Source organism: Aeromonas sp. 62-46 (assembly GCF_001898585.1).
In the GTDB taxonomy this organism is placed as follows: domain Bacteria; phylum Pseudomonadota; class Gammaproteobacteria; order Enterobacterales; family Aeromonadaceae; genus Aeromonas; species Aeromonas caviae.
Genome location: NZ_MKUI01000015.1, coordinates 1 through 115343 on the forward strand (window position 1 = coordinate 1; position 115343 = coordinate 115343).

At 62.8% G+C, this 115343-nt stretch carries 102 protein-coding genes and 1 pseudogene (1 of these 103 running past the window's edge); 42 read left to right on the forward strand and 61 right to left on the reverse strand.

What is annotated here, in order from left to right; translation table 11 throughout:
* Window positions 1–91: 91 nt before the first annotated feature.
* The 10 genes and pseudogenes from BGO64_RS04640 to BGO64_RS04685 form a co-directional block, all read right to left on the reverse strand.
* Window positions 92–817 carry a copper homeostasis protein CutC gene (locus BGO64_RS04640; RefSeq protein ID WP_262000027.1) on the reverse strand — a complete coding sequence of 242 codons (726 nt, stop codon included), beginning with the start codon at window positions 815–817 and terminating at the stop codon, window positions 92–94.
* A gap of 41 nt (window positions 818–858) precedes the next feature.
* Window positions 859–1761: an ROK family protein gene (locus BGO64_RS04645; RefSeq protein WP_286700256.1), complete on the reverse strand. Its 903-nt coding sequence runs from the start codon at window positions 1759–1761 to the stop codon at window positions 859–861.
* A 109-nt stretch (window positions 1762–1870) separates the two neighbouring features.
* Window positions 1871–2377, reverse strand: coding sequence for a GNAT family N-acetyltransferase (locus tag BGO64_RS04650; protein WP_201934829.1), 507 nt, complete (start codon window positions 2375–2377; stop codon window positions 1871–1873).
* Window positions 2365–3180, reverse strand: coding sequence for a M48 family metallopeptidase (locus BGO64_RS04655; protein WP_010673474.1), 816 nt, complete (start codon window positions 3178–3180; stop codon window positions 2365–2367). Before BGO64_RS04655 ends, BGO64_RS04650 begins: the two co-directional genes overlap by 13 nt.
* 152 nt (window positions 3181–3332) lie before the next feature.
* A complete protein-coding gene (locus BGO64_RS04660; protein WP_039039286.1) occupies window positions 3333–4307 on the reverse strand; it encodes a PstS family phosphate ABC transporter substrate-binding protein in 975 nt (324 codons plus the stop codon).
* A 273-nt stretch (window positions 4308–4580) separates the two neighbouring features.
* Entirely contained in the window at window positions 4581–5876 is a 1296-nt protein-coding gene (gene phoR, locus BGO64_RS04665; protein ID WP_010673472.1) for a phosphate regulon sensor histidine kinase PhoR, read from the reverse strand.
* A 72-nt stretch (window positions 5877–5948) separates the two neighbouring features.
* Window positions 5949–6569: pseudogene (phoB, locus tag BGO64_RS04670) on the reverse strand (phosphate regulon transcriptional regulator PhoB); the annotation flags it as partial.
* Window positions 6570–6661: 92 nt separating this feature from the next.
* A complete protein-coding gene (locus tag BGO64_RS04675; protein ID WP_286700257.1) occupies window positions 6662–7072 on the reverse strand; it encodes a VOC family protein in 411 nt (136 codons plus the stop codon).
* Window positions 7073–7140: 68 nt separating this feature from the next.
* Entirely contained in the window at window positions 7141–8427 is a 1287-nt protein-coding gene (locus BGO64_RS04680; RefSeq protein ID WP_286700258.1) for a GGDEF domain-containing protein, read from the reverse strand.
* Between the two features lie 283 nt (window positions 8428–8710).
* Complete coding sequence (locus BGO64_RS04685; RefSeq protein WP_286700259.1) at window positions 8711–10387, reverse strand: sigma-54-dependent Fis family transcriptional regulator; 1677 nt, start codon at window positions 10385–10387, stop codon at window positions 8711–8713.
* A gap of 290 nt (window positions 10388–10677) precedes the next feature.
* On the opposite strand from BGO64_RS04685, the gene exaC reads away from it, so the two are divergent.
* A complete protein-coding gene (exaC, locus tag BGO64_RS04690; RefSeq protein ID WP_102948794.1) occupies window positions 10678–12195 on the forward strand; it encodes an acetaldehyde dehydrogenase ExaC in 1518 nt (505 codons plus the stop codon).
* Window positions 12196–12246: 51 nt separating this feature from the next.
* On the opposite strand, the gene BGO64_RS04695 is transcribed toward exaC, so the two are convergent.
* Window positions 12247–13041, reverse strand: a complete 795-nt coding sequence (locus tag BGO64_RS04695) for an AraC family transcriptional regulator (protein WP_010673466.1) — start codon at window positions 13039–13041, stop codon at window positions 12247–12249.
* 96 nt (window positions 13042–13137) lie between these two features.
* Between BGO64_RS04695 and BGO64_RS04700 the strand changes: the two genes are divergently transcribed.
* Window positions 13138–14025, forward strand: a complete 888-nt coding sequence (locus BGO64_RS04700) for a DMT family transporter (protein ID WP_139700615.1) — start codon at window positions 13138–13140, stop codon at window positions 14023–14025.
* Between the two features lie 95 nt (window positions 14026–14120).
* Here BGO64_RS04700 and BGO64_RS04705 read toward each other — a convergent pair whose 3' ends face one another.
* Together BGO64_RS04705 and BGO64_RS04710 are read right to left on the reverse strand one after the other, a co-directional pair.
* A complete protein-coding gene (locus tag BGO64_RS04705) occupies window positions 14121–14525 on the reverse strand; it encodes a carboxymuconolactone decarboxylase family protein (RefSeq protein WP_010673464.1) in 405 nt (134 codons plus the stop codon).
* Window positions 14522–15505, reverse strand: coding sequence for an aldo/keto reductase (locus tag BGO64_RS04710; protein ID WP_104451729.1), 984 nt, complete (start codon window positions 15503–15505; stop codon window positions 14522–14524). Before BGO64_RS04710 ends, BGO64_RS04705 begins: the two co-directional genes overlap by 4 nt.
* Window positions 15506–15604: 99 nt before the next feature.
* Here BGO64_RS04710 and BGO64_RS04715 point away from each other — a divergent pair, with 99 nt between their 5' ends.
* Window positions 15605–16513 carry a LysR family transcriptional regulator gene (locus BGO64_RS04715; protein WP_214002723.1) on the forward strand — a complete coding sequence of 303 codons (909 nt, stop codon included), beginning with the start codon at window positions 15605–15607 and terminating at the stop codon, window positions 16511–16513.
* Window positions 16514–16618: 105 nt separating this feature from the next.
* Here the strand turns inward: BGO64_RS04715 and BGO64_RS04720 are convergent, their stop codons facing one another.
* On the reverse strand, window positions 16619–17311 hold the full coding sequence (locus BGO64_RS04720; RefSeq protein WP_039039279.1) for a response regulator: 693 nt from the start codon (window positions 17309–17311) through the stop codon (window positions 16619–16621).
* 3 nt (window positions 17312–17314) lie between these two features.
* Window positions 17315–18880 (reverse strand): ATP-binding protein, encoded by a 1566-nt coding sequence (locus BGO64_RS04725; RefSeq protein ID WP_202041340.1) that lies wholly within the window; start codon window positions 18878–18880, stop codon window positions 17315–17317.
* Window positions 18881–19138: 258 nt separating this feature from the next.
* On the opposite strand from BGO64_RS04725, the gene slyA reads away from it, so the two are divergent.
* The 4 genes from slyA to BGO64_RS04745 all read left to right on the forward strand — a co-directional run bounded on the left by slyA (window position 19139) and on the right by BGO64_RS04745 (window position 22251).
* Window positions 19139–19612 carry a transcriptional regulator SlyA gene (gene slyA / locus BGO64_RS04730; protein WP_010673459.1) on the forward strand — a complete coding sequence of 158 codons (474 nt, stop codon included), beginning with the start codon at window positions 19139–19141 and terminating at the stop codon, window positions 19610–19612.
* Window position 19613: 1 nt separating this feature from the next.
* The gene (locus BGO64_RS04735; protein WP_010673458.1) at window positions 19614–20669 is read left to right on the forward strand and encodes an HlyD family secretion protein; all 1056 of its coding nucleotides are present in this window, start codon (window positions 19614–19616) and stop codon (window positions 20667–20669) included.
* Window positions 20670–20679: 10 nt separating this feature from the next.
* On the forward strand, window positions 20680–21708 hold the full coding sequence (locus BGO64_RS04740; protein WP_010673457.1) for a DUF2955 domain-containing protein: 1029 nt from the start codon (window positions 20680–20682) through the stop codon (window positions 21706–21708).
* A gap of 183 nt (window positions 21709–21891) precedes the next feature.
* Complete coding sequence (locus BGO64_RS04745; protein ID WP_010673456.1) at window positions 21892–22251, forward strand: MliC family protein; 360 nt, start codon at window positions 21892–21894, stop codon at window positions 22249–22251.
* 58 nt (window positions 22252–22309) lie between these two features.
* Here the strand turns inward: BGO64_RS04745 and BGO64_RS04750 are convergent, their stop codons facing one another.
* The 4 genes from BGO64_RS04750 to nrdD all read right to left on the reverse strand — a co-directional run bounded on the left by BGO64_RS04750 (window position 22310) and on the right by nrdD (window position 25803).
* Window positions 22310–22699 carry an energy transducer TonB gene (locus tag BGO64_RS04750; RefSeq protein WP_286700260.1) on the reverse strand — a complete coding sequence of 130 codons (390 nt, stop codon included), beginning with the start codon at window positions 22697–22699 and terminating at the stop codon, window positions 22310–22312.
* 135 nt (window positions 22700–22834) lie between these two features.
* Window positions 22835–23005, reverse strand: coding sequence for a YqaE/Pmp3 family membrane protein (locus BGO64_RS04755; RefSeq protein ID WP_010673454.1), 171 nt, complete (start codon window positions 23003–23005; stop codon window positions 22835–22837).
* 57 nt (window positions 23006–23062) lie between these two features.
* Window positions 23063–23572 carry an anaerobic ribonucleoside-triphosphate reductase-activating protein gene (gene nrdG / locus BGO64_RS04760; protein ID WP_286700261.1) on the reverse strand — a complete coding sequence of 170 codons (510 nt, stop codon included), beginning with the start codon at window positions 23570–23572 and terminating at the stop codon, window positions 23063–23065.
* A gap of 113 nt (window positions 23573–23685) precedes the next feature.
* A complete protein-coding gene (gene nrdD / locus BGO64_RS04765) occupies window positions 23686–25803 on the reverse strand; it encodes an anaerobic ribonucleoside-triphosphate reductase (RefSeq protein WP_286700262.1) in 2118 nt (705 codons plus the stop codon).
* Window positions 25804–26242: 439 nt separating this feature from the next.
* On the opposite strand from nrdD, the gene BGO64_RS04770 reads away from it, so the two are divergent.
* On the forward strand, window positions 26243–27211 hold the full coding sequence (locus tag BGO64_RS04770) for an ABC transporter substrate-binding protein (protein ID WP_286700263.1): 969 nt from the start codon (window positions 26243–26245) through the stop codon (window positions 27209–27211).
* 57 nt (window positions 27212–27268) lie between these two features.
* Here the strand turns inward: BGO64_RS04770 and ligA are convergent, their stop codons facing one another.
* From ligA to BGO64_RS04785, 3 genes are all read right to left on the reverse strand, one after another.
* Window positions 27269–29275, reverse strand: a complete 2007-nt coding sequence (ligA, locus tag BGO64_RS04775; protein WP_182935977.1) for an NAD-dependent DNA ligase LigA — start codon at window positions 29273–29275, stop codon at window positions 27269–27271.
* 99 nt (window positions 29276–29374) lie between these two features.
* Entirely contained in the window at window positions 29375–30505 is a 1131-nt protein-coding gene (zipA, locus tag BGO64_RS04780; RefSeq protein WP_210557565.1) for a cell division protein ZipA, read from the reverse strand.
* A 15-nt stretch (window positions 30506–30520) separates the two neighbouring features.
* A complete protein-coding gene (locus tag BGO64_RS04785) occupies window positions 30521–33895 on the reverse strand; it encodes an AAA family ATPase (protein ID WP_286700264.1) in 3375 nt (1124 codons plus the stop codon).
* Between the two features lie 110 nt (window positions 33896–34005).
* On the opposite strand from BGO64_RS04785, the gene cysZ reads away from it, so the two are divergent.
* Window positions 34006–34770, forward strand: coding sequence for a sulfate transporter CysZ (gene cysZ / locus BGO64_RS04790; protein WP_010673447.1), 765 nt, complete (start codon window positions 34006–34008; stop codon window positions 34768–34770).
* Window positions 34771–34904: 134 nt separating this feature from the next.
* Window positions 34905–35519 (forward strand): trimeric intracellular cation channel family protein, encoded by a 615-nt coding sequence (locus BGO64_RS04795; RefSeq protein ID WP_010673446.1) that lies wholly within the window; start codon window positions 34905–34907, stop codon window positions 35517–35519.
* Between the two features lie 94 nt (window positions 35520–35613).
* Here the strand turns inward: BGO64_RS04795 and BGO64_RS04800 are convergent, their stop codons facing one another.
* The 4 genes from BGO64_RS04800 to BGO64_RS04815 all read right to left on the reverse strand — a co-directional run bounded on the left by BGO64_RS04800 (window position 35614) and on the right by BGO64_RS04815 (window position 39003).
* Complete coding sequence (locus tag BGO64_RS04800; RefSeq protein ID WP_010673445.1) at window positions 35614–35865, reverse strand: hypothetical protein; 252 nt, start codon at window positions 35863–35865, stop codon at window positions 35614–35616.
* Window positions 35866–35968: 103 nt separating this feature from the next.
* A complete protein-coding gene (mepK, locus tag BGO64_RS04805) occupies window positions 35969–36514 on the reverse strand; it encodes a peptidoglycan L,D-endopeptidase MepK (RefSeq protein WP_201921545.1) in 546 nt (181 codons plus the stop codon).
* Window positions 36515–36662: 148 nt separating this feature from the next.
* Entirely contained in the window at window positions 36663–38144 is a 1482-nt protein-coding gene (locus tag BGO64_RS04810) for a L,D-transpeptidase family protein (protein WP_143237904.1), read from the reverse strand.
* 91 nt (window positions 38145–38235) lie between these two features.
* Window positions 38236–39003 carry a substrate-binding periplasmic protein gene (locus BGO64_RS04815; protein WP_069651724.1) on the reverse strand — a complete coding sequence of 256 codons (768 nt, stop codon included), beginning with the start codon at window positions 39001–39003 and terminating at the stop codon, window positions 38236–38238.
* Window positions 39004–39312: 309 nt separating this feature from the next.
* Here BGO64_RS04815 and BGO64_RS04820 point away from each other — a divergent pair, with 309 nt between their 5' ends.
* The 5 genes from BGO64_RS04820 to BGO64_RS04840 all read left to right on the forward strand — a co-directional run bounded on the left by BGO64_RS04820 (window position 39313) and on the right by BGO64_RS04840 (window position 44839).
* Window positions 39313–39858, forward strand: a complete 546-nt coding sequence (locus BGO64_RS04820; RefSeq protein WP_010673441.1) for a hypothetical protein — start codon at window positions 39313–39315, stop codon at window positions 39856–39858.
* Window positions 39859–39915: 57 nt separating this feature from the next.
* The gene (locus tag BGO64_RS04825) at window positions 39916–40974 is read left to right on the forward strand and encodes a glycosyltransferase family 2 protein (RefSeq protein ID WP_010673440.1); all 1059 of its coding nucleotides are present in this window, start codon (window positions 39916–39918) and stop codon (window positions 40972–40974) included.
* Window positions 40971–41342 (forward strand): GtrA family protein, encoded by a 372-nt coding sequence (locus BGO64_RS04830; RefSeq protein ID WP_010673439.1) that lies wholly within the window; start codon window positions 40971–40973, stop codon window positions 41340–41342. Before BGO64_RS04825 ends, BGO64_RS04830 begins: the two co-directional genes overlap by 4 nt.
* Window positions 41342–42508 carry a membrane protein gene (locus BGO64_RS04835; RefSeq protein WP_029313951.1) on the forward strand — a complete coding sequence of 389 codons (1167 nt, stop codon included), beginning with the start codon at window positions 41342–41344 and terminating at the stop codon, window positions 42506–42508. The genes BGO64_RS04830 and BGO64_RS04835 overlap by 1 nt, the downstream gene beginning before the upstream one ends.
* 207 nt (window positions 42509–42715) lie before the next feature.
* Entirely contained in the window at window positions 42716–44839 is a 2124-nt protein-coding gene (locus tag BGO64_RS04840; protein WP_286700265.1) for an alpha-amylase, read from the forward strand.
* A 64-nt stretch (window positions 44840–44903) separates the two neighbouring features.
* Here the strand turns inward: BGO64_RS04840 and BGO64_RS04845 are convergent, their stop codons facing one another.
* On the reverse strand, window positions 44904–45530 hold the full coding sequence (locus BGO64_RS04845) for a glutathione S-transferase (protein WP_104454571.1): 627 nt from the start codon (window positions 45528–45530) through the stop codon (window positions 44904–44906).
* A 158-nt stretch (window positions 45531–45688) separates the two neighbouring features.
* On the opposite strand from BGO64_RS04845, the gene BGO64_RS04850 reads away from it, so the two are divergent.
* The 4 genes from BGO64_RS04850 to BGO64_RS04865 all read left to right on the forward strand — a co-directional run bounded on the left by BGO64_RS04850 (window position 45689) and on the right by BGO64_RS04865 (window position 49281).
* Window positions 45689–46333 (forward strand): response regulator transcription factor, encoded by a 645-nt coding sequence (locus BGO64_RS04850; protein ID WP_045523565.1) that lies wholly within the window; start codon window positions 45689–45691, stop codon window positions 46331–46333.
* 158 nt (window positions 46334–46491) lie between these two features.
* Window positions 46492–47073 carry a TetR/AcrR family transcriptional regulator gene (locus tag BGO64_RS04855; RefSeq protein WP_109112625.1) on the forward strand — a complete coding sequence of 194 codons (582 nt, stop codon included), beginning with the start codon at window positions 46492–46494 and terminating at the stop codon, window positions 47071–47073.
* Window positions 47074–47145: 72 nt separating this feature from the next.
* Window positions 47146–48003: an alpha/beta hydrolase gene (locus BGO64_RS04860; RefSeq protein WP_143237909.1), complete on the forward strand. Its 858-nt coding sequence runs from the start codon at window positions 47146–47148 to the stop codon at window positions 48001–48003.
* A gap of 117 nt (window positions 48004–48120) precedes the next feature.
* On the forward strand, window positions 48121–49281 hold the full coding sequence (locus BGO64_RS04865) for a patatin-like phospholipase family protein (RefSeq protein WP_042864253.1): 1161 nt from the start codon (window positions 48121–48123) through the stop codon (window positions 49279–49281).
* 27 nt (window positions 49282–49308) lie between these two features.
* Here the strand turns inward: BGO64_RS04865 and BGO64_RS04870 are convergent, their stop codons facing one another.
* Window positions 49309–51261, reverse strand: coding sequence for a monovalent cation:proton antiporter family protein (locus tag BGO64_RS04870; RefSeq protein WP_286700266.1), 1953 nt, complete (start codon window positions 51259–51261; stop codon window positions 49309–49311).
* A 187-nt stretch (window positions 51262–51448) separates the two neighbouring features.
* Here BGO64_RS04870 and BGO64_RS04875 point away from each other — a divergent pair, with 187 nt between their 5' ends.
* Entirely contained in the window at window positions 51449–52375 is a 927-nt protein-coding gene (locus BGO64_RS04875) for a GGDEF domain-containing protein (protein WP_286700267.1), read from the forward strand.
* A 42-nt stretch (window positions 52376–52417) separates the two neighbouring features.
* On the opposite strand, the gene tilS is transcribed toward BGO64_RS04875, so the two are convergent.
* Window positions 52418–53752: a tRNA lysidine(34) synthetase TilS gene (tilS, locus tag BGO64_RS04880; RefSeq protein ID WP_286700268.1), complete on the reverse strand. Its 1335-nt coding sequence runs from the start codon at window positions 53750–53752 to the stop codon at window positions 52418–52420.
* Window positions 53753–53881: 129 nt separating this feature from the next.
* On the opposite strand from tilS, the gene BGO64_RS04885 reads away from it, so the two are divergent.
* From BGO64_RS04885 to BGO64_RS04900, 4 genes are all read left to right on the forward strand, one after another.
* Window positions 53882–55912, forward strand: coding sequence for a M13 family metallopeptidase (locus BGO64_RS04885; RefSeq protein ID WP_286700269.1), 2031 nt, complete (start codon window positions 53882–53884; stop codon window positions 55910–55912).
* A 112-nt stretch (window positions 55913–56024) separates the two neighbouring features.
* A complete protein-coding gene (locus BGO64_RS04890; RefSeq protein ID WP_286700270.1) occupies window positions 56025–56462 on the forward strand; it encodes a PliI family lysozyme inhibitor of I-type lysozyme in 438 nt (145 codons plus the stop codon).
* Window positions 56463–56813: 351 nt separating this feature from the next.
* Window positions 56814–58541 carry an ABC-F family ATP-binding cassette domain-containing protein gene (locus BGO64_RS04895; RefSeq protein ID WP_286700271.1) on the forward strand — a complete coding sequence of 576 codons (1728 nt, stop codon included), beginning with the start codon at window positions 56814–56816 and terminating at the stop codon, window positions 58539–58541.
* Between the two features lie 72 nt (window positions 58542–58613).
* Window positions 58614–59150, forward strand: coding sequence for a GNAT family N-acetyltransferase (locus tag BGO64_RS04900; protein WP_113069825.1), 537 nt, complete (start codon window positions 58614–58616; stop codon window positions 59148–59150).
* Window positions 59151–59193: 43 nt separating this feature from the next.
* Here BGO64_RS04900 and yjeH read toward each other — a convergent pair whose 3' ends face one another.
* The gene (gene yjeH / locus BGO64_RS04905; protein WP_143237914.1) at window positions 59194–60474 is read right to left on the reverse strand and encodes an L-methionine/branched-chain amino acid transporter; all 1281 of its coding nucleotides are present in this window, start codon (window positions 60472–60474) and stop codon (window positions 59194–59196) included.
* A 125-nt stretch (window positions 60475–60599) separates the two neighbouring features.
* Window positions 60600–61892, reverse strand: a complete 1293-nt coding sequence (locus BGO64_RS04910; RefSeq protein ID WP_049636279.1) for an HAAAP family serine/threonine permease — start codon at window positions 61890–61892, stop codon at window positions 60600–60602.
* A gap of 495 nt (window positions 61893–62387) precedes the next feature.
* On the opposite strand from BGO64_RS04910, the gene BGO64_RS04915 reads away from it, so the two are divergent.
* Both BGO64_RS04915 and BGO64_RS04920 read left to right on the forward strand, forming a co-directional pair.
* Window positions 62388–63293 carry a LysR family transcriptional regulator gene (locus BGO64_RS04915; protein ID WP_286700285.1) on the forward strand — a complete coding sequence of 302 codons (906 nt, stop codon included), beginning with the start codon at window positions 62388–62390 and terminating at the stop codon, window positions 63291–63293.
* A 106-nt stretch (window positions 63294–63399) separates the two neighbouring features.
* Entirely contained in the window at window positions 63400–64791 is a 1392-nt protein-coding gene (locus BGO64_RS04920) for an MATE family efflux transporter (RefSeq protein ID WP_286700272.1), read from the forward strand.
* A gap of 80 nt (window positions 64792–64871) precedes the next feature.
* Here BGO64_RS04920 and accA read toward each other — a convergent pair whose 3' ends face one another.
* The 17 genes from accA to rpsB all read right to left on the reverse strand — a co-directional run bounded on the left by accA (window position 64872) and on the right by rpsB (window position 84193).
* Window positions 64872–65822, reverse strand: coding sequence for an acetyl-CoA carboxylase carboxyl transferase subunit alpha (gene accA / locus BGO64_RS04925; RefSeq protein ID WP_010673419.1), 951 nt, complete (start codon window positions 65820–65822; stop codon window positions 64872–64874).
* 16 nt (window positions 65823–65838) lie between these two features.
* Window positions 65839–69318 (reverse strand): DNA polymerase III subunit alpha, encoded by a 3480-nt coding sequence (dnaE, locus tag BGO64_RS04930; RefSeq protein ID WP_039039451.1) that lies wholly within the window; start codon window positions 69316–69318, stop codon window positions 65839–65841.
* Between the two features lie 53 nt (window positions 69319–69371).
* Window positions 69372–69962, reverse strand: a complete 591-nt coding sequence (rnhB, locus tag BGO64_RS04935) for a ribonuclease HII (protein ID WP_039039433.1) — start codon at window positions 69960–69962, stop codon at window positions 69372–69374.
* Between the two features lie 78 nt (window positions 69963–70040).
* Window positions 70041–71180, reverse strand: coding sequence for a lipid-A-disaccharide synthase (gene lpxB / locus BGO64_RS04940; protein ID WP_039039432.1), 1140 nt, complete (start codon window positions 71178–71180; stop codon window positions 70041–70043).
* Window positions 71173–71964: an acyl-ACP--UDP-N-acetylglucosamine O-acyltransferase gene (gene lpxA, locus BGO64_RS04945; RefSeq protein WP_010673415.1), complete on the reverse strand. Its 792-nt coding sequence runs from the start codon at window positions 71962–71964 to the stop codon at window positions 71173–71175. Before lpxA ends, lpxB begins: the two co-directional genes overlap by 8 nt.
* 2 nt (window positions 71965–71966) lie before the next feature.
* Complete coding sequence (fabZ, locus tag BGO64_RS04950; protein ID WP_010673414.1) at window positions 71967–72428, reverse strand: 3-hydroxyacyl-ACP dehydratase FabZ; 462 nt, start codon at window positions 72426–72428, stop codon at window positions 71967–71969.
* A gap of 24 nt (window positions 72429–72452) precedes the next feature.
* Window positions 72453–73472, reverse strand: a complete 1020-nt coding sequence (gene lpxD / locus BGO64_RS04955) for a UDP-3-O-(3-hydroxymyristoyl)glucosamine N-acyltransferase (RefSeq protein ID WP_039039449.1) — start codon at window positions 73470–73472, stop codon at window positions 72453–72455.
* Between the two features lie 3 nt (window positions 73473–73475).
* Window positions 73476–73988: an OmpH/Skp family outer membrane protein gene (locus tag BGO64_RS04960; RefSeq protein ID WP_029313943.1), complete on the reverse strand. Its 513-nt coding sequence runs from the start codon at window positions 73986–73988 to the stop codon at window positions 73476–73478.
* 146 nt (window positions 73989–74134) lie between these two features.
* Window positions 74135–76558 carry an outer membrane protein assembly factor BamA gene (bamA, locus tag BGO64_RS04965; RefSeq protein ID WP_286700273.1) on the reverse strand — a complete coding sequence of 808 codons (2424 nt, stop codon included), beginning with the start codon at window positions 76556–76558 and terminating at the stop codon, window positions 74135–74137.
* 34 nt (window positions 76559–76592) lie between these two features.
* Window positions 76593–77945: a sigma E protease regulator RseP gene (gene rseP / locus BGO64_RS04970; RefSeq protein ID WP_069651739.1), complete on the reverse strand. Its 1353-nt coding sequence runs from the start codon at window positions 77943–77945 to the stop codon at window positions 76593–76595.
* Window positions 77946–78021: 76 nt separating this feature from the next.
* Entirely contained in the window at window positions 78022–79218 is a 1197-nt protein-coding gene (gene ispC / locus BGO64_RS04975) for a 1-deoxy-D-xylulose-5-phosphate reductoisomerase (protein ID WP_286700274.1), read from the reverse strand.
* A 67-nt stretch (window positions 79219–79285) separates the two neighbouring features.
* A complete protein-coding gene (locus tag BGO64_RS04980; RefSeq protein WP_029313939.1) occupies window positions 79286–80143 on the reverse strand; it encodes a phosphatidate cytidylyltransferase in 858 nt (285 codons plus the stop codon).
* A gap of 27 nt (window positions 80144–80170) precedes the next feature.
* Complete coding sequence (gene uppS / locus BGO64_RS04985) at window positions 80171–80947, reverse strand: polyprenyl diphosphate synthase (protein ID WP_039039427.1); 777 nt, start codon at window positions 80945–80947, stop codon at window positions 80171–80173.
* A 72-nt stretch (window positions 80948–81019) separates the two neighbouring features.
* On the reverse strand, window positions 81020–81577 hold the full coding sequence (gene frr, locus BGO64_RS04990) for a ribosome recycling factor (RefSeq protein WP_010673406.1): 558 nt from the start codon (window positions 81575–81577) through the stop codon (window positions 81020–81022).
* Window positions 81578–81672: 95 nt separating this feature from the next.
* On the reverse strand, window positions 81673–82407 hold the full coding sequence (gene pyrH, locus BGO64_RS04995) for a UMP kinase (protein ID WP_010673405.1): 735 nt from the start codon (window positions 82405–82407) through the stop codon (window positions 81673–81675).
* Window positions 82408–82478: 71 nt separating this feature from the next.
* Window positions 82479–83360, reverse strand: a complete 882-nt coding sequence (gene tsf / locus BGO64_RS05000) for a translation elongation factor Ts (protein ID WP_010673404.1) — start codon at window positions 83358–83360, stop codon at window positions 82479–82481.
* Between the two features lie 104 nt (window positions 83361–83464).
* Window positions 83465–84193, reverse strand: a complete 729-nt coding sequence (gene rpsB, locus BGO64_RS05005; RefSeq protein ID WP_010673403.1) for a 30S ribosomal protein S2 — start codon at window positions 84191–84193, stop codon at window positions 83465–83467.
* A gap of 358 nt (window positions 84194–84551) precedes the next feature.
* On the opposite strand from rpsB, the gene map reads away from it, so the two are divergent.
* The 4 genes from map to BGO64_RS05025 all read left to right on the forward strand — a co-directional run bounded on the left by map (window position 84552) and on the right by BGO64_RS05025 (window position 89711).
* Complete coding sequence (gene map / locus BGO64_RS05010) at window positions 84552–85340, forward strand: type I methionyl aminopeptidase (RefSeq protein ID WP_010673402.1); 789 nt, start codon at window positions 84552–84554, stop codon at window positions 85338–85340.
* 64 nt (window positions 85341–85404) lie between these two features.
* Window positions 85405–88047, forward strand: a complete 2643-nt coding sequence (glnD, locus tag BGO64_RS05015; RefSeq protein ID WP_042015535.1) for a bifunctional uridylyltransferase/uridylyl-removing protein GlnD — start codon at window positions 85405–85407, stop codon at window positions 88045–88047.
* A 178-nt stretch (window positions 88048–88225) separates the two neighbouring features.
* Window positions 88226–89053 carry a 2,3,4,5-tetrahydropyridine-2,6-dicarboxylate N-succinyltransferase gene (dapD, locus tag BGO64_RS05020; RefSeq protein ID WP_010673400.1) on the forward strand — a complete coding sequence of 276 codons (828 nt, stop codon included), beginning with the start codon at window positions 88226–88228 and terminating at the stop codon, window positions 89051–89053.
* Window positions 89054–89327: 274 nt separating this feature from the next.
* The gene (locus BGO64_RS05025; RefSeq protein ID WP_039039426.1) at window positions 89328–89711 is read left to right on the forward strand and encodes a DUF3461 family protein; all 384 of its coding nucleotides are present in this window, start codon (window positions 89328–89330) and stop codon (window positions 89709–89711) included.
* A 163-nt stretch (window positions 89712–89874) separates the two neighbouring features.
* On the opposite strand, the gene ptsG is transcribed toward BGO64_RS05025, so the two are convergent.
* The 6 genes from ptsG to BGO64_RS05055 all read right to left on the reverse strand — a co-directional run bounded on the left by ptsG (window position 89875) and on the right by BGO64_RS05055 (window position 96389).
* Entirely contained in the window at window positions 89875–91308 is a 1434-nt protein-coding gene (gene ptsG / locus BGO64_RS05030) for a PTS glucose transporter subunit IIBC (protein WP_045523587.1), read from the reverse strand.
* Window positions 91309–91737: 429 nt separating this feature from the next.
* Entirely contained in the window at window positions 91738–92712 is a 975-nt protein-coding gene (locus BGO64_RS05035; RefSeq protein ID WP_042015533.1) for a MalM family protein, read from the reverse strand.
* Window positions 92713–92802: 90 nt separating this feature from the next.
* A complete protein-coding gene (locus tag BGO64_RS05040; protein ID WP_041214686.1) occupies window positions 92803–94125 on the reverse strand; it encodes a maltoporin in 1323 nt (440 codons plus the stop codon).
* A gap of 527 nt (window positions 94126–94652) precedes the next feature.
* Window positions 94653–95093 carry a flavodoxin gene (locus BGO64_RS05045; RefSeq protein WP_010673394.1) on the reverse strand — a complete coding sequence of 147 codons (441 nt, stop codon included), beginning with the start codon at window positions 95091–95093 and terminating at the stop codon, window positions 94653–94655.
* A 184-nt stretch (window positions 95094–95277) separates the two neighbouring features.
* Window positions 95278–96054 carry a tRNA pseudouridine(65) synthase TruC gene (truC, locus tag BGO64_RS05050; RefSeq protein ID WP_324046314.1) on the reverse strand — a complete coding sequence of 259 codons (777 nt, stop codon included), beginning with the start codon at window positions 96052–96054 and terminating at the stop codon, window positions 95278–95280.
* On the reverse strand, window positions 96054–96389 hold the full coding sequence (locus BGO64_RS05055; protein ID WP_286700275.1) for a YqcC family protein: 336 nt from the start codon (window positions 96387–96389) through the stop codon (window positions 96054–96056). Before BGO64_RS05055 ends, truC begins: the two co-directional genes overlap by 1 nt.
* 197 nt (window positions 96390–96586) lie before the next feature.
* Here BGO64_RS05055 and BGO64_RS05060 point away from each other — a divergent pair, with 197 nt between their 5' ends.
* From BGO64_RS05060 to BGO64_RS05080, 5 genes are all read left to right on the forward strand, one after another.
* Complete coding sequence (locus BGO64_RS05060) at window positions 96587–97615, forward strand: DUF3549 family protein (RefSeq protein WP_286700276.1); 1029 nt, start codon at window positions 96587–96589, stop codon at window positions 97613–97615.
* 68 nt (window positions 97616–97683) lie between these two features.
* On the forward strand, window positions 97684–97980 hold the full coding sequence (locus BGO64_RS05065) for a DUF3301 domain-containing protein (protein WP_039039421.1): 297 nt from the start codon (window positions 97684–97686) through the stop codon (window positions 97978–97980).
* A 59-nt stretch (window positions 97981–98039) separates the two neighbouring features.
* Window positions 98040–98276, forward strand: coding sequence for a DUF2789 domain-containing protein (locus BGO64_RS05070; protein WP_039039420.1), 237 nt, complete (start codon window positions 98040–98042; stop codon window positions 98274–98276).
* A 158-nt stretch (window positions 98277–98434) separates the two neighbouring features.
* A complete protein-coding gene (locus BGO64_RS05075; RefSeq protein ID WP_201984427.1) occupies window positions 98435–98740 on the forward strand; it encodes a DNA-binding protein in 306 nt (101 codons plus the stop codon).
* 9 nt (window positions 98741–98749) lie between these two features.
* The gene (locus tag BGO64_RS05080) at window positions 98750–99535 is read left to right on the forward strand and encodes a Zn-ribbon-containing protein (RefSeq protein WP_275058761.1); all 786 of its coding nucleotides are present in this window, start codon (window positions 98750–98752) and stop codon (window positions 99533–99535) included.
* A gap of 73 nt (window positions 99536–99608) precedes the next feature.
* On the opposite strand, the gene syd is transcribed toward BGO64_RS05080, so the two are convergent.
* Complete coding sequence (gene syd / locus BGO64_RS05085) at window positions 99609–100157, reverse strand: SecY-interacting protein (RefSeq protein ID WP_286700277.1); 549 nt, start codon at window positions 100155–100157, stop codon at window positions 99609–99611.
* A gap of 105 nt (window positions 100158–100262) precedes the next feature.
* On the opposite strand from syd, the gene queF reads away from it, so the two are divergent.
* The 7 genes from queF (at window position 100263) to BGO64_RS05120 (ending at window position 109333) form a co-directional block, all read left to right on the forward strand.
* A complete protein-coding gene (queF, locus tag BGO64_RS05090; protein WP_010673385.1) occupies window positions 100263–101111 on the forward strand; it encodes an NADPH-dependent 7-cyano-7-deazaguanine reductase QueF in 849 nt (282 codons plus the stop codon).
* 116 nt (window positions 101112–101227) lie between these two features.
* The gene (locus BGO64_RS05095; protein WP_279966552.1) at window positions 101228–103498 is read left to right on the forward strand and encodes a hypothetical protein; all 2271 of its coding nucleotides are present in this window, start codon (window positions 101228–101230) and stop codon (window positions 103496–103498) included.
* Window positions 103499–103583: 85 nt separating this feature from the next.
* Complete coding sequence (locus BGO64_RS05100) at window positions 103584–105185, forward strand: GGDEF domain-containing protein (RefSeq protein WP_286700278.1); 1602 nt, start codon at window positions 103584–103586, stop codon at window positions 105183–105185.
* Window positions 105186–105343: 158 nt separating this feature from the next.
* Window positions 105344–106699: a nucleotide 5'-monophosphate nucleosidase PpnN gene (ppnN, locus tag BGO64_RS05105; protein ID WP_010673382.1), complete on the forward strand. Its 1356-nt coding sequence runs from the start codon at window positions 105344–105346 to the stop codon at window positions 106697–106699.
* A gap of 122 nt (window positions 106700–106821) precedes the next feature.
* The gene (xni, locus tag BGO64_RS05110) at window positions 106822–107619 is read left to right on the forward strand and encodes a flap endonuclease Xni (protein WP_286700279.1); all 798 of its coding nucleotides are present in this window, start codon (window positions 106822–106824) and stop codon (window positions 107617–107619) included.
* A gap of 142 nt (window positions 107620–107761) precedes the next feature.
* Window positions 107762–108769, forward strand: coding sequence for an isocitrate dehydrogenase (locus BGO64_RS05115; RefSeq protein ID WP_010673380.1), 1008 nt, complete (start codon window positions 107762–107764; stop codon window positions 108767–108769).
* Between the two features lie 120 nt (window positions 108770–108889).
* Complete coding sequence (locus BGO64_RS05120) at window positions 108890–109333, forward strand: hypothetical protein (protein ID WP_010673379.1); 444 nt, start codon at window positions 108890–108892, stop codon at window positions 109331–109333.
* A gap of 66 nt (window positions 109334–109399) precedes the next feature.
* On the opposite strand, the gene rlmM is transcribed toward BGO64_RS05120, so the two are convergent.
* From rlmM to dinB, 6 genes are all read right to left on the reverse strand, one after another.
* Entirely contained in the window at window positions 109400–110494 is a 1095-nt protein-coding gene (gene rlmM, locus BGO64_RS05125; RefSeq protein WP_010673378.1) for a 23S rRNA (cytidine(2498)-2'-O)-methyltransferase RlmM, read from the reverse strand.
* On the reverse strand, window positions 110487–110873 hold the full coding sequence (locus tag BGO64_RS05130) for a DUF423 domain-containing protein (protein WP_010673377.1): 387 nt from the start codon (window positions 110871–110873) through the stop codon (window positions 110487–110489). Before BGO64_RS05130 ends, rlmM begins: the two co-directional genes overlap by 8 nt.
* A 43-nt stretch (window positions 110874–110916) precedes the next feature.
* Complete coding sequence (locus BGO64_RS05135) at window positions 110917–111552, reverse strand: alpha/beta fold hydrolase (RefSeq protein WP_069651748.1); 636 nt, start codon at window positions 111550–111552, stop codon at window positions 110917–110919.
* Between the two features lie 12 nt (window positions 111553–111564).
* On the reverse strand, window positions 111565–112485 hold the full coding sequence (locus BGO64_RS05140) for a transcriptional regulator GcvA (protein WP_029313926.1): 921 nt from the start codon (window positions 112483–112485) through the stop codon (window positions 111565–111567).
* A gap of 286 nt (window positions 112486–112771) precedes the next feature.
* The gene (locus tag BGO64_RS05145; protein ID WP_286700280.1) at window positions 112772–114907 is read right to left on the reverse strand and encodes a methyl-accepting chemotaxis protein; all 2136 of its coding nucleotides are present in this window, start codon (window positions 114905–114907) and stop codon (window positions 112772–112774) included.
* A gap of 67 nt (window positions 114908–114974) precedes the next feature.
* On the reverse strand, window positions 114975–115343 hold the end of the coding sequence (dinB, locus tag BGO64_RS05150) for a DNA polymerase IV (RefSeq protein ID WP_010673373.1). The gene runs 684 nt beyond the window's last position; only the last 369 of its 1053 coding nucleotides appear in the window; its start codon lies beyond the right edge, outside the window; the stop codon is at window positions 114975–114977.

The window sequence follows — 115343 nt, forward strand, 5'->3', positions numbered from 1 at the left end:
TTGGCGCCGTCGGTGATGTTGACCCGGCCGTCGTCAGAGGTGCCCATGTTGATGTCACAGAGAGAGGCACCATATCGCCGCACGGCCCGCATCAGGCCCTGTCCAGCAACGCCCGCACCGCTGCGACCTTGGCGCCGTCGGTGATGTTGACCCGGCCATCGTCCGAGGTGCCCATGTTCACACCATGGGGCACCATGCCGCCGCGCCAGCCCATGCCGGACATGTGCACTTCATTGACGCCGGTGAACTCGATGATGGTGCGCACGTTGTCGGCGTTGACCCCGGCCCCCGGCATCAGGCTGGCCCGTCCCGCCAGCGCCTGGTGCATGGCCTGCAGGGTTTCGAGCCCCGCCAGCGCGGTCGGCGCATGGCCGGAGCTCAGAATGCGCTCGCAACCCGCCGCGACGATCGTCTCGAGATCCAGCCGCCAGTCGGAGGAGAGATCGATGGCCCGGTGGAAGGTGACGCCGAGCGGCCCCGCCGTCTCGACCAGTTGCCGGAGCTTGCCTTCGGGTACCCGTCCATCTTCATCCAGCAGACCGACCACCACCCCTTGCAGGCCGGCGGCACGGGCGGCGGCGATATCCTGCAACATGATGTCGAACTCCCCCTCGCCAAAACAGAAATCCCCGGCACGGGGCCGGATCATGGCGTAGACGGGGATGGTGGCGTGGCGCGCCACCTGCTGCATGAAACCATAGGAGGGAGTTAGGCCACCCAGCCCCAGCGCAGAGCAGAGCTCGATGCGATCGGCGCCGGCCGCCTGGGCGGTGAACAGGGATTCGAGGTTGTCGATACAGATTTCAAGACGGGTCATGATGACTCCTTGTTCGGGGAGATCAGACCCTCTGTCCGATCTCACAGATTGAGCAGGGCTGCACCGCGCACACCGCCGGCACAACCGAATCGGGCCTCGCGGATCGCCGGCAGGGCGACACCGGGCAGCAGGTGGCCGGGCAGACGTTTGGGCAGCTCCTCATAGAGGGCTGGCAGGGCGCTCAAGCCGCCCCCCAGCACCACCACATCGGGATCAATCACCGAGATGGCGGTGGCGAGGCCAGCGGCGATGATCTCGAGCCAGCAGTCGATGGTCGAGAGGGCCGCCGCCTCACGGGCATCGGCACGGGCGACGATCTGGTGGCCGCTCACCCGTTCCCCATGAACATGGTGGTATAGCCGCTCCAGGCCCGTGCCCGACGCATAGGTTTCGAAACAGACCAGGCGCCCGCAGCCACAGCGGGGACGGGGCAAATCCGGGTATTTCATCAGGATGGTGGCGGGCAGCGGGTAGTGACCTATCTCCCCCGCCAGCCAGTTGCGCCCCTGGATGAGCTTGCCCGCCAGGTAGACGGCGCCGCCGATGCCGGTGCCTATGGTGACGCCGAGGGCGCTGCCAGCACCGTCTGCGGCCCCCTGATGCACTTCCGACCAGAGAAAACAGTTGGCGTCATTGTCGACCTTGACCGGTCGGCCCAGCAGCTCGGCCAGATCCGCCCCCAGATGGCGGCCATGGATGGCGGGCAGGTTGGCCGCCACTATGCTCCCGTCGAGGCGATTGAGGATCCCCGGAAACCCGATACCGACGGCCCCTTTCACCCCGAAGCGCGCATCCGCCGCCTCGACCCGCTCGCGGATCAGCTGCTGCAACCCTTCGTAATCATTGCCGGGAGTGCTCATGCGCTCCTCGTGACAGAGATTCAAGGCGCCGTCATACACAGCGAACGCTATCTTGGTGCCGCCAATGTCAAATCCGTAGTACATGCCACACTCCCTTGCGGTGGACCCGGCCACCTCAGTCTGTCCAGATGGGGCACATTGTATTAATTCGCAAAAAAAATAAAGTGACCGGGGGCGAAAAACGGGAGCCAGCTCAAAGCAAACGGAACATTTGTCGCTGTTGGCAAGGTTGTCCGAGGCTCATCAGGGTGCGCTCCTGACCGTCGAACATGAAGCCGCGGCGCAGGTAGAATCCCTCGCCGATGTGATTGCCATCCAGCAGCCAGAGCCTGACGCACTCGCAACCGGCCCGGCGCATCTGCACCGCCACCGCCTGCCACAGCCGTTTGCCATGACCCTGACGCCAGTAATCGGGATGAAGGTAGAGCGCCCGGATCCGCGCCGTCATCAAGCCTTCCTCCAGGGAGGGCTGCCAGTAGAGCAGGCCGATGACCACGTCGTCCTGGCAGACCAGCATGGGAACGGGGCCGGGCTCGGCGAGCCGATGTCGCCAGATCTGCAGGTGGTCGGTCACCGCCAGCTGGGCCAGCATGTCGGCCCCCAGCACCTCCCCGTAGGCCGCCAGCCAGCTCGCCCGCTGCATCACCGTCATGGCGGCGGCATCGGCGGGACGCGCCAGGCGCAGGCTTACGCCTTGCACTGGGGAACCAGCCCTGATGCTTTCGCCTGCTGGTACAGGGGCTGCACTTCGGCCTGCTGGGCCTGCAGGTTGGCGATCCGGCTCTGGTCGCTGGGGTGGGTGGAGAGCAACTGGGGCGGTGCCTTGCCACCGGAGGCGGCGCTCATGTTCTGCCACAGGGTGACGGCTTCGGCCGGGTTGAACCCGGCGCGGGCCATCAGCTCGAGACCGAGCCGGTCCGCTTCGCTCTCCTGGGTTCTGCCATAAGGCAGGGCTATCCCCACCTGGACCCCGAGGCCCAGGGCGGCCATGGTGGCAGCGCCCCCGAGGCTGTCGCTGCTGCCGATGGCAGCGTCCGCCACCGCCAGCCCGATACCGGTCAGCTGATCCCGGGAGAGGCGCTCATTGGAGTGCTGAGCCAGCACGTGGGTCAGCTCGTGACCGATGACGGTGGCGAGCTGGTCCTGATTCTTGGCGACTTTCAGCAGGCCGCTGTACACGCCTATCTTGCCGCCGGGCAGGGCGAAGGCGTTGATCTCCTTGGAGTCGAACACCACCACCTCCCAGCTGGTGATGCCATAGCTGGCAGGCACCTGAGCGGTCACCGCCTTGGCCACGCAGCCCACATAGGCATTCATCCTGGCATCCGTGCTCACCTTCTCCTGCTGCTTCATCTGGGTGAAGGAGTCGGCGCCCAGCTGGTTCATCTGCTGGGGGGAGAAAAGCAGCATCTGGTTGCGACCGGTCGGTGACTGGGCGCAGCCGGCCAGCAGGGCGCTGCACAAGGCCGTCAGGGCCAGTCTGGAGAGGGAAGATGCGCGCATGAGAGGGTCCTTTGCCGTGAAGTTGCCCTATTCTCGGAAATGCCGCCGCCCGGCGCAAGCCGGGCGCTGCGCCCTGCGACCAAAAAGATCCTGGGGCGCACCAATGAAAACGAGCCCGCATGGGGCTCGTTTTTCTGCAAGGGCTCGTTCTGTTACATGATGCCCAGCTTCTTCAGGTCGGCCTGAACCACCTTGGCCGGGACCGGCACATAGCCGTCCTTGGCAACGATGGTCTGGCCCGCCTTGGAGAGCATCATCTTCACAAACTCCTGCTCCATCGGGGAGAGCGGCTTGTTCGGATGCTTGTTCACGTAGACGTACAGGAAGCGCGACAGCGGGTACTTGCCGGTGATGGCGTTGTCGGAGCTCGCCTCGATGAAGGTCTTGCCATCCTTGGAGAGCGGAACGGCGCGCACGCCGGAGGTGACGTAGCCGATACCGGAGTAGCCGATGCCGTTCAGGGAGGAGGAGACGGACTGTACCACGGAGGCGGAGCCCGGCTGCTCGTTCACGCCGCTCTTGAAGTCACCGTTGCACAGGGCATGCTCTTTGAAGTAACCGTAGGTACCGGACACGGAGTTGCGACCGAACAGTTGCAGATCCTTGCCGGACCAGCTGCCGTCCAGACCCAGATCAGACCACTTGGTGGCCGCCTTGGCTTCGCCGCACTTGAGGGTGCTGGAGAAGATGGCGTCGATCTGCGACATGGTCAGCCCCTTGATGGGGTTGTCCTTGTTGACGAACACGGCCAGGGCATCGACAGCGACGCGGATGGCGGTCGGCTTGTAGCCGTAGCGCTTCTCGAATGCCTCCTCTTCACCAGCCTTCATGGCACGGCTCATGGGGCCAAACTGGGCGACGCCCTCGGTCAGGGCAGTCGGTGCGGTGGAAGAACCGGCGGCCTGGATCTGCACGTTGACGTTGGGATACATGCGCTTAAATTCTTCGGCCCACAGGGTCATCATGTTGGCCAGGGTGTCCGAGCCGACAGAGGACAGGTTGCCCGAGATGCCGCTGGTCGGTGTGTATTCCGGCAGGTCTTTATCCACACCGGCAGCCAGAGCGCTGACAGAAAACAGGGTTGCTGCGGTGAATCCGATGACACCAGCCAGTTTGTTGAGTTTCATCCAATCTCTCCAAGTCCAAGGTTGCAGAAGGCAATCGTCAGGTTGACGTCTAAACGTGGTTGACACCCGATCGCAATGATCCGTGGGCCAGCACCACTCCTTCTCCAGTGTTACAGAAGGTCCGTTCTTTAAGACGGCGCCAGTATCTGGCCTGGCAGTGACAAATTTATGGAATTTATATGACACTTTGATGACATGGGCCGAGAGTGGCCCGGATGAAAAAAGGGCTGCGATGCAGCCCTTCTCTCGTTGCTAACACATTGACACAAAATATTATTTCACCAGCACCATGCGGGCGGGAATAAGAAAGCTGAAGCGGCTGCCCGCACCGACCCGGCTCTCGATATCGAGATGGGCATCGTGATGACTCAGGGCATGCTTGACGATGGCAAGGCCGAGCCCGGACCCTCCGGTGTGGCGCGAGCGGGCCTTGTCGACCCGATAGAACCGCTCGGTGAGCCGCGCCAGATGCTCGGGGGGGATCCCCTCCCCCTCATCCTGCACCGCAAACAGCGCCATGCTCCCCTGCTTGCGCCACTCCACGGTGATCTTGCGCCCCGCCGGGGTGTAGTGGATGGCGTTGTAGACCAGGTTGGAGACGGCGCTGCGCAGTTGATCCTGATCCCCGCGCACCAGCAGATTGGGCTGAACCATGAAGACGATCTCGTGGGCCCGCTCACCGGAGAGCGCCCGCGCCTCCTGCTCCAGCAGCCCCAGCATGGCGGGCATGTCCACCAGATGGGAGAGATCCACGGTGGGCGCCGCCTCGATGCGCGACAGGGTGAGCAGCTGGTTGACCAGATTGTCCATGCGGATCGTCTGCTCCATCATCACCTTGTGCGCCTTGGCCCACATGGCGGGGGGCGGCGGCTCCTCGGTCATCTCCAGATACCCCTTGAGCACGGTGAGGGGGGTGCGCAGCTCATGAGAGACGTTGGAGACGAAGTGCTTGCGCGTCTTCTCCAGGCTGCGCAGCCGGGTCACGTCCCGCACCACCAGCATGGCCTGGTCCTCCGCATAGGGCATGATGCGAAATTCGAGGAACTTCTCCTCGTTGATGGGGGAGTGCATCTCGAACGGCTCGTCATACTGCCCCTTGCCCAGATAGGCGACGAAGGCGGGGTGACGGATCAGGTTGCCGATGTGCTGGCCGGCATCCTCGGGCCAGCGAAAGCCGAGCAGTTGCTCCGCCAGCCGGTTGCACCAGAGGATGCTGCCGTCGGTGCGAAACACCACGGCCGCATCGGGCAGCGCCTCCGCCCCTTCCCGAAAACGGCGGATGAGGCCCGCCAGCTCCCGGCGCCGGGCCCGGTGACGCTGCTGCAACTTGTAGATGCCGTTGAAGATGTGCTCCCAGCTGCCGCTGCCGTGGGGCGGCACCAGGCTGCGATCGTGCCACAGCCAGTCCGACAGCCGCTTCTGGAAGCGGTAGTGCCAGACCAGGTGCACCACAGTGGCCACCAGCAGGCAGAGAACGAGATGATCGATTAACCAACCTACCAAGACGAAGGGGCTGTAGAAGAACGCCATTCGCCACAACTGTCGCCGCCAGGCGTAAGGTTGCAACATTAAGATCTCCTAGAGACAGCAAAGAGCCGGGTCCAATGCCCGCCGGCAGGTGCTGGCGGCACTGGCCCTGACCTAGAGACGGGTCGAGAAGCGGTAGCCGGCCCCGCGCACCGTCTGGATCAATCTGTCGTGCCCCGTCTCTTCGATGGCCTTGCGCAGGCGGCGAATGTGCACGTCCACCGTCCTGTCCTCGACATACACGTTGGTACCCCAGACGTTGTTGAGCAACTGCTCGCGGCTGTAGACCCGCTCGGGGTGGGTCATGAAGAAGTGCAGCAGCTTGAATTCGGTCGGCCCCATGTCGAGGGCCTTCTCCTCGGCACTGACCCGGTGGGAAACGGGATCCAGCTTGAGCCCCTGCACCTCGATCACCTCGTCCACCGAGGTGGGAGAGACGCGGCGCATCACGGCGTGCAGGCGGGCGGTGAGCTCCTTGGGGGAGAAGGGCTTGGTGATGTAGTCGTCGGCACCGGCCTCGAGCCCGCGCACCTTGTCCTCTTCCTCGCCCCGGGCGGTCAGCATCACCACCGGGATCTGGCGAGTCATCTCATCCTGCTTGAGCTGCTTGAGGAACTGGATACCACTGCCACCTGGCATCATCCAATCCAGCACGATGAGTTCGGGGTAGGGTTCGCGCACCTTTGCCAGTCCATCGGCGTAATCTTCTGCTTCTACTGTTTCATATCCCTTCTCTCTCCTCTGTGAAGATGGGTGCGCCAATTATTAGAACTTTCTGTGACACTTTTATGACTTTATGACGGGCGGGATGATAAACGTTTTCAGATTCAGTTGGCAGCAGCGAGTTGCAGCAGGTCCCAGCGATTGCCACTGATGTCCTCGAACACCACCACGGTGCCGTAGGGTTCGAAGCGCGGCTGTTCACAAAAATGAACACCATAGGCCTGCATCCGCTCGTAATCGCCCCAGAAGTCGTCGGTCTCAAGGAACAGGAAGACCCGACCGCCCCCCTGGCGACCGATGGCGGCGCGCTGCTCCTCGTTGGCCGCGCGGGCCAGCAGCAGGGCGGAGCCGGGAGCCCCCTTGGGAGTGACCCGCACCCAGCGTTTGCCCGGTTTGCCCGGCTCGTCGAGGGGGGTGTCTTCCAGTAGCTCGAAGCCCATTCCCCGGGTGAAGAAGGCGATGGCCTCGTCGTAATCCGCCACCAGCAGCGTCAGGGCGCCAATGTGTTGTGCCATGGCATCTCTCCTCAGATAAATGATGGGGCGCATGATAGCCCCGCCCGGCCATGGGCTCCAGCGCCGGATCAGTCGGGCGCCACCTCCACCCGGTTGCGACCATTCTGCTTGGCCTGATAGAGCGCCTCGTCGGCCCGTTTGAGCGCCTGCTCCAGGCTATCCTTGCGCCGCTCGGCCACCCCGAAGGAGGCGGTGATACCGAGCCCCAGCGGCCAGTGCCTGTACCCCTCCAGCGCCCCTCTCAGCCGCTCCGCCAGGGCGGCGGCCCGTCCCTCGTCGTAATGGAGGCAGACCAGCACGAACTCCTCCCCACCCCAGCGCACCAGCCGGCACAGGCTGTCGCAATGGCGCAGCAGCTCGCTCACCATGTGCTTGAGCACCTCGTCCCCCACCGGGTGGCCGTGACCGTCGTTGACCCCCTTGAAGTGATCGATGTCGATATAGATGAAGGAGAGCGGCATCTCGCCGAGCTCTCCGAGCAGCTTTTCGCCGCCGAGCCGGTTGAGGGCCCCGGTCAGGGGATCGTAGCGGGCCTCCTCCTCGGTGCGCCGGTTCTGCTCGCACAGGCTCGCACTCAGGGCTTCAGCCGCGAGGCGCGCCTCCCTGGCCTTGCGCAGCCGATCGCCAAACATCAGGTTCTGGACCAGGAAGAGCAGCACGCCGTAGACAAGCCACCCCAACAGCAGATAGCGATAGAAGTCCCCCGGCTTGCACCAGCGGCCATAGAACTCCAGCCGCTCGAGCCGCAACCGGTACTCCCCCGGCAGCATCTTGTCATCGGAGGCGATCTCGATGGCATAGACATGGTGCAGATCCGGCCCCTGCTGGACCAGCGGAATGTCGTACTGCTGCACCCACCAGGAGCTGGGGGCAAAGACGTTCAGGGGGACATCCTGCTCACGGCCAAAATCCCTGGCGGTGAAGAGCACTTCATTGAACTTGTGGGAACTCTCGTCTTCCCGCGTCGAATAGACGGGATCGTAGTTGCGCAGATAAAGGCGCCAGGCCTGTTCCCCCTGCCCTTCTACATCCAGCCTCACCCGCACCCCGGTGAAGCCGGAAAGATCCAGCCCCTGCTCGGGGTTGGTCAGGGTCAGAACCAGCTCGCAGAAAGGATAGGCATATTGGCTTCGCAGGGTGCACTGGATGGCGGGTCTGTCGCCCCTCTGACTCAGGGTGGCGACGGAGGAGCCCTTGTGGGCCCTGTCATCCTGGGCACGCACGGACAAACCGGCCTGGCTCAGGATGTCGAGCCGCCGCTCGGGTCCGAATTCGAATAACACCATGGCCAGCAGGCTCGCCGCCAGCAGGCACCAGAACAACAGCGTCGTCATGCGGGAATAGGAAGGGATCATCGGCATCACACCTGAAAAAGGGCTTTTACCCTACACCTTGAAGCGCCGGACCGCGCTGATCCAGATCCAAGGTTATTACACGCGCCGCACCGGGCGCAGACGGGTGCCGACTAACCGGCACGGGCCCCATGGGGCGCAAGCGGCATCGGCCAGCAGCCGGGAGAGAGGCGGGGGGCCTCGTCGGTGGTGAGATGGGTCATTGCGCACTCCCTGCGATGGAAACATAACGAAAAAACGTCCTTGCCTTCGCAGTCTACACAAGCGCTGGACGGCGCGACACCCTTCACCCCTCCTCCCGCAGCGCCCGATAGAGGGTGGTGCGACTGATGCCAAGACGGCGCGCCGCCTCGCTCACGTTGCCGCCGCACTCTGCCAGGGTCTGCTGCACCCGCTGCCGGCTCTGCTCGCGCAGGGTATTCCCTCCCAAAGGTGAGCTCGCTCCCCCCGCCACGGCGGGCAGATGCAGATGGGCAGGTTCAATCCAGCCCTGCCCCTCTGCCAGTACACAGGCCACCTCCAGCGCCTGTTTGAGCTGGCGCACGTTGCCGGGCAGCGGGTGGGCCAGCAACCGCTGCTCCGCCTCCCGGCTCAGTTGTAGCGCCGGGTCCATCTGGGCGAGCAGGTTCAGGATCAACCCCTGACGCTCGGGCACCGACCAGGCCCGCAGGGGTGCCAGTTGCTGGCGCCAGCCGCAGATGCGGTAGTAGAGATCTTCGCGAAAGGTGCTGGCCGCCACCATGGCCGCCAGATCCCGATGGCTGGCGCTGACCAGCCAGAAATCCACCGCCTCGGGTCTGTGGCTGCCCACCGGGGTGACGACGCGCTCCTGCAACACCCGCAGCAGCCGGGTCTGGGCCTGGAGCGGCAGCTCGCCAATTTCATCCAGCATCAGGATGCCGCCGTGGGCGGCGCGCAGATAGCCCTGGCTGCCCTGGCTGCGGGCACCGCTGAAGGCCCCCCCCACGTAGCCGAACAGCTCGGCCTCCACCAGCTCCGCCGGCAGGGCGCCGCAGTTGACGCACACCAGAGGCCGCTCCCGACGGCTCGATCTGGCGTGCAGGGTGCGCACCAGGTGCTCCTTGCCGCTGCCGGTCTCCCCCTCGATGAGCAATGAGATGCCCCGCTCCAGCATCTTGAGCGGCACCTGCTGCGCCTGCGATCCCCCCTCCTCAACCGCGCTCGGCAGGGGGAGCCTGGCGGCGCGCTCCCCCGCCTCCGGCACCAGCCGCAGGCCGCGGCGCTCGCGCAGCAACTGCTGACCGTCGAAGGGGTGCTGGCCGAGCCAGAGCCGACCGGCCCGGTTGGCCCCGAGCAGCTCGCCCCCCTCCCCCAGCAGCAGGCGGGCAGACCAGAGACTCTGGGGATCGAGATCCACCAGCCAGCCCGGCTGGCGGGCCAGCAGGGCGTTTTCCAGGGTCATGGCCAGGAGGCGCACGGTGCCCAGCATGTCGCCGCCGTGGTGGGCCGCATCGGTGGAGATGTCGAGCACGCCGAGCAGTTGCCCGTCCGGCCCGAGCAGGGGGCAGGCGCTGCAACTGAGAAAGCTGTGCTGGGCGAAGAAGTGCTGCGCCCCCAGCACCTGCACCTCGCTCTGCTCGGCCAGCGCGGTGCCGATGGCGTTGGTGCCCTTGCTCGCCTCCCCCCAGCGGGCGCCGCTGCGCAGGAAGATCCGCTCGGCATGGCGGGCAAACCGGTCGTCTCCGCTCACCGCGAGGATGGCCCCCTCGCCGTCACACAGCAGCAGACGACAGGGTCTGCCCGCCAGCAACTGGCCAAAGAGCGGCAGCACGAAGCGCTGGAAGCAGGCGATGAGCGTCCTGTGCTGCTCCTGGCGAGCCGACAGCTCCCCCTGGGGCAGCAAGTCCAGCTCGGCGCTCTGCTGGCGGCTCAGCCCCTGATGCAGGCAGCGCTCCCAGGAGCGCTGGATTGGGCTGGCACCGGATTGAGGCAACTCGCTCATCACTCCTCCTTCTACACACTCGCGAATAGGGCCGCCTTGGGGGAGCGCCTTCATCACGTCTCCTGTTCACAAACGGCACAGTGTCACACCCGGTGTTCCGAAACGGCACAGTTCGGGGGCCATCCTGGGGGGCACTGGTTAACCAAGATACCCCTTGACACCCCGTTTGATAACGTTTTTGCAACCTTTTTGTGTAAAGCGCCACCCGCTGGCACGCCCCTTGCGATGACAGGAAGCAACCGGACTGCCCGCCAGGCCGGTCAGGACCACACACACATAAGGATGATGAGATGATTTATACCGCTCCCGGTCAGGCAGGTGCCCTGGTCAGCTTCAAATCCCGTTATGACAACTTCATCGGTGGCGACTGGGTGGCGCCGCGCGCCGGCCGCTATTTCGAGAACATCTCGCCGGTGGATGGCCGGGTGTTCTGCGAGGTGGCCCGCTCCGACGCCGCCGACATCGAGCTCGCCCTGGACGCGGCCCACAAGGCGTTCGCCAGCTGGAGCAAGACCAGCGTCACCGAGCGCAGCAACCTGCTGCTGCGCATCGCCGATCGCATCGAACAGAACATTGAGCGGCTTGCCGTCGCCGAGACCTGGGAGAACGGCAAGGCGGTGCGCGAGACCCTGGCCGCCGACCTGCCCCTGGTGGTGGATCACTTCCGCTACTTCGCCGGCTGCATCCGCGCCCAGGAGGGCTCCGCCGCCGAGCTGGACCAGAACACCGTCAGCTACCACTTCAAGGAGCCCATCGGCGTGGTCGGCCAGATCATCCCGTGGAACTTCCCCCTGCTGATGGCCGCCTGGAAGCTGGCCCCGGTACTGGCGGCCGGCTGCTGCAGCGTGCTCAAGCCCGCCGAGCAGACCCCGGTCACCATCATGCTGATGATGGATCTCATCAAGGACATCCTGCCCCCCGGCGTGGTCAACGTGGTCAACGGCTTCGGCGCCGAGGCGGGCCAGGCGCTCGCCACCAGCAACCGGATCCAGAAGCTGGCGTTTACCGGCTCCACCGAGGTGGGCGCCCATATCCTGCGCTGCGCCGCCGACAAGCTGATCCCCTCCACCGTGGAACTCGGTGGCAAGTCCCCCAACATCTACTTCGCCGACGTGATGCAGCACGAGAGCAGCTACATCGACAAGGCGGTGGAAGGGATGCTGATGACCTTCTTCAACCAGGGGGAGGTGTGTACCTGCCCCTCCCGCGCCCTGGTGCAGGCCAGCATCTATGACGACTTCATGGACCGGGTGCTGGCCCGCGCCCGCACCATAGTGCAGGGCAACCCTCTCGACACTGCCACCCAGGTGGGGGCCCAGGCGTCCCGCGAGCAGTTCGACAAGATCCTGAGCTACATGGAGATCGGCCGCGGCGAAGGGGCAAAAATGCTGCTGGGCGGCGGCCCGGCCAAGGTGAGCGGGCTGGAGGGGGGCTTCTACATCCAGCCCACCATCTTCTCGGGCCAGAACAAGATGCGGGTGTTCCAGGAGGAGATCTTCGGGCCGGCGCTCGGGGTCACTACCTTCAAGGACGAGGCGGATGCGCTGGCCATTGCCAACGACACCCAGTACGGGCTGGGGGCCGGCCTGTGGACCCGGGACAGCAATCTGGCCTGGCGCATGGGGCGCGGCATCCAGGCCGGCCGGGTCTGGGTCAACTGCTACCACGCCTACCCGGCCCATGCGGCCTTCGGCGGCTACAAGAAGTCGGGGATCGGTCGCGAGACCCACAAGATGATGCTGGACCACTACCAGAACACCAAGAACCTGCTGGTGAGCCACGACATCAACCCCCTCGGCTTCTTCTAAGCCCATCCCGTGATCCACAAGGGCGCCTGCGGGCGCCCTTTTTCATGCGGTTCAGGCCACGGGTTGGCCCAGTTGCTGGCGATAGCGCTGGGGGGCGCAACCCTGTTCCCGCTGAAACATGGCGATGAAAGCCGAGGTGGAGGCGTAACCGAGACGCCAGGCGATCTCCTGCACCGGCATCTCGCCCCGCAGCCAGTCCAGCGCCTTCACCAGCCGCAGCCGGGTGCGCCACTGGCCGAGGCTCATGCCAAGCTCCTTCTGGCAGCGCCGCGCCAGGGTGCGCTCCGTGGTGTGCAGCGCCCTGGCCCACTCCACCAGCGTGCGGTTGTCCTCCGGCGCCGCCTGCAATGCCGCCAGCAAGGGGGCCAGCAGGCGATCCCGGCTCTGGGGCAGGTAGCTCGGCTGGCAACGGGTGCGGGCCAGCTTCTCGATGAAGAGCTCACCCTGACGGGCATCCCACTCATCCTCCATGTGGCCGACCCGGCGCTGGGTGAAATCCTCCAGCAGGGCTCGAAGCAAGGGGGTGAGCGCCAGCAGTTGGGGTTCCCGTGGCAGGCGCGGCGCCAAGGCGTGGCTCACGTAGATGGAGGTGTAATCCAGGGTCTGCTCGTTGAAGGCGGTGTGGGGCAGGTCCGCCGGCACCCAGATGAGGTAGTCCGGGGGCGCCACCAGCCGCTCTCCCCCCACCTCCACCACCATGACCCCCAGGCTGATGAGGCTGAGCTGACCCCAGGGGTGGGCGTGCTCGGCGCAGGCGTTGCCCCCCTGGATCTGGCTGTAGCGAAAGTAGAGGGGGTTGGGGTCGGCCAGCAGGCGATCCTGCTCGGCCAGGGTGAGGGTGCCCATGCAGATTGTCCCAAAGCGGTTATGACATGTCTTATTTACGCTACTTACCTCGTTCAAGACAAGGCTAGACTCTCCCCATCGTACCAAGGAGTGCCTATGCCTTTTCTCTTCCCCCTGCTCGCCATCCTGATCTGGGCCGCCAATACCGTGGTCTCCAAGGCCGCCGCCGGCGTGCTGGATCCCGCCGCCATCTCCTTCTATCGCTGGGTGATCGCCGCCCTCGCGCTCTCCCCCTTCTGCCTGCCGCAGCTCTGGCGCCGCCGGGCCGACATCCGCCCCTGGCTCGGCAAGCTGCTGGTGCTCTCCCTGCTCGGCATGGTGCTCTACCAGTGCCTCGCCTACTACGCCGCCCACAGCACCTCGGCCACCAACATGGGGGTCATCGGCTCCCTGCTGCCCCTGATCACCCTGCTCATCGGGGCCTGCTGCTTTGGCCAGAAGCCGGGCAAGCAGGCGCTGCTCGGCATGAGCCTCTCCCTGTTCGGGGTGCTCTGGCTGCTGGGTCAGGGCAACCCCCTGGCACTGCTGCACAGCGGCATCAACCCCGGCGACGGCATGATGCTGCTGGGGGCAGCCAGCTATGCCCTCTATGGCCTCTTGATCCGCCGCTGGCAACTGCCGTTCGGCCCCTGGCTCAACCTCTACCTGCAGATCCTGCTGGCGGTGCTGCTGCTCATCCCGGTGGCCCTCTCTGCCGACTCCCTGGCCATTCCCGCCCAGGGCTGGAGCATGGTACTGTTCGCCGGCCTCGCCTCCTCCATCTTCGCCGCCTACTGCTGGATGCGCGGCCTCGCCACCCTGGGGGCGGAGCGCACTTCGGTCTTCATGAACCTGATGCCCCTGTGCACGGCCCTCATCGCCGTCATCACCCTGGGGGAGCCCATCCACGGCTATCACCTGCTGGGGGGCGGCCTCATCCTGACCGGGGTCATGCTCTCCCAGCTCAAGCCGAGGGTACGCCGTCCTCTGCCGGAAGGTGCTTGAGCCGGCCAGCACCATGAAAGAAGGGAGCCTCGGCTCCCTTCTTGCTGCCCTCGTCAGGGCACACCTGACCTTTTCGTCAGGGTGGCGTCTCCTCCTTAATCCCTGCCCCCCCGCCCCTTGTCATGGGCGGCGAAGGCGCTGCGGGCCGCACTGATGCCATTCATGCAGGCGGGCACTCCGGCATAGACGGCGACCTGGAGCAGGATCTCGATGATGGTCTCCCGGCTGACCCCCACATTGAGGGCGGCCCGGATATGGAACTCGAGCTGTCCGGGCGCCGTGCCCATTCCCATCAGGGTCGCCACCGTGAGCATCTCGCGGGTGCAGAGATCGATGCCGGGACGGGCGAGCACATCGGCAAAGGCAAACCCCAGCACCAGCTCGGCAAGCTCGGGTGACAGGGCATCCAGGCTGGCGGCGACCCGCGTGGGCGCCAGGGGATCGAGCCGGGCCAGCAGCGCGAACGCCCGTTCACGGCGATCCGTGTGCGAGCCGCTCATGCGTTCACCCCCTTCATCCCCTCGGCGGTATAGCGCTCCCCCGCCACCGGCAGGGTCCGGATGGCCTGTCCCAGGGCCCCGAGCTCCGCTGGGGAGAGGCGCACCGAGAGGGCGCCGAGGTTATCCTCAAGGTGGGTCAGGCGCCGGGTGCCGGGGATGGGCACTATCCCCTCCCACTGCGCCAGCAGCCAGGCCAGGGCTATCTGCGCCGCCGAGCATCCCTTCTGCTGCGCCAGGGCCATGACCGCCTGCACCAGGGTGCGGTTGGTGGCGAGGTTGTCCTCCTGAAACCGCGGCAGACCGGCCCGAAAATCCCCCTCCTCGAACACCGCCTCCTGCTGGTAGCGCCCGGTCAGAAACCCGCGCCCCAGGGGGGAGTAGGCCACCAGACCAATCCCCAACTCCCGGCAGGCGGGCAGCACCGCCGCCTCCACCTCCCGCGTCCAGAGGGAGTATTCGGTCTGCACCGCCGCCACCGGGTGCACGGCATGGGCGCGCCTCAGGGTGGCCTCGCTCACCTCGCACAGACCGATGCGGGCTATCTTGCCCTCCTGCACCAGCTGCGCCAGCCCGGCCATGGTCTCCTCGACGGGATGGGCCGGATCGAGGCGGTGCACATAGTAGAGATCGATCTGCTCGATGCCGAGGCGGCGCAGGGAGCCCTCGCAGCTCTGGCGCGCATAGCGGGCGCTGTTGTCGAGAGTACGCCTGTACTCCCCGTGCTGGCGCACGATGCCAAACTTGGTGGCGACCTTCACCTGCCCCCGCCGGGTCGCGAGAAAACGCCCGATCAGCGCCTCGTTGTGGTGGGGGCCGTACATGTCGGCGGTGTCGAGCAGGTCGATGCCCCGCTCCACCGCCTCCGCCAGCACTCGCAAGGACGTCTCATCGTCCCGCGGCCCGTAGAATTCGCTCATCCCCATGCAGCCCAGCCCCAGGGCAGAGACCTGCAGGTTGGCTCCCAGTGTTCGTCGTTGCATCGCATTTTCTCCCTGACAAGTTGCAGGGGAGTATGGCCTTCCGAAAATGAATGAGATATAGAGATAACTGGCAACCTATTTTCCGATTATGGAAACACTATGCACGATCCCCTGCTCTGGGACGACGCCCGCGTCTTCCTGGCCATCGCCCGCAGCGGCACCCTGAGCGGTGCCGCCCACGCCCTTCGCATGGGGGTGGCCACCGTCTCCCGGCGCCTGGACCGGCTGGAGGCGGCCCTCGGCCTGCCCCTGTTCAGCCGCCACCAGCAGGGCTATCGCCTGACCGACGACGGGGAGGCCCTGCTTGAGCGAGCCGAAGCGCTGGAACATGCGGGGCTGGCCTTTGGCGAGGCGGGACAGTTGCAGGGACAGGTGGCCGGCACAGTGCGCCTCGCCACCGCCGAAAACCTGGCCAATCCCCTCATCATCCCCTCCCTGCCGACGCTCTTTGCCCAGCACCCCGAGCTGAGGGTGGAGCTGGTCACCGGGGTGCAGACGGTGAACCTGCACCGGCGCGATGCCGATCTCGCGGTGCGCATGGTCAAGCCCGATGCCGGCCACCTCACCCTGCTGCGTCTGGGCACCCTGGGCTTTGGCCTCTACGGGACCGGCGCCTACCTGGATGCCCGCAGCCCCGGGGTGGATGCCGCCAGCTTCGATCAGGATGACTTCATCGGCTGGAACGAAACCCAGAGCCACCTGCCCGCCGCCAGATGGATGACCCGCATGCTGCGCGGCCGCCCCTGCCGGGTGGAGACCGGCACCCTGGCGGCCCAGCTCGCCGCCGCCCAGGCCGGTCTGGGGCTCGCGGTGCTGCCCCACTACCTGGCCCGCCAGACGGATCTGGTCTGCCTGCTGCCGGAGCTCGGGGTGGATCAGCCCATCTGGCTGGTGCTCCACAGCGATCTCGCCCACTCCCGGCGGGTGCGGGCCGTGGCGGATCACCTCATCGCCCTGTTCGAGCGCGCCCGTACCGCCCTGCACCCCTTCTCGGGCGACCCCAGATAGAGGGGCCGGCTCGCATCGGGGCAAAACAAAAGGGAGCTCAAAGGCTCCCTTTTATCTGCGCAGCATGGTGTGCGCGGCCTCTTCGGCGTTGTGCCCGCGGCGGGGTCACGACTCCCGGCGCCAGTGGTAGCGCCGCTCCGGGCGGCCACGCTGGCCGTAGTTGAGCTCCACGTCCAGCCGATCTTCTGACTCCAGAAACTCCAGGTAACGGCGGGCCGTAGTGCGACTCAGGGAGAGGCGCAGGGCCACGGTGTCGGTGGAGAAGGTGTTGTCCGGCTCCCCCGCCAGCAGATCCAGCACCTGGCGCAGGGTGATGGCGTCGATCCCCTTGGGGGTTTCCCGCGCCTCCCGCCCCTGGTTGCGCGCCTTGCCCATCAGGCGGTCCAGATCGCTCTGGGCCAACTCCCCCGGCTCGCACAGGCGGCGATGGAGGACCAGGATCTCCTCCAGGCTCTGCTGGATGCGAAACAGCCGCAGCGGCTTGATGACGTAATCCTGGACTCCCAGGTTGAGGGCCTGCTGTATGGTCTCCACGTCGCAGGAGGCGGTCACCATCATCACCATCACCTCCCGGTTGTGGCTGCGCAGCCGGCTCACCCACTCCAGGCCCGAGCCATCTGGCAGGGAGATGTCGACCATCAGCAAGCGGGGCTCGCTCCCCGCCATCAGGCGATCCGCCTCGGCCAGGGTGCCGGCCCGCCCCATCAGGGAGAACCCGGCCGTGGAGGAGACCAGCTCCCCCAACATGGCGCCTATCCGCTCGTCATCCTCGATAATCAGCGTGAAGATTGGCTTCATGACTTACACCAATTGGTTTTTATTCAAATAGATACCGAACAGGGTCGTCTGCTCGGCGGTGCGGCGCCATTCTATCACGCCCCCCCGCCTGGCCACCGTCTTCTTGACCAGGAAGAGGCCGACCCCGTGATCCCCGGTCTGGCGGCTGACACCGTAGTCGAACAGGTGATCCGCCAGCGCCTCGTCCACCCCCTCGCCACTGTCCTCCACCTCGATCACCAGCCGCCGCCCCAGATCATCGAGGGAGAGCAGCACCCTGGGCGCGGCGTGCTCGCGGTTCCCCCAGGCGGCGCGAATGCCGTTGTCCAGCAGGTTGCCGATGCAGGTGATGAGATCCGCCGACACCTCGGCCGGATACTCCCCGAGGGCCGACCCCGCATCCAGCACCAGCTCCACCCCCAGCTCCCGCGCCCGGCTGAACTTGCCGAGGATGAGCCCGGCCACCGGCTTGTTCTCGATGACCCGCAGCAGATCCTGCAACATGTTCTGGCAGGCTTCGTTCTCCTGCTGGATGAGGTCTACCGCCTGCTCCACGTGGCCGAGCTGGAGCAGGCCGGAGAGGCTGCTGAGCTTGTTGGCGAATTCATGGGTCTGGATGCGCAGCATCTCGCCGTACTGGCGCAGGTGGGTCACCTGCATGCCCAGGCTGCCGGTGCCGTCTGGCCGGCTGAAGATAAGCATGCGCCCCGGCTCGCGACCGCTGAGCTCCTGCCAGTGGCCGACGAAGTCATCCCCCTGCACGGTGAACCTGACCGCTCCCCCTTGCTGCAACGTGGGCACGAGGCCGGGGGCCAGCTCCGCCAGGGAGCGGCCCAGCAGGGCGTGGCGCCCGGTGCCGGGCAGTCGCAACTGATAGAAGGCGGCGCTGTTGAGCATGGTGATCCTGTGCTGGTTGTCCAGGGCCACTATCCCCTCCGAGATCCCCTCCAGCACCAGATCCTGCTGGGCGAAGCGATTGGCGATGGTCTCCGGCTCCAGATCCAGCAGGGTGCGGCGCAGCAGGTGCTGCACCCAGAGCGCCAGCAGCAGGCCGCACCCCAGCACCGCCGCGATGGCGCCGACCAGCAGGGCGATCCGCTCCTGATAGGTGCCCTCCACGGTGCGCATCAGATAACCCACCGCCACCGCACCGATGGCCTGGCCATCGGGCCCCACCACGGGAGCGAAGCAGCGGATGGCGGGACCCAGGGTGCCCACGTCCCGGGAGCAGTAGCTCTCGCGCGACTGGAGCGCAGGCCAGATGTCCTCCCCCCGGAAGGTCTGGCCCACCAGCTCGGGGGAGGGGTGGCTCAGACGCCTGGCATGTTCGTCGGTCACCACCATGTAGGCGGCGTCGGTGCGGCTGCAGATCCCCTGCACATAATCCCGCAGCCCGGGATCGCTCCCCTTCTCCAGGGCCCGGACCACCCGGCTGTCCGCCGCCAGCACCCGGGCCAGATCGCTCCCCTTCTCCTTCAGGTTGTTCTCCAGCAGGTGGCGCATGAAGAGGGCGAGCAGACAGCCCAGGATCAGGATCAGCAGCAGTGACAAGCCAAGCGAGAGGGTGACTAGCTGGTGGCGCAGTTTCATCGTTCAACCTTGCAGCGGACGGGAAAGCCCAGGGTGAGGGTGTCCCCCGGCCGGGTCAATGGCCAGCCTGGCGCACCTCAAAGGTGGCCACTCTAGCGCCTCCCCCGGCCGTTGTCGGTTAGCTGGCCCGCAAAGCCATATAAAAACTTAAACACCACGGCCCGGGCAAAAAACCTGAACGTGAGCTGTATCACACTATTTACTTAGCCTGCGAAACAAATATAATGCTTCGCAAGCTAAGTAATTGAGGTGCCCGTCATGAAAAAGGATCTGGAGATGTTGCGAGAACTCTCCCTCGCCGAGCAGCTGGGGCGATTGCACCGGCTCTGGCGCACCGTGGCCGATCTCGAGCTGGCACCTCTGGGGCTCACCCATCCCCGCTGGACCGCCCTGTGGAAACTCAGCCGCCTCGGCGGCCACCTCAGCCAGAAGACCCTGGCCGAGGCCCTGGAGATAGAGCTCCCCTCCCTGATGCGGACCCTGGGTCAGCTCGAGGAGCAGGGGCTGATCGAGCGCCACTGCTGCAGCCAGGACAAGCGGGCCCGCATCGTCACCCTGACCCCGGCGGGCAAGGCGCTGCTCGATCAGATCGAGGGCCGCATCATCGCCGTGCGCCGGGAGCTGCTCACCGGCATCAGCCAGCAGGAGCTGGCCCAGTTTGAAGACATTGTGCACCGCATCTCCGCCAACGCCCTCGGCAAGATAGCCGCACAGCATGAAGAGAGAGAATAAGATGACACCGGATCAACAATTCAAGCGCTGGATAAAGTGGGCCATCGTCTGCTTCGTCCTGGTGTTTGGCTACTTTCTGCTGGCCGACATCAAGATGCCCCTGACCCCCCAGGCCATGGCCACCCGGGTCGTCACCCGGATGGCCCCCCAGGTCAGCGGCAAGGTGGTCGAAGTCGCCGTCGCCAACAACCAGCACGTCAAGCAGGGGGATCTGCTGTTCGCCCTCGACCCGGAACCCTTCCAGCTCGCCGTGGATCAGGCCAGGCTCGCCCTGGATCAGGCCAGGCAGCAGAACCGCCAGCTGGACGCAACCCTGACCGCCTACGAGGCGGAGTACAGCTCGCTGCGCACCCAGGCCGACCAGAAACAGCGGGAAGCGGCGCGCATCGACGCCCTCTACCGCCGTCACATGGTCTCTGAACAGCAGAAAGATGACGCCGACAGCGCCGCCCGCACCGCCCGTGCCAACCTGCTCGGCAGCCAGGCCCGAGTAGAGCAGGCCCGCGTCAACCGCGGCTTGCCAGGGGAAGACAACCTGCTGCTGCGCCAGGCCCGCAACCGCCTCGCCCAGGCCGAGCTCAACCTCGCCTACAGCCGGGTTCATGCGAGCCAGGACGGCATCATCACCAACCTGCAGCTCAAGCCTGGCAGCGTGGCCAATGCGGGCTCCCCCCTGCTGGCCCTGGTCTCCGAGCAGGTGGACGTGATCGCCGATTTTCGCGAGAAGAGCCTGCGCCACGTCAGCGCCGGCAGTCAGGCCCTCGTCGCCTTCGACGGCGAGCCCGGTCGTCTCTATCCTGCCCGCGTCGCCAGTCTGGATGCCGGGGTCAGCGCCGGTCAGTTTGACGCCAACGGCCAGCTTGCGAACCCCGTCGAGTCCGATCGCTGGGTACGCGATGCCCAGCGCCTGCGCCTGCACCTGACCCTGGAGCAACTGCCCGCCCACCTGCCGGCCGGGGCCCGCGCCACGGTGCAACTGCTGCCGGACAACACCCTGACCGGGCTGCTGGCCCGCGGCCAGATCCGTCTGCTCAGCCTGCTGCACTACATCTATTGAGATGACGACCATGAACCTGTGGCACAGACCCCTCACCCCCAACGAACTGCGCCAGTGTCTGCGCATCGCCTTTGGCTGCACCCTGGGGTTTGTGCTGTGCAAGATCTTCGGCTGGAGCAACGGGGTCTTCTTCACCGTCACCCCGGTGCTGCTGCTCGGCCTGGTGCCGGTGATGAACGGTCACGCCGCCCGCCAGCTCATCGCCTCCGCCGCCATGTGCGGTCTGGAAGTGGGGCTGCTCGGCGGCCTGTTCGGCGGCCACCCGGGGCTCATGACCCCCCTGGTCTTTTTGCTCTTCCTCTACCGTTTCGCCGCCATGTCCCGGGGCAGCCTGTTCCTGTTCGGTGCCAACGGCGTGCTCAGCCTCAGCATCATGCTGCACTTTGCCAGCTACCCCGGGATTGATCTGAACGACCTCATCTTCAGCAACCTCTGGGCCAGCGTCCTGTCGGTGCTCATCGCCTATCTGATGACGGCCCTCATTCCGGACGTGGAGGAGCGCCCCAGGCCGGCCCCCTCCCCCAAGGCGCCGCACCGGATGCGACACGAAGCCCTGCTGGGGGCGTCCATCGCGACCCTCTCGTTCCTGGTGTTCCAGATCTTCGATCTGCGCGACTCCATGTCCGCCCAGGCCACCACCCTGCTGCTGCTCTTCCCCATGCACTGGAACGGCGCCCTGGACTATGCCCGCAAGCGGGCCATGGGCACCCTGCTGGGGGTGAGTTTCGGCATCCTGGGGCAGCTGGTGCTCTATGACTGGTCCGGCTTGCTGCTGCTGGTGACCCCGGTGCTCTGGCTCGGCGCCATGCTGTTCAGCTATGCCCATGTGAAGGAGGCGAGCGGCTCCGGAGTCGGCTTCGGTGCCCTCACCACCCTCGGCATCCTGTTCGGCCAGTACCTGACCCCGGGTAACGACCTGGTGTTCAGCGCCCTCTATCGGGTGAGCAGCATCCTCTTTGCCATCGTGGTCACCCTGCTCGCCTGCTACCTCATCCACCGGCTGCTCAATCGCTTCGAGGCGACACGGTTCGGCCACTGACCCTTTTCTGCAGCCATTGGACGGCTCCCTTTCGCCCCGCTTGCCTGCCGGGGCGTTTTTTTTCCTGCCCCACGGACCAGAGGGAGACGGACGCATCCCGACGCAGGGCTCCCGCCACGAGGTTGCAGTTGTGCCTCATCCTGTTAGGCTCAAGGCCATATGACACCGTTGTGAGGATCAAACATGAAACACGCCAAGCTCTTTCTACTGGGGGCGGGCGCCATCACCCTGCTCGGCGGCTGCGATCTGGGCAGCGGCAAGCTGGGAGTGACCGGCGGCGATCCCGTCACCTATCTGTGTGAACAGAACCAGAAAGTGCAGGTTCGCTACTTCTCTCTCTCGGACGAGAGCCTGAACTTCGTCAAGCTCTCCCTCCCCGATGGCAAGGATTACACCCTGCCCCAGGCGGTTTCCGCCTCCGGCGCCCGCTATACCGACGATCACGAGGTGGTCTGGTGGAACAAGGGCAAGGAGGGGTTCGTCGAGATGCGCGATGACGCCGGGGAGTGGCAGAGCCGCTACAACGACTGCAAGGAGCAGTGATCCGCGCCGTCATGGCACAGAGCCCACACGAAACACCCCGGCCTGGCCGGGGTGTTTGTCATTTCACTTCCACTTCGAATCGGGCCACAACCCGAGCCGGAATGGCTTGCTGATTCTGCTCCGATGGCCGGTAGCGCAGCTGCGCCAGCCCGGAGATGGCGATGAGATCCAGCACGCCGGGGGGCTGGGACTCCAGTACCTCTGGGCTGAACAACGTGCCATTGGAATCGATGAGGTAGCGAAGGGTCACATACCCCTTGACCGGCCTCTGCGCCGGCAGCCCCCCGACCGGGTTAAACCTGATGGCATCCCCCACCAACACCCAGTATTCGGGCAGCGTTTCCCAGGTGACATCCACCGGAGGCCGATTCAGCTTGGCGGTGGTGGCACAGCCCCCGAGCAGGGCCAGGGCGGCCCACAGCAACAACCCTTTCACACGCACTGACATTCCCTCTTCGTTGTATCGCTCGACTCCATGAGCGACGCGCCAGTGTCAGGCAAAGGGGCTCATCCGGGAAGCCCCCATCTGGCAGGCAAAAAAAAAAGCCAACCCCGGAGGGCTGGCCTTGTGATCTCTCACGGCTCAGGCGCGCTTGTCGCTTACCACCAGCCAGAGGGCATGGACCATGCCGGGCAGACCGCCCAGCAGGGTCAGCACTATGTTGATGAGGAAATGGAGGCTGAAGCCTACCTGGATAAAGGCGCAGACCGGGGGGAGAAAGATGGCCAGCAGGATCTTGAGCAGATTGTTCATCGGGATTCCTCGTGTAAACAGCGCTTGGGGTTGGCCTAACCATAAACACCCAAGGCCTCAACTGCAAACCAGACAGGGGATCCGCTCTCCTCCTCCCCGCCAGGCGTTGAGGTCGTGAACCATCTGATTGCGGCTGCCACGCCAGAGCAGACCGGGATCCGCCAGGGCCTTCTCGAACCTGCCATCCACCAGCACGTCCAGCAAGGCCACCAGTTCCCGCTGGGCCGGGCTGAGATCGGCCAGCAGATAGCCGGTCCAGCACCAGATGTCCTTGCCGGGGCACTCGGTTCGCACCCGCTTCACCAGCGCCAGCACATGCGGCACGTTGGCGGGGTGGAGCGGATCGCCGCCGGAGAGCGACAGTCCGCGCCGCTTGATGCGGCTGTCGTTGAGATCGTGAATGATGCGATCGCTCATCGCCTCATCGAACGGCTTGCCCCCATCGAGCCGCCAGGTGCTCTGGTTGTAGCAACCGGGGCACTGGTGCTCGCAACCCGACACGAACAGGGTGGCGCGGGTGCCGGGGCCGTTGATCACATCGACCGGGTAGTACTGGTGGTAGTGCATTCGAGTTCTCTGGGTTAACGGCCAACCCCCTCCCAACCTCCCCCTTCGAAAGGGGGAGGAGCTTCTTTGCCCCCTCCCCTGCCAAGGGGAGGGCTGGGGTGGGGTCTGCTCGCTTACATATGCTTGACGCGGCGCTTCACCTCTTCCTGCTTGCCCGCGTTGAAGGGGCGCGCATCCGGGCTGCCGAGATAGCCGCACACCCGGCGGGTCACCGACACCTTGGCCGGGTCGTGGTTGCCGCAACGCGGGCAGGTGAAGCCCTTGGAGGTGCACTCGAACTCGCCGGTGAAGCCGCAGTCGTAACACTCGTCGATGGGAGTGTTGGTGCCGTAATAGGGCACCTTGTCATAGCTGTAGTCCCAGACATTCTCCAGCGCCTCCAGGTTGTGCTGGATGTTGGGGTACTCGCCGTAGCAGATGAAGCCGCCGCTGGCGATGGGCGGATAGGGCGCCTCGAAGTCCAGCTTGTCGTAGGGGTTCACCTGCTTCTCCACGTCCAGGTGGAAACTGTTGGTGTAGTAGCCCTTGTCGGTCACCCCGGCCACCACGCCAAACTCCTTGGCATCGATGCGGCAGAAACGGGTGCAGAGGTTCTCGCTCGGGGTGGAGTAGAGGCTGAAGCCGTAGCCGGTCTCCTCCTTCCACTCGTCGGTGGCAGCCTTGAGCCGCGCGATGATGGCGATGGCCTTCTGGCGCAGGGTCTCGCTGTCGAACAGGTGGACGTCGGTGCCATAGAGGGCGTTGATGGTCTCGTGTACCCCGATGTAACCCAGCGAAATGGAGGCGCGGCCATGTTTGAAGATCTCGCTGATGTTGTCATCGGCCTTGAGGCGCACCCCGCAGGCCCCCTCCATGTAGAGGATGGGGGCGACCCGGGCCTTGACCCCATCCAGGCGCTCGATGCGGTACATGAGCGCTGTCTTGGCCACCCGCAGGGCGGCGTCCAGCTTGTCCCAGAAGTCCGCTTCATCGCGGGATTTCAGGGCAATGCGCGGCAGGTTGAGGCTCACGACCCCCAAGTTGTTGCGCCCCTCGTGGACCAGCTCGCCATTCTCCTCGTAAGCACCGAGGAAGGAGCGGCACCCCATGGGGGTCTTGAAGGAGCCGGTCACCTTGACCACCTGGTCGTGGTTGAGGATGTCCGGGTACATCCGCTTGGAGGCGCACTCCAGCGCCAGCTGCTTGATGTCGTAGTTGGGATCCCCCTGCTTGTGGTTCAGGCCATCCTTGATGGCGAACACCAGTTTCGGGAAGACGGCGGTCTTCCTGTTCTTGCCAAGGCCGGCGATGCGGTTGCCAAGGATGGCGCGCTGGATGAGGCGCGATTCCCAGCTGTCCCCCAGGCCAAAGCCGAAGGTGACGAACGGCGTCTGACCGTTGGCGGTGTGCAGGGTATTGACCTCGTATTCGAGGGACTGGAAGGCGTCGTGGCACTCCTTCTCGGTGCGGGCCATGGCATAGGCATCCACGTCCCTGATCCCCCACTCCTCGGCCACCTCCCGGTGCTTGTGCCAGCTGATGGTCACATAGGGTGCCAGCACCTCGTCGATGCGGTTGATGGTGGTGCCGCCATAGATATGGCTCGCCACCTGGGCGATGATCTGGGCGGTCACCGCGGTGGCGGTGCTGATGGATTTGGGAGTGTCTATCTCCGCGTTGCCCATCTTGAAGCCGTGGGTCAGCATCCCCTGCAGATCGATCAGCATGCAGTTGAACATGGGGAAGAAGGGGGAGTAGTCGAGATCGTGGAAGTGCAGGTCGCCGCTCTCGTGGGCCTGCACCACGTCACGGGGCAGCATGTGACTGATGGCGTAATGCTTGGCGACAATGCCCGCCAGCAGGTCACGCTGGGTCGGGATCACCTTGGAGTCCTTGTTGGCGTTCTCGTTGAGCAGGGCCGCGTTGGTCTGCTCCACCAGGCCGCGGATCTCCTGGGCCAGGCGACCCCGGGCCTCTCGGGCCTGATCCCGGTCGTGACGGTATTCGATGTAGGCACGGGCGATGGCCTTGTCGTCGGAGGCCATCAGGTGGTTCTCGACCCGGTTCTGGATCTCGTGGATGTCTACCTCCCCTCGTCCCTCCAGCTCCTGGCTGACAGCGGCGGCAATGCGCTCTGCCAGCGCCGGACTGGCCTGATTGACCGCGGCCGCCGCCCGGCTGACCGCATCGCGGATCAGTTGGCCATTGAATGGTGCACGACATCCATCGCGTTTGATCACTACCGGTTTCATCGATTTTCCCCGTATTGAAAGACCTGGTGGCCACCCTCGGCTCACCCTCGTTGAGTCCCCTTCTCCACGCCCGTCCCCGGCGCAAACAAGGTCAGCCAAGGCTTGAAACACCTGGGCTGACACTGAGAGGGCGACCACTTATGCACAGCTTTATGACACTATATATGGGTGTTTTTTTTATGCTTACCCCTATATGTGGGGTCTATTAGGCACCAAAGCGGTACCCTGTTTCTTGATCCAGAACAGGTTTTGGAAGGAGTGGGGCAGTTCACGACCAGCGCCAAAAGGCGCTCTTTTTGCTCACCCCAGACGGGATGCGGGCTCCCGCCCGGCAGGGGATAAAAAGAGAGGGGCACGCCTTCCGACAACAATTGACCGAGGCGCCAGAGAGCGGGAGAGCACATACTGGGGAACAGTCTGTCCCTTGCGGAAAACACACGTGACCAAGGTCTTGCTCCTGCTCTCTCTCCTCTCCCTCCCGCTGCTGGCCGCCGAGATCCTGGTGATCAGCAGCTATCACCAGAGCAACCAGTGGGATCAGAGCTACAGTGCCGGCCTCGAGCAGCACCTCAAGCAGGCGCATCACCTCGGCTATCTCTATCTGGACACCAAGCGCCAGCCCGGCCAGACCCGTGACGAACTGCTCGCCAAGGGAATGGCCGCCTACCGGGCCCACCAGCCGGCGCTGGTGATCCTGGGGGATGACAACGCCATCAACGCCCTCGCCCGACCCATCGCCGCCCGGGGAACGCCCGTGGTGTTTCTCGGGATGAATGAGAATCCGCGCCCCAAGGGGCTGGTCGGCCACCCCCTGATCACCGGCGTACTGGAACGCCCCCTGCTCAAGCGCAGCATCAGCGAGATGAGTCAGTTGATGGGAGGACTGGAGCGCGCCCTGGTGCTGTTTGACGAAAGCGAGGTGTCCCGCACCGCCGTCGCCCACGAGTTCAAGGGGCGAGGCGAGCTGACGATCGGCCAGACCCGGGTCAGCAGCCGCCAGTTCACCGACTACGGACGCTGGCAGGAGGCAGTGCTCGCCAGCCGGGAAAATGGCTATCAGGCGCTCTTCCTCGGCCTCTACCACACCCTCACCGACGCGCAGGGCCAGCATGTGAGCGAGCAGCAAGTGCTGGCATGGACCAGCGCCAACAGCCCGGTGCCACTGTTCTGCTTCTGGGCCTTTGCGGTGGGCAGGGGAGCCGCCATCGGCGGCCTGGTGCTCGACGGCCACAGTCAGGGAGAGAGAGCCGCCGAACTGGCCAATGCCATCCTCTCGGGCACGGCGCCCGGCGCCCTCTCCCCCCGCGCCGCATCCCGCGGGGAATATCTGTTCAGCAAGAGCGAACTGGCACGCTGGCACCTGACGGCTCCCGATGCCTGGCAGGACAAGGTGAGTTACGTCGAGTGAGCCCACCAACGACAAACCCGGCCAATGGGCCGGGTTTGTCTGCTCAAACGTGCATCCTCAGGGCTGAATGGCCGCCTGCAACTCGGCTTCGGTCCAGATGGTGATCCCCAGCTCCTGGGCCTTGGCGAGCTTGGAGCCTGCCGCCTCCCCCGCCACCAGCACGTCGGTCTTGGCCGACACGGAGCCCGCCACCTTGGCCCCCAGGGCCTGCAGCGCCGCCTTGGCGTCGTTGCGGGACAAGGCGGTGAGGGTGCCGGTCAGCACGAAGGTCTTGCCGGCAAAGGGCTGATCGCTTATCTCTTTCTTCTCGATGGCCGGCCAGTGGATACCGGCGGCCAGCAGGGCGTCGAGCACCTCGATGTTGTGGGGCTGGCGCAGGAAGTAGTAGACGTGCTTGGCCACTATGTCTCCCACGTCAGGCACCTCCAGCAACTGCTCCACCGAGGCGGCGCGCAGGGCATCCAGGGTGAGGAAGTGGTTGGCGAGGTTCAAGGCGGTCGCCTCTCCTACTTCGCGGATCCCCAGGGCAAATAGGAAGCGGGGCAGGGTGGTGCTGCGGGCGGCATCGATGGCGGCCACCAGGTTGAGGGCCGATTTTTGCCCCATCCGCTCAAGCCCGGCCAGCTGGATGGCGTTGAGGCTGAACAAGTCTGCCGGGGTCTTCACCAGCCCCTTGTCCACCAGTTGCTCCACTATCTTGTCGCCAAGGCCATCCACATCCATGGCGCGACGCGCCGCGAAGTGCTTGATGGCGGCCGCCCGCTGGGCCTCGCAGAAGAGACCGCCGGAACAGCGGGCCACGGCCTCCCCTTCCAGCCGCTCCACCGCCGAGCCGCACACCGGGCACTCGGTCGGGAAGAGGATCGCGCGGGCATCCGCCGGGCGCTGCGCCTCCACCACAGCCACGACCTGAGGGATCACGTCCCCCGCCCGGCGCACGATCACGGTGTCGCCGATCATCACGCCAAGGCGCGCGATCTCGTCCGCATTATGCAAGGTGGCGTTGGAGACGGTGACGCCGCCGACAAACACCGGCTTGAGCTTGGCCACCGGGGTGATGGCACCGGTGCGGCCCACCTGGAACTCAACATTCTCCAGCAGGGTCATCTCCTCTTCTGCCGGGAACTTGTGGGCGGTAGCCCAGCGCGGCGCGCGGGCAACGAAACCGAGCTCCCCTTGCAGGGCGATGTCATCCACCTTGTAGACCACGCCGTCGATCTCGTAGGGGAGATCCCCGCGACGCGCCAGGATATCATCGTGAAACGCCTGGCAGCCGGCGGCACCCTCTTTGAGCTTCACCTCGGGGCTGAGCGGCAGACCCCAGGCCTTGAGCTGATTGAGGCGACCGAAGTGGGAATCCCCCAGCTCGTCGCCACCGACTCCCACGCCGTAGGCATAGAAGCTGAGGGGGCGGCTGGCGGTGATGCGTGAATCGAGCTGGCGCAGGCTGCCGGCAGCGGCGTTGCGCGGGTTGACGAACACCTTCTCCCCCGCCGCCAGCGCATCGCGGTTCATCGCCTCGAACCCGGCCTTGGGCATGAAGACCTCCCCACGCACCTCCAGCCGCGCCGGCCACCCCTGGCCGCGCAGGGTCAGGGGAATGGCCTTGATGGTGCGCACGTTCTCGGTGATCTCCTCCCCCGTGGTACCGTCCCCGCGAGTGGCGGCCTGTACCAGCTGGCCATCCACGTAGAGCAGGCTCACCGCCAGACCGTCGAGCTTGGGTTCGCAACAGAAGGTGAAAGTCACCTCCCGCTTGAGGCGATCACTCATGCGTTGCTCGAACGCCTGCAACTCCTCGCTGCTGAAGACGTTGTCCAGACTCAGCATGGGGATCTCGTGGCGTACCTGCTTGAAGGCGGTCAGCGGCTGGCCCCCCACCCGCACGCTCGGCGAGGCCGGGGTTTTGAGCTCGGGATGCTCGGCCTCCAGCGCGATCAGCTCGCGCATCAGGCGATCGTATTCGGCGTCCGGCACCGTGGGGTTGTCCAGCACATAGTACTGATGGCCGTACTCGGTCAGCAGCTCACACAGTTGACGGTGGCGGGAGAGGATATCGCTCATGAAAAAGTCTCGAAGTGTGATGGAACATTCAGTCTGGGGCAGAAACAAAAATGCGGCACCGGGGTACCGCACTTTTCATTGTTTAAGCCCCATGGCGCATCAGTCGCGGCTGGCCTCGTAGGCCGCCAGCTCGTGACGGTAGCGGGCGATGTCGTCGTCGCTGAGGGGACTGCGCGAGGCATCGGTCAGCATGGCATCGAGATCGCTCGCCAGCTGATCCGCGGCCTGCAACATGTGCTCGAAGGCGAAGGCGGCATTGCTGCGAAGGGGCAGTTGCATGAAGAGGGACACACCCGGGGTGCTGAACTGCTCCATGCGATAGGGGTTGAAGGTACCCGGCTTGACCATGTTGATCATGGAGAAGAGCACCTCCCCCTTGCCGCCCAGATCTTCGTGACGGTGGAAGATGTCCATCTCGCCAAACTTGAAGCCCAGCGCCAGCAGGGAAGAGAGCAGGGTCGCCCCTTGCAGATCGTGGCCGGGACGGGCCATCAGGTTGATGACATAGACATCCTGCCAGATCTTCTCGACCGGGGCCGGAGCGGGTTCTGGCTCGGCTGTGTGAACCGGCTCTTCATAGGCTGGCTCGTCATCGTAAGCGGGCTCTTCATAAGCCGGCTGGGCGTAGCGGGGAGCCTGCTGGGCAACCGGTGCCGGCTCGCGTGCACCGAAGGTCGGCGCCTGGGCATAGGCCGGCTCCACCAGCGGCTCTTCGTCCAGCGGCTGCATCATGGGCTCGCGCTGCGGACGGGAACGGTGTACCGGGGTACGGCGGATCACCTGGGCAGGTTTGCGCACCGGCGCGGCAGGGGCCTCTTCAACAGGGGCGGCAACCGGCTCGTCATAGTCCTCTTCTTCCTCATACACAGGCTGAGGGGGGACAGGGCGAGCGGCAGGCTTGCGCACCACGGGAGGCGGCAGATCGGCGTCGTCATCTTCATCATCGAAGGCGGGAACGGGGGCGACACGGCGGGGTTCGGGCTGACGGGCCTCGTCGCTGCGCAGTTTGGGCTCGGCACGACGGCCACCGCTCACCACACGCACCTGACCGATGCCATCGCTGTCGAAGGCGTCGTTGTCACGCTCACGGGACTTGGACTCCATCCGACCCAGGGGTTTCTCCTTGATCGGTGCCTGACGATTCTTTCTGTTGCTCCACAACCCGTGAATGAGCAATGCCGCGATGGCAATACCGCCCAGGGCAACCAAGATGTAACGCAATTCCTGCATTAGCTGCTTCTCTTTCTAGTTTTGCTCAGCCAAAGCGACGGCTTCACCGATATCGACCGACACTATGCGCGAAACCCCGGGCTCTTGCATCGTGACGCCAACCAGCTGCTCGGCCATCTCCATGGAGACCTTATTATGACTGATGTAAACGAACTGTACTGTGCTCGACATCTCTTTGACAAGAGAACAGAAGCGACCGACGTTCACTTCATCGAGCGGTGCATCCACCTCATCCAGCAGACAAAATGGTGCTGGATTGAGTCTGAAGATGGCAAAAACCAGCGCAAGGGCGGTTAGCGCCTTCTCCCCCCCGGAAAGCAGGGCAATGGTAGCATTCTTCTTGCCCGGAGGTCTTGCCATGATGCTCACTCCGGCCTCCAAAAGATCATCCGAGGTCAGCTCAAGCCAGGCACTGCCCCCCCCGAACACTTTTGGGAACAGGGATTTTAAATCTTCATTGACCTTATCGAAAGTGTCGCGGAAGCGTATTTGTGTTTCTTTATCAATTCTTTTAATGGCTTGGCTCAAGGTGTCGAGGGCCAGCTCCAGATCCTGGCACTGATTTTCCAGGTAGCTTGAACGGGTTTTCGCCTCTTCGTACTCCTCCAGCGCCGCCAGGTTGATGGCGCCAAGCGCCTCCACCTGCGCCTCCAGCGTCTGGATCTCCTGGCGCAGCTTGCCGCGATCAGCGGCAATCAGCACAGCCTGATCGAGGTCCACCAGGCGAACGCCCAGCTCTTCGAACTGCTCGTGCAGTCCCTGCCTGCGCGTCAGGTTGCGCTCGCGCTCGAGCCGCAGAGTCGCCAGTTTCTCCTGAATTTTCACTAGCTGCTTGTGAGCGGCGCTTCTGGCCTGCTCCAGCTCGGTCAGCTGACGATCCAGCTCTGCGAGCCGCTGGTGACAGGCCAGTTGCTGCGCCTCAAGATTACGCTGTTCGACCAGCAGGGGCGACAGATCCTGACTCGGAGCGGCCCCTGGCTCCTTGAGTTCCGCCAGCTCCAGGCCGATACGGGCCAGCTCCTGCTCGCGCAGCGTGATGAGCTGGCGCTGGTTCTGCTGCTCCAGTTGCAACCGCTGGCAGGCCGCCTGCTGCTGCTCCCGGCGAAGGCGCGCCTCTTCCAGCGCCCGCTCCGCCCCGCTTACCTGCTCCTGGGCAAGCAGCAGCGCCTCGGCGAGTACCTCCCCCTGCTCCTGCAGCTCGCCAAGGGCCGCTTCATCCTGCTCAAGCCGCTCCCCGGCCGACGCCAGCCGCTGCGCCTCCTCAGCCTGCTCTTTATCGAGCCGGGCCAGCTCTTCCCCCAGCTGGCCCAGGCGCTGCAAGCGCTCCTGGCGCTGCCCCTCGCGCAGACTCCAGGCTTCGCGCAGTTGTTGCCACCGCTGCTCCTGCTCGCGCAGGGTGCGCTGAGCCAGCTCATGCGCTCCATGCTGCTGGGCCCGCGCTGCATCGGCGGCGACAAGCTGCTCGTCGAGTCTGTGCAGCGCCTCCCGGCCCGCGGCTAGCTCGGTGTGCAGCCGCTCACGCTCACCGAGCAGCGCCAGGGTACCGAGGGCCATGCCCTCCCCCAGATCCGCCCAGTTGGGGCCGAACCAGTCGCCGGCGGGAGTGAGCAGCGACTCACCGGCAGAGAGGCTGTGCAGGCGGGACAGCGCCTCCTCCCTGCTCTCTGCCAGCCAGATGGCATTGAGGAAAGCCGGAATGTACTCGCCCCCCAGTTGCGCCGCCAGGGTATCGGCCCTGGCTGGCTGGGCCGGGCCAATCCAGAGTCCAGGTTGCGCCAGGTTGCACTCGTCCGCCGGGATTGCGGTGAGCCAGCGGCCGAGCACCTTGTCCAGCCCCCGGGCCCACTCGGGGGGCACCTGCAACCGATCCGCCAGGGTCGCGCCCGCCATCTGCTCCCCCAGGATCTGATCCAGGGTGGCGAGGCGCGCCTCCAGCTCGCGCAGCAGGCCCTGCTGGCGACCCTGCTCTGCCTTGAGTGCTTCATGGCGGGCCACGCCGGCCTGCCACGCCGCATCGGCTTCCTCATGGCGGGCGCGGGAGAGCGAGAGTTCCGCCGCCAGGGCATCGAGGGCCGGTTGCAGGTTCTCCCCCTCCCCGCCAAGGGGCCCGGCCTGTTCGTCTTCCAGCTTGAGGCGGGCCAGCCGGGTCTTGGCCTGCAGCTCCTGCAGGCCGTTCACCTCGGCGCGGGTCTGGTTGAGCCGCCCCTGCAACTGGCCCAGCTGCTGCTGCCACTGCTGCTGACGCTGGCGCGCCTGCTCGAGCCGATCGCCCGCTGCCGCCCGCACGCTCTGCTGGTCGGTAAGCAACTGCTCACACTGCTCGAGGCGCGCCGACGCCACCTCCCCCTGCAACGTGCTGTCGCTCAGCTGTTCCAGTTGGCCGGCCAGCTGGGCCTTGAGGCCGTCGATACGCTCGCCGAGGGACTGCCGCCTCGCCTGCCAGTCGCGGCCCAGCTCGCTCTGGTGCAGTTGCTGCTGCTCGAGGCGGGCGATGGCTTGCCCGCCGAGGAAAATCTGCTGCTGGCGGCTCGCCTGCTCGGCCTGCGCCTCCTGGCGGGCCACCGACAGAGTGACGTGACGCCCCTCGTCGGCGGTGCGCTTGGCATCGAGTGCCGCCAGCGCCTGCTCGGTCTGGGCCAGTTCGGTCTTGGCTTCGCCAAGACGTGTCTCCAGCGCCCACAGTTCCGAGCCGATCAGCTCCGCACGAGCGGCACGTGATCGACTCTTGAGCTGCTTGTAGCGCTCGGCGGTCTCGGCCTGGGCCTTGAGATGCTCGAGGCGTGAGCCCAGTTCGCCGCGGATATCGCCAAGGCGCTCCAGGTTCTCCTGGGTATGGCGGATACGCTGCTCGGTCTCGCGGCGCCGCTCCTTGTAGCGGGAGACCCCGGCGGCCTCTTCCATGAACAGCTTGAGATCGGCGGGGCGGGACTCCACCAGCCGGCTGACGGTGCCCTGTTCGATGATGGCGTAACTGCGGGGCCCAAGGCCGGTGCCGAGGAAGAGGTCGGTCACGTCCTTGCGGCGGCACTTCTGGCCGTTGATCTGGTAGTGGTTGGAGCCGTCGCGTAGCACTTCGCGACGCACCGAGATCTCGGTAAAGCGGCCGAATTCGCCGGGTACCCGGTTGTGGGGATTGTCGAACACCAGTTCCACCGAGGCGCGGCCATGGGCGCTGCGGTTGATGGAGCCGTTGAAGATGACGTCGGTCATGTTCTCGCCGCGCAGATGGCGGGCGGAGCTCTCCCCCAGCACCCAGCGCACGGCGTCGATGACGTTGGATTTGCCGCAGCCGTTGGGGCCCACCACGGCGGTCATGTCGGCGTTGAGTTCGATGCGGGTCGGCTCGACAAACGACTTGAAACCGGCGAGTTTGATCAATTTCAGACGCATGGCGGCCTATGTGGGTAACGAAATAAAGAGGAGGCGGGCAGGCGACTTTACCAAATCAAAGGCTTGTTTGTAATATGCTGGCACTTTCCCCATTCACTGATGGAGCTCACATGAGCCAATCACCCCACATGGTCAAAGATTCGGTCAGCGGTGCAGACTACTTCCTGCGCGGCTTCTCGCTCATCCGCCAGCCCGGCATCCGCACCTTCGTGCTGATCCCCCTGCTGGTCAACTTCGTGCTTTTTGCCGGTGCCTTCTACGCCCTGTTGCTACAACTGGACGGCCTGTTCGCCTGGCTGCACCAGCAGATCCCGAGCTGGCTCTCCTGGCTTGATTACCTGCTCTGGCCCATCGCCCTCATCACCATACTGGTGGTCTTCTCCTTCATCTTCAGCTCGGTGGCCAACTGGATAGCTGCCCCTTTCAACGGCCTGCTGGCAGAGAAGGTGGAACAGATCCTCACCGGTGAAGCCATGAATGACACCGGCATGCTGGATGTGGTGAAAGATGTGCCCCGTACCTTCGGCCGCGAATGGACCAAGCTGAAATACTATCTGCCCAAGGCCATCGGCTGCCTGATCCTCTTCCTGATCCCGGTAGTGGGCCAGACCCTGGCACCCGTGCTCTGGTTCCTGCTCAGCGCCTGGATGATGGCGATCCAGTATGTCGATTATCCGTTCGACAACCACAAGATCGGCTTCATCACCATGCGCGACGCCCTCAAGCAGCGTCGTGGAAAGTGCCTGAGCTTCGGCGCCCTGGTGACCCTCTTCTCCGCCATCCCGGTGGTGAATCTCTTCGTGATGCCGGTGGCCATCTGTGGCGCCACCGCCATGTGGGTGGACCAATACCGCAGCGAGCAACTTGGACGCTGAACCGCGTCATCATGATCAAAAGAGGGGGCGAAAGCCCCCTTTTCATTACTTAATCTAATGCATAACCAAGATAGCTTGTCGCCCCAGCGTAGGGTTGTTAGGATGCGGGCCTTTCTCGCACCCTGGGATATCTCATGTTACATGCACTCTTCTTGCTCGGCCTGGTGGCCGAAGGGATGACTGGCGCGCTGGCAGCGGGTCGGCGACGGATGGATCTGTTTGGCGTCGTGATCATCGCCTCGGCGACGGCCATCGGTGGCGGTACCATTCGGGATGTGCTGCTGGGCCACTATCCCCTGCTCTGGGTCGAGCACCCCGAATACGTGCTGCTGGTGGCGGGCGCCGCCATGGCCGGGGTCATCTCGGCACCGCTGATGCGCTACCTTGGCAAGCTGTTCCTGGCGCTCGATGCCCTGGGGCTCGTGGTCTTCTCCATCTTCGGGGCTGCCCGGGCGCTCGAGATGGGCCACGGGGCTGGCATCGCCTGCATCATGGCCGTGGTGACCGGCGTGTTCGGGGGGGTGCTGCGGGACTTGCTGTGCCAGCGTATCCCGCTGGTGTTCAAGCGCGAGCTCTATGCCGCCGTCTCGCTGATCACCGCCGCGCTCTACTGCTTTGCGCTGCACCATGGGCTGCCCAACGACTGGGCCGCTTTCGGTGCCATCGGCATCGGCTTCGTGCTGCGCCTCCTGGCGGTACGCTTCAAGTGGGGACTGCCCACCTTCAACTATCAGTACGCCACCCATTGAACACGCCAGTTCCTGGCCATATCGCACGGATAACGAGCAACAAAAAAGCGCCATACGGCGCTTTTTTGTTGGGCATCGGCAAGAGAGGAAAGGGTCAGTTGATCCCTTCCGAGCTGAAGAAGGTCGCCTTGTCGGCGATGAAACGCACCTTGATATTCTTGCCTTCCCCTCCCCAGACACAGCTCGTGGTGCCGAGAGCATCGTCGCAACGCTCGGCCTTGCCGAGGATGGCACTCGCTTCGGCATAGCTCATCCCGACTTTCAGCTTGTCGTAGCTCTCGCGGTTGAGCTTGCCGCAACCAGTCAACAACAGGGCGATGAGCCCCCCGATCACAATCTGCTTCATCTTTCTCTCCTCTGGCTGGAGTCCAGAGCCTAGCAGCTTGGTTCCCCTCAATGCCAGCGGCAACAAGATACAATCGGCACTCAACCCTTGAGGAAATCCCGACTCACCAGCTGCGAACGGGGCCTGTATCCAGGTGCACGAAGTTGTCGGAAGGGTAAAAACCCACACCGCCCACCTTGAGGTTCAGGGCGGCCTTGCGCAGGTGCGCCAGCTGCACGCCGGGGATGCGCACGTCAACCGCCTGCCCCAGGGTGTGGTAGCTGTGCTTGGCGACGCCGCGACTCTTGCGCCGCTTCTGCTGATTGGTGGCCGGGGAGCGATAACCCGAGATGAGCTGGATTTCGCCGTGGCGTCCCAACTTGTGTTGCAGCAGAAAGAGCTGATCGAACAGCTTTCTGTCGATGTTGAACACTTCGTTGCGACGGTAGTCACGGAAAATATGGTTGAGCTCCGCCAGCCCGTCGCTCAGATAGTGGCCATCTTCCCAATAACTGGCGCGTACCCGCTCGCCGGTATTGAGGTTGAAGAAACTCAGTTCCCGTCCCGAAGTGCTGCGGCTCGCCAGCGCAGGGAACGACAGCAGGCTGGTCCCCATCAGGCAACCCGCCCCCAGCAGCAGACGGCGTCGGCTTATCTCTTGTCCCAGCATCCGTTGTCCGTCCATCTCATGGTGAAGTCACACAGGTGAATGAATTTGATACAAGGGCCGAAACTACCTGCCAGAAAAAGCGCTGTCAAACCCCATTCACCCATGAAAAAGCCCGGCACGGGCCGGGCTTTTCACTCTGTGGCGAGGATCACAGCAAGCGGCTTTGATAGCTGACTCTGTCGAATCCGTAGATATCGTTGCGCAATTGCTGGCGTCCCTCTTCATCAATCCAGCTGCTCCAGTAGACGGTAAACACCGGGATAGGGTTGCTCAGGGGCAGCCACTTGGTCTGGGTCTCTTTCAGGATGCTGGCCACCTTGTCCGGCTGATAGCGGGAGTCCGCCAGCAGCAGCTCCGCCAGATCGTCGGCGTGTTCCACCCGGATGCAACCCGAGCTGAAGGCACGGGCCCCCTGCTCGAACAGCGCCTTGCGCGGGGTGGAGTGGAGATAGATGGCATCGTTGTTGGGCAGATAGAACTTGTAGCGACCCAGGGCATTGTGATCCCCCGGCTTTTGCCGCAACCGGTAAGGGAAACCGGAGGCCAGCGCATGGTGCCAGCCATCTTCGCTGAACTGCACCGGATTGCCCTCGCCGTCGATCACCTCGAACTGTTCGCGATCCAGGTAGGCAGGATCGCGCCCGAGCTTGGGCAGAATGTCCTTGCTCAGGATGGAGCGCGGCACGTGCCAGGCCGGGTTCAGCACGATGGAGCGGATCTCGCTGGCGAGGATGGGGGTGGCCCGCTGCTCCTTGCCGACGATGACCCGACTGGTGAAGACCTCGCTGCCAGACTCCACCACGCTCAGGCGGTAGTCCGGAATGTTGACCAGCACATAGCGACCGGCAAGGTGATCCACCAGATCACGGCGCCACAGGTTGCGTACCAGCAGGCTGGCGCGCACCTCGGGGCCGGTATTGAGCCAGCTGCGGGTCTGACGGCCGATGATGCCGTCGGCGGTCAGGCCGTGGCGGCGCTGGAACTGCTTGATGGCCTGTTCGGTCTCGGGATCGTAGAGGCTGTCCTGGTGAGTCGGGGCACTGTCCCCCAGTTCGTTCAGGATGGAGCGGATCTGGCCGAGCTCGGTCGAGCTCTCCCCGGCCCGCAGGGTCGGCATGGAGAGGGTGGGCCAGTGCTTGGCCATGGGCATGGCCAGCAGCTTGCGCACTTCGTCGCGCACGGCGTCGTATTCCGCCACCTGTGGCCTGAGTTGCCTGACCTGCTCCAGCAGATTGTCTCCCTGGGGGGCATGGGCCAGGGGGCGGTTCAGATCCAGCTTGAGGGTCTGCATCTGTTCGCGCGCGACCAGATCCATCCCTCGCCAGGCCTGCTGGAACCGGGCCAGCTTGCCAAAGGCCTCATCGTAGAGGGCACCGCGTCGATCCGCCGGGGTCTTTTGCAACTGCTGCCAGAGGCGGTAGAAATCCGGATGCAGCTGGGCCAGCACCGCTTCCTGCAACTGCTGTTCAAGCTCATGACGAGCCTGCTCGGCCACCTCGTTCTGATACCAGTCATGCTGAATGCTGGGACTGGCCACTACCGCCTGTTCCGTGCTGGCATGAACCATGCTGGCCGGCCAGCAGCCCAGCCAGATGAGATTCGCCAATGCCAACCAATACTTCTTACCCATGCTTCTTACCACGCTTGCCTCAAATCGGTTCATTTCGGCCTGTCAGGCGCGACGGTCAGGTCCCCATGATGCGTGAATGCTGGCGACTTTGCTAGCGGACGGAGGTGTAACGACGCCAGATGAGTTCCTGCTCCCCGCTGTCGCCGACGGCCACTATCGCCTCGTTGAACCGCGCTACGAATTCCCCGGACAGGGTCTTCTTGCTCAACATGAAAAAGGTGGGCGTCTCATGGATCGCCATGGTGTGGGGGACGACCGCATCCGACAGCCCCTCTCTCTTCAGACCCCAGGGCGTGGCCAGACTATCCCCGAGAAAACCGTCTATCCGCCCAAGCAGCAGCTTGCGATAGTTTTGCACATCGTTGACCTCGCTCACCTGGTTGCGGTATCGCTGCAGAACCTTGGTGATTTCCGGGCCGTAATAGTAGTCCCTGGTCACACCGAGGCGATGCCCGTGGGCCAGCCAGCTCGCCAGATCCGACTCCTCACCGGTACCGGATTTGCGTACCCAGAGCGATGTCCGGCCCGGGTTGTAGGGGATGGAGAACCAGGCATAACGCGCCCTCTCATCAGCAAAATACGCCTCCATCACGATGTCCAGCCGACCCCGCTCAAGATCGTGCAACCCCCGCTTCCAGGGACGCTCCACATAGACCAGACGACAACCCAGCCGATTCGACACGGCATTGAGGTAGTCGACCGCAAATCCACGCAGTTCCCGACGTGCTCCCTCTTGCTGGTAATAGTGGTATGGGGGCCAGTCATCGAAACCGACGCGAAGGGGGGAGGAGCAGAACGATTGCGCCCACAACGGTTGGAGGGGCAGACAGCAGAGCACACACAGAGAGAAGAGTCTCATGGGTCATCCTTGACGACGGGACAGGCCATCTTAATTCTGCCCGGGTGAAATGGCGACAGATCCTGCCACAACAAAGCACAATATCAGCCGTTTGCCTGATGCGCCCCAGGTGGCGGCAGACAGGTTGGCGCCGAAAAAGCCACAATCAAGAAGAGGAAGCAAACGACCCCAAAGCCCCTTGGTAAGCAGGGTGATTGAGGGTTAATATGTGAGCAAATATATTTTTGTGATCCACTATGCTTTTTTTGCAATTGGATTAGCATATGCGCGAAATCTGCCTATCAATCTGTCGGGCGTCGAGTGAGTAATATGACCTACAAAAAGTTCGGTTTTCTGGCTGCCATCCTGGCACTGAGCGGTTTCTACCTTTATACCCTCTATCTGGCCGCTCACCCCAACGTGAGCCTGGCTTACAAGCTCTATTACCTGGAAGGCAAGACCCGTTTCTGGGAGCACAACTCCAGCATGACCTACCAGCCCGGCAACGAACTCAACCTGACCAAGCCGAGCCGCTTCCTCTCAAGCGAAGGCTGGGCCAAGAAGCCCAGCGAGCAAGGCACCGAGCTGAGCGGTCAGGGCGGTCTCTATTTCGTGCTGCCCAAGCAGCAGGCCCAGCCGGAGCAGCTCACCATCCAGGCCAGGATCAACAGCCCCCAGGCTGGCGCCCTGCTCAAGGTGGCGCTGGGTCATGATTTCACCACCACGGTCAAGCTGGCCAAGGCGGGCATCAACGAGATCCGCCTCAGCCTGCCGGGCGACTCCCTGACCGCCGATCCCAAGCGTCCCAACTTCCTGGCGCTCTCCGCCCCGACACCGCTCAACGTCCAGTCCGTGCGACTGACCGTGGCTCAGTGAAGCGGAATGCCCCAAGTATCTGTTCCGTAAAATAATTCTTTCAATAAGGAAGTTCCCATGTCCCGTGCCGATTTTCGACTCTCTCTGGTCGTTCCCGTTTACAACGAGGAAGAGAGCATAGACGCCTTCATCAGCGCGATAGATACCGAACTGGCCCCGCTCAAAGACCAGCTTGAAATCGTGTTCGTCAACGATGGCAGCCGTGACCGCACCCGTGAGGTGGTCGAGCAGGCCATCGCCCGGGATCCCCGTGTGACCCTGGTCAACCTGGCCCGTAACTTCGGCAAGGAAGCGGCCATGACCGCCGGCCTGCACCAGGCCAAGGGCGACGCCATCGTCCCCATGGACGTGGACCTGCAGGATCCCCCCTCTCTCATTCTGGAGTTCGTCAAGCTGTGGCAGACCGGCGACTATGACACCGTCTACGGCATCCGGGTGGATCGCAGCGCCGACACCCCGATGAAACGCCTGACCGCCGGTGGCTTCTACCGCTTCTTCAACGCCCTCTCCACCAGCACCAAGCTGCCGGAGAACGCCGGTGACTTCCGCCTCATCGATCGCAAGGTGGTCGAGGCCATCAAGCAGTTGCCGGAGCGCAACCGCTTCATGAAGGGGTTGTTCGCCTGGGCCGGTTTTCGCGCCGTCGGCGTTCCCTACGAGCGCCCGGCCCGCCATGCCGGCGAAACCAAGTTCAACTACTGGAAGCTGTGGAACTTCGCCCTTGACGGCCTGATGAGCTTCTCCAGCTGGCCGCTGCGGGTGTGGAGCTACATCGGGGTCGGTGTCTCCTTCATCGCCTTCCTCTATATCCTCAAGATCATCACCCAGGTGCTCTTCTTCGGCATCGACGTGCCCGGTTACGCCTCCCTGATGTCGGTCATGCTGTTCCTCGGCGGCATCCAGCTGCTGTCGCTGGGCATCATCGGCGAGTACATCGGCCGCATGTTCGTCGAGGTGAAACAGCGCCCCGTCTACCTCATCGAAGGGGTCTACGGCCAGTACGCCAAGCAGGATGAAGAGCAGAAGCAGGAAGTGCCCACCACCAGCAAGAAGAGCGCTGGCAAGAAGGCCGCCGCGAAAGCCGCTGATGATCAGCAGGAGCAGGCGTCTCAATGATCTCCCGCGAGGAATTCTGGCGGCTGGTTCGCTTCGGTTTTGTCGGCGGGGGGGCCACCCTCGTCGATCTGGGCACCTCCATCGCCCTGTTTCATACCTGGCCGGCCATCTCCGAGCACCTGGTCACGACCCTGGCCTTTGCCGTGGCGTTCTGGTTCTCGTTCTTCGGCCATCGCTACATCACCTTCCAGAAACAAGGTGCCGCCAGCAAGTTCCTGCTGGTTGCCCTCTTCTCTCTGGCGGTGCGTAATCTCATCCTGAGCGGTTTGCTGTTTGCCGGTCTCTCCGGCCTGTTGCCGGTGGTGATCGCCACCCTGACCGTCACCGTGCTCACCTACGTTCTCTCCCGTATCTGGGTTTTTGCCTGATGAATGATATGACCAATACCGCCCCGTCAACCGGGGCTGCACTCCCCTATCGCCCGTCACTGCGCATCAGCGGCCGCGACTGGCTGATGATCGTCGCCGCCTTCGTGCTGAGCCGGGTGGCGCTCTATGGCATGGGCTATTTCGGCGTCCAGCTCTATGGCGCCACCGACATCGGGCCCCTGCAAGCCTACTGCCAGTTCGACTGCGTCTGGTTCCAGCGCATCATCGAGAATGGTTACGACCTCTATCCGCGCTGGTTGAGCAAGGGCAATGCGGCGAACTGGGCCTTCATGCCCCTCTATCCCATGCTGGCCGGCGGTCTCTCCAGCCTGTTTGACATGGAGAGCCTCATCGGTCTGATGCTGGTGGCCAACATCGCCTTCTTCATCAGCTTGCCCCTGATGCTGCTGGTGCTGCGCCAGCTCAAGCTGGGGGACGACACCGCCCGCTTCGGGGTCTGGCTGCTGGCCTTCTCCCCCTTCTCCGCCTATTTCGTCTCCGGCTATACCGAGCCCATGTTCATGGCCTTGATGCTGGGAATGTTCCTGTTCGCCTACCGCGAACAGTGGCTTATGGTCGCCTTCCTCGGCATCTTCATCTCCGCCACCCGCAACCTGGGGGTGATGATGGTGTTCCCGGTGCTGATCCTGGCCCTGCAGGCCTACGGCTGGCGCGAGTTCTTCCGCTTCACCGAGCGGGCCTTCAAGGTGGTGTTCACCCTCTGGCTCATTCCCCTCGGCCTCTTCTCCTACATGGTCTATCTCTATCACCTCACCGGGGATGCCCTGGCCTTCAAGCACATCCAGGTGGCCTGGGGCCGCTATATGGACAGCCCCCTGGACTGGTGGCTGAGCGGCTTCGAGCTGGGGGGGCGCAAGGCCTATCTCTCCATCATGGTGATCTTCGGCTGGTGCCTGAATGGCTACCTGTTCAGCCAGAAACGCTGGGCCGAAGCGACCCTGATGTTCATCTGCTGCACCATCCCCCTGATGACCGGACTCAACGCCATGCCCCGCTACATGTTCGGCCTCTATCCGACCCTGCTGGCCATCGTGCTGCTGGCCCATCGCTGGCCTGCCATCCGCCCTGCGGTGCTCTGCATCAGCGGCATGGTTGCCTCCTTCATCGCGGTGGCCTTCGTCAACTTCAAGTTCTTCACCGTCTGACGCCACCCCGAATGCCTACAAGCCGGTCAACTGACCGGCTTTTTTCATGGCCGCGACACCCGGTTCACACTTTTCCATTCTTGAAAACGTAACCATTTGAACTGACGTCACAAATCGGTATTTTACCGGTCCAAGCCTGCCCCAGCGCCCCCTAGAATGAGTGCCTCAACGGACCCTGCTCCTCACACTCTGCTCAAGGAATGGCTTATGCGTCTCTCTTCGCGCCCCGCTCTTCGCCCATCACCCCTGTGGCTGGCCGTGCTCGCCACACCGCTGTTCATCGGTCAGGCGATGGCCGCCCCCGAGGTCTATCTCCATGTGGATGGCAAACCGGTGGCCGAGGCGCTGACGCTGGACAAGGGCACCGTCACCCTGACCCACAGACTGGACAAGGGGAGCCACCAGATCCGCATCAGCGATGCGGGCAACAGCTGCGGCACCAGCTTCGGGCCAACCGAGGCCAAGCCCCTTCCCTTCGGCACCGCCCAGCCCATGGACAAGTGCAGCAAGGGGACAGACTTCAATCTGAGGGTGATGCTGGCGGGGGACTACGAGTTCACCTTCAATCCCGATACCCCCAGCCTCAAGGTGTTGCGGGCAACCAAAAAGAGCGAGTTCAAACGCCAGCCCCCGGAAGAGCCCTGCATCAGCTGGGATGGCGGCCCGGTCACGACATCACTCAAGGGCGTCTGGCCCGACGGCACCCGGTTGCGGGATGCCTACTCGGGACAGGAAGCCGTGGTCAAGGGCGGCAAGATCACCCTGACACCGAGCAAGGAGAGCGGCGGCCTGCTGCTGCTCGAGCCGGTCAAGGCCGCCAAGCCTACTCCCTTCAGCTGGGATCAGGCGAGCGTCTATTTTCTGCTGACCGACCGCTTCCACAACGGCGATCCCGCCAATGATCACAGCTTCGGTCGTCAGAAGGATGGTCAGGACGAAGTGGCCACCTGGCATGGCGGTGACTTCAAGGGGCTGACCGAGAAGCTCGACTACATCAAGCAACTCGGCATCAACGCCATCTGGATCACCCCCATGGTGGAACAGGTCCACGGCTTCATCGGCGGTGGCGAACAGGGGAACTTCCCCTTCTACGCCTACCACGGCTACTGGGCGCTCGACTTCACCAAAATCGACCCCAACTACGGCGACGAAGAGAGCCTGAAAACCCTGGTGGACGAGGCCCACAAGCGCGGCATGCGGATCATCCTCGACGTGGTGATGAACCACGCAGGCTACGCCACCCTCGCCGACTTGCAGGATCTGGGGCTCACCGATCTCACCCAGAACACTGGCAAGCTGCCGAGTCGCTGGAACGAATGGCGCCCGAGCGGCGGCCTCAACTGGCATGGCTACAACCAGTTCATCGACTACCAGTCATCCCACTGGGACAAGTGGTGGGGCCCTGACTGGGTGCGTGCAGGCCTGCCTGGCTACCCGCAACCCGGCACCGACGACGTCACCGGCTCGGTGGCGGGACTGCCGGACTTCCTGACCGAATCCACCAGATCGGTGGGGCTGCCACCGCTGCTCGCTGCCAAAAAAGACACCAGGGCCGAGGCCCTGCCCAACGCCACCGTGAGCGACTACCTCATTACCTGGCACACCGACTGGGTGCGCCGCTTCGGCATCGACGGCTTCCGTGCCGACACCGTCAAGCACCTGGAGCCCGCGGTCTGGGCCAGGCTCAAGCAGGCGGGCACCGACGCGCTCAAGGAGTGGAAGGCCGCCAACCCGGGCAAGGCCCTCGATGACCTTCCCTTCTACATGGTGGGCGAGGTGTGGGATCACGGGGTCGCCAAGGACTTCTGGTACCAGCACGGCTTCGATTCCCTGATCAACTTCGACTACCAGCGTGAATTCGCCCTGCCCCAGGCCCAGTGCATGGCAGGGGCAGAGCCCACCTATGCGAGCTATGCCAGCCGCATCAACCAGGATCCCGAGTTCAACGTGCTGAGCTACATCAGCTCCCACGACACCAAGCTCTTCTTCGGCGACTACCAGGACGTGGCGCTGCAACGGCGGGTGGCCAACAGCTTCATGCTGCTGCCGGGGGGTATCCAGATCTACTATGGCGACGAGTCCGGCCGGGGACTGGCCAAGGATGGCGGCGTGTTCGATCAGAGCGTGCGCTCGGACATGAACTGGCAGGAGCTGGCGAGTGGCGAGAAGGCAGAGCTGGTCAAGCACTGGCAACGGCTCGGCCAGTTCCGTGCCGCCCACCCTGCCATCGCGGCGGGCAGCCACAAGAAGATTTCCGATGTCCCCTACGGCTTCGTGCGGGAGAAAGGAGAAGACAAGGTGGTCGTGGTCTTCGCGGGTCGGCAGAAATAGCGACCTGGCCTGAATAAAAAGGGGGAGCCGATGGCTCCCCTTTTTTGTCTTGCCGACGCCCGCATCAATCAGGCTGGCGGGCCGCCTTTGGCCACTGCAACCTCGCCCTGAGCAGGGTTTCCTGCCACAGGGGCCAGGCCAGCAAGGCCTGCTGATAGGCGCCAGCCTGACCGGGCAGCGAAATGCCATAGCTTGCCAGTCGATAGGCCATCACCGCATAGAAGGCATCCAGAATGCTCGCCTCGTCGAAATAGAAGGGCCCCCGCGCCTGGGACCAGAGGGTCTGCAACCGGGCCAGCTCGTCAATGACCTCCACCGGCGGTTCACTCTGGGTGGGCGCCCCCAGGAAGAAGGGCAGCAGGGTGCGGATCTGGCGAAAACCGGCGTGCAGCTCGGCGCACAGGCTGCGGGCCAGTGCCCGTTCGGCCTTGTCCACCGGATAAAGGTGACGCTCCGGGCAACACTCGTGGAGATATTCGGCGATGGCCAGAGAGTCGTGAATACGCAGCTCACCGTCGTCGAGCCAGGGCACCAGGCCGGCGGGGGCCGTGCGCTTGAGCCGTTGCAGCTCCTTGGCATCTTCCAGATCGAAGACCTGCTCCTGCCACTTGAGCCCGCTCATGGCCAGCACCAGCGCCGTTCTCATTGCCCAGGTGGAGCCCGTGCCCACCGTCAAAACCAGGGATCCCATCGATTGCCTCCTGCATGGGTTGTTTACTGGCCATCCCGCCGGCCCCGTGGCACGGCATCCGATGACCATCTCACATTTGCGTACTGGCGGGTTTGACCCACTTGGGTAGCAGTGCTAGTTTGATTTTTCAAAACAATCGGTTAGCAACAATGTGAGCTATGGACAGCCAATTTACCATCGTCATCGCAGATGACCACCCCCTGTTTCGGGGCGCCCTCTATCAAGCGGTGCACATGGCCATCGACGACGCCAGATTGCTGGAGGCTGACTCCATCGACAGCCTGAGCCACCTGCTCGATGAACATCCCGACGTCGACCTGCTGCTGCTGGATCTCAAGATGCCGGGGGCCAACGGCTTCGAGGGGCTGGCCTATCTGCGCGGACATCACCCGGATCTCCCCATCGTCGTGGTCTCGGCCTCCGAGGATCCCGCCATCATCCAGCAGGTGCTGCGCCTGGGCGCGCTCGGCTTCATTCCCAAGTCCGTCCCCATGAAAGAGCTGGTCAGCGCCCTCAATACGGTGATCGGGGGGGACAACTGGGTGCCGGAAGGCATCTCCCTCCATCCCGAGCCCAGCGAAGGGCCCGATTTCGCCACCAAGCTGGCCAGCCTCACCCCCCAGCAATACAAGGTGCTCATCATGTTGCGGGATGGCAGCCTCAACAAACAGATCGCCTGGGAGCTCAACGTCTCCGAGGCGACCATCAAGGCCCATATCACCGCGATTTTCCGCAAACTCGGGGTCAAGAACCGCACCCAGGCAGTCATAGCCCTGCAGCAAATGGGCATCAAGGACGACTGAGCTCGTCCCCGGCTGGCTTGTATCGAGCCAGCCACAACCGCCCCCAGCAGACTCTCTGGCCCCCCGCGGCAGCCGGAAACGGCCTCCCTGCACCATTTGCGGCTCGACAATTAGCACGGTCGTACTTTATGCTGCCAGCCCAGAGAGAGGAGAGCCGGATGAGCAAGGGACGTCTGACCCGCGACACCATTTTGCAGACTGCATTCGAGCAGGCGAGCCAGCAGGGGCTTGAGAGCCTCACCATAGGTTCCCTCGCAACGGCCTGCGAGATGTCAAAAAGCGGTCTGTTCGCCCACTTCCAGTCTCGCGACAACCTCCAGATCGCCGTGCTCACCCATTCCGCCGAGGTATTTCGGGAGCGGGTGATCCAGCCGGTGCGCCAACAGGGACACGCCACCCAGCAGGAGAAACTGCTCGCCCTGTTGCAGGCCTGGCTGGCCTGGAACCAGAGTTTTGCCGGCCGCTGCATGTTCCTCGATGCCTGGACCTCCGCCCAGGAGGGTGAGGTCCAGCAGGCGGCACGCGAGCTGGTCCGTTTCTGGCTCGACTACCTGGCACGCCAGGTAGTGCAGGGGCAGGCCAGAGGGGAGTGGCGCAGCGATCTCGACCCCTGGCGCGCCGTCTATCGCCTCTATGGCCTCTATCTCGGGGATCAGGTGTTCCATGCCCTGGCGCTCAGCGAGGATCCGGCCCGCCACTTCTGGCCCGAGGTGGAACAATTGCTGACCAGCTGGCGCTGACCCGACGGGCTCTTCCTTTTAAAAACTCGCAAAAAAGCACGACCGTTCGCACACAAAAAACACAGGATGACCATGAGCAGCAAGATCTACTTCAACACACGCCGCTTCAGCCCGAGCAAGTTGCTGCTGGGCCTCGGCACCCGCCTGCATCACGTGCTCGCGCCCACCCACGCCAAGCGCACCGCCAGCAAGCTGCTGCTCACCCCGCAGCGGGCGACCCGGGACGTCGAAGCCCCGGCCGGCCTGGTCGAGCAGGCCATCCACACCAGTGAAGGGACCCTGATGAGCTACCGGCTCGGGCAGGGGCCGGTCTGGCTGCTGATGCACGGCTGGTCAGGCAGTGCCAGCCAGTTCTATCCGCTGATGAGCCATATCGCCGCCCAGGGCTATACGGCCCTCGCCTACGATCACCCCGCCCACGGCCGGAGTGAAGGGAACAGGGGCCACCTGCCCCGCTTCGTGCGCGCTTTCGACGAGATCCTCGAGCGGGTCGGCCCCGTCCAGGGCGTCGTCACCCACAGCATGGGGGGCGCCGTCACCCTCAGCAGCCGTCACCCGGCAATCGATGCGCTGCCGCTGCTGCTCATCTCCCCGGTGCTCGACTACGTGCCCCAGCTCTACGGCATGGTGGCGCGCTCCGGCTACTCCATCCGGCTGTTCGATGCGGTGGTCAAGGAGATAGAACACGAATACCAGCACCCGCTCAGCACGGTTGACCCCCTTGGCCGGCTCGCCCGGCGCAGCGGCGCCGCCCTCATCGTTCACGATGAGGAAGACCGCTTCGCCCCCCACCGGGACTCCCTACGCGCGGCCCAGGATGGCAGAACCCGACTGGTGAGCACCCGGGGGCTCGGCCATGGCCGTATTCTGGCAAGCCCTCCAGCCTTCGCCGCCTTCGATCAACTGAGCCAGACGCCCTTGGCAAACTGAAAATGAAACGGGCCGCAAAAATTGAGCGTGCGGCCCATTTTTATCCGGTATACAACGTCTTATAGTTGAATTGCGCGGTGGCAACCCGCCCTGGCGATCACGATAAGGCGCACCCTCATGGCCAGACCCAATACTGCTCTTCTGCTGACTGGTGGTGGTGCCCGCGCCGCCTATCAGGTCGGCGCACTCAAGGCGGTGGCCGAACTCTACCCCCGCAACATCGGCATCCCCTTCCCCATTTTGTGCGGCACCTCGGCGGGGGCTCTCAACATCACGGCGCTGGCGTGCTACGCCTCCTGTTTCCATCTGGGGGTGCGCAAGCTGGAGTGGGTCTGGCGACGATTCGAGACCCACCACATCTTCGACTTCCACCCTTGCCAACTGCTGTGGCGCACCCTCTATCAGGGCTCGGCCGGCCTCATCACCCCCCAGAGCAACCGAGCCTTTCACCTGTTTGACAACGCCCCCCTGCGCCGTCTGCTGGATCAGCTCATCGACTATCACCGAATCGATGACAACATCCTCTACGGCAGCCTGGAGGCCATCGCCATCACGGCCTCCGACTACGATGACGGCCTCTCCACCACCTTCTTCCAGGGGCGGGCCGAACATCAGCCCTGGGAGCGCGCCAGACGACGTGGCCTGCGTACCCTGCTCACCTCGGATCATCTGTTGGCCTCGTCGGCGTTGCCCTTTGTCTTTCCCGCCACCCCCATCGGCGATCGCGTCTACGGGGATGGCTCCATCCACCAGCTGAGCCCGCTCAGTCCCGCCATCCACCTGGGGGCGGAGCGGATCCTGCTGGTGACCCTGGACTCCCCTCACAGGGAGAACCCGACTCCCCGCCAGGGGCACCTGACCAGCTCCAACATCGCGAGCCATCTGCTCAACACCGTCTTCTCCGACACCCTCAATTCGGATCTGGAGCGACTCGGGCGCATCAACCAGACCCTTTCCCTCATTCCGGCACGGGAGCGCAGTCGGCTGAAACTGCGCCAGGTGGAGACCTGCGTGATCCGCCCCAGCCAGGATCTCGACCTCATCGCCCTCGAATACCTCCCACGGTTGCCGACCCAGCTGCGCCGTCTGCTGCGGGTGCTCGGGGTCAACGGCGAAGAGAGCAGCAGCCTGGCCAGCTTCCTGATGTTTGACCCCGGCTATTGCCAGCGGCTCATCAAGCTGGGATACCAGGACGCGCTGGATCACCGCCAGCGCATCGAGGCCTTCCTCGACCTGCCGGGCAGCGGGAGGCAGGAGCAATTTCGCGAAGAGGCCTGAGGGGCCTTATCTCATGGGAAGGAGATCCTAGCGTCCCTCCAGCAGGCGCTGCTCGGCCTGTTCCATGGCCACGGCCGTGCCGAAGAGCACCAGGGTATCTCCCGCCGCCAGCACCAGCTCGCGCCTGGGATCCAGGCTGCGCTCCCCGCGATGAATCGCCTTGATGCGCACCTCTCCCAGGGCGAGATCCCGTACCCTGTGTCCCACCGCCCAGGCCTGGTTGTGCAGCAGCACGGGATGCAGCCGCTCGAGCAGTTGATCCGTCTCCAGATTGCCCGCACTCTTGCCGCCCCAGTAGAAACCGTGCAAAAAGCGATACTGGCTGCTGCGCTCGTGCTCCATGCGCCGGATCACCCGGCCGATGGGAATGTCGCAGTTGAGCAGCAGGTGGGAGACCAGCATCAGGGCTCCCTCCTGGGATTCGGGGATCACCTCGAAGGCGCCGGCCTGCTTGTAGTGTTCGAGGAAGCTGTCATCCCGGGTGCGTACCAGCACCTTGATCTCCCCCGCCAGCTCCCGGATCAGCGTCAGCATGGCATCGACCCGCTTGCGATCGTCGAAGGTGATGATCACCAGCCGCGCCCGCAACAGACCGGCCGCCAGCAGGATGTCGCGCCGGCTGGCATCGCCGAACGCCACCTGCTCCCCCGCGAGCTTCGCCTCACTCACCCGCTCGGGATCGAGATCCAGGGCCAGGAAAGGTATCTCTTCGAGCTTGAGAAAGCGGGCACAGGTTTGGCCGGTGCGTCCGAACCCGGCGATGATGACGTGCTGGTGTTTGCTCAGGCCCGACTGGGCCACCTCGGCGCGAGAGAGCAGGGCACTGTCGGTGAGGGAGTGGGCAAGCCCCAGCGCCCGCAACACCAGCCAGGGGGTGAGGGCGATGGAGATGACACCGATGCCGATGAGCAGAGAGACCAGCTGGTGATCCAGCAAGCCGTGATGACTCGCCAGCGCCAGCAGCACAAAACCGAACTCCCCGACCTGGCTCAACATGATGCCAGCGGCCATGGCGTCGCGCTTGCGCTCCCCCATCAGGCGGCCCGCCAGCAATATCAGCAGCGACTTGCACAGGATGAGCCCCGTCACACAGGCCAACACCTGCCACCAGGCGCCCGCCACCAGCGCCCAGTCCATGGTCATGCCGATGGTAATGAAGAAGAGCCCCATCAACACGTCGCGAAACGGCTTGATGTCCACTTCGAGCTGATGACGATAGTGGGACTCCCCCAGCATCATGCCCGCCAGAAAGGCACCGAGCGCCATGGAGAGCCCCATCCACTGGGTCAGGGAGGCCGCCAGCAATGCCACCAGCAGGGCACTCAGTACGAAGAGTTCATCTGAACGTGCGCGCGCCACCTCGAAAAACAGCATGGGCAGCAGCCACTTCCCCACCGCCAGCAGCACGGAGAGCGCAAACAACCCCTTGAGGGAGGCCCAGGCGACCTCCGCCAGCAGGGCGCTGCCCTGCACCTCGGGCTGGGCCAGGATGGGGATCATCACCAGCAGGGGCACCACGGCAAGATCCTGGAACAGCAGCACGCTCACCCCGAGCTGGGCTCGCCGGGTATGGAGCTGCTTGAGCTCGCCGAGCTGCTTGATCACCACGGCGGTGGAGGAGAGCGCCAGGGTGCCTGACACCACCAGCGCCTGGGCCAGGCTCAGCCCCCACCACCAGCCGAGCCCGAAAAACAGCAGTGAGGTGAGCAGCACCTGCAGGCTGCCGACCCCCAGTACCAGCTTGCGCATGGCGAGCAGACGCGGCAGGGAGAACTCGAGCCCGAGGGAGAACATCAGGAACACGATGCCAAGCTCCCCTATGGTCTGCATCATGGCCTGACCCGTGACGATGGCCACGCCATGGGGGCCGAGCAGCATGCCGGCAAACAGATAGGCAAGGATCACCGGCTGGCCGAGGCGCCGGAAAATGGCCACCAGCACAACGGCGAAGATCAGCAGGATCAACACATCGGCGTACACCCATCCCTCTCCTTCATTTGCCCGGCACCCTCTTCCCTGCAAGCACAGCGCCCGCTCCCCATATGGCACGCCACTCGCTCAGCGGCAGGGATTTCCCCTCCCGTTTCATCCCGTTAAGCCTAGCCAGCCCCCTTGTTTTTCATCGGACATATTTTAGGCACAGGGCTTGCAAGAGCCTGCGCAATGAATGGAGAGGTGTAAGGGCTGTAACGTGGAAAACACATCGTCATTGAACGGCTTCGGACATGGCATAGAGCAGTGGGTACAGCAGATGGAGCGGCTTGCGCCGTTGACCGGGCAGGACCGCTATCAGCAGATAGAGCAGTTGCTGGGGCAACGGGATCTTGACGCCCTGCTGGCAATCTTTGCCGAGCGGGTGGCAAACATTGTCCGGATCCACTCGCTCCAGTTCGACTGTGGCCAGCCCCATCCCCTCATCTCGCACCCGCCCCAGGCCAGGCTGACCCTGCATGCCTATCGCTTCGAGCTGCGGGTACGACACGAGCAGTTGCTCGGCCAGTTGCACTACGAGCTGGAGCACCCTCTGAGCGACGGCCAGAGGCGGTTGCTTGAGCAATATCATCAGCTGTTCAGCCTCCCCCTGCCCCTCTATCTGCGGCTGGATCGGCTGGAGCAGCAGGTGCGGCTCGACCACCTGACCGGGCTTGGCAATCGCGCCTACTTCGACGAGGCCATTGGCCGGGCGGTGGAGCAACACAGCCGGGAACCCCACGGCCTGGTGCTGGTGCTGCTGGATCTCGACAGATTCAAGCAGGTCAATGACACCTGGGGCCACCCGGTGGGCGACCTGGTGCTAAGCCGCTTCGCCCAGTTGCTGCAGGGGTGCATTCGCGGGACGGATCAGGCGTTTCGCCTCGGCGGTGACGAGTTTGCCCTGCTGCTGCAACCCGCAGACCCCGAGGCCTGGCGCCCGGTCTGGCTGCGGTTGCAACATGTGCTCCACAGCCACAAGGAGCTCAGCGCCTTCTCTGTGGGGTGCAGCCTGGGAGCCGCCAGCTGGCAGTCTGGCATGGATGTGCAGCGCCTCTACGAGACGGCCGATACCCATCTCTACGCCCGCAAGAAAGCCGGGGGCTCCGGCCTGCCCGAATAGGGCATCCCCCTTCCCCTCCCGGCCCCCTGTCACTCTGCGATGTCAATCCGCATCCTGGGGGACGGGGGGCCGCCACTCCCACGCCACCCCCTCTTCTGGCGCCAGAAATCCGTCGCAGACAAAGAGCCCGGCCACCAGTGCCACCTGTTCACCGTAGTAGAGGATGGGAATGCGCCCCCGCTGCCAGGAGGGCACCCCGTACTCTTGCAGCAGCTTCTTGAGCCGCCGGCTGCCCACCCGCCCCACCGGTTTCAGCATGACGCCGGGGGCGACCTGAAAACGCACCGAGAGCGGCTCGTCCCCCCTCGGTGTCCGCAACCCTTCGCCATCCGTTCTCCAGAGCCTGAACTGCCCGAGCCCGTCCGGCAGAGTGAGCGTCTCTTCCATCCGGATGGGCAGCACCTCCTCGCGGGGGGCGAGATCCGGCGCCACCAGGTACAAACGCCCCTGATAGCGGCGACACGCCAACCCTTGCAGGCTCAGCCTGGGGTTGGCGTCATCGCGCGCCAGCGCCACCTCCTGCCACAGCAGGCCCAGCAGCTCGCGGGAAGGCATCTCTCCCCCCTGGCGGCGGATCCAGTGGCGCAGCAGGTTGTTGCGCCGCACGGGGGAGAGGGAGAGGAGTCCGTCAATGCGCAGCCCTTCTCCCTCACCCACCGCCTGCCAGTCCGCCTCGGCCAGCTCGCTGATGAGCGCCTCCTGCTCGGCGCACAGGGCCATGGTGCGCGCCGTCGTCCGGGCCATGGCGGGCCAGCGGTCCTTGAGCAGGGGGATGATCTGCTGGCGCAGGAAGTTGCGGTCATAGCTCGGGTCCTCGTTGCTCTCATCCTCAACCCAGCCATAAGGAAGTGACTGCGCGGCTTCCGCCAGCTCGGCCCGGCTCATGTCGAGCAAGGGGCGCAACAGATGGCCTGCGGCAAAAGGCTGGCTCGCCACCATGCCCGCCAGTCCGCGCAGACCGGTACCCCGCTTGAGCGCCAGCAGCAGGGTCTCCAGCTGATCATCCTGATGGTGAGCGGTGAGCAGCCACTCCCCTTCCCCCAGGTGGGCGGCGAGTCGCTCATAACGCACCGCCCGCGCCTGGGCCTCCAGGCTCTCCCCGTTGCCCCGACAGAGCTGCACCCGCTCCACGATGAGGGGCACCGCCAGTTGCTGGCACACCCCTTCGCAGTGAGCCACCCAGTGGTCGGCATGTGGGCTCAGGCCGTGATGAACGTGCAGGGCGTTCAGGGCGAGGCCGTGGGCGCGGGCAAAACGGGCCGCCAGCACCAGCAAGACGGTGGAGTCGAGCCCGCCGCTGAAAGCCACCAGCAGACCGCGGGAACCTTCCGGCGCGGGCAGGGTCTGACAAAAACGAGAATAAATACGAGAAATCATAGGCTTCCCCAATACGACCAGGCCGATCTTAGCAGAGTCGGGCTTATCAAGCGCTAACCCGGCTGCTAGAGTGAATCGCTCCCTGCGTGGGCAAGGAAGCCATATAACCCGAATTGGAATAAAACCATAATGAACAACAAGAAACACATCCTGGCCACCCTCGTCGGGCTGGCCCTGCTGGCCGGTTGCAGTCAGGCACCGAGCCAACCGGACAAACACTCCGGCCTTGCGCTGGCCAACATGGACACCAGCGTCAAGCCTGGTGACGACTTCTTCCGCTACGTGAACGGCCACTGGCTCGCCACCGCCAAGATCCCCGATGACAGGCCCGCCGACGGCGCCTTCTACCTGCTGCGGGACAAATCCCTGGCGGACGTGCGGGTGCTGGTGGAGGGGCTGGATGGCAAGGCCGCCGCCGGCACCCCTGCCCAGCAGATCCACGACCTCTACCAGAGCTATCTGGATCAGGCCGCCCGCAACGCCAAGGGCACCACGCCCCTGCTGCCGATGCTGAGCGAGATCGAGCAGATCAGCACACCGCAGGATCTCGCCCGCGCCTTCGCCCAGAGCGCCCGCACCGGTGGTGGCTCCCCCTTCGGTTTCTGGATTGACGCCGACGCCAAGGCCCCTGACAGCTATGCCGTCTACCTCTACCAGGCCGGCCTCGGCCTGCCGGATCGGGACTACTACCTCAAGCGCGACCCCAGCAGCCAGGCGCTGCTGCACAAGTACGAGCAGCATATCGCCGCCATGCTGACCCGCTTCGGTGAGACGGATGCCCAGGCCAAGGCGAAACGCATCCTGGCCCTCGAGACCAGGCTCGCCCAGATCCAGTGGGACAACGTGGCCCTGCGAGACAGAGAGAAGAACTACAACAAGGGACCGGTGAGCGAGCTGGGGCGCCTCGCCCCCGCCATCGACTGGGACACCTACCTGGCCCAGGCCGGCCTTGCGGGGCAGCAGAGCCTGGTCATCGGCCAGCCCACCTACCTCTCGGCCCTGAACGAGGTGATGCAGCAGACCCCGGTCGCTGACTGGCAGGCCTACCTCAAGTGGCAGCTCATCACCGATTACGCCCCCTACCTCGACAGCCAGACCGATGCCCAGAATTTTGCCTTCTTCGGCACCGCCCTGAGCGGCACGCCCAAGCAGCGCGCCCCCTGGGAGCGGGCCCTCGGGGTGCTGGACAACAATCTTGGGGAGGCGGTGGGCAAGCTCTATGTCGAGCGCTACTTCCCGCCAGCGGCCAAGGCCCGTATGGAGCAGCTGGTGGAGAACCTGCGCACCGCCTACGGCCAGAGCATCCAGGAGCTGGACTGGATGTCCCCGGCCACCAAGACCCAGGCCCTCGAGAAGCTCGCCAAGTTCAGACCCAAGATCGGCTACCCGGACAAGTGGAAGGACTACAGCGCCATCACCATTCGCCCCGACGATCTGGTGGGCAACCTGCAGCGGGCCCGCGCCTTCGAATACGCCGACAACCTGGCTCGCCTCGGCAAGCCGGTCGATCGGGACGAGTGGCACATGTCGCCCCAGACGGTGAACGCCTACTACAACCCGAGCAACAACGAGATCGTCTTCCCGGCCGCCATCTTGCAACCCCCCTTCTTCGACATGACGGCGGACGATGCAGTCAACTACGGCGCCATCGGCGGGGTGATCGGCCACGAGATGGGCCACGGTTTTGATGATCAGGGGGCCAAATCCGACGGTGACGGCGTGATGCGCGACTGGTGGACGCCGGCGGATCTCAAGGAGTTTCGCTTCCGCACCAGCCGGCTGGTGGCCCAGTACAACCGCTTCGAGCCCATCAAGGGCCAGTACGTCAACGGCCAGTTTACCCTGGGGGAGAACATCGGCGATCTCGGCGGCCTCACCATCGCCCACAAGGCCTACCTGCTCTCCCTGGATGGCAAGGAGGCCCCGGTGCTGGACGGTTTTACCGGCGAGCAGCGCTTCTTCCTCGGCTGGGCCCAGGTGTGGAAGGGCATGTATCGCCCCGAGCTGATGCAGATGCTGCTCGCCTCGGATCCCCACTCGCCGCCGGAATACCGGGTCAACGGCGTGGTACCGAACATCCCCGCCTTCTACGAGGCGTTCAACATCCAGCCCGGCGACAAGCTCTATCTGGACCCGGCCAAACGGGTCAAGATATGGTGATGACAACCCGGGCAGGGGGCGGCCGACCAGCGGCCCCCTGCCCGCTTCCGACGTGGCAGGGAAGCGTCCCCTGCCCGTCACAGACACACAAGCAGCAACAAGGGTCCTCTCCATGAAAGCCTTATTCCTTACTCTCGGCCTGCTCACCCTGCCCCTCGCCAGCCAGGCGGCGGACGGCTTCTTCAAACAGCTGACGCTCCCCTCCGGCCAGGTGGTGACCGTCAGCGAAGGGCGCGGCGAGCCCGCCTCCACCGGCAGCTACGACGTGCGCCTCTACTCCGGTGCCAACCCCCAGTTTCCGCTGGATCAGTTCATCGACGGCAAGGTGCTGCCGCGCGATGGCAGTATCAAGGAGATCCAGTTGCTGGATCTCAACGGCGACAAGCAGCCTGAAGTCATCGTCGTGATGGAGAGCGCCGGCAGCGGCAGCTACCTGAGCGCCGACGCCCTCACCATCAATCCCCAGGAGGGGCTGGAGAGCTTCAACCACGTGGAGGGACTGGCCCCCAGTGACGATGTGATTGAGGCCCTCAAGACCCCCCGCGACTGACAACCCCCACGCCCCGTATCACGGGGCGTTTTTTACCCCGCACCTATCGATGCGGTGCCCACGGCCCCCCACAGGGCGGATGGACGACTGTTTTTTTCTGTGCCTATAATCGCCGCACCCTGCCATAACGAAACACAAGGAGGTAAAAAATGGTTATCCAAGCGTGTCCGATGTTCTCGGCTCGCCTGTTCGGCACATTCAAGTGCTCTTGCCTGCATACCATCGCGCTGCGATAGCGGGTTCGAGCAAAGCCGACTCCCTTCCATACCGAGACCTTTCTCGACTCTGCCGTTGTCGCCAGCGCTCCTGATGACAGGGATTTCCTATCCCGCGATTTAAGAGAGCAAGAGCATGACAACCCTGATGAGTACCCATTCCCTGCAGATGAGTGCGGGGCACCTTCCCTTATTTGATCACCTCGAACTCGGCATTCGCGCGGGCGACCGGCTCGGCCTGATTGGCGCCAACGGCTGCGGCAAGAGCACATTGCTCGCGCTGCTGGCGGGCGAGCGCACGCCCCAGGCCGGCCGGGTCGTGCAGGCCGCCGCCTGCCGCTGCGAGTTCGTGGCCCAGCAACTGCCCGCCGGGCTTTCCACCCTCAGCACCCGCGCCGTGCTGCTGGATGCACTGGGCAATGACCCCGCCGCCGAATGGCAGGTGGACAAGCTGCTGGCCGAACTGCAGCTGGAGGCCCAGGCCACGTTGCCGGTCAGTGCACTGAGCGGTGGCCAGCACAGCCGGCTGCAGATAGGCCGCGCCCTGCTGCGCCAACCCAACCTGCTGCTGCTCGATGAGCCCAGCAACCACCTGGACTTGCCCGCCCTGCTCTGGCTCGAGCAGTTTCTGCTGGGCTGGCGCGGCGCCTTCGTGCTGGTCTCCCACGACGCTCGCCTGCTGGACAGCGTCACGGATCAGACCCTGATCCTGCGAGACGGCCAGTTGCACCGCTTCGCCCAGCCCTGCAGCCAGGCCAGGGCGGCACTGGCTGCCGAGGATGAGCAGGCCCGCCTGCGCCGGGCCGATGAGCAAAAGGAGATAGACCGCCTGAGCGCCAGCAGCAAGCGCCTCGCCATCTGGGGGCGGGAGCATGACAACGAGAAGCTGGTGCGCCAGGCCAAGTCCATGGAAAAGCGCATCGCCCGCCTGCAGGAGGAGCAGAGCCAGGTGGCGGCGCTGGCCCCCTGGCGGCTCGAGCTGCGCGGAGTGAGCCTGCCTGCCGACACCCTGCTGCGACTGGAAGCCCTCGACGTATCGCCGGCACCGGCACTGCCGCCGCTGCTGCGTGCCGAGGGGCTCTGGCTGCGAGCGGGGGGCAGGGTTGCCCTGCTCGGTGCCAACGGCACCGGCAAGTCCTCCCTGCTGCGCCAGTGCTGGCGCGAACTGACTGACCTGAGTCCGCAGGCGGGCTGGTACTGCCACCCCGGCGCCAGCATCGCCTATTACGATCAGTCCCTGCAGCAGCTCGCTGACGACGCCACCCTGAGCGACGCGCTGTCCCCCCTGGCCCCTCTGCCTGAGGTGACGCGGCGACAGGCGCTGATCCGGGCGGGCTTCCCCTATGCCCGCCACGGCCAGCAGGTGCACACCCTGAGCGGGGGCGAGCGGGCACGGCTGCTGTTTCTCGCCCTGTCCCTCGGCAGCCACCACATGATCTGGCTCGACGAACCCACCAACCACCTGGATCTGGCGGGCAAGGAGGAGCTGGCCGAGGCGATTGCCGCCTTCCCGGGGGGGGTGCTGCTGGTCTCCCACGACCGGGAGCTGATCGAGCGCAGTTGCAACCGCTTCTGGCTGATAAAGGACGGGCGCATCCAGGAGGCTCACAGTGCCGCGCGGGCCTATGCCGAGCTGCTGGGAGATGCCCCCTTGCCGCAGGCGGGCAGCCCGGCTCGATCAGGTGACCCGCAGACCGCGGCCGCCACGGGGGATGACGAAGAGGCGCTGCTGGCGCGCTGGTATGAGCTCGATGCCCTGCTCGCCGCCGATCTGGCCCGCAAGCCCAGGCACCAGACCCCGCGCCTGCAGCAGCAGTGGCGTGACGAGCTGGCGCGCCTTGCCGAGCGGCTCGGGTTTGCCTGACGCCAGCCCGGATCATCCATCTCTTGTTACGCAACACACGCGGCCAGCCACGGCTGGCCGCAAGGAGTCATCATGACATCAGCACCACCCCACATCAGGCTGGATCCCGTCACCGACACCGACCTGCCTCACATCTATCGCGGCCTCTCCGATCCCCGGGTCGTCGCCTACTACGGCGTCAGCTACGACAGCCTGGCGGCATGCCGGGCACAGATGGATTGGTATGCCGAGCTGACCCGCACCGGCCGTGGCGCCTGGCACCTCATTCGCGACCGGCACACGGGCGAACCGCTGGGGGCCATCGGCTACAACGATGCCGACCCGACTCACCGGTGTGCCGAGCTGGGCTACTGGCTCTATCCCGAACACTGGGGCAAGGGGGTGATGAGTGCGGCGCTGCAACTCTGGCTGCCGCTCACTTACCGCACCACCGACCTGCACCGGCTGCTGGCAGTGGTGGAGGAGCCCAACCTCCCCTCCGCCCGCCTGCTGGAGCGGGCCGGTTTTCACTACGAGGGCACGGCGCGGGAGTGCGAGCGCAAGGGGGATGGCTTCATCTCCCTGCGCCACTACGCCATCTTGCGCAGCGACCTGCCCGCCAGCCTGTGACCAGCAACAAAAAGCCCCGCACTGCGGGGCTTTTTTTCGGGAGTTACTTGATGGCGCAGACACCCTCATCGGACGCCGAGCGGCGGCGTCTGCGCCGCCACAGGGAGAAGCCGCCATACCCCAGACTGAGCACGACGGCATAGAGCACCTGGGTGGCGAGGGCCAGCAGCACCAGGGTGCAGAGCAGCACGCTGAGGCCCGCCAGCCCCTTGCCGGTCCCCGACAGCAAGCGCCAGCCGGCCGCCATGCAGAGCAGATAGACCAGCACGAAGTTGCCGTTGGCGTAGCGGATCAGCGCATCGAGGGGCAGACGCAGCCAGAGGATCAGGGTGATGGAGACGAAACAGATGGCGAGCACCCAGGCAAGGGCATGCAGGGGAGCGCCCCGGGCCGAGAGGCGAGAGAGGGAGACCGGCAGTTTGCCCTCCCGCGCCATGCTCCAGATAAGGCGCGCAAAACCTTGCAGGTAGATGTTGATGCTGGCGAAGCAGGAGAGATAGCCCAGCACCGCCACCAGCCACTTGGCGGTGGGGCCGAACAGCAGGGAGAGCAGGGCCGGAATGGCGGTGGCATTGGTCGCCTCGTCCCCGTAGAGGTCATATTTGAGCACCACCAGCGAGTGCACCCAGTAAATGAGCCCCGCCAGCAGCACGCCCCCCAGCAGGGCAAGGGGGTAGTCCCGCTCCGGCCGCTTGAACTCCTCCCCCATGTGGGCGAAGGCCTCGAGCCCCACGAAACACCAGAACATCACCGCCAGCGCCGATCCCATGGCGGGCCACTCGCTCGCCGTTGGCAGAGGCTGGGCGGCATCGCGCCAGCTGAGATCCCCCTTGAACCAGATGAGCAGGGTGAGCCCCAGAATGGCCAGGGCGATCAGCAGTTGCAGGTTGCCGGAGGAGCGCGCCCCCCGCAGCCCCAGCAGAAAGACCCCGAGCAGGGTGAGCAGCTGGATGCCCCAGAGGGTCCACTCCCCCATGTCGAACAGGGCGTGCCAGAAACCGGCGGCGATGGTGAGGGCGGCAGGCAGGCCCACCGGCAGCACCGCCAGAAAGAGGAAAGCAGAGAAGCGCTCGGCGCCGTTGCCAAAGGCGAGGCCAATCAGATGGGGCGCGCCACCCGCGTGGGGATAACGCCGCCCGAGGCGGGCGAAGGTAAAGGCGATGGGCAGCACCAGGGCAATCAGCAGCAACCAGGCCCACAGCGACGCCCCTCCCGCCAGCGAGGCGGCGGTGGCCGGTACCACGAAGATCCCGGTACCGAGCAGGGAGGTGGCGAGCAGCCCCATCCCCTGCCAGAGCCCGAGATCCTTTTTCAACCCAGACATATCCTGTTGTCCCGTCTAGAAAAACATCCCGCCATGTTAGGCCGCCACCACCGCTTTGTTAAGCATTTGTGCCCATAAAAAAACCGCCCCGGGGGGCGGCTTTCTCACAGGGATGAACGCTGTCATCAGGCAATCAGCTTGTAGATGATGCCGGACATGGCGATGAGGCCGATGAGGGTGACGAAGCCGTTGCTGAGGTTGCCGGCATATTTGCGCATGGCCGGTACCTTGGCGATGGCGTACATCGGCATCAGGAAGAGCAGCATGGCGATGATGGGGCCGCCCAGATCTTCGATCATGCCGAGGATGCTCGGGTTGATGGTGGCCACGGCCCAGGTGGTCAGGATCATGAAGACCGCGGTCACCTTGTTCAGCTGCTTGACGTCGACGTTCTTGCCCTTCTCGCGCAGGGACTTGGCCATCAGGCCGTTCATGCCCTCTTGCGCACCCAGGTAGTGACCCAGGAAGGACTTGCTGATGGCAACCATGGCGATGAGCGGTGCCACGGTGGCGATCACCGGGTTGTCGAAGTGGTTGGCCAGGTAGGAGAGGATGGAGATGTTCTGCTCCTTGGCTGCCGCCAGGTCAGCCGGGGAGAGGCTCAGCACGCAGCTGAACACGAAGAACATCACCGTCATCACCATCATGACGTGGGCGCCCAGCAGGATGTTGCTGCACTTCTTCTCGGCGTTGGCGCCGTAGCGGCCTTTGTTGTCCACCGCGAAGGAGGAGATGATCGGGGAGTGGTTGAAGGAGAACACCATCACCGGGATGGCCAGCCACAGGGTCTTGATGAAGTCGCCGTTGAAGGCCTCACCCAGCGCAGGGGCTTCGGTGATGATGGCACCGTTCCAGTGCGGGATCAGGTAGAGCGCCAGGCCCATCAGGGTGACCACGAACGGGAAGACCAGCACGCTCATCGCCTTGACGATGACCTGGCCGCCCAGACGAACGATCGCCATCAGACCCAGGATCAGCACCAGGGAGAGGATGGCACGGGGAGGTGCCGTCATGCCCAGCTGGTGCACCATCAGGCTCTCGACGGTGTTGGTGATGGCCACGGAGTACATCAGCAGGATGGGATAGATGGCGAAGAAGTAGAGCAGGGTGATGAACTTGCCTGCGGTCTTGCCGAAGTGCTCTTCCACCACCTCGGTGATGTCGCCGTCACGGGTGGAGCCGGACAGCACGAAGCGGGTCAGGCCACGGTGGGCGAAGAAGGTCAGCGGCAGGGCCAGGATCAGCATGGCGACCAGCGGCCAGAGGCCACCGACACCGGCATTGATCGGCAGGAAGAGGACACCGGCGCCGATGGCGGTACCGTACAGACCCAGCATCCAGACCACGTCGGCCTTGTTGATGCCACGGGAGGAGGCTTTGCTCAAGCTGCCTTCAACTGCAATGTTCATGTCAGACATAGGGGTGTTCCTGTCATCAAGGAAAGTGGGATCTTAACTTGTCAGTGGGCCTGGGCCCGGTTCCTTTCCCTGGAACTCCAGCTATTCGTCCTGTTTGTTCCTCCGCCCCGGCCATCCGGCCGCCACTCCCTGTGGCAACCTGATTGCAACAAACACGGGCGGGGAGTCGTAATACAGAGGGGATCGTGCTCGCTCGTTAACAACGGGATAACGTTCACCTCATCCGATGAGATGACTCTAGTTAAAAGGCCCTATTAATCACAGCGTTTTTTTGAATTAATCAACCAAAGTTTGATTGGAATCGCCTTTCCGTCGCTTCAGATCACACTTGAATCGCCATATTGCGATTTTTTTTTAACATATAAACTTTTTGGTGTGATCCACCTCACCCTTGAAACGCGCAACAATTTCGTCACAACCCCCTCGTTGCCCCCGATTGTCTCCCGTCGCCCCATGGCGTACCCTTTGTGTCCGCCCCTTTTCTGCGTACCGACCATGACCCTCTCCCGCACCGATCTCGCCGAGCTGGCCGTGTTTGCCGCCGTCGCCCGTCACCGCAGTTTCAGCAAGGCCGCCCTCGAGCTCGGGGTCTCCGCCTCGGCCCTGAGTCATGCCCTCAAAGGGCTGGAGAGTCGCCTGGCCGTCAGGCTGCTCAATCGCAGCACCCGGGCCGTGGTGCCGACCGAAGCGGGCGAACGGCTGCTGGCCCAGGTGCTGCCAACCCTGGGGCAGCTGGAGGCGGCGCTGGCGGAGCTGACGCGCCACGCGGGCGAACCCGTGGGCAGGCTCAGGCTCTGTGCCCCCCGAGCCGCCATCCAGGAGGTGCTGGCCCCGGTACTCATCGACTATCTGGTGCGCTACCCGCGCATGCAGGTGGAGGTGGAGGAGCTGGAGCTGATGCCCCGCCTCATCGAGGATGGCTACGACGCCGCCCTCTTCTACGGCGACCTGCTGCCCCAGGAGATGATCTCGGTTCCCCTGGGCCCGCAGCAGCGCTATCTGGTGGTGGGCTCCCCCGACTATCTGGCACGGCATGGCACCCCTCGCCACCCCTCGGATCTGCGCCAGCACGACTGCATCGGCTACCGGCTCACGCCCCATCACCACTATCGCTGGGCCTTTGCCGCCGAGGGGGAACTGCTGGAGATCGAAGTGACGGGCCCGCTCACCACCAGCACGCCCGCGCTCTACCTGGGGGCGGCCGAGGCGGGGCTCGGGCTCGCCTACTGCCATGAAGGGGAGGTGTTCGACGCCCTGGCATCGGGGCGGCTGGTAAGCGTGCTGGATGACTGGAGCCCCAGCTTTGCCGGGTTCAACCTCTTCTATCCGGGCCGGCACCAGCTGGGGCAAGGGCTGCGAGCCCTGATCGACATGCTGAAGGAGTATCACAGGATCCGTTGATTGATGAGCTTTATTCAGCAATTCATAAAATGAAAGCCTGATTATCAATTAAACCATAAGAAACTAGACTGTCTGCTCGATTCCGGCCCTTTTCCCGAGTACAGATATGTCCGCCTACTTCCGCCTGCGTCAACGGGCCATGGCCCACCGTTTCTGGGGCTATGCCCTCCCCTCCGTCATGGCCATGCTGGTCTCCGGCGCCTACTACCTGGTGGACGGCATCTTCGTCGGCCACTACGTGGGGGCCGCCGGCCTTGCCGGCATCAACCTGGTCTATCCGGTCATCATGGTGCTCATCGGCCTTGCCGCCATGATCGCCATGGGGGCCGCCACCGCCATCTCCTTCCAGCAGGGCGCCAGGAACCTCGCTCTGGCCCGCCAGGCTCTGGTCAGCGCCCTCTGGCTGCTGCTGATCCTGGGCACGGTAGCGCCGCTGCTGCTGCACCACTGGCACACCGATATCCTGCAGGCCCTGGGAATGGCCCCCGGCACCGACACCTGGCAGCAGGCCAGCGACTACCTAACCTGGATTGGCGGTGGCACCCTGCTGCTCGCCAGCAACCTGGCGGTGCCCTACCTGCTTCGCAACGACGGCCGCCCTCGCCTCGCCATGGTACTGGTGAGCGGCGGCGCCCTCCTCAACATCCTGCTCAACTACATCATGGTGGGCCGGCTCGGGCTCGGCCTCACCGGCACGGCCCAGGCCACCCTCCTCTCGGAGGCCATGGTCAGCCTGCTCGGCCTGGGGTACTTCTTCACCCGCCACGCCCGGTTGCGGCTGACCTGGCGCCAGCTGGTGCCACGCTTCCCGGCCATGCCCGGCCTGCTCTTCACCGGGCTGCCGAGCCTCATCGCCCAGTTCAATCTGGGGCTGCTGTTGCTGCTGCACAACAGCCAGCTGATGGTGCACGGCACGGTCAAGGATCTGGCGGGCTTCACCGTGGCGGGGTACACGGAGGCGGTCTTCATCGTCATCCTGCAGGGACTGGCGTTTGGCATCCAGCCCCTGGTGAGCCAGGCAGCCGGGGCCGGGCGCCATCGCGACCTCCAGTTCCTGATGGCGATGGGGCTCAAGATCACCCTGGTCTATGGCCTGGGGGTCTGGCTGATTGTCCAGCTGCTGCCGCAGCCGGTCGCCATGCTCTACACCGGGGATCAGGATGCAGAGCTGCTCGCCGCCGCCATCAGCAGCCTGACCCTCAACCTCGCTGCCCTGCCCCTGGAGGGGATCGTCATGTTCGGCATCGTGCTGTTGCAGGCCATGGCCCGCACCCGCCAGGCCCTCGTCATCTCCGTGGCCAAGACGGTGCTGCTGCTGCCCCTCATCTTCCTGCTGCCCCTCTGGTGGGGGCGCGACGGAGTCTTGATGGCACAGCCCGCCACCGTGCTGCTGCTGACGCCCCCCCTGTGCTGGCTGCTGTGGCGTGAGTGGCGGGCCCTGAGCCCTGCCGGAGGGCGTACTTCCGTCCGTATGCAACGGGCGCTGACCGCCCCCTGAGGCCCGCCCCGGCGTCCCCCCACAAACGTCGCCCATAAAAAAGTCCCCGCATGCGGGGACTTTTTATTGGAAGCGGCAGATCAGCAGTAGCCGTAACCCAGCAGACGCTGGTAGCGCTGCTCCAGCAGTTGCTCGCTGTCGAGGGGGCGCAGGGCATCCAGATCCTGCTTGATGCGCGCTTTCAGGTGCTTGGCCATCTTCTCCACGTCGCGGTGGGCACCGCCGAGGGGCTCCTCGACGATGTTGTCGATGAGCTTCAGCTCCTTCAGGCGCTGGGCGGTGATACCCATGGCATCCGCCGCCACCGAGGCCTTCTCGGCGCTCTTCCAGAGGATGGAGGCGCACCCTTCCGGGGAGATGACGGAGTAGGTGGAGTACTGCAGCATGTTGACCCGATCACCCACGCCGATGGCGAGAGCGCCGCCGGAGCCGCCTTCACCGATCACGGTGCAGACCACCGGCACGGTCAGGCCGGCCATGACTTTCAGGTTGCGGGCGATGGCTTCGGACTGGCCACGCTCCTCGGCACCCACGCCGGGGTAGGCACCCGGGGTGTCGATGAAGGTGATGATCGGCATCTTGAAGCGCTCGGCCATCTCCATCAGGCGCAGGGCCTTGCGGTACCCTTCCGGGCGCGGCATGCCGAAGTTTCGCTTGATCTTCTCCTTGGTCTCGCGACCCTTCTGGTGACCGATGATCATCACGGGCTCGCCGTCGAGACGGGCGATGCCGCCGACAATGGCCTTGTCATCGGCATAGGCGCGATCTCCGGCCAGCTCGTCGAAATCGGTGAAGATCTGCTCGATGTAGTCGAGGGTGTAGGGGCGCTGGGGATGACGTGCCATCTGGGATACCTGCCAGGCACCCAGATCGCCGAAGATCTTCTTGGTCAGCTCTTCGTTTTTCTTCTCCAGCCGGCGAATGTCTTCGCTGAGATCCACGGCACTGTTGTGCTCGCTCACATGGCGCAGTTCATCGATCTGTGCCTGCAACTCGGCGATCGGCTGTTCAAAATCCAGAAAAAGACTCATAGGGACAATAGATCCTCTAATCAAAAACCAATTCAACCCGCTCTCGTCCAAGCAGGACTCGCAAGTCATCTATCAGTTGATCGGTGGGCGTCACCCGCCACTCGGTACCGAGCGTCAATCGCACCCGGGAACCGGGGCGACGATAGTTTACCTGAACCGGACAGACTCCGGCACGGGCGGGCTCCAAAATCTCGCACAAACGCGGGAAAAAGCGCTCGTCAATGCGTTGTTCATCGAGGGAGATGCGGATTGCCCTGGCAAAACGCTCCCTCGCATCGTTGATATCCAGCAACTCGCGGGCCGACATTTTAAGGCCACCGGAGAAGTCATCAAAGCTGACCTGTCCAGAAACCACTAAAATACGGTCTTTTTGCATCAATTCTTCGTATTTTTCCAGCGCTTCACTGAAAAGGGTCACATCCAGACGGCCGGATCTGTCGTCCAGGGTGAAGATCCCCATCTTGTTGCCGCGCTTGGTCACCATGCTGCGCGCCGCGATCACCAACCCCGCCGCCGTGGTCACCGTATCCCGGGAGGTGGGATGCAGATCGCACAGTCGGCCCGAGGTGTAGCGCCGCAGCTCGCTGCTGTACTGGTTGATGGGGTGACCGGTGAGGTAGAGCCCGAGGGTCTCCCGCTCCCCTTCCAGCCACACCTTGTCGGGCCAGTGCGGCACGTTGGCGAACGCCTTCTTGACGTCGTCGATCTCCTCCGTGAGCACGCCGAACATGTCGACCTGCCCCACCGCCTGGGCCTTGGCGTGCTGCTCGGCGGCGCGCATCGCCTCCTCCAGGGTCGCCATCAGGGCGGCGCGGTGGGGGCCGAGCCTGTCCATGGCGCCGGAGAGGATGAGCTTCTCCATCACCCGCTTGTTGAGCTTCTTGATGTCGACCCGGTTGCAGAAGTCGAACAGGTCGCGAAACGGACCGTCCCGATCCCGCGCGTCCAGGATCGCCTCGATGGGCCCTTCCCCTACCCCCTTCACCGCGCCGATACCGTAGACGATGTGGCCGTCCTCGTTGACGCTGAAGCGGTAGCGACCGGTGTTGACGTCCGGCGGGATCACGGTCAGCCCCATGCGCTGACACTCGTCCACCAGGGTCACTATCTTGTCGGTGTTGTCCATGTCGGCGGTCATCACCGCCGCCATGAACTCCGCCGGGAAGTGGGTCTTGAGCCAGAGGGTCTGGTAGGAGACCAGCGCATAGGCAGCGGAGTGGGACTTGTTGAAGCCGTAGCCCGCAAACTTCTCCACCAGATCGAAGATCTTCATCGCCAGTTCGCCGTCGACGCCGTTCTTGACCGCCCCCTCCTCGAAGCCCGCCCGCTGCTTGGCCATCTCTTCGGGTTTTTTCTTGCCCATGGCCCGACGCAGCATGTCCGCGCCACCCAGGGTATACCCCGCCAGGGTCTGGGCGATCTGCATCACCTGCTCCTGGTAGAGGATGATGCCGTAGGTGGGCTCGAGTATGGGTTTGAGGCTTTCGTGCTGCCACTTCTCGTCCGGGTAGGAGATGGCCTCCTTGCCGTGCTTGCGCTCGATGAAGTTGTCCACCATGCCCGACTGGAGCGGGCCCGGGCGGAACAGGGCCACCAGCGCGATCATGTCTTCGAAGCAGTCGGGCTGCAGCCGCTTGATGAGGTCCTTCATGCCGCGGGATTCGAGCTGGAACACCGCCGTGGTCTCGAAACGCTGCAAGAGGGCGAACGACTTCTTGTCGTCGATGGGGATGGCGGCGATGTCCACCGGCGGCTTGCCCTCTTTGGCAAGACGGGGGTTTATCATGCCAAGGGCCCAATCGATGATGGTGAGCGTGCGCAGACCCAGGAAGTCGAACTTCACGAGCCCGGCATACTCCACGTCGTTCTTGTCGAACTGGGTGACCGGGTGATGCCCCTCGTCGTCGCAATAGAGCGGCGCGAAGTCGGTGATCTTGGTAGGTGCGATCACCACGCCGCCGGCGTGCTTGCCGGCGTTGCGCACCACCCCTTCCAGGCGGCGGGCCATGTCGATGAGGTCCTTGACCTCCTCGTCCTGCTCGTAGAGCTCCGGCAACTTGGGCTCGGCTTCGAACGCCTTGGCGAGGGTCATGCCCGGATCCGGCGGGATCAGCTTGGAGATGCGATCCACAAAACCGTAGGCGTGGCCCAGCACACGGCCGACGTCCCGCACCACCGCCTTGGCCGCCATGCTGCCGAAGGTGATGATCTGGGACACCGCCTCCCGGCCGTACATCTCGGAGACGTGATCGATCACCTCGTCGCGCCGGTCCATACAGAAGTCGACGTCGAAGTCGGGCATGGAGACCCGCTCGGGGTTCAGGAAACGTTCGAACAGCAGGTCAAATTCCAGCGGATCCAGGTCGGTGATCTTGAGGGCGTAGGCCACCAGCGACCCCGCCCCCGAGCCCCGGCCCGGACCGACCGGGATGCCGTTGTCCTTGGACCACTGGATAAACTCCATCACGATGAGGAAGTAACCCGGGAAGCCCATCTGGTTGATCACTTTGAGCTCGATGTCGAGACGCTCGTCATACTCGGGACGACGCTCGGCCCGCACCGCCGGATCCGGGAACAGGAACTCCAGCCGCTCCTCCAGCCCTTCCTTCGACTTCATGACCAGGAAGTCCTCGGTGGTCATGTCGCCGGTGGGAAAATTGGGCAGGAAATACTCGCCAAGGCGCACCGTCACGTTGCAGCGCTTGGCGATCTCCACCGTATTTTCCAGGGCTTCCGGGATGTCGGCAAACAGCTCCGCCATCTCCTCCTGACTGCGCAGATACTGCTGGGGGCTGTAGCGGCGCGGTCGGCGCTTGTCCATCAGGGTGTAGCCGTCGTGGATGGCGACCCGGATCTCGTGGGCATCGAAGTCATCGGCGGTGAGGAACACCACCTCGTTGGTGGCCACTACCGGCAGTTCGAACTCGGTGGCAATGGCCACCGCCATGTGGAGGTAGACCTCCTCGTCCGGGCGGCCGGTACGCAGCAGCTCCAGGTAGTAGGCATCCGGGAAGTGGGTCTGGTAGAAGGCGAGGCAATGCTCCACCATCTGGCGGTTGCCCTTGAGCAGGAACTTGCCCACATCCCCCTCGCGCCCGCCGGAGAGGACGATCACCCCCTTGGCATGTTCGCCAAGCCAGGCCTTGTCGATGACGGGGCGCCCCTGCACATGACCGCGCTGATAGCCGCGGGAGATGAGCAGGGTGATGTTCTGGTAGCCGTCGTTGTCCATGGCGAGCAGGGTGAGGCGAAACTGCTCGTCCCCAAGCTCGTCGCTCTGCACCCAGAAATCCGCCCCGACCAGGGGCTTGATCCCCTTGCCGTGGGCAGAGCCGTAGAAGCGCACCAGGCCGCACATGTTCATCTGGTCCGTCAGGGCCAGGGCCGGCATGTTGTTGGCGGCGGCTGCGGAGACGATGGGACCGATCTTCTGCAGGCCGTCGACCATGGAGAAGTCGGAGTGCACCCTCAGGTGGATGAAACGGGGATCAGCCATGGTCACGCCCTCTCATTGCGCAAGCAGAAATCGTTCAGACAGATCGGCATCGGTTATTCGATCCCCAGGGCGCGGCGCACCGGCTTGAAGCTCTGACGGTATTCGGGCAGCGGGCCCCGTTCGGCCAGAATGGCGAGGTGCTCCGCCGTCGGGTAGCCCTTGTGGCGGGCGAAACCGTACTCGGGATGGCGGCTGTCCAGCTCGGTCATCTCGGCGTCCCGGGTCACCTTGGCGAGGATGGAGGCGGCGCTGATGGCGGCCACCAGGCTGTCACCCTTGACCACGGCGCGGGCCTCCATCGGCAATCTGGGGCAGCGGTTGCCGTCGATGAAGACCAGCTCGGGCGTCACCTTGAGCCCCGCCACGGCGCGCTGCATCGCCAGCATGGTGGCGTGCAGGATGTTGAGCTCGTCGATTTCCGCCGGGCTGGCGCGGCCGATGGCATAGGCCAGCGCCTTCTCTTTGATCTCGCCAAACAGGGCGAGCCGCTTCTTCTCGGAGAGCTTCTTGGAATCGGCGAGGCCAAGGATGGGATTGGCAGGATCCAGGATCACCGCGGCGGTGACCACATCACCCACCAGGGGGCCGCGACCCACTTCGTCCACCCCGGCAATCAGCTTGTCTTCGGGAATATCGATCGTCATCTCATAGCCTTGAATCAAAACCGGCCCCGCAGGGCCAGTATCAGCACAACATCACGCCTGACACACAGGCAGAGCCCACTAGCGTTCCAGCAGCGCGGCAACCGCTTCCGCTGCCTGCACATCCGCATTGCAGCGGATCTTCTCGTGCAACCGGGTGAAGGTGGCGATGAGCTCGCTGTTGTCATGGTCCAGCAGCTTGCTCACCTCTTCCACCAGGTTGGCCGGGGTGCACTCGTGCTGGATGAGCTCGGGCACCAGCATCTTGTCCGCCAGCAGGTTCGGCAGGGAGACATAGTCCGTCTTCACCAGCCACTGGGCCAGCAAGTAGCTGAAGGGTTTGAGCTTGTAACCCACCACCATGGGCTTTTTCACCAGCATGGCCTCGAGGGCCGCGGTGCCGGAGGCGAGCATCACCACATCGGCGGCAATCATGGCCTCGCGGCCCTGGCCGTCCAGCAGCACCATGTCGAGCTCCGGGGCCACCTCGGCCTTGATGGCGAGGAACTGCTCGCGCCGTTTCTGGTTGACCAGAGGCACGATGAAACCGAGATCCGGGTTGTGCACCGTCAGGTGCTTGCACGCCTCGAGAAAGACCGGCGCCATGAAGCCCACTTCCGCCGTGCGACTCCCCGGCAGTACCGCCAGCCAGCGACGGGCGGGATCGATGCCGAGGGCCTCGCGCACCGCCCCTTGATCCGGCACCAGCGGGATGTCGTCCGCCATGGTGTGGCCGACGAAGCGACAGGGGGCATCGAAACGGTCGTAGAAGGCTTTCTCGAACGGCAGGAAGGCGAGCACCATGTCGGTGGCCGCCTTGATCTTGTGAATGCGGCCCTGACGCCAGGCCCAGACGGAGGGGCTGACATAGTGGACCGTCTTGATACCGGCGCGGCGCAGTTTCAGCTCCACCCCGATATTGAAATCCGGTGCATCCACACCGACGAAGATGTCGGGGGGATTGGCGATGAAGTGGCGCAGCAGTTCGCGGCGCACCTGGAGGATGCGGGGCAGACGGCCCAGCACCTCGGTGATGCCCATGACGGAGAGCTCCTCCATCTCGAACAGCGCCTTCACGCCGAGAGCCTGCATCCGCGGCCCGGCGATCCCTTCGAACTGCGCATCCGGGTAGCGGGCTTGCAGTTCGCGCACCAGCCCTGCGGCCAGAATGTCGCCGGAGGTCTCTCCGGCAACGATGCCGATGCGAATGGGATCAGGCACGAATGATCCCGCGCTCGTTGTCCTTGAGGAAATCCACATAGAGCTGGATGGCCGGTTCGCTCTGGGCCATCTCGCTCAGCACGGGCAACACCTCTTCAATGGTCTTGCCGGAGCGGAAGATCTCCTTGTAGGCGCGCTTGACGGCGGAGATCGCCTCGGCGCTGAAGCCACGACGACGCAGGCCTTCGGAGTTGACCCCGAACGGCTTGGCGTAGTTGCCGGCGGCCATCACGTAGGGCGGCACGTCCTTGTTCAGGGCAGCGCAGCCGCCGACGAAGGCGTGGGAGCCGACGCGGCCGAACTGGTGAATGGCAGACAGACCGCCGAAGATCACGAAGTCACCGATGTGCACATGGCCCGCCAGGGTGGCGTTGTTGGCGAAGATGCAGTTGTCACCGATGATGCAGTCGTGGGCCACGTGAACGTTGACCATGAACAGGTTGCCGCTACCCACCTTGGTCAGGCTCTGGTCCTGGGTGGTGCCGCGGTGCACGGTGCAGTTCTCGCGAAACACGTTGTTGTCGCCGATCTCGAGGAAGGTGCGCTCGCCGGCGTACTTCTTGTCCTGGCAATCCTCACCGATGGAGGTGTGCTGGAAGATCTTGTTGCCGCGACCGATCTTGGTCGGGCCCTTGATCACCACGTGGGAGCTCACCCAGGTGTTGTCACCGATTTCCACCTCGGCGCCGATGACGGTGAAGGGGCCGATTTCAACCCCTTTGCCGATGACGGCAGACTCATGGACGATGGCGGTGTCGTGGATGATGGCAGTCTGATCGATCACGGTTATACCTCGCGCTTGGCGCACATCAGTTCGGCAGTACAGACCACTTCACCGTCGACGGTGGCGACACCGGTGAACTTGGCGATGCCGCGACGCTCCTTCAGGAACTCCACATCCAGCACCAGCTGATCGCCGGGACCCACCGGGCGCTTGAAGCGGGCATTGTCGATGGAGGCAAAGTAATAGAGCTCGTTGGGGGACGGCTTGCCCACCATGGTGAAGGCCAGGATACCGGTGGCCTGGGCCATGGCTTCCAGGATCAGCACGCCGGGGAAGACCGGCTTGGCCGGGAAGTGGCCCTGGAAGATCGGCTCGTTGAACGAGACGTTCTTGATGGCGCGCAGGGTCTTGCGCTCATCGCTGATCTCGTAGTTTTCCACCTTGTCCACCATCAGGAACGGATAACGGTGGGGCAGCAGATCCATGATTTCCTGGATGCCCAGGCTCTTCTTTTCAGTAGTCAAAACAGTACCCTATACCAATCGTGATTATTCTTGATCCAGCTTTTTCTCAAGCTTGCTCAACCGCTTGTGCATCTCTTCGATACGCATCACCCGGGCGGCGGTCTTGCGCCACTCTTTATTGGTTTGCAGGGGGATGCCGGAAGAGTAGATACCGGGCTCGGTGATGGGACGCATCACCATGGCCATGCCGGTGACGGTGGCCTGGTCGCAGATCTCCATGTGCCCGTTAAAGACGGAAGCACCACCAATGATACAGTATTTGCCGACCTTGAGACTACCGGCCATCACGGTGGAGCCCGCCACGGCAGTGCCGTAGCCGATCTCGACGTTGTGGGCGATCTGGCACTGGTTGTCGATGATGACGTTGTCAGCGATGCGGGTATCTTCCAGCGCACCGCGGTCGATGGTGGTGCAGGCACCGATCTCGACCCGGTTGCCGATGGTCACGCCACCGAGCTGGGGGATCTTGATCCACTCGCCGCGCTCGTTGGCATAACCGAAACCGTCCGCCCCGATCACGGTGCCGGCCTGTACCAGACAGTCCGTGCCCAGGGTCACGTTGTGATAGAGGGTGACGTTGGCCCACAACCGGGAGCGCGCTCCCAGTCGGGTATCCTTGCCAACGAAACAGCCCGGGCCGATGCGCACATCGTCACCCAGCACGACGCCGGATTCGATCACCGCATTGGCACCGATGGCCACTCTCTCGCCCAGTTGCACGTCCGCCGCGATGACGGCGCTCGGATGGATATCCATGGCCGGCTGCGGGGTGGTGTCCAGCAGTTGGGCAACCCGTGCAAAGCCCACGTAGGGGTCCTTGAGCACCAGGGCGTTGGTGGGGCAAAACGGCAGGTCTGCCTCGGTGATGAGCACGGCAGTGGCCTTGCTCTGCTCCAGAAAATGCCGGTACTTCTTGTTGGACAGGAAGGCTATCTCCCCCTCCCCGGCTTTTTCCAGTGTCGCGACCTTGCGAATTTCCCGGGTCCCATCCCCATGGACCTCGGCCCCCAGTTGCTGGGCCAGCTGTGCGAGAGTGAATGCCATCAATTAGTTGCTCTTGCTAACCTGAGAAATAACCTGGCCGGAGATGTCCAGCTTGCTGGCTGCATAAGGGGCGGCGTTGCGCTCCAGCACCAGATCGTAGCCATTGCTCTTGGCGATGGCGTCGATGGCAGCCTGCACCTTGGTCAGGATCTTGTTGCGCTCTTCGGACTGACGGCGACCGTTGTCCTGTTCAAACGCCTGACGCTTCTGGTTGAATTCCATCTGCAGCTTGGCCAGCTTCTCCTGGCTCTGCTTTTTCTGCTCGGCGCTCATGAAGGCTTCGTCCTTCTTGAACTTCTCGACCAGTGCCTGACCGTCGGACTCCAGCTTCTGCAGTTCACGCATGCGCGGCTCGAACTCGCCCTTCAGCTTCTTGGCAACGGCTTCACGCTGGGGCAGCTTTTGGAAGACTTCGCCCATGTCGACCACGGCAATCTTGGTCTCAGCGAAGGCAGAACCCATGCCGGCAGCCATCAGTGCAAAGCTCAAACCAGCTACTTTCAACGCTTTATTCACACTTACTCCTTGGTCCCTCGGTCGAGGGCTACCTGATTTACCTGATTGTGCAAGCGATCCACGAGATCGTCTTGTTACCTGGTGAGGCACGCAAACGCGCGACCCATCATGCTTCCCCCGCCATGGCGGGGGGGCGTCCGCTCCCCTTAGAAGGTACGGCCGATGTTGAAGGAGAAGACTTCGGTGTCGTCCCCTTCGTATTTCTTGATTGGTCTTGCCAGCACGAACACCAGCGGGCCCATGGGAGAGAGCCACTGCAGCGACAGGCCGGTCGACATCCGGATGTTGCTCGGGTCGGAGTAGTCCATCAGATAGTTGCAACCACTGAAGCAACGGTTCTGATACTGGCTGTAGTCGAAGTGGGTATCCCACACGGAACCGGCGTCGATGAAGAAGCTGGTCCGCAGCTGGGGCTGATAGGTCTCGGAGGCAAAGGGCGTCGGCACGATCATTTCCAGCGAGGCCACCGCCAGGGCGTTGCCCCCGACCGAGCTGTCAGTGCCCTGGATGACGTCGTTGCCGCCTAGGTTGTAGTAGTAGAGCGCCTTCGGACCGACCGTGTTGCTCTTGAAACCACGCAGGGTGTCGAAGCCACCGGCGTAGTAGTTCTCGAAGAACGGCAGGACGTGCTCGTAATCGCCATTGGTGCCGTAGCCATCGCCGTAGGAGGCACGGGCCTTGGCCAGCATGACCCATTTGTGATCGGCATCAAACGGGAAGTAGTGGGCATCTTCTGCGTTGAGCTTGAAGTACTGCAGATCCATGCCGGGCACCGTCACCTTGGCGTTCACCCGCTGGCGGTCACCGGAGGTCGGGAACTGACCCTTGTTGAGGGTGGAGCGGGTCCAGCCGGCGGTGACGTCCACGGTGTTGAACACCATGCGATTGTCGCCATCCAGATTGCCGTTGTAGACCTTCCAGAACTCGTCCACCTGTACATAGGGGTTGGGCTGGGAGAGCTTGTTGTTCTCGTAGCCCAGGCTGAAGTCGAGACGGTTGTTCTCGTTGACCGGGAAGCCGCTGGAGAGACGGAAACCGACGGTGGTGTTCTCGTAGTCCACGATGTTGGCGTCGGCCGCACTGAACTTGTTGTAGTAGAGACGGCCGCCCAGGCTCACCCCGTCCACGGTGAAGTAGGGGTCGTTATAGCTCAGGTCGACGCTCTTGGAGTAGTCGTTGGTGCTGGCGTTGATGCCGATCTTCTTGCCGGTCCCCATGAAGTTGTCCTGCTGCAGACCCGCCTGCAGGCTCAGACCCGACTCGGTACCGTAGCCGATACCGGCGTTGATGGACCCCGCCGGCTGCTCCTTGACCTTGAAGTCCAGATCGACCTGGTCATCGCTGCCCGGCACCCGCTTGGTGTCCACTTCCGCGGTCTCGAAGAAGCCTAGGCGGTTGAGACGGGTCTTGGACTGCTCGACGTTGTCGGAGGAGAGCCAGGTGCCCTCCATCTGGCGCATCTCGCGACGCAGCACTTCGTCCTTGGTGGTGACGTTGCCGCTGAAGTTGATGTTGCGCACATAGACCCGGGGACCCGGCTCCACGTTGACGATGAGCTCCACTTCCTTGGTCTGGTCGTTGATCTGGGGGAAGGTGACCACTTTCGGATAGGCGTAGCCGTAACGGCCGAGGAACTTGGAGAGCACCTCTTCGGTATGGGTCACCTGACTGGCGGAGTAGACGCTGCCCGCCTCGATGGGGATGAGGCCCTTCATCTCGCCGCCGCGGTCGATGAGGTCGCCCTTGAGCTGGATGCCGGAAACCTTGTACTGCTCCCCTTCCTTGACGTTGAGGGTGACATAGACCCCCTTCTTGTCCGGGGTCATGGAGACCTGGGTGGACTCCTGGGTGAAGCGGATGTAGCCGCGGTCCATGTAGTAGGAGCGCAGCACTTCGATGTCACCGGCCAGCTTCTGCTTCTGGTAGCGCTGATCACCGGTGAAGTTCCACCAGGGCACGTCGTCCTTGAGGGAGAGCTGGGCCAGCAGCTTCTCTTCCGGGAAGACGTTGTTGCCGACGATGTTGATCTGCTGGATCTTGGCCGCTTCCCCTTCCACGAAGGTGAACTTGAGGTCGACCCGGTTGCGCGGCAGCGGGGTGACGATGGCCTTGACCTTGGCGGAGTACTTGCCCACACCGTAGTAGAAATCTTCCAGCCCTTTCTCGAGGGAGCTCAGCACGGTGCGATCCAGCGGATCACCCACGCGGATCCCGGAGGATTCCAGGCTCTGGGTCAGTTGCTCTTCCTTGATGTCCTTGTTGCCGGAGAACTCGATGCTGGAGATGGTCGGGCGCTCCTTGACCACCACTTGCAGCACCTGACCGTCGCGATAGACCTTGACGTCCTCGAAGTTGCCGGAGGCATAGAGCTTCTTGATGGCGTTCGCCAGCGTCACGGAATCGACGGAATCACCGACCCGCACCGGCAGATTCAACAGGGCGGCACCCAGGGTCACCCGCTGCAGGCCCTCGACCTGAATGTCTTGCACCACAAAAGAGGCCGGGGCAGCCTGAGCCAGGAAGCTGGCCCCCAGCAGGCAACTCAACACCAATGCTTTTTTAACAGCCATTTTGTTCTTATGTGTCCTTGTTGATGCTCTGGCCTCAGAGGCGAGCGAAATCATTAAACAGCGCAATGCCCATCAGTAACATCAGAATGGCGGCGCCTATCCTGAACCCAACTTCCTGAATTTTTTCCGATACCGGCTTGCCGGTGATCGCCTCGATGAGGAAATAGACCAGATGGCCACCATCGAGCACCGGCAGGGGGAACAGGTTGATGATCCCCAGGTTGACGCTGATGAGCGCCAGGAATCCGAGGAAATAGACCAACCCGTAATCGGCGCTGCTGCCGGCCCCCTTGGCGATGGAGATGGGGCCGCTCAGGTTGTCCAAAGAGACGATGCCACCGATCAGCTTGCCTATCATGTCGAAGGTCAGGGTGATCAGGCTCCAGGTCTTCTGGACCCCATGCCACAGGGCTTGCAAAGGCCCATACTGTAACAGAGTTCGATACTCATCCGGTAATGGAACCAGTTGCGGTGACAAGCCCACAAAACCGACCAGCTGGCCCTTCACTTTCTTCCCGTCCGGGGTCAGGGTCAGGGTCATCTCGCTGCCCCCGCGCTCCACCGTCACCTGCAGCGGCTGCGCCGGTGACTGCTGGACACGCTCGACAAACTGGGCCCATTCGGTGATGGCCTCTCCATCGACCCCCTTGATGCGATCCCCTATCTGAAGGCCGGCCTTCTCGCTGGCGCTCGACGGTACCACGGCCTCCACCACGGGCAGCACCTTGCCACCGAGGGGCACGATCCCGAGGCTCCCGATGGGTGACTCTTTGTCCGGATCGAATTTCCAGCCGGCCAGCTGCAGGGTCTTGTCCACTGCATAGCTGGTGTTGGCCGCCTTGAGCTTGAGCTGGACCGAGTCATCGCCAAGGTGGCTGATGAGGGCGTAGGTGACGCTCTCCCAGTCACCGGTCTCCTCGCCGCCGACGCCGACGATCTCCATGCCTGGCAGGATGCCGGCCTCTGCCACGATGGAGGCGGGACGCACCTCGCCCACCACGGGTTTGACGCTAGGCACCCCTATCATGAACATCAGCCAGAAGGCGAACAGGGCGAACACGAAGTTCGCCATGGGGCCGGCCGCGACGATGGCCATCCGGGCCCAGACGCTCTTGTGGTTGAAGGCCTGCGCCTCCTCCCCCGGCTTGAGTTCGTCGACCCGGCCATCCAGCATCTTGACGTAACCGCCAAGGGGGATCAGGGCCAGCACGTATTCGGTGCCATCCTTGCCAAGGCGACGCCAGATGGCCTTGCCAAAGCCGATGGAGAAGCGCTCCACCTTGACGCCGCAACGACGAGCCACCCAGAAGTGGCCAAATTCATGCACCGCCACCAGCAGCCCGAGGGCCACGATGAAGGCGCCGATATTCCACAGAACCCCGCCCATCAGCCGCGTACCTCGCGGTCATGTCCAGTCCTGCGCTCGAGAGCATGGAGAGGGGCTGGCTGCCACCACAGTCCGTTCATACGGCAAGCTCCTTTATCAGTTGCTGGGCACGGGCTCGGGCCGTACCGTCCAGGGCGATGAGATCCGCCAGAGAGCCGGCAGCACTGCTGCCCAGCTCGGCCATGACGGATTCGTTGACTCTGGCAATATCCATAAATCCGATCCGCTCTGCAAGAAAAGCCGCGACGGCCTCCTCGTTGGCGGCATTGAGGGAGGTGGTCGCCCCCTGCCCCTGCTGGCACGCGCTCATGGCCAGCGCCAGACAGGGATAGCGCTCATAGTCGGGCCGGATAAAGCTGAACTCTCCGACACTGAAGAAATCCAAAGGTTCCACACCGGACTCGATCCGTTCCGGATAGGCCAGAGCGTGGGCAATGGGGGTGCACATGTCCGGGTTGCCGAGCTGGGCCAGCACGGAGCCATCCTTGTACTGCACCATGGAGTGAATGACGGACTGGGGGTGGATCACCACCTGGATCTGCTCGGGGGCCGCATTGAAGAGCCAGCGCGCCTCGATGTACTCCAGCCCCTTGTTCATCATGGTGGCGGAGTCCACCGAGATCTTGGCCCCCATGGACCAGTTGGGATGGGCAATGGCTTGCGCCGGGGTGACATGGTGCAGTTCGCCCACATCGGCATAGCGGAAAGGCCCACCGGAGCCGGTCAGCAGGATCTTGCTGATCCCCGCCCCGGCCAGATCGCAGAAACCGGGCTGGCGCTGCACGTCGACCGGCAGGCACTGGAAGATGGCGTTGTGTTCGCTGTCGATGGGCAGCAGCTCGGCGCCGTGCGCGCGCACCGCCTCCATGAAGAAGGCTCCGGACATCACCAGCGCCTCCTTGTTGGCCAGCAGAATGCGCTTGCCGGCGCGCACGGCAGCCATGGTGGGTGCCAGACCCGCCGCACCGACAATGGCCGCCATCACGCTGTGGGCATCGGGGTGAGCAGCCACGTCGCACAGGGCTGCCTGACCGGACAACACCCGGGTGGTGCTGCCGTGAGCCTTGAGCCGACCCGCCAGATCGCTGGCGGCGCCTTCGTCCACCATGACGGCGAACCGGGGGGAGAATTCGAGACAGTCGCGCAGCATGGCGTCCACGCTGCGGGCAGCGGTCAGCGCCAGCACCTGCCAGCGCCCGGGGTTGTGGCGCAGTACCTTGAGGGTGCTCTGACCGATGGAGCCTGACGCTCCCAGGATCACCAGGTTTTGCATCAAGACTCCTGATTGGGTAACAGACTGATGGAGCGGGACGCTCCCGGGATCATCAGTGCGCGAAACATCAAAACTCCGGACCGAGCAACAGGTAGCTGAGCAGGAAGACGGGCAGCGCCGCCGTCAGGCTGTCGATGCGATCGAGAATGCCCCCATGGCCCGGCAACAGGGTGCCGGAATCCTTGATGCCGGCTTCCCGCTTGAACATGCTCTCGGCCAGATCGCCAAGCACGGAGGCCAGCACCGCCAGCAGGGAACAGAGCAGCACGGTGCCCATCTTGGCAGGCACGAAGCCCATGAACCAGGTCACGCCGATGGCCAGCAGGCTGGCGGTAAAGAGGCCGCCCAGCATGCCTTCGATGGTTTTACCCGGGCTCACGGCCGGCGCCAGCTTGTGTTTGCCGAACGCCTTGCCGAAAAAATACGCGCCAGAATCTGCCGCCCAGACCAGCCCCATCACGAACAGCAGGATCCAGGCCCCCATCATGGGGTCGTGGTAGAAGTTGTAACCGCGAATGGCCACCAGGGACCAGAAGAAGGGAACCAGGGTCACCAGACCGAACAGGGATTTGAGCCAGATGGATTCACGCCACAGCCTGGCGCTTTGCGGGTAGCGCAGCACCAGCACCAGCCCCAGCAGCCACCAGCTGACGGCGGTCCAGAGCACGCCCATCACCAGCGGATGCAGTTGGGGGATCCAGAGTTGCTCCACGGGCACCCAGAACAGGCTGGCCCCCAGCAGCAGACAGAACACCAGCGGCAACCACTGTTGCGGCTGGGCAGTGACGAAGGCACTCCACTCACGGCTGGCCAGCAGAAAGACCAGGGCGGCGAGCAGGGCAAAGAATTTCAACGGCAGAAAAAACAGCGCCCCCAACACCAGGGGAACTAACAGTAATGCGGTAATAATTCGTTGTTTTAGCAAAAGAAACCTCTCTCTTGGGAGCGGGGTTTAGCCGGTCTGTTGCGCGGCGATCAATTCCCGGATCTGTTCACCCGTACACCCGAAGCGACGCTCGCGAGCAACGAAGGAGGCAACTGCCCCACTGAACTCGGCCTCGTCAAAATCGGGCCACAGGACCGGGGTAAAATAGAGTTCGGCATAGGCGAGCTGCCACAGGACAAAGTTGCTGATGCGATGATCCCCGCCAGTGCGGATCAACAGATCCACGGGGGGCAGATCAGCCATGCAGACATGACGACCCAATGCCGCCTCATCGACCGCCTCGGCATCGAGTTCACCCGCCGCCACGGCGCGTGCCAGGGTCCGGGCCGCCTGGGCGATGTCCCACTGACCGCCATAGTTGGCGGCGATATTGAGGGTCAATCCCTGATTGTTGGCGGTCAGGGCCTCGGCCTTGGCGATTTTGGCCTGCAGCCGCTCGCTGAAGCGGGCAGTGTCGCCAATCACCCGAAGGCGAATGCCGTTGCTGTGCAACTTGCTCACCTCGCGACCCAGCACCGTCATGAACAATTCCATCAGGGCGTTGACTTCCCCTTCCGGACGGCGCCAGTTCTCGCTGGAAAACGCAAACAGGGTCAGCGCCTCCATCTTGGCACGGGCGGCAAAGGCCACGGCCTCACGCACGGATTTCACGCCCGCCTTGTGCCCGGAAACCCGCATCTTGCCGCGGTTCTGGGCCCAGCGACCATTGCCATCCATGATGATGGCGACGTGACGGGGCAAGGACGAGCTGGCGCTATCGCCTAGCGCTGCCAAAAGCGACATTCATTTCTCCCACAAAGACAAAAGCGCCGTGCAGGGGCACTACACGGCGCTCGTAATATACCTGTCGGAGGCTTAGATTTCCATTAGCTCCTTTTCCTTCACAACCAGGGCGTCATCCACCAGCTTGATGAAGGTATCGGTCAGCTTCTGGATCTCTTCCTGGGCGCGACGGTCGTCGTCTTCGGAGATCTCTTTCTCTTTCAGCAGGGCTTTCAGGTCGGCGTTGGCATCGCGACGGATGTTGCGAATGGCAACCCGGGCACCTTCGGCTTCGGCACGGACGATCTTGGTCAGATCACGGCGACGCTCTTCGGTCAGCGGCGGCAGCGGCACGCGCAGAGTCTGGCCGTTGCTGGACGGGTTCAGGCCCAGATCGGAGGTCAGGATGGCTTTTTCCACCGCCTGGATCATGGAGCGATCGAAGATGGAGATGGAGAGAGTACGGGCATCTTCTGCCACCACGTTGGCCAACTGCTTCAGAGGAGTGGCAGCACCGTAATACTCCACCTGGATGCCGTCGAGCAGGCTCGGGTGAGCACGGCCGGTACGGATCTTGGACATCTGGGTCTTCAGCGACTCTACGCTTTTGCCCATGCGGTCCTTGGCGTCGTTTTTAATCTCGTTGATCACAGTGGTTTTCCTTTTGGCGAACGAGCCGACAGGCGGCTCGTATCTATCTTGTTGACTGGCGTAATGGACAAGCGAGCCTGGGGCTCACACTTGCCTTACTTGCTGGCCTGGTGGATCAGGGTACCTTCCGGCTCACCCATGATCACGCGGCGCAGCGCGCCCGGTTTGTTCATGTTGAACACCCGGATCGGCAGATCGTGGTCGCGGGCCAGGGTAAAAGCAGCAAGATCCATCACTTTGAGTTCTTTTTCAAGAACTTCATCATAACTCAGTTCCTGATAGAGCACGGCATCCGGGTTCTTGACCGGGTCATCGGTGAACACGCCATCGACCTTGGTGGCTTTCAGCACGACGTCGGCTTCGATCTCGATACCGCGCAGGCAGGCTGCCGAGTCGGTGGTAAAGAAGGGGTTGCCGGTACCGGCAGAGAAGATCACCACCTTGCCGGCGCGCAGCTGGCTGATGGCTTCGGCCCAGCTGTAGGAGTCGCAGACCCCTTGCAGGGAGATGGCCGACATCAGGCGGGCATTCACATAAGCACGATGCAGGGCATCACGCATGGCCAGGCCGTTCATGACGGTCGCCAGCATGCCCATGTGGTCACCCACCACGCGATTCATGCCTGCCTTGGCAAGGCCGGCACCACGGAACAGGTTGCCGCCACCGATGACCAGACCGACCTGAACACCCAGCTCAACCAGCTCTTTGATCTCTTGGGCCATCCGTTCCAGCACCGCCGGATCAATGCCGAAACCCTCGGATCCTTGCAGGGCTTCACCACTCAACTTCAGAAGAACACGTCTGTATGCAGGCTTGGGATTGGTACTCATGTCACTGATTCCTGGTCATATAAAGACCGCGACATAAGTCGCGGTCTGGGGAAACGGAAAAACCGGTTCGATTAGGCCTTCTGAGCGGCCGCGATCTGGGCTGCTACTTCAGCAGCGAAGTCGGTCTCTTGCTTCTCGATGCCTTCGCCCACTTCGAAACGGGTGAAGGAAACAACGTCAGCGCCTTCTTTCTTCAGCAGCTCGGCAACGGTCATGGAAGGATCTTTCACGAACGGTTGACCAGTCAGGGAAACCTCACCGGTGAACTTCTTCATGCGGCCTTCAACCATCTTCTCGGCGATCTCTTTCGGCTTGCCGGAGTTGATGGCGATGTCGATCTGGATTTCGCGCTCTTTGGCAACGACTTCGGCAGACACGTCTTCCGGTTTGACGAATTGCGGGCTGTTGGCAGCAACGTGCATGGCCAGATCTTTGGCCAGCTCGTCGGTACCGCCAACCAGCTTGGTGATAACACCGATGCGGGAGCCGTGAACGTAGGTGCCCAGGTTGTCACCTTCAACCAGCATCACGCGACGCAGGTTCATGTTCTCACCGATCTTGGCGATCAGGTTGGTGATGGTCAGCTCGACGGACTCGCCGTTGCCGAAGTCGGCGGCTTTCAGCGCGTCAACGTCAGCGATTTTCTGGGTAGCAGCGATCTCGACGATCTTCTGACCCATGGCCAGGAAACCGGCATCCTTGGAAACGAAGTCAGTCTCGCAGTTCAGCTCGATCATGACGGCAACGTTGCCTTCGGTACGGGCGAAGATCACACCTTCAGCGGCGATACGGCCAGCTTTCTTGGCGGCCTTGGCCTGACCGGATTTACGCATGTTCTCGATAGCCAGCTCGATATCACCGTTGGCTTCTTCCAGCGCTTTTTTGCAATCCATCATGCCAGCGGCGGTGCGCTCGCGCAGTTCTTTTACCAGGGCGGCAGAAATGTTTGCCATGTCCAGTATCCTCGGTCTTGAATTGACAAGAAACAGGGGCCACAAGGGCCCCTGCTAACCAATTACATCAGCTTGGTTAATAAGGGCTTTTCAGTCCTTATCAATTACTCAGCTTCAACGAAGCCATCTTGTTCGGCTTGAACAACGATGTCCTGCTCACGGGCTTCCAGAACGGTGTCAGCAGCAGCGTTCAGGTACAGCTGTACGGCACGGATAGCGTCGTCGTTACCCGGGATGACATAGTCAACGCCGTCCGGGTTGGAGTTGGTATCAACGATGGAAACTACCGGGATACCCAGGTTGTTGGCTTCTTTGATAGCGATGTGCTCGTGGTCGGCATCGACAACGAACAGAACGTCAGGCAGGCCGCCCATGTTCTTGATACCACCCAGGCTCTTCTCCAGCTTTTCCATTTCGCGAGTACGCATCAGCGCCTCTTTCTTGGTCAGCTTGTCGAAGGTACCGTCTTCGCTCTGGGTTTCCAGATCTTTCAGGCGCTTGATGGACTGACGAACGGTTTTCCAGTTGGTCAGCATGCCGCCCAGCCAGCGGTGGTTAACATAGAACTGGTCGCAACGCTCAGCGGCTTCTTTGACGGCTTCAGACGCGGCACGCTTGGTACCTACGAACAGTACCTTGCCTTTCTTGGCAGCTACGGAGCTGATGAAGTTCATGGCATCGTCAAACATCGGAACGGTTTTTTCCAGGTTGATGATGTGAACTTTGCTGCGGGCGCCGAAGATGTAGGACTTCATTTTCGGGTTCCAGTAACGAGTCTGGTGACCGAAGTGAACGCCGGCTTGCAGCATGTCGCGCATAGAAACTTTAGCCATTTTATACCTCTGTATTGGGGTTAGGCCTCCACACATCCCATATAACCGACCCGTTAAGGCACCCCGGCATATGTGTCGATGTGTGTGTGTTGTTGAGTAAGGGTGATGGCATGAGGACACGAGTTCCCCATTCCGGCGCGCTTTATACCATAACTTTGGTCATGACACCACCAGCCCGGGTGCTAAAAATGGATCCCGGACCATGGTGCGACCGCCTGATGACGTTGCGATGACGATCACACTGGAAGTAAACGGGGGTTGGGGATAAAATTTCGCCCTGATTGCAAACGCATCTATTTTTCATTACCTGGTTGTTGGGCATCGGCAGGATGCGCAATCAGGCCCCAAGAGAGATCCCATGTCCATTAAAATCAAGACACCGGAAGAGATTGAAAAAATGCGTGTCGCCGGCCAGCTGGCCGCCGACGTGCTGGTCATGATCGCCCCCCACGTCAAGGCGGGCGTCACCACAGACGAACTGAATACCCTCTGCCACGACTACATCGTCGACGTGCAGCAGGCCATCCCCGCGCCGCTCAATTACCACGGCTTCCCCAAGTCCATCTGTACTTCGGTGAACGATGTCATCTGCCATGGCATCCCGAACCACAAGAAACTGCGGGAAGGGGACATCATCAATCTGGATATCACCGTCATCAAGGATGGTTATCACGGCGATACCTCCGCCATGTTCATCGTGGGCCAGACCACCCCCCTGCGTCGCCAGCTCTGCAAGGTGGCCCAGGATAGCCTCTATGCCGCCATCAAGCGGGTGCGCCCGGGCATGTGCATCACCGAGATCGGCGCCGTCATCCAGCCCATCGTCGAGCAGGCCGGCTTCTCCGTGGTACGCGACTACTGCGGCCATGGCATCGGTGCCGAGTTCCACGAAGAGCCGCAGATCCTGCACTACCGCAACGGCGGCAAGCTGGAGCTGAAAGCGGGCATGTGCTTCACCATCGAGCCCATGGTCAACAGCAAGAAGTACCACTGCAAGGTCAATCCGAAGGATGGCTGGACCGTGACCACCAAGGACGGCGGCGACTCCGCCCAGTGGGAGCACACCCTGCTGGTGACCGAGGATGGCTGCGAGGTCCTGACCCTGCGCCCCGACGACACTATCGAGCGTTTTATCCGCCACGTTTGACATTCAACCCCGGCCGCGCGCCGGGGTTGCTCTTTACCCGGCCCGACCGAGAGTGTGACATGCCATGGATGCCAGCCTGCTTTCTCCCCATCTGCTCCCAGACGATCAGCTCACCCGTGACAACTGCAAGGAGTACCTGAGCCGCTTTCTCGCCTGGCTGCATGAGCGCTTCGACGCCGGTGACAACATCATCGAACTGGTGGCCACCCGCTCCGAATACATGGACGCGCTGCTGACCAGGCTCTGGCACAAGTTCGGCTTCGACAGGACCGAGCTCACCCTGATCGCGGTGGGGGGCTATGGCCGCGGCGAGCTGCACCCCCACTCCGACATCGATCTGCTTATCCTCTATGAAGGGGACGAGCTGGACGAGGTGCTGGGGCTGCGCATCGGCGAGTTCATCACCCTCTTGTGGGATCTCAAGCTGGAGGTGGGGCAGTCGGTGCGCAACGTGGCCGAGTGCATCGAGCAGGGTCGCAACGACATCACGGTTGCCACCAACCTCATCGAGGCCCGTTACATCACGGGTCGCCTGGCGGGATTCGAGCAGTTGCAGGCGGCCACCCAGCCCCAGCACTTCTGGCCGAGCGAAGCCTTCTTTCGTGCCAAACGCGAAGAGCAGGCCCTGCGCCACCAGCAGTTTCTCGGCACCGCCTACAAGCTGGAGCCGGATCTCAAGAACAATCCCGGGGGCCTTCGCGACATCCAGACCCTGGCCTGGGTCGCCCGCCGCCACTTCGGCGCCACCACCCTGTTCGAGATGACCAGCCACGGTTTTCTCAACCGGGCCGAGTACCGGGAGCTGCTCGACTGCCAGAACTTCCTGTGGAAGGTGCGCTTCGCCCTGCACATGGCCATCAACAAGGGGGACAACCGCCTCTTGTTCGACCGCCAGCGTACCGTGGCCCAGATGCTGGGGTTCGAGGGGGAAGGCAACGGCCCGGTCGAGCAGATGATGAAGCGCTTCTACCAGACGGTGCGACGGGTGGCCGAACTCAACGAGATGCTGCTGCAACTGTTTGACGAGGCCATTCTCGGCAACACCGCCATGGACGTGCGCCGCATCAGCGACGAATTCCAGCTGCGCGGCCGCCTCATCGATGCGGTGGACTCCGAGCTGTTCGGCCGGGATCCTGCCGCCATCCTGCGACTCTTCTACCAGATAGCCCAGCACCCGGAGATTGCCGGCATCCACTCCGCCACCTTGCGCCAGTTGCGCGAGGCCAGACGCACCCTCAACTGCTGGCTGCAAGATCTACCCGAGTGCCGCCGTCTCTTCATGGCGCTCCTGCGCCACCCCAACGGCATCGGCCAGCCGCTCACCCTGATGCACAAGTACGGGATCCTCGCGGCCTACCTGCCCCAGTGGAACCTCATCGTCGGTCAGATGCAGTTCGACATGTTCCACGCCTACACGGTGGACGAACATACCCACAGGCTGCTGCAGAACATCCATCGCTTTCCGAATCCGGCCAGCCGCCAGACTCACCCGCTCTGCCACGAGGTGTTCACCCAGTTGCGCAAGCCCGAGCTGCTCAGCATCGCCGCCCTCTTCCACGACATCGCCAAGGGCAGGCGCGGCGATCATTCCGAACTCGGGGCCGTGGATGCGCTGGAGTTCTGCCAGTTGCACGGGCTGGATCGCTACGAGAGCCGACTGGTCGCCTGGCTGGTGCGCCACCATCTGCTGATGTCGGTCACCGCCCAGCGCCGCGACATCTACGACCCGGACGTGGTCACCGACTTCGCCCAGAAGGTTCGGGATGAATTGCACCTCGACCTGCTCTATTGCCTGACCGTGGCCGACATCTGTGCCACGAACGACAGTCTGTGGAACGACTGGAAGGGCACCCTGCTGCGCGAACTCTACTTCGCCACCCAGAAGGCCCTGCGCCAGGGGTTGGAAAACCCGCCGGACATGCGCCTCAAGATCCGTGAAAACCAGCGCCAGGCCAGGCAGATCCTGACCCAGCGCGAGGTGCCACAGGAGGCGGTCACCGCCCTCTGGAACGACTTCAAGGCCGATTACTTCCTGCGCCACAGCCCGGAGCAGATCGCCTGGCACTGCCGCAAGATCATCGCCCACGGTGACAACCCGGCCCCCCTGGTGCTCATCGGCAAGCACCCCATACGGGGCGGTAGCGAGGTGTTCATCTATTGTCGCGATACTCCCAACCTCTTTGCCACCGTGGCCTCGGCGCTGGATCAGAAGAACCTCAGCATCCACGACGCCCAGATCATGAATTCGCGCAACGACTACGTGCTTGATACCTTCATCGTGCTGGAGCCAAACGGCGAGCCCATCAGCCCCAACCGTACCGCCACCATCAAGAAGGCACTGGAGAAAGCCCTTCAGGAGCCGGGCAAACTGGTACTGCGCAGCAAGCCCCTGTCCAGACGCCACCGCCAGTTCAGCGTGCCGACCAGGGTGGTCTTCCTGCCCCACAAGGGGGAAAACCGCCACACCCTGCTGGAGCTGACGGCCCTGGACACTCCGGGCCTATTGGCCCGTATCGGTGCCGTGTTCCAGCAGTGCGGCCTCTCCCTCCATGCCGCCAAGATCACCACCATCGGTGAGCGGGTGGAGGACTTCTTCAGCCTCACCACCCTGGCCGGAGAGCCGCTGAACCCGGAGGAGCAGCAAGCCCTCGAGGAGAGGCTGGTCAATCAGCTCAACCCCCAGGAACCGGTTGGTGAGAGTGCCTGACACGCTCGGATGAAGCCTCGAAAGAGGCTTTTTGACGCATTGATTCCTCAATCAGAACAAATGGTTGGACCACTCAAGTACAATAAATCGCCCTGATTCTGAAGAAATCGGCGAGAGCCCTTAAAAACGATTGGAAAAGTGTGATACAACAAACAGAATTTTATAAAGGAAACCTGTCATGACCCAGTTGCAACAGACCATCGAAGCGGCCTTCGAGCGCCGTGACTCCATCACCCCCGGCTCCGTCGATGCCGCCACCAAGGCCGCCATTCTGGAAGCCATCGACCTGCTGGACTCCGGCAAAGCCCGGGTTGCCGAGAAGATTGCCGGCGAGTGGGTCGTCCACCAGTGGCTGAAGAAGGCCGTGCTGCTCTCCTTCCGCATCAACGACAACGGCATCATCAAGGGCGACGATGCCCAGTACTACGACAAGGTTCCCCTGAAGTTCTCCAACTACACCGAAGAGCAGTTCAAGGCTGCCGGTGTACGCGTCGTGCCGCCCGCGACTGCGCGCAAAGGCTCCTTCATCGCCCCGAACACAGTGCTGATGCCCTCCTACGTCAACATCGGCGCCTTCGTCGATGAAGGCACCATGGTCGACACCTGGGCCACCGTGGGCTCCTGCGCCCAGATCGGCAAGAACGTGCACCTCTCCGGCGGCGTCGGCATCGGCGGCGTACTGGAGCCACTGCAGGCCAACCCGACCATCATCGAAGACAACTGCTTCATCGGTGCCCGTTCCGAAGTGGTGGAAGGGGTGATCGTCGAGGAAGGCTCCGTCATCTCCATGGGGGTCTTCATCGGCCAGTCCACCCGCATCTATGACCGCGAAACCGGCGAAATCCACTACGGCCGCGTCCCGGCCGGCTCCGTGGTCGTTTCAGGCTCCCTGCCCTCCAAGTGCGGCAAGTACAGCCTCTACGCCGCCGTCATCGTCAAGAAGGTGGATGCCAAGACCCGCGCCAAGGTCGGCATCAACGCCCTGCTGCGCTCCATCGACGAGTAATCCACGCCGATGTCATCAAGGGCACCTCTCTGGTGCCCTTTTTCATGCCCGCTCTCATGGGCGGGCGCCAACTCCCCTGCCCCACCATCACTGCCCCCCATGAGACGATACCGCTTATGGCAGGGCTGACAAGGCGTTCACCCCTCCCCCTTGGCTCGTTGATTAAAAAAGACCTTTTTGACACCAATTTGAATTTGGCGCGCCTGTCACAGGCAAGGCGTCCGGACTCGGGTAAGATAGAGGGGTCAGGATCGTTTCAAACCAAGGAAGCCCGATGTACGAGAATCTCAAGAGCCTGGGGATCCAGGAACCCACCTCGGTGGACAGCTACACCCTGCGCCAGGAAGCCAACCACGACATCCTCAAGATCTATTTCAAGAAGCAGAAGGGTGAATTCTTCGCCAAAAGCGTCAAATTCAAATACCCTCGCCAGCGCAAGACCATGCTGGTCGACTCGGGGACCCATGAGTACAAGGATGTCACCGAGATCAACGCCAACCTCAAATACGTGGTGGATGAGCTGGACAATCTGACCCAGGGCGGCCAGCCTTCCGCCGATCCGGACATCAAGCAGAAGATACTGCGCGACTTGCGTCATCTGGAAAAGGTGGTGCAGAACAAGATCAGCGAGATAGAACGGGATCTCGAAAAGCTTTAAGCCGGTCTGATGCAGCAAAGGCGCCCAGGGGCGCCTTTTTCATTGGATAACACCATGCTGGCGCCGTCAGGAAAGTCCCCGCACATGTCCCGCCACCAAATGCAACCCAGCAAAAAGGGAGGCTTGCGCCTCCCTTTTCGGAACTCGGATATCGGAGCGACAATCAGTTGCTCTTCATCCAGATGTCCATTTCAGTTTTCAGGTTGTCGGACTTGGTGCCGAAGATAGCTTGTACACCGGAACCAGCCACCACCACACCGGCGGCACCCAGCTTCTTCAGACCAGCCTGGTCAACCTTGGCCACATCCTTCACACCGACACGCAGACGGGTGATGCAGGCGTCCAGAGAGGCGATGTTCTCTTTGCCACCGAAGGCGGAGACCAGTGCAGCAGACATCTCGTCCTTGCTTTGACTGGCAGAGGACTCTTGAGCGGCTTCGTCTTCACGACCCGGAGTTTTCAGGTTCATGGCACGGATGACCACGGTGAAGACCACGTAGTAGATGACCGCGTAGACCAGACCCAGACCCACCAGCAGCAGCATATTGTCGGCACGTGGGGATTGCACCACGAAGTCGATGAAGCCGTTGGAGAAGGTGTGACCGTGAACGACACCCAGCATGTTGGTCAGGACATAGGCCAGACCGGCCAGCAGGGCGTGGATGGCGTAGAGTACCGGGGCCACGAACAGGAAGGAGAATTCGATAGGCTCGGTGATACCGGTCAGGAAGGAGGTCAGGGCAGCAGAAGCCATGATACCTACGATCTTGGCGCGGTTTTCCGGCTTGGCGGAGTGCGCAATGGCAAACGCGGCAGCAGGCAGACCGAACATCTTGAACAGGTAGCCACCCGCCAGTTGACCGAAGCCGTTACCGGCAGCACGGGAAGCGTCATCAGCAGTCAGGAAGCAGGTCATGATGCCGTGTACGGTTTCACCGGCGGCGTTGACGCAGGTACCAGCCTGATAGAAGAACGGCACGTTCCAGATGTGGTGCAGACCGAACGGGATCAGGGAGCGCTCAACCACGCCGTAGATACCGAAGGCCAGGACCGGGTTCTGGTTGGCAGCCCAGTCGGAGAAGGCACCGATGGCACCACCAATCGGCGGCCAGATGAAGGAGAGCACGACACCCAGACCGATGGAAACAAAACCGGTGATGATGGGCACGGCGCGCTTGCCAGCGAAGAAGCCGAGGTACTCTGGCAGCTGGATCTTGTAGAAGCGGTTGAACGCCCAGGCAGCCACGCCACCGGCGAGGATACCACCCAGCACACCGGTATCGATCTTCTCGACACCCATCACAGGCGCCATCACAGTCAGGGTGGCGGTCATGATGCCGTAGCCGACGATGGCGGACAGGCCGGAAACACCGTCGTTATTGGTGAAGCCAAGGGCGACGCCCACGGCGAACAGCAGAGCCATCTGGCCGAATACGGAACCACCGGCCTGCTCCATCAGTTGGGAGACGATTTCCGGCAACCAGCTGAAGTGGGCAGCACCCACCCCCAGCAGAATACCTGCAACGGGCAAGACCGATACGGGCAGCATCAGCGCCTTACCGACCTTTTGCAGATTAGAGAAAGCATTTTTTAACATGTGTGCGCTCCTGAATGGATTTTTTTCCGACAACGACTCAGGGCAGTTTATTGATGACGATGTGCTTCATCCGTCACTGCGCCAAGTGCGTTTTCCGGGTTGCTTATTTTGACCAGCAGAATATAACCCAGCGGGGGTGGAAATGCCTCTGTCGGAAACAAGGGAATAATAAATTTGGAGGAGAGATCACAAGATAATAAATAAGCAGAGAGGGGACTGTCTTGAATATTATTTCGTATTGTTATAGCTTCGCCGCAAAAAGAAATAAACCACTTCAAAATAAATCACAAAGAAACCAAATAATACTTAACGATACCCACTGTAACTGAATGTAACTTATTGCGGATTTATATTATCCAGTCTACCGATTAAAAAGGCCTCCAACAAGGGAGGCCTCCAATAAATATCGATTTTAATAAACCGAGATATTTAGTTCTTCTGTGAACGTTTAACTGCATCAATAAAGACCGATTTCGCCTTGGTTGAACCGGCACGCTCGGCTTCATTCACGAGTTGCATCGCCTTGTCGATGTCACCGGCCTTCACCGCTTTCTCGATCTGGGCGTTGTAGAAGCTCTCGGTCTCGCTCAGCATGGCGGGAGCCGGTTTGCTCGGCGCTGCGGCAACGGCTGCCGTGGTGGCCGCCGTCGCAGCCACCGCAGTGGTAGCAGGCTTGGCCTGGCTCATCGCCACCTTGTCGGCGTATTCAGGCTTGAACACAGCTTCCAGGCCTTGTCCCTTGGCCATGTCCGTGACCTTTATCTGTACCAGACCCCAGGGCGAATGGGGGATCACGGGGTCCTTGATATCCGGCTCGACCGTGCCGTTGGCACGGGCAAAGGCCTTCGCGGGGTGCAAGATGGTGGTGCTGCCCGCCGTCTCGTTGGCCGGCGCATAGACCACCATATAGGTTTCAGTGGCGGGATTGCCCGGCATGCTGCGGTCCACGAACACACGCCCCTCAATCCTGTCGTTGTCGAGCAGGTGGGCAGGTTGATAGGCAAAGACCGACTCACCCAGCACGCGAGTCACCTTGAACTGGGCATCCAGCATGATCACCTTGGGAACCAGGACCGTCTTGCTGACCTGGGAGGCCAGGGTGATGGCCAGATTGCCGGTATTGGCCGGCAGACGATAGGCGGCAAAATAGCTCATGCCCTCGTCAAACTGATAACTGGGCTGCTTGCCGTCGATGGCCAGCAGCGTCTCGCCTTCCGGCAGGGAGACATAATTGAATTCGTTGAACCCTGTGCAACAACTGGTTGCCTGGGAGAGCGCCTGCTTGGCCTGATCGGCATTACTCAGAATGGAGGCGTGCTCCTGCACGGGCACCACCATGCTACCGGAACAACCGGCCAGCAGCGCGGTAACCATGGCCGCGATAGACATCTTTACCAGTTTCATTCTTCTTATCTCCATAACCCGGTTGCCACATCATGCGAAACAAAACTGCCCCCATAAGGGGGCAGTGACTAACTTAACTGAAGATATTGCTTACCACCAGGCTTCTGCTTGTACGCCAACCTGATAGGTGTCTTTGGAGGTGTTGCCTTCAAAGGCATTCTGGTCTTCGGTGTTCTTCAGATAGGTGGCGAACACGCGGATTTCCGGACGGGCCCAGAAGCTGGAGCCGGCAGACCAGGCCTGAGCCAGGGTCAGCTTGTAAGCGCCATCTTTGTCGGTGGTACCGGAAGTGGACTTGTTCTTGTCCTGGAAGTAGCCGCCTTCGAAGATGGTCTTGTTGAAGTCATCCCACTTGTACATCGGGCGAGCGACGACAGACATGGTTTCGTACTTGTCGTTGCCGTTCCACATCTCGTTGCCTACACCGTAGACCAGCTGGTGACCCATCTCCCAGGAGTTGCCCATCGGGATGACGCCCCAGTTGATGATACGGTAGCCATCGGCACCGGCTTTGGCTTCGGCACCGTACCAGGAGCCGTCACCGTAGAAGGCCATGGTCTTGGAGTAGCCTTCGGTACCGTACTGCAGCACGGTCTTGTTGAAGCCACCGAAGATGCCTTGGGTCAGTTCGGCGGTCAGCATGACGCCGTTCTTCATGTTGTCGTTCTTCAGATCTTTCTGGGCGTCGGTCTCATTGACCAGGGCATACATGGCGCCCACTTCCAGAGAGCCGTCCTGCCACAGCGGGATGCCGGCATAACGCACGTCCAGGGTGTTGACGTTCAGATCTTCGTTCTTCTGGTAAACCGGATCACCGTTGCCATCTACACCGGTCTGGGTGTACTGACCGAAGACATCACCCGCGCTGCGGTCGTTGCGGACCCAGGCCAGGGAGAGCTTGCCAGGACCAGCCTGGATGCCTTCGATACCGGCACCGGCACCGGAGATGTTCCAGTAGTAGAAGTCAGAGATGTGGATGTCGTGACGTTGGTAGTAACGCTTACCGGCCCACAGAGTGGCTTCCGGCGCGAAGCCCAGCAGCCCCTTGGCTTGCACGTTGAACTGACGCAGGGCGAAGTCGGAGTCGCCGTTGCACTGCTTGGCATCGAAGTTACAGACGGTGCCGGTACCTTCCCAGTCGTTGGAGCCGTTGGACGCCATGGCGAACATGGAGTCTACGTAGAAAGTCTTGCCATCTTTGTTGAAGACTTCCTGACCCAGCTGGACTTCGCCGTAGGTATCATTTTCGTTACCCAGACGACCAACCTTGTTGACGTTGTATTTGACCATGTCCCCGTCACCGGAAACACCGACACCTGAACGGAAGTAGCCGTGGAAATCAACGGCGAAGGCGGCTTGAGAAGCCAGGGCTGCGGTTACTGCTGCAGCGATCGGGAGCCACTTTGCTTTCATTTTCATTTTCCTTATTCCCGCTGAGAGGAGTGTGATCCTGATATTCAAGTTCTTATCACCGGAAAAACGTTTTGGTGATAACCGGGGTCGATTATAGGTACCCAAATTCCCTGCAAACATGAGCTGATTCACAAAACGATGACAAATCGCACGCCACCGGCAGCTACAGCAACAAAAGTTCAATAAATTTTCATTTTTTGGCACCAACCACCCAAAGCAAGCACAAAAAAGAAAAACAATAACCAAAGAAAGCGCTCTCAAACATTAATTTGCGACGAGAGTTAAGTGATAAATCCATGTCGCAGTAGCAAAAACATGACTGAAATCGCTTTCAATGCGGAACTTTTAATTTTTCAATTTGTCGTGGGTGATGATGAATATGGCCAACCGGTTATCATCATTGGCGAGAAAAATAACTAGACGAAAGAGAGGATATATTTGGGGGCTGAGGCGTGACGCCCCAAAAATAAAACACCCCCGTCAGCACACTCACGGAGGTGAATTTATTCTCGGGGAGAAGGGTCTGGCTACAGTCTATTTTCCCAGGTTTTCAACCAGGCCAGCGCTGCCACTTCAGGCTCATCTTCTACCGTCGCATCGATTTCCAGGTGCACAACCAGTGGCTCGGCAGCCAGCTCCTGCAACAGGGCATCCAGCGTTCGCCCCGCTCCGCAGAAGTGTTCATAGCTGCTGTCTCCCATGGCGATGAGGGCATAGCGCCATCCCTTCATATAAGGAGCACGATCGGCCAGGGCACTGGCAAAGGGCTGCAAATTGGGCGGTATATCCCCCTGCCCCGTGGTGGCGGTCACGATGAGCAGAAAGCGGGAGGCATCGATGTCGGTCAGCGCCGCGTCATCGAAGATCTGGCAGACATGGCCATTGGCTTGCAGGTGGTCACAGAGGGTCTCGGCCACCAGCATGGCAGAGCCGTAGACGGTGCCGACCAGGATATCGATCTCGGCCATCAGCGACTCCTCAGGGACAAACAATGGGCCCGGCAAGACCGGGATGGGTAGGAAGAGCCCCCCTGAACGGGCGGGGGGCACGCGATTGCGCAGGCGATATCTCGTTGAGCCATAAGTCATTCCTCTGACGAACCTGGGCTACAGCATGCCACAGCCCGGTCAGAGGCAACAGATGGAAAGAGGCTCAGGCGCCGTAGTCTTGCTCGCTGGCAGGCCAGCCCAGACGGGCGAACAGACCCAGCACCTCGGGGCCCAGGGGCGCCTGGATCCGCATCGGCACCTTGAGCACCGGATGCTCGAAGCTCAGACGGTGCGCGATCAACAGCAGGCGGTCGCACCCGTAGTGCTCGCGAAAGAAGCGGTTGTGCCGACCATCCCCGTGGGTGGTATCACCGACGATGGGGTGGAACAGGTGATCCAGATGGCGGCGCAGCTGGTGCTTGCGCCCCGTCTTGGGAAAGAGGCGGACCAGGCTGTAGCGACTGGTGGGATGCTTCTTGGAGACGGCGAAGGGCAGCTCGACCTGATGCAGACGACGAAACGCGGTCACCGCCTCCTGGGCGGGGCGATCCGGGTCGCTGAAGGCATCGGCAATCTTGTCCAGCTGCTCCTTGAGCGGATAGTCGATGAGCCCCTCTTCGGGGGCCCATCCCCGCACCAGTGCCAGGTACTCCTTGTGGACCTGACGGGCAGCAAAGGCCTCGGTCAGGGTACGGGCCACGGCAGGATCGAGAGCAAACAGCAGCACACCCGAAGTGGGCCTGTCCAGTCGGTGCACGGGGTAGACATGACGACCCCCGATCAGATCCCGGGTCATCTGCATGGCGAAACGGGTCTCGGCCTTGTCGAGCCAACTGCGGTGCACCAGGAGACCGGACGGTTTGTTCACCGCCACCAGCCAGTCATCCTGATAGAGCAGAGTCGGCTGCAAGGCATCCGCTGTCCGGGTCTGCTCGTCCATCATTGTTCGACCACTTTGCCGGAGAGCAGCAGATCGAAACGGGCGATCAGACGAAGCAGGGCCTCGACCTCCACCAGCTCCTCTTTATAGACCTCACTCGCCATGGGATAGAGGGAGACGCTGGTCGGCAGCGGAGCCTGCTGCACCACTAGCTGCTCCATGCGCGGGATCAGCACGAACTGCAGCCATTGATCGAAACTCAGGGTATCGACACAGAACGGCAGCTCGCTTGCCAGCGCCTCGCTCCCCGGATGATCGGCTTGCCAGCGTTCCAGACGTTGCAACTCGGCAGTCAGCTCTCCCAGCAGACCGGCAACCAGCAGATATTGATTCATCTCGCTCACTTCCTCATCGCGGGCCCGGTCTGCGACGGGGCCCCACTCAATACGGCCATCAAAAAGGGGCGCTACTATACACCGACCCCGCAATGGCTGCCATGTTGCCGTCACCTTCATACCCTGCATCACCGCCTCTGGCTATCTGGTGCAGCCCCCTTATAATCGCCCGCATTATCTTCAAGCGGGATCTCTTCATGTCTTCCATCAACACCCTGACCGAGTTTCTGACCCAGGCCGATACCCAGTTCCAGCTGTTCGATCTGGGCCGCCAGGTGCGCCCGCTCCCCAGCGACCTCTTCGTGCGCATCGAGCAGCAGCAGGAGCCCTACCCCTGGCCGTTGCAGCAGCACGCCTGGCTCGGCGTGCACTTCTTCCAGCCGACCGAATCCAGGCACTACCTCTGGTTCCTCAAGTTCGCCCTCGATGAACGCGGCCTGCTCATCTCCAGCGGCCCCAAGCATTTCATGGATCAGGTGGTAGAGACTCTGGGCTACAAGCTCACCGGTGAACTGGACGAAGAGAAGGCCCAGCGTCTGGCGGACAACCCCTACACCTTCCGCCCGGCCGAGGCCAAGATGGCCAGTGTGCACGCCAAGCTGGCCCGCCAGCTGGAACAAGCCCCTTCCGCTTACTACGAGGCCCTTTGCCACTATCTGGCGGCGCCGGGGGAAGAGGGGTGGCAGGCCCTGGGACTGCAAGGGTTTGCAGATCTCGCTGAGCGGCTGCAGGTTGAACACAACCTGGCACTGGTCTGCAAGGCCTTGCCCGTGCTGCCGCAGGCCCCCCTTTACGCCCTGTGCCAGAGCCTGGAGAACGCCCCCCTGCCTCCTGCCCTGCAAGGCGCATTGCTGGAGCGCATCGGCAAGGAGCAGGAGTGCGCCGAGCCAGACCCCGAAACCCTGGCCTATCTGTGCCGGGCACTGGCCTCCTGCCCGGGCAACGGACTGCGCACCAACAAGCTGCTGACCCTGCTGCAAACCCGGCCAAGCCCCTCCCTGCTCCTCGCCATCGCTGGCCGCCTCTGGCCCGATCTGAAACACCCCGAACTGCTCGGCCTGTTTCTGGAGCAGCTCGCCCTGCAACCCACCCAGTTCTTCCACCAGGTATTTGCCGAGCTCGTCACGCTACCGGCATTGCGCAATGATATGCTGGCAAAACTGCGTGACCCCGAACGCAGCGAGGCCCTGGGTCTGGCCATCGGTCGCCTGTTCGCTGCCACCTAGGCCCGACACAACGGCCCTGTTGCCTGAGGTGAACAGGGCCCCACACACATCACAGAAGGAACCCGCTGATGGGAGAAATGCTTGGGATCTTGCTGCTCGGCCTCGTTGGCTGGGCCTTCTGGCAACAGCGCCGCCAGGCGGAGTTGGCTTGGCAATACATGCGCCGCTACTGCCAGCACCACGACCTGCAACTGCTGTCGCTGGCGCGGACACACCGTGCCCTGGGGCACAAGCCCCTGCGCCTGCTCACCTACTACCAGTTCGAGTTCTCCAGCGACGGAGAGAGCCATTATCAGGGGCAGCTCTGCATGCAGGGGCTGCATGTCGCCGGTGTCGAACTGCCACCCCATCGTCTCCCCTCCTAGATTTGAGAGCACGGGGGCTGGCTATACTCTTCCACAGCCCCCTTCCAAGGAGTACCGACATGGAATTGCTCACCCATGACATGGCCGCCCTGTTTGCCCAGCTGGGGCTGGCCAGTGACGACATCAGCCAGCAGCGTTTTATCCGCGACCATCCCATCGATCGCCATACCCAGTTGCCCGACGCGCCGTTCTGGACTCCTTCCCAGGCAGGCTTTCTGCGCGATGCCCTCAGCCACGACGCCGACTGGGCGGAAGCCATCGACCAACTGGACGTGATGCTGCGCCAGGGGACCTGATCCCCGCACTCCCGGCGGCCAGCGTTGGGTAGACGCGGAGCCGCCAATCCCCTCCCTCTCGCCACCCACGCCCTTCGCTCCGCTTTCCTGATGGACAGGCTTTGATTAAGCTCTGTGCCACTATCCACCCGCAGCAAGACGGCCGTGCAGGAGCCAAGATGTCAGCCCAAGAGATCATCCAGATAGCCAACGAACTCAGTGCCAGGGGGATCACCCCCTCTACCGCCATGGTCAAGGCCCGCCTCAGCCATCCCGTGCCCATGGCAGAGCTGCTCAAGGTGTTGAGCCAGTGGAAACAACAACCCCAGCCCGCGTCGACAGCGCCCGCCCCCGCCAGTGCCCCCGAGGCATCCCCCTTGGCCACGGAAAGCGTCACTCTTCAGCAACTGAGCGAACAGCTCGCCCGGCTGGAGCAGAAGGTCGATCACCTCACCGACCTGCTGCTCAACCAGAAGCCGGATTGACCCATCGCCATGTATATCCTCGAACTCACCTTTGAGTGCTACCGCGATACCTCCCTCGGGGAGGCCGAACGGGCCATCGTCCACTACCTCGACATGCTGCGCTATCAGGGTCAGATCCTGGGGCGGGAGTTTCCCACCAGCATGCACGAAGGCTATTTCGTCAGCCGGGTGGTCTGCCCGGAGCAGGATAGCCTGCACCCTGACAACCAGAGCGAGCTGGTCACCCTTGCCGAGCAAGGTCTGCACCAGGCGGGCCTGCTCGCCCCCAAACTCCACCTGCAAGGGGCGGATCTGCTCTCGGACAGTACGGACCCGTGCGCAGAGCAGGGAGAGCGCCCCAGCTGGATGCTGCTCTACACCAGCTTCCTGCACAGTTGCTCTCCCCTGCGCTGCGGCGACCACTTCGCTCCCATCCCGCTCTATCGGCTGCCCGCCGTCGCCAACGGTGACCACAAGCAGATCATCAAGTGGCAGGAAGATTGGGAAGCCTGCGATCAGTTGCAGATGAACGGCTCCATCGCCGAACACGCCGCCCTGCACGAAATCGGCGAGGTGGGCAGCCGCCTTCATCGCCGGGGCAGCGATCTCGCCAGACGGCTGGAGGTCCTGAGCGGCATCCCCACCTATTACTATCTCTACCGGGTAGGTGGCCTGAGCGCAACCGAAGAGCGGGCTCGCCCCTGCCCTGGCTGTGGTGGCCCATGGGCGCTGGCAGCCCCCCTGCACGAGATCTTCGACTTCAGGTGCGAGCCTTGCAGGCTGGTCTCCAACCTCTCCTGGGACTTCAAGGAGTAGGTGCCCACCGCGCACAATGGCGCATTAAAAAGATAGGGCCTTACCAGGTGGCAAGGCCCTCTCTTTTGGAGCATCACTGGGGCAAGGTTTCCAGTCGCGCCAGAAAGGCCGGCAACGAGGAGGCCAGCGTCAGGCGCCGCCCGGAGTCCAGCCACTCCAGCCACACCTGGCCGCTCTCGTTATCGAGGGACACCAGCGTCATCTCGTTGCGGGTAGTGGCAATGAAGAGTGAAGGGGATCGCTTCAACTTGCGCAGCATCAGCAGGTGGCCGATGAGGTTCTCCTTGAGCAGATCCAGATCGGCATCGTTCCACGGCAGGATGAGTTCGATGCGCAGCCCCTTGAAAGAGCAGGGCAGAGGGCGGCTGAACCAGTGGCCAAACAGGGCGATGGCGCTGGGATGCAGGGTCAGCTCCAGGGCGTTCGCCATGGCCGTGAAGTCGGCTGCCTGCTCCCGCTGGAACGGACGCCAGGCTACCCGCTCCTCCCTGGGTTCATCCAGCTCGCAAGGAGAGCGCCAGTCGGCCTCCCAGTCGCACAGGGGCAGCCCCCGCCTTCCTTCGCCATCGCGCTGCCAGCGTAAAAAGAACTGCTCCAGGGCAGACAGGACTTGATCCGACATCGATATTCCCCACAATAGCGGCCTCTGATGGCCGCAAGTACCTGATCGAAAAATCGGGCCATTGCACCATCAAACCCCTTATCAGACAAGCGTGAGCAAACCAGCATGAGCAAACAAGAGAGATACGCCGGCGCCAGTGCGCTGCAAGGCCTGAGCCTGGGGCAGCAGTCCGCCTACATCAGCCAGTACACCCCGAGTCTGCTGCAGCCCGTGCCACGCAGCCTGAACCGCGACGATCTTGGCCTGAGAGGTGAACTGCCGTTCCAGGGGTGCGACGTCTGGACCCTGTATGAACTCTCCTGGCTCAATGCCAAAGGCAAGCCCGTGGTTGCCATCGGGGAGGTCTTTGTGCCTGCTACCAGCCCGAATCTCATCGAGTCCAAGTCGTTCAAGCTTTACCTGAACTCCTTCAACCAGACCCGCTGCGACTCCCTGGAGGCAGTGCAAGCGCTGCTGGTTCAGGACCTGAGTGGCTGCGCTGGTGCCCCGGTGAGCGTCACCCTCTTCACCCTCGACCAGGCCCCCCACCAGATAGCCCAGCTGCCCGGTGAGTGCATCGACAGCCTGGATATCGAGGTGGACGGCTACGAGTTTGACGAGACCCTGCTGCAAGGGGCCGCCGGTCGCGAGATCGTGGAGGAGACCCTGCACAGCCACCTGCTCAAGTCCAACTGCCTGGTGACCAGCCAGCCGGACTGGGGATCCGTGGTGATCCATTATCGCGGCCCGCGTCTCGACCGGGAGAAGCTGTTGCGCTACCTCATCTCGTTCCGCCAGCACAACGAGTTCCACGAGCAGTGCATCGAGCGCATCTTTACCGATCTCAAGCACTTCTGCGCCCCGGAGCAACTGACCGTCCATGCCCGTTACACTCGCCGCGGCGGCCTGGACATCAACCCCTTCCGCAGCGACTGGGAGCCGGTTCCGGCGAACCTGCGCCTCATTCGTCAGTAATCACCGGCGCCGCCATCCTGCGGGCTGCGGCCCGCTGCGCATCACCTCAGTAAACTCTGGACGGGCGGGGGTGGGCTTGGATAACATGCCTGCACCTCCGTGCCGTTCTTAATCCAATGAATCAACTGTTTTTTCTGGCAATGATGATGTCCTCCCTGTCGGCTCCTGATCTGGATCTGGCCAAGGAGCAGTTGTCCATCGACCTGCAGCAGGCCCAGACCCTGGTGCTGACCGATCCCGCCAGATGTGCCCAGATTGCCACCTCCTTCCTCGAACGCACGGCCAACAATCCCAAGCAGATCATCAGCAACCGTCAGGAATACGGCTATCGCGAGCCGATGCTGAACTACGGTACCGCCACCCAGACCACGGGCGCCTATCTGCTCAAGGGGGAGTGTCTGCAGCAGCTAGGGCAGTTCGCCCAGGCACAGGAGTCCTTTGAGCAGGGCATCGCCATGGCCGAGAAAGAGCAGCAGTTCGAGCTGCAGGCCCATGGGCTCTATCTACTGGTTAGAAGCCGCAACCTGCAACAGCATACCCATGGCGCCGCGGCCCCCCTGCTCGACAAACTCGACAAACTGCTGGCCAATCCCGACCTCAAGGAGAGCCAGTTGCAGGTCTACAGCCGCTTGCTGCGCGTCAACGCCAGCATAGAGGAACGGCAATTCGATCTCGCCAAACAGCAGCTGGCCGAGACCCGCAAATGGGCGGATCACGCCAAACAGCCTCTGGCCAGGGCCTGGACCAGCGCCGTGGGCGGGGATCTCTATCAGGCTCTGGGTCAGCCCCAGCTTGCACTGGGGGAGTACATCGAAGCACAACAGCAAGCCAAGCCCCTGCAGGATCCCCTCTTCCTCGGCCTGCTCTCGAACCAGATGGTCAGCCTCTATCAGGAAGAGCAGGAGCCACAAAAAGCGCTGCAATACGCCAGCGAGGCGGCCAACTATTTTCATGCCCTCGGCAATTCCTCCATGCTGAGCGACGCCCTGATCGTGCTCGCCCGTCTCAACCGGGATCAGGGCGAGATGAACATGGCGCTGGTCTATTTCTTCAATGCCCTCGACCTGCTGGACGAGAGCAGCAACCGTACCCGCATCGCCCATCTCAAGTTCGAGATAGGCAAGACCTACCTGCAGACCGGCAATCTCAACCTGGCGCGAAACTACCTGAACGCCGCACGCCAGTCCCATGAGCTGGGGGATGACAAGGAGTCGCTCATCGACACCCTTCTGTTGCTGGGAGAGCTGCACCTCAAGCAGCAGGAGGCGGGCATCGCCATCCTGCAGTTGGAGAACGCTCTCACCCTGGCCAACCGGATTGGGGACATCCGGCGCCAATTCGAGATCTTCCGCCTGCTCTCCGTCGCCTATGAGCAGAAGGGTTACCTCCAGCAGGCCCTGGAGAGCTACAAGAATTACCACCAGCGCAGCGAACTGGTGCGCCAGCAACAGCTGGCGCTGGAGCAGGAGGCGGTGCGCGACAACTACGCCCAGGTGGAGCGTGTGCAACAGGTCAAGGAGCTGGAACAGCAACTCGACGTCAGCCAGCACCAGCAGGAGCGATACCTCTGGACCAGCGTCAGCACCGGGCTGCTGCTGGCACTCTTCATCTATTTGTTCTTCACCCTCTGGCTGAAACTGCGGGTCGCGCGCCTTCATGCCAAACAGCTTGGAGAGGCCCTGCTGGTAGAGCCGCGCAGCGGCCTGGCCAACTGGCAGCGACTGATGAGCCGCTGGCCTCGGGAGATGGCCAAGCGCCAGCAAAAATCCGAGCGCTGGTACCTGAGCGAACGCCCCACCAGCGAATTTGACGACAAGCTGCACTACCTGCTGTTCCGGGTTCCCTTCCTGATCAACAGCCTGGAGCAGCACGGCTATCAGGTCAGCCGCGAGATAGAGCAGGCCTTCGGCCGTTACGTCAACGAACTGACTCCGCAGGATGGCCGCATCTACGACCTGCGCGAAGGCCACCTGCTCTATGTGGTGCCCCAGCGCCACGTGGCCCAGTTGCATCAGCTGGCCCAGACCCTGCTCGACACCCTGGCAGCCTTCCCCTGCGAGCACCCGCTGGACAGGCGCATCAGCCTCGGCATCGTCAGCCATCCTTTCCTGCCCAAGGCGGCCATGGCCCTCGATCACCACGGCCTGTTCGATCTCTGCTACCTGGCCCTCTCGGGTGCCATTCAGCTCAGCGAAAAATGCCAGCAGAGCGTCTGGCTTGAGCTGGCCGCCATCGATTGCCAGCAGGCCGCATTTTTTAACGGAGATGTGTGGCAATGCTGCTTGATGGCAATTGACAAGGGACTGGTAAAAGTAAATTCTTCTCATGAAAAGCAATGGGTTAACTGGCTTGCGCTTTCACGGACGAAGGTTGCGGACAATCCGTGACAAAAAGGTACTCAACGGGGTCTTTGATTGGCTTTCTGTTGCTGGACGAAACAAAAACGATAATGACAACAGGGCGACCTGAAGAATGAATGATATGGCTGCCGTAACAGGACAACTGGCAAGACTCAGGGAATCCCTCCAGCAGAAACAGCAGGAGCTTGACGGCATGGCGAGCTTCTCCGATGCCGAACGCACCCGCAGTATCCAGTTCATCGGCAAGTTGATGCAAGCCTGTCGCGGCCACGATCGCGAGCTCGACAACCGGCTCGCCAAGCTCAAGCAGAAACTTGAAGGCAACCCTCCTCTTACCTCCATCGATACCGATCTGAACGCCATCGAGAAGCTGTTGCAACAGCACAGCCACACCATGGAAGAGTCCATCAGCCTGACCCGGGCAGCCATCGATCTCGGCAGCAAACAGCTCAAAACCATCAAGGGGTTTCCGGAAGATACCCGCCGCGCCCTCAAGGAGTTTCTCGCCAGCCCGGAGAGTTATGGCATCGGCGATCACCAGAAAAAGGTGATCCGGCTGCTGGAGTTCTACCAGCAGGCGATCAAGATCCAGCTGCTGCCGCGCAAGCCGCTGATCCCCCCTTCGGTGGAGATCCCCACCGAGCTCTCCAGCCCGGCCCCTACCGACTCCTTTGACATCAAGGCACATGCCCAGATTTCAGACGAGTTGCAGCGTCTCATCACCGAGCTCGACTTTGCCGGCGCCGTGGGCGAGAGCCTCGCAGACATCCGCCGCCAGTTGCTCGGGGGCATCACCCCTGCCCTGCTGGCCGAAGTCTGCCTGCAGATCATCGAACTCATCATCGAGGGTACCCGGGAAGAGCGCAAAGCCTCCCAGGCGTTTCTCAGCACCCTGAACGAGAGCCTCTCCTCGGTCCATTACAGCTTTACCGAATCCCTGGATGAAGGGCGGGCGCTGCAAAATGCCGCCCATCTCAGCGGACAGGCGCTGGAGCGGGAACTCGCCGCCATCGATCGCGCCATGGCAGCCCATGACTCGCCACAGATACTCAGGGGCGCCATTTCTGGGCATCTGGACACTATCCGCCGGCTGCAGCAGGAGCGGGAGGAGATGGCCAACCGCGAGCGCCACCTGCTCACCCACCTCTCCAACATGGAAGCCAAGCTCAGGTTGATGAAGGACGAGACCGCCGAGTACAAGAAGCGGCTCACCATCCAGAAACACAAGCTCTTCCTCGACAGCCTGACCCAGGTACACAACCGGGCGGCCCTGGACGAGCGGCTCGAGCTCGAATACAAACGCTGGTTACGCTATGGCACCCCCCTGTGCCTGGCCATCATCGACATCGACCACTTCAAGCACATCAATGACAACTACGGCCACATGGCCGGCGACAAGGCATTGAAGGTGGTTGCCAAGGCCCTGCAGAACGCCTTGCGCGACACCGACTTCATCGCCCGCTTTGGCGGTGAGGAGTTCGTGGTCTTGCTGCCGAACATCAATCCGGACAAGTACCAGAAGCCGCTGGAGAACCTGCGTCAGACCATCAAGAGCATCCCGTTCCGCTTTCGCGATGCCAGGGTCGAGATCACCATCTCCATCGGTGCCACCCTGTTTCGGACCGGCGACCATACCACGGATGCGTTCGAGCGTGCCGACAAGGCGCTTTACAGTTCCAAGCACTCCGGCCGGGATCAGGTCAATCTCGCCTGAATCCGCTTTGAGGGGCGGCTAAAAAAGCGGCAAACGCACAGTCCCCCTATTCCCCTGCCCACCCCCTTGCCTCTACTATCGAACCCGAGGGATGCCAAAGCATCCCGTTTTCTCCCCAGGGAAAGCACAACGATAACAAGCGAGTGAAAGGGGAAATTATGATTACACACATCAATCCCGTGGGCAGCATGGACCTGCTGTCCCAGCTCGAGGTGGATCGCCTCAAGCAGACGGCCTCCAGCGATATCTATCAACTGTTTCGCAACTGCTCGCTGGCGGTCCTCAACTCCGGCAGCCATACCGACAGTTCCAAAGAGATACTGGAACGTTTCAAATCCTTCGATATTCACGTGATCCGGCGCGAGCGCGGGGTCAAGCTCGAGCTGTTCAACGCCCCCGAGCACGCCTTCGTCGACGGCGAGATCATCCGCGGCATCCAGGAGCACCTGTTCTCCGTGCTGCGAGACATTCTCTATGTGTCGACCCAGCTCGAGTCCAATCGTCTGGTCAACCTGACCAGCTCCACCCATATCTCCAACGTGGTGTTCGCCATCCTGCGCAACGCCAAGGCGATCCTGCCCGGCGCCGACCCCAACCTGGTGGTCTGCTGGGGCGGCCACTCCATCAACGAGGTGGAATACCAGTACACCCGGGCAGTGGGTAGCGAGCTGGGTCTGCGCGAGCTCAACATCTGTACCGGCTGCGGTCCGGGTGCCATGGAGGGCCCCATGAAAGGGGCCGCCGTCGGCCACGCCAAGCAGCGGGTGCGCAACGGCCGTTACATCGGTCTCACCGAGCCTTCCATCATCGCCGCCGAACCGCCGAACCCCATCGTCAACGAGCTGGTGATCCTGCCGGACATCGAGAAGCGGCTGGAAGCCTTCGTGCGCCTGGGTCACGGCATCATCATCTTCCCGGGCGGGGTCGGAACTGCCGAGGAGCTGCTCTACCTGCTCGGCATCATGATGCACCCGGCCAACGATCGCCAACCCATCCCCATCGTGCTGACCGGCCCGAAAGAGAGCGCCGACTACTTCCGCGCCATCGACGACTTCGTCAAGGCGACCCTGGGGGAAGCCGCCACCAGTCTCTACCGGATCATCATCGGCGATGCGCCCGAGGTGGCCCGCGTGATGAAGGAGGCGATGCCGAAGATCCGCGAATACCGCAAGTCGGTGGGAGATGCCTACTCCTTCAACTGGTCCCTGCGGATCGAGCCCGAGTTCCAGCTGCCGTTCGAGCCGGATCACGCCAGCATGGCCAGCCTGGATCTGCATCGCAACCAGCCGCCCCAGCTGCTGGCAGCCAACCTGCGCCGCGCCTTCTCAGGTATCGTCGCAGGCAACGTCAAGGAAGGGGGCATCAGGGCCATCGAGAAGAAGGGTCCCTTCAAGCTGCACGGCGACAAGGAGCTGATGCACCTGATGGACAGGTTGCTGGAGAGCTTCGTCAAGCAGCAGCGCATGAAGCTGCCGGGCAGCCAGTACGTTCCCTGCTATGAGATAGTCAAATAGCCGGGACACCACAATGCACCGGAGGGGCCCATGGGCCCCTCTTTCATTGACTGGTCTTCTACGGGGTTAGCAGGAGACGCCACCATTGTTACAATGGCACTCCCCGACGCCCGGAGTGCCCCATGCCACACCTGCTCATCATCGATGCCCTCAACCTCATCCGCCGACTGCACGCGGTGCAGAGCCAGCAGGGACTGACCCCGGCCCAGGCCCTGCTCGCCACCCGAGCCAACCTCATCAACACCTGCAAGCAGCTCCTGGCAGCCAGCGAGCCGACCCACGCCATCGCGGTCTTTGACGGTGAGGTCCACAGCTGGCGCAAGACGCTCTATCCCCCCTACAAGGAGGGCCGCACCCCCATGCCGGATGAGCTGAGGGAAGGGCTTGCCGACCTGCAGGACGCCTTCTGGGAGTGCGGTGTGGATGCCCTGCTCTCCCAGACCGACGAGGCGGACGATCTCATCGCCACCCTGGCAAGCGGCATTGCCCAGCACGGCGCCAGCGCCACCATCATCTCCACCGACAAGGGGTTCTGCCAGCTCATCTGCCCGCAGATCCGGGTGCGGGATTACTTCAACAAACGCTGGCTGGATGCCGCCTTCGTCCAGCAGCAGTACGGCGTTACACCGGCCCAGCTTGTGGACTTCTGGGCCCTGACCGGTATCGGCGGCTCCAACATCAAGGGGGTGCCCGGCATCGGCCCCAAGACCGCCACCCAGTTGCTGCAGCAATACGGGGACCTGGCTGCCATGCTGGAGGCCTGTGAGCGGGAGGAGGCCACCAGGCCCCTGCTCAAGCTGCGCCAGCACCGGGAAGAGGCCCTGCTGGCCCAACGCCTGGTCCGGCTGCAGCACGATATCCCGCTCGGGTTCAACCTGCGGGAGATCCGCTACCCTCCCGTCCCTGATGCCGGGGCGTGATCCCCAGCACACCATTTCCCAAGACAGGCCGTACCTGTTGACATAAATGGGTAAAATGTAAAGAAACATGGAGGGTGTGGTGCAAAAATGGTATAAAGCCGACGAATCCTCCCCCTCTGTTCCCTAGAAGTGGATACGCCTCATGTCAAAAAGAAAGATTACCGTCATCCCGGGCGACGGCATCGGCCCCAGCATCATCGAATCCGCCATCCAGATCCTGACCCACGCGGGTTGTGACTTCGACTACGAATACGCAGACGCCGGTCTGGTAGCCCTGGAAAAACATGGCGAGCTGCTGCCCCAGGCCACCCTCGACCTGATCGAGAAGAACAAGGTCAGCCTGAAAGGCCCGCTCACCACTCCGGTCGGCGGCGGCTTCACCTCCATCAACGTCTCCCTGCGCAAGAAGTTCAATCTCTACGCCAACGTGCGCCCCGTCCTCTCCTTCAAGGGCACCAAGAGCCGTTACGACAACATCGACATCATCACGGTGCGCGAGAACACCGAAGGCATGTACTCCGGTGCCGGCCAGAAGCGCAGCGATGACAACCAGAGCGCCGAGGCGATGAGCATCATCACCCGGGAAGGGGCCGAGCGCATCGTCACCTTCGCCTTCGAGCTGGCGCGCCAGGAAGGACGCAAGAAGGTCACCATCATCCACAAGGCCAACATCCTCAAGTCCACCTCCGGCCTGTTCCTGGAAGTGGCCCGTCAGGTCGCGGCCCGCTACCCGGACATCCAGAACGAGGAGATGATCGTCGACGCCGCCTGCATGAACCTGGTGATGTACCCGGAGCGCTTCGATGTGATGGTCACCACCAACCTGTTCGGCGACATTCTCTCGGATCTCTGTGCCGGTCTGGTGGGGGGGCTGGGCATGGCGCCGGGCGCCAACATCGGTGAAGGGGCCGCCATCTTCGAAGCGGTACACGGCTCTGCGCCGGACATCGCCGGCAAGAACATCGCCAACCCCACCTCGGTGATCCTCGCCTCCATCCAGATGCTGGAATATCTCGGCATGCAGGACAAGGCGGAGCGCATTCGCGAGGCCGTGCGGGCGACCATCGAGTCCGGTGATCGGGTGACCCGTGACCTGGGGGGCACAGCGTCCACCAGCGAATTCACCCAGGCCATCATCGACCGTCTATAAATAGAATCCAACCATATGATTTTAAAAGGGAGCTTCGGCTCCCTTTGTTTTATGCCAACGCCTCCCTACCTCCCTCGCCAGATGAATACTATGTTGATATGAGGGATAAGGAGATCCACCATGCGTGCTACTTTCATCTTGCTGATTGTCAGCAGCAGTGCCACGGCATTAGACAGGCCAGTCGACAATGCCTGGTTGACGCCGCCCCCCCAGCACGAGGCGCCAGCCAAGCAGACCTGGCAATCCACCCTGGATACCAACGATCTGCTCAAACAGCCCAAGCCGCTCTCCCTGGGGGTGGATATCACCACCGACAGCAACGGTAATCGGCAGATCACCCCCTATCAGAAACTGAACCTCACGGCAGAGAAGAGCGTCAGCCTCTCCTTCGAAAAGCAAAAGCCCAGAATCAAGTTCAACGCTGGCGGCATCAACACCTCGGTCAAGCTTCGCGGGGATGGCGTCAAGATGCAGTTCAACCCCAGTGACAAGACCATTCCCCTGCAAATTGAGCTGAAGATCACCGACGACGAGTCCATGATGCGTCTGGACTACCGCTTCTGATGGCCCAGACACAAAAAAACCGGACGTCACCGTCCGGTTTTTTCATGCCCTGTTCCCGATGCTGCTTCAGGACTTGGGGGACAGCTTGGAGACCCAGAACTTGTTGTAGACGTGCACCGTGATCTCTTCGCGATCGTGATAGAGCTGTTTGGCCTGAATGATGAAACCGCCATCGATCTCTGCCAGCAGTCCGCGCAGCACCTCGATGTTGTGTACCGCCTCGGCGTAGCGCTTCTTCATCGGCAGCTTGAGGTTGAACATGGCTTCCTGACAGTCGTTCTCCCTGAACCAGTCGGCCACCATGTGGGTCACTCGCGCCGGCTTGTCCACCATGTCGCACACCAGCCAGTAGGTATTCTTCTTGCTCGGCCGCCACACGAAACCATCGTCACGGATGTGCTTCACCTGGCCTGTGTCCATCAGGGATTGGGCCATCATGCCGTTGTCCACCGCCGTCACCATCATGCCACGACGCACCAGCTGATAGGTCCAGCCACCCGGGCAGGCGCCAAGATCCACGGCCTTCAGGCCGGAGCACAGGCGCAAGTCCCACTCTTCCTTCGGCACGAAGACGTAGAACGCCTCTTCCAGCTTGAGGCTGGAGCGGCTCGGGGCATCGGCCGGGAAGCGCAGGCGCGGGATCCCCATGTGGAAGGCAGAGTTGTTGAAGGAGTAGGAGTACCCCAGCATCAGGTGGTCATTGGCCAGGAAGAAGGCGTGGAACACGGGACGGTTCGGGGTCTCCTTCTTGGTCAGGATCTCGTTGCTGCGCAGCGCCTGGCGAAGCGGCACGGTGAACTTGCGGCAGAAGGCGGAGAGCTCCTTCGCCTCGTTGGTATCGGCCGTCTCCACCCGCAGATCACCGCAAATGGCGTAACCGCTCGCCGCCTCCAGGATGGGAGAGACCCGATCGCTTATTTCCAGATCTTTCAGCTCGTGGGTCACCACCAGCATCTGGCGAATGAAGATGAGCTCGCGGAACGGCAGCTTGCGCGCCAGCAGATCGGCCTGCTCCTCGTCATACAACTCGAAGATCACATAGCCGCTGTCGTCCTTGACCCGGGCAAAGCCGTAGCACTGCATGTTGCCGGCACGCTCGGTGATCTCTGCCGCCGCCTCTTTCTCAAAACCCGGGCGGCAATAAAGCAGCAGATTATTCATTCTTTCCTCCAAGACGACAGCCGGCCCACATCAGAGCCGCCCATCCCAACATAAAACAGAGGCCACCGGCCGGGGTGATGAGCCCCAGCCCCTTGCTGCCAAGCAGCACCATGGCGTAAATACTGCCGGAGAATCCCAGGATCCCCAGCACAAAGACGGCGCCCGCGAAGGTGATCACCTTGCCGCGCACGCCGCACAGCCCCAGCACCAGCAGGGCCAGGGCGTGGAAAAACTGGTATTGCACGGCGGTGTTGAACGCCGCCAGCAACGAAGGAGCAATGCCGGTCGCCGCCAGCCCATGAGCGCCGTAGGCCCCGAGCATGGTGGCCGTCAGGCCGAAGAAGCCCGCCAGCACCAGCCAATGTCGTTGGATCTGCATCTTCTCTCCTTGCACGCTTCTTCTCTCGACCCGCTCGAGATCGTCAGGAGCGGCCCACCGCCGCGATAAAATCCTTGATCCGCTCCGCAGCCAGTCGCAGGTTCTCCTGCTCGCTCATGCCGCTCGCCTTTCTCGGTTTGAAACCATGATCCCCGTCGGTCAGCCAGTGGACCGATACGGCGGGTGAGAAGGGGAAATCGGCCAGCTCGGCGCGGGAACCGAAGGTATCGCGCTCCCCCTGCAGCAGCAGCGTGGGCGTCGTGATCAGCTTGAGCACCTCGCCCCGCCATGCGTCGGGCTTGGCCGGGGGGTGGAAAGGATACCCGAGAACGATCAATCCTGCAGCATCCATCTCGTCATCCCCCTCGCAAAACAGCTCGGCCGCCATCCTCCCCCCCATGGACTTGCCCGCCAGAAACAGCCGGGGATGGGCAAACTGACGCACCATCTCGCGCCAGTGAGCCAGCAGCACGGGTTGTCTGTCCGGCGGCCTGCGTTTGCCGTCCTGAGCCCGTTTGGTCATATAGGGGAAGTTGAAGCGCACCACCTCGATATCCGGCCCCGCCAGCAGTCGCGACAACTCGGCCAGGAAGCTGTGCTCCATGCCCGCCCCCGCGCCGTGGGCCAGCAGAATGCGAACGGGGGCGTCACTCGCCCCCTCTCTTGTCAGGTCAGTCACCAGGTCAACTCCTCAGGCATCGGCAAGGCGGGCACGCCTGCGGGCCTCTTCCTGCTCCACCAGTTCCAGCATCCAGTCGCGAAAAGCCACTATCTTGCCCTGATCGGACTGCTGCTCCTGACACACCAGATAGAAAGCGTTCTTGCTCACCAGCACCTGTTCGAACGGGCAGATGAGACGACCCGCCTCGATCTCCGGCTGGGCCAGCACGCTGTGGCCGAGCGCCACTCCCTGACCGTGGATCGCCGCCTGGATCACCATGGTGGAGTGGCTGAAGATGGGTCCCTGGTTGACGTTGGGCGCGTCGATGTCGAGCTGGCGGAACCAGGCCTTCCAGTCGCGCCGGGAGGTGTCGTGCAGCAGGGTGTGGCGGGTCAGATCGTCCGGGGTGCGCAGGGGCTTGGGGCCGGTCAGCAACAGGGGCGAGCAGACCGGGATCAGATATTCGGTGTGCAGCTTGTCCGAACGAAGACCCGGCCAGTTGCCGCGGCCGTAGTAGATGGCCACGTCCACATCGTCGGTCAGCGACCCCTCGTCCATGTCCACCGCCTTGATCCGCACATCGATGTCCGGGTGGCGTTCGCTGAACTTGACCAGGCGGGGCACCAGCCACTGGATGGCGAAGCTCGGCTGCAGGGAGACGGTGAGCGCCCCCTTGGCGCTGCGGGCCAGCAGCTTGTCGGTCGCCTCGGAGATGGAGGCAAAGATGTCCTTGATGTCGAGGAAGTAGCTCTGCCCCTCCTCGGTCAGTAGCAGGGAGCGATTCTTGCGGCGAAAGAGCTTGATGCCGAGATACTCCTCCAGCGCCTTGATCTGGTGGCTGATGGCTGCCTGGGTCACGAACAGCTCTTCTGCTGCGCGGGTAAAGCTCAAGTGACGAGCCGCGGCTTCAAACGCTTTCAGTGCATTGAGCGGAGGTAAACGACGAGACATGGAATCGGCCGACGATGAATTTTTCTAATGGGGCGCATTATAAATTGTCGGTTGCGGGTCGACCAGTGAATAAACATAATTCGCCACGCAATTCGTTGTCATATGGCTCACACCTTCTCTTCCATGTTGGTTTACATGTGGTTTTTGTGAGTGAGTCGACAGTGATTGTGGTGTTGTGTTTCTTCCTCTGCGGGAAGAAGGGCTAAATCAGGTCGATTTAACCCAGTCTGTCATCTGAATGTGTTTGGCGCCTCCGGTTGGATGGCGCCTTTTTTCTTATCCTCCCCTACACCCGGAACTGGCCCACTAGTTGCTGCTGCTTGTCCGCCAGTTGCGACAGCTCGCGCCCGTTGTCGGCGGAGGTCGCCGCTTCCGCCCGAATGGTATGGCTCACATCGCGAATGTTGCTGACGTTGCGATTGATCTCGTCCGCCACTCCGCTCTGCTCCTGCGCGGCCCTCGCGATCTGCTCGTTCATCTGGTGGATGGTGCCGACAGCCTGGATGATCTGCTCCAGCACGCTGACCGATAGTTCCACCTTGGTGAGGGTCAGATCCGCCTGGTGATGGCCGGTCAGGATCGCCTTCACCACCGCCTCCGTCCCCGACTGCAACTGGCCGATGAGGTTCTGGATCTCGACGATGGCGTTCTGGGTTCTGCCCGCCAGGTTGCGCACCTCGTCGGCGACCACCGCAAAACCGCGCCCCTGCTCACCGGCTCGGGCCGCCTCGATGGCCGCGTTCAAGGCCAGCAGGTTGGTCTGCTCGGCAATCCCCTGGATCACCACCAGGATGTCGTTGATGTTGTCGCTGTTGGCGGAGAGGTGCTCCACCACTGGTTTGGCATCGCTTATCACCGTCATCAGTCTGGACATGGCCTCCTGGGTCTGCGCCACCACGGACTTGCCCTCCTGGGCCGCCGTGTCGGCCTCATCGGCCGCCGCCACCGCCGCATTGGCATTGCCGGCGACCTGCAGGGCGGTAGCGCTCAACTCTTCAAACGCGGTCGCCACCAGATCCACCTCCTGATACTGGGACTGCATGCCGGCGCTGGTACGGGCTGCCCCTTGCGCCGCCAGGGCCGCACTGGCCCGAGTGCCCGCAACGGTGTCGATCACCTGGCTGATGGTGGATTGCAGCTTGTCCAGGAACTTGTTGAACCACTTGGCCAGCTCGCCTATCTCGTCATCCCTGCGCAGATCGATGCGCTGGGTGAGATCCCCCTCCCCGCTGGCGATGTCCTTGAGGCGTGCCACCACGGCGCGGATGGGCGCCACGATGCGCTGGGCCATCAGCCAGATGCAGAGCAGGGCGAGCGCCGAAATCCCGCCACCTATCGTGAGCTGGGTTGCCACGCTGCGCTGGGCCTGATCCTCAAGCTCCCCTTGCAGTTGCAGGGCCGAGGCGAGCACCACGGCGCGGGGCAGCTCGATATAGATGCCCCACTTGCGATCCGTACCGCGCATGCTGACCGGTACGAAGGTCTGCAACAGTGCGCCATCCGGGCTCCAGCGCGTCACCACATCTCCCTTGGTCAGCCACCCCTTGAGATCTTGCGCCAGCCCTTGCTGCTCCAGCAGATTGCCAAGGGCGACCGGGACCCCTTCCACGCCGGCCACCCGCCCTTCACTGCTGAGCAGAAGCACCTTGCCCTGCCCCTTGTAGAGGGTCCGGCCCATCTCTTCCACCAGGCTCTGCAGGGTCCCCAGGGAGATGTCGACCCCCACCATGCCAAGCAGGGAGCCCTGGTCCAGCAGCGGCACGGTTACCGAGGTCATCAACACCTGCTGGGTCCCCACCTCGTCCACATAGGGTTCGAGCAGACAGAGCGCCTTGCTGCGGATGCTGCAACTGTACCAGTCGTTCTCAAGGCCGCCGTGTCCGGAGGGCTTGTCGTTGGCCAGCATCGCCTCGTCCATCACCTCCAGGCTGACCTTGCCGTCGACCCTGGCCCAATAGCTGGAAAAACGCCCCTTGTCGTTGGCGCCGAGCGCCGTCGACCCCTGATAGTTGTCATCCTCCCCGTCGAGCTGGTTGGGTTCGAATACCGCATAGACACCGAGCAGGTTCGCTGACGACTCCGCCGCATCCTGCAACTGCTGGTTGACGGCATTGCGCAGCGCCTCGGAGTGAACGAAGTTGTCGGCCGCGTTCTTGCGCTGGAACAAGATGCCCTCGGCAAGCAGGGTAGCCCTGAAGTAAGCCTCATCGAGGTAGCTGGTCACCCGGGCTGCCTGGGTCGCCCCCATGGCCTGCATCCAGTTTTCTGCCGCGTGCTGCCCCTCCAGGGTGGTGGAGGTGAGCACCTGCTCCTGCATGCGGGCCGCGTTGAAAAGAGAAGAAGCCACCAGCGCGACGGCACTGACCAGCAGACAGCAACCGGCGATCAGGGTGATCCGTCCCTGAACAGAAAGAGAACTCATGCCACTATTTCCTAACGTCTACAGATGTGAACACTGTATCGGTTTTGGATACAAAAACTTAACTAAATCAGCAGAGATCCAGGCTTAATTGATTGATTTCACCCGCTCCGGGCAAACCAACGACCAGACCGAGCAGGCGAATGGGCTTTCCTTGAGCCCGTTGCAGTCCCTCGTGCAGCAGATCGTGGAAACGTGCCGCCTGATAACTCCCCTTGCGATAGACGGTGGTCTGGTGAAAATCGGCAAACTTCAGCTTGATCCCCTGCCCCATCAGCATCTCCGCAGGGCAGGCCTTGGCAAAACGCTGCTCCAGCTCGGGAATGAGCCGGCTGAGCACCTGCCAGCAGGCGTCCTCGTCCAGCACATCGCTGGCGAGCGTCGTCTCTACGCCGATGCTCTTGCGTACCCGCCGGGCCTGCACCGGCTGATCATCATG

Coding starts and splice junctions, on each gene's coding strand:
- BGO64_RS05095 (WP_279966552.1), top strand. CDS start 101,228: ATGAATCAACTGTTTTTTCTGGCAATGATGATGTCCTCCCTGTCGGCT.
- ligA (WP_182935977.1), bottom strand. CDS start 29,275: ATGAGCGATATCCTCTCCCGCCACCGTCAACTGTGTGAGCTGCTGACC.
- BGO64_RS04755 (WP_010673454.1), bottom strand. CDS start 23,005: ATGAACAATCTGCTCAAGATCCTGCTGGCCATCTTTCTCCCCCCGGTC.
- BGO64_RS05075 (WP_201984427.1), top strand. CDS start 98,435: ATGTCAGCCCAAGAGATCATCCAGATAGCCAACGAACTCAGTGCCAGG.
- BGO64_RS04700 (WP_139700615.1), top strand. CDS start 13,138: ATGCCTTTTCTCTTCCCCCTGCTCGCCATCCTGATCTGGGCCGCCAAT.
- exaC (WP_102948794.1), top strand. CDS start 10,678: ATGATTTATACCGCTCCCGGTCAGGCAGGTGCCCTGGTCAGCTTCAAA.
- mepK (WP_201921545.1), bottom strand. CDS start 36,514: ATGCTGGGACAAGAGATAAGCCGACGCCGTCTGCTGCTGGGGGCGGGT.
- BGO64_RS04655 (WP_010673474.1), bottom strand. CDS start 3,180: ATGCGCGCATCTTCCCTCTCCAGACTGGCCCTGACGGCCTTGTGCAGC.
- BGO64_RS04725 (WP_202041340.1), bottom strand. CDS start 18,880: ATGAAACTGCGCCACCAGCTAGTCACCCTCTCGCTTGGCTTGTCACTG.
- BGO64_RS04800 (WP_010673445.1), bottom strand. CDS start 35,865: ATGAAGCAGATTGTGATCGGGGGGCTCATCGCCCTGTTGTTGACTGGT.
- syd (WP_286700277.1), bottom strand. CDS start 100,157: ATGTCGGATCAAGTCCTGTCTGCCCTGGAGCAGTTCTTTTTACGCTGG.
- pyrH (WP_010673405.1), bottom strand. CDS start 82,407: ATGAGTACCAATCCCAAGCCTGCATACAGACGTGTTCTTCTGAAGTTG.
- BGO64_RS04855 (WP_109112625.1), top strand. CDS start 46,492: ATGAGCAAGGGACGTCTGACCCGCGACACCATTTTGCAGACTGCATTC.
- uppS (WP_039039427.1), bottom strand. CDS start 80,947: ATGTCGCTTTTGGCAGCGCTAGGCGATAGCGCCAGCTCGTCCTTGCCC.
- xni (WP_286700279.1), top strand. CDS start 106,822: ATGCCACACCTGCTCATCATCGATGCCCTCAACCTCATCCGCCGACTG.
- BGO64_RS04675 (WP_286700257.1), bottom strand. CDS start 7,072: ATGGCACAACACATTGGCGCCCTGACGCTGCTGGTGGCGGATTACGAC.
- ppnN (WP_010673382.1), top strand. CDS start 105,344: ATGATTACACACATCAATCCCGTGGGCAGCATGGACCTGCTGTCCCAG.
- rseP (WP_069651739.1), bottom strand. CDS start 77,945: ATGGGCGGGGTTCTGTGGAATATCGGCGCCTTCATCGTGGCCCTCGGG.
- BGO64_RS04685 (WP_286700259.1), bottom strand. CDS start 10,387: ATGAGCGAGTTGCCTCAATCCGGTGCCAGCCCAATCCAGCGCTCCTGG.
- bamA (WP_286700273.1), bottom strand. CDS start 76,558: ATGGCTGTTAAAAAAGCATTGGTGTTGAGTTGCCTGCTGGGGGCCAGC.
- nrdG (WP_286700261.1), bottom strand. CDS start 23,572: ATGCACTACCACCAGTACTACCCGGTCGATGTGATCAACGGCCCCGGC.
- BGO64_RS04680 (WP_286700258.1), bottom strand. CDS start 8,427: ATGATCCCTTCCTATTCCCGCATGACGACGCTGTTGTTCTGGTGCCTG.
- BGO64_RS05040 (WP_041214686.1), bottom strand. CDS start 94,125: ATGAAAGCAAAGTGGCTCCCGATCGCTGCAGCAGTAACCGCAGCCCTG.
- map (WP_010673402.1), top strand. CDS start 84,552: ATGTCCATTAAAATCAAGACACCGGAAGAGATTGAAAAAATGCGTGTC.
- dnaE (WP_039039451.1), bottom strand. CDS start 69,318: ATGGCTGATCCCCGTTTCATCCACCTGAGGGTGCACTCCGACTTCTCC.
- BGO64_RS05055 (WP_286700275.1), bottom strand. CDS start 96,389: ATGAATCAATATCTGCTGGTTGCCGGTCTGCTGGGAGAGCTGACTGCC.
- BGO64_RS04660 (WP_039039286.1), bottom strand. CDS start 4,307: ATGAAACTCAACAAACTGGCTGGTGTCATCGGATTCACCGCAGCAACC.
- BGO64_RS04710 (WP_104451729.1), bottom strand. CDS start 15,505: ATGCAACGACGAACACTGGGAGCCAACCTGCAGGTCTCTGCCCTGGGG.
- cysZ (WP_010673447.1), top strand. CDS start 34,006: ATGAGCCAATCACCCCACATGGTCAAAGATTCGGTCAGCGGTGCAGAC.
- BGO64_RS04875 (WP_286700267.1), top strand. CDS start 51,449: ATGGAGAGGTGTAAGGGCTGTAACGTGGAAAACACATCGTCATTGAAC.
- BGO64_RS04890 (WP_286700270.1), top strand. CDS start 56,025: ATGAAAGCCTTATTCCTTACTCTCGGCCTGCTCACCCTGCCCCTCGCC.
- BGO64_RS05100 (WP_286700278.1), top strand. CDS start 103,584: ATGAATGATATGGCTGCCGTAACAGGACAACTGGCAAGACTCAGGGAA.
- BGO64_RS04910 (WP_049636279.1), bottom strand. CDS start 61,892: ATGTCTGACATGAACATTGCAGTTGAAGGCAGCTTGAGCAAAGCCTCC.
- tilS (WP_286700268.1), bottom strand. CDS start 53,752: ATGATTTCTCGTATTTATTCTCGTTTTTGTCAGACCCTGCCCGCGCCG.
- BGO64_RS04920 (WP_286700272.1), top strand. CDS start 63,400: ATGTCCGCCTACTTCCGCCTGCGTCAACGGGCCATGGCCCACCGTTTC.
- BGO64_RS05080 (WP_275058761.1), top strand. CDS start 98,750: ATGTATATCCTCGAACTCACCTTTGAGTGCTACCGCGATACCTCCCTC.
- BGO64_RS04895 (WP_286700271.1), top strand. CDS start 56,814: ATGACAACCCTGATGAGTACCCATTCCCTGCAGATGAGTGCGGGGCAC.
- BGO64_RS04865 (WP_042864253.1), top strand. CDS start 48,121: ATGGCCAGACCCAATACTGCTCTTCTGCTGACTGGTGGTGGTGCCCGC.
- BGO64_RS04810 (WP_143237904.1), bottom strand. CDS start 38,144: ATGGGTAAGAAGTATTGGTTGGCATTGGCGAATCTCATCTGGCTGGGC.
- slyA (WP_010673459.1), top strand. CDS start 19,139: ATGAAAAAGGATCTGGAGATGTTGCGAGAACTCTCCCTCGCCGAGCAG.
- ispC (WP_286700274.1), bottom strand. CDS start 79,218: ATGCAAAACCTGGTGATCCTGGGAGCGTCAGGCTCCATCGGTCAGAGC.
- BGO64_RS05065 (WP_039039421.1), top strand. CDS start 97,684: ATGGGAGAAATGCTTGGGATCTTGCTGCTCGGCCTCGTTGGCTGGGCC.
- BGO64_RS04845 (WP_104454571.1), bottom strand. CDS start 45,530: ATGGGATCCCTGGTTTTGACGGTGGGCACGGGCTCCACCTGGGCAATG.
- rnhB (WP_039039433.1), bottom strand. CDS start 69,962: ATGACGATCGATATTCCCGAAGACAAGCTGATTGCCGGGGTGGACGAA.
- tsf (WP_010673404.1), bottom strand. CDS start 83,360: ATGGCAAACATTTCTGCCGCCCTGGTAAAAGAACTGCGCGAGCGCACC.
- BGO64_RS04720 (WP_039039279.1), bottom strand. CDS start 17,311: ATGAAGCCAATCTTCACGCTGATTATCGAGGATGACGAGCGGATAGGC.
- BGO64_RS05115 (WP_010673380.1), top strand. CDS start 107,762: ATGTCAAAAAGAAAGATTACCGTCATCCCGGGCGACGGCATCGGCCCC.
- BGO64_RS04735 (WP_010673458.1), top strand. CDS start 19,614: ATGACACCGGATCAACAATTCAAGCGCTGGATAAAGTGGGCCATCGTC.
- BGO64_RS05130 (WP_010673377.1), bottom strand. CDS start 110,873: ATGCAGATCCAACGACATTGGCTGGTGCTGGCGGGCTTCTTCGGCCTG.
- glnD (WP_042015535.1), top strand. CDS start 85,405: ATGGATGCCAGCCTGCTTTCTCCCCATCTGCTCCCAGACGATCAGCTC.
- ptsG (WP_045523587.1), bottom strand. CDS start 91,308: ATGTTAAAAAATGCTTTCTCTAATCTGCAAAAGGTCGGTAAGGCGCTG.
- BGO64_RS04835 (WP_029313951.1), top strand. CDS start 41,342: ATGAATGATATGACCAATACCGCCCCGTCAACCGGGGCTGCACTCCCC.
- accA (WP_010673419.1), bottom strand. CDS start 65,822: ATGAGTCTTTTTCTGGATTTTGAACAGCCGATCGCCGAGTTGCAGGCA.
- BGO64_RS04795 (WP_010673446.1), top strand. CDS start 34,905: ATGTTACATGCACTCTTCTTGCTCGGCCTGGTGGCCGAAGGGATGACT.
- BGO64_RS04830 (WP_010673439.1), top strand. CDS start 40,971: ATGATCTCCCGCGAGGAATTCTGGCGGCTGGTTCGCTTCGGTTTTGTC.
- BGO64_RS04820 (WP_010673441.1), top strand. CDS start 39,313: ATGACCTACAAAAAGTTCGGTTTTCTGGCTGCCATCCTGGCACTGAGC.
- rlmM (WP_010673378.1), bottom strand. CDS start 110,494: ATGAATAATCTGCTGCTTTATTGCCGCCCGGGTTTTGAGAAAGAGGCG.
- BGO64_RS04815 (WP_069651724.1), bottom strand. CDS start 39,003: ATGAGACTCTTCTCTCTGTGTGTGCTCTGCTGTCTGCCCCTCCAACCG.
- BGO64_RS04745 (WP_010673456.1), top strand. CDS start 21,892: ATGAAACACGCCAAGCTCTTTCTACTGGGGGCGGGCGCCATCACCCTG.
- BGO64_RS04645 (WP_286700256.1), bottom strand. CDS start 1,761: ATGTACTACGGATTTGACATTGGCGGCACCAAGATAGCGTTCGCTGTG.
- queF (WP_010673385.1), top strand. CDS start 100,263: ATGAGCAAACAAGAGAGATACGCCGGCGCCAGTGCGCTGCAAGGCCTG.
- BGO64_RS05140 (WP_029313926.1), bottom strand. CDS start 112,485: ATGTCTCGTCGTTTACCTCCGCTCAATGCACTGAAAGCGTTTGAAGCC.
- BGO64_RS05060 (WP_286700276.1), top strand. CDS start 96,587: ATGTCTTCCATCAACACCCTGACCGAGTTTCTGACCCAGGCCGATACC.
- BGO64_RS05070 (WP_039039420.1), top strand. CDS start 98,040: ATGGAATTGCTCACCCATGACATGGCCGCCCTGTTTGCCCAGCTGGGG.
- phoR (WP_010673472.1), bottom strand. CDS start 5,876: ATGTTGCAACCTTACGCCTGGCGGCGACAGTTGTGGCGAATGGCGTTC.
- yjeH (WP_143237914.1), bottom strand. CDS start 60,474: ATGTCTGGGTTGAAAAAGGATCTCGGGCTCTGGCAGGGGATGGGGCTG.
- BGO64_RS04715 (WP_214002723.1), top strand. CDS start 15,605: ATGCACGATCCCCTGCTCTGGGACGACGCCCGCGTCTTCCTGGCCATC.
- BGO64_RS04915 (WP_286700285.1), top strand. CDS start 62,388: ATGACCCTCTCCCGCACCGATCTCGCCGAGCTGGCCGTGTTTGCCGCC.
- BGO64_RS05145 (WP_286700280.1), bottom strand. CDS start 114,907: ATGAGTTCTCTTTCTGTTCAGGGACGGATCACCCTGATCGCCGGTTGC.
- BGO64_RS04900 (WP_113069825.1), top strand. CDS start 58,614: ATGACATCAGCACCACCCCACATCAGGCTGGATCCCGTCACCGACACC.
- BGO64_RS04825 (WP_010673440.1), top strand. CDS start 39,916: ATGTCCCGTGCCGATTTTCGACTCTCTCTGGTCGTTCCCGTTTACAAC.
- BGO64_RS04740 (WP_010673457.1), top strand. CDS start 20,680: ATGAACCTGTGGCACAGACCCCTCACCCCCAACGAACTGCGCCAGTGT.
- BGO64_RS04750 (WP_286700260.1), bottom strand. CDS start 22,699: ATGTCAGTGCGTGTGAAAGGGTTGTTGCTGTGGGCCGCCCTGGCCCTG.
- BGO64_RS05025 (WP_039039426.1), top strand. CDS start 89,328: ATGTACGAGAATCTCAAGAGCCTGGGGATCCAGGAACCCACCTCGGTG.
- lpxD (WP_039039449.1), bottom strand. CDS start 73,472: ATGGCATTCACTCTCGCACAGCTGGCCCAGCAACTGGGGGCCGAGGTC.
- BGO64_RS04640 (WP_262000027.1), bottom strand. CDS start 817: ATGACCCGTCTTGAAATCTGTATCGACAACCTCGAATCCCTGTTCACC.
- BGO64_RS04850 (WP_045523565.1), top strand. CDS start 45,689: ATGGACAGCCAATTTACCATCGTCATCGCAGATGACCACCCCCTGTTT.
- BGO64_RS04695 (WP_010673466.1), bottom strand. CDS start 13,041: ATGGGCACCCTCACCCTGGCCGAGCAGGATCGCCTGCTGGCCGACCCC.
- BGO64_RS04860 (WP_143237909.1), top strand. CDS start 47,146: ATGAGCAGCAAGATCTACTTCAACACACGCCGCTTCAGCCCGAGCAAG.
- BGO64_RS04785 (WP_286700264.1), bottom strand. CDS start 33,895: ATGCGTCTGAAATTGATCAAACTCGCCGGTTTCAAGTCGTTTGTCGAG.
- zipA (WP_210557565.1), bottom strand. CDS start 30,505: ATGCAGGAATTGCGTTACATCTTGGTTGCCCTGGGCGGTATTGCCATC.
- BGO64_RS05120 (WP_010673379.1), top strand. CDS start 108,890: ATGCGTGCTACTTTCATCTTGCTGATTGTCAGCAGCAGTGCCACGGCA.
- BGO64_RS05035 (WP_042015533.1), bottom strand. CDS start 92,712: ATGAAACTGGTAAAGATGTCTATCGCGGCCATGGTTACCGCGCTGCTG.
- nrdD (WP_286700262.1), bottom strand. CDS start 25,803: ATGAAACCGGTAGTGATCAAACGCGATGGATGTCGTGCACCATTCAAT.
- dapD (WP_010673400.1), top strand. CDS start 88,226: ATGACCCAGTTGCAACAGACCATCGAAGCGGCCTTCGAGCGCCGTGAC.
- BGO64_RS04705 (WP_010673464.1), bottom strand. CDS start 14,525: ATGAGCGGCTCGCACACGGATCGCCGTGAACGGGCGTTCGCGCTGCTG.
- BGO64_RS04885 (WP_286700269.1), top strand. CDS start 53,882: ATGAACAACAAGAAACACATCCTGGCCACCCTCGTCGGGCTGGCCCTG.
- rpsB (WP_010673403.1), bottom strand. CDS start 84,193: ATGGCTAAAGTTTCTATGCGCGACATGCTGCAAGCCGGCGTTCACTTC.
- BGO64_RS05045 (WP_010673394.1), bottom strand. CDS start 95,093: ATGGCCGAGATCGATATCCTGGTCGGCACCGTCTACGGCTCTGCCATG.
- truC (WP_324046314.1), bottom strand. CDS start 96,054: ATGGACGAGCAGACCCGGACAGCGGATGCCTTGCAGCCGACTCTGCTC.
- BGO64_RS04840 (WP_286700265.1), top strand. CDS start 42,716: ATGCGTCTCTCTTCGCGCCCCGCTCTTCGCCCATCACCCCTGTGGCTG.